This is a genomic window from Sphingobium sp. AS12, from assembly GCF_019097845.1.
GTDB lineage: Bacteria > Pseudomonadota > Alphaproteobacteria > Sphingomonadales > Sphingomonadaceae > Sphingobium.
In genome coordinates this window covers 1-81,510 of the sequence record NZ_JAHRGM010000018.1, presented here as the reverse complement: position 1 = coordinate 81,510, position 81,510 = coordinate 1, and the positions used below count along the sequence as shown (strand labels likewise).

Sequence of the window (81,510 nt, the reverse complement as noted above, 5' to 3'; positions counted from 1 at the left end):
AGCGTCTGTGACCCACCCGATCCCATCCCGAACTCGGCCGTGAAACCTGACTGCGCCGATGGTACTATTGCTCAAGCACTGGAAGAGTAGGGCGTCGCCAGGCATTGAAGCACGCGCATATATCGGATCACACAAAACCCATTCATGATCTCGATAAAAGGGCGGACCCAAAAGGTCCGCCCTTTATCCTTTGGTGGCGCGGGATGGAGCAGCCCGGTAGCTCGTCAGGCTCATAACCTGAAGGTCGCAGGTTCAAATCCTGCTCCCGCAACCATCTGAAATTGCGATACCCCGCCGAGGGTCGCAGCCTTCGAAGAACCCGCCCTGGAGGCGGGTTTTTTGCGTTCTACCGCAATCGCGAGGATGCCTGCCAGATCGCCGCGCACATCGATCTTCAGTTCGCTGCCTTCAGGCACCAGTATGATCGCGTCGATGAGCGAACGAATGACCTCAGCCGCCTCGAAGCGCTTGTTCTCGTCGACATGCTCCAGCGCTCGATAGAGATTGTCGAGTTGAGCCCGATAATGGTGCGCCATGTTGGGATGGAGCAGGGGAGGGGGCTCCTGGGCCTGGGCGAGGTCGCGCTCCAGCTCCTTTTTGCGCGCTTCAAGACCTACCATTTTGGCGTTGATCTTGTCTGCGGCGCCGCCGCGCAGGATCAGGTTCACAAGCATATCCAGATCCCGGTCGATCTTTTTGATCTCTGCCTGAGCGCTGGCTATGGCTGCGCCTGCATCGCCCCTTAGCCTATTGGTTTCGCGCGTGAACTCGTCGCAAAACTCGGCAAACAGCGCAGGGTCCATCAGATGATGGCGCAGCGCATGCAGCACGCGCTCTTCCAGACGATCGCGTCGGATATTGAGGCGGTTGTCACAGGTACCCTTGTTCCGTGCTGCCGAGCAGCCCAGCATCATCGCTGAAATCATCGAATATCCGCCGCCGCAGCAACCGCATTGCAACAGGCCGGACAGGAGATATTTCTGGCGGCGGCGATCGCGGAAGTTTGCGGAGCCCACTGCGGCATTTAATTGATCCACTTGGCAGGATTTTTGCCGCTCCTTGGCATGCTGCCAAAGAGCATCATCGATGAGGCGCAGTTCGGGCACGTCCTGAATGATCCATTCTGATTCTGGGTTGGGCCGGGCTTGCCGTTTGCCAGTATCGGGATCCTTGATGAAGCGTTGCCGATTCCAGACCAGCTTGCCGACATAAAGCTCATTGTTGAGGATGCCGGTGCCGCGCTTGGGATTGCCATTGATGGTGCTAAAACCCCAGGTGCCGCCGGTTGGTGCCTCGATACCCTCTTTGTTCAGTTCGGTTGCTATCCGTTTGGCCGATTTGCCAGCGACATAGTCGCGAAAGATGCGCTGGATGACGCTTGCTTGTGCGTCATTGATGGAGCGGTCGCCCCGGATCAGTTCGCCGTTGGAATCGAGCCGTTTGACGACGTCATAGCCATAGCTGTTACCACCTCCAGACTTGCCTTGCTCGACCCGGCCGCGCAGGCCACGCCGTGTCTTGTCGGCGAGATCTTTCAGAAACAGGGCGTTCATCGTACCCTTGAGGCCGATATGCAGATGGGTGATCTCGCCTTCAGACAGGGTGACCATCTTAACGTCACCATAGGCCATCCGCTTGAACAGCCCGGCAATATCCTCCTGGTCGCGCGACAGGCGATCCATGGCCTCGGCCAGCACGAAGTTGAAGCGTCCGCGATTGGCGTCTGCGATCAGCGCCTGAATGCCGGGACGCAGTAGCGAAGCGCCTGAAATGGCATGATCGGTATATTCCTCGACAATCTGCCAGCCCTGCTTTTCGGCATGCAGGCGACAGATGCGCAACTGGTCGGCAATGGAAGCGTCACGTTGATTGTCGGAGGAATAGCGGGCGTATAAAGCAACCTTCACGGAACGAAACTCCTCGTCTCAGGAGCGGGTCGTGCGGCGCTCCTCCAGCATCTCCAGATACGCCTTCCGCGCGGCACGACGGGCAAGCAGGCGAACCAGCTTGACCAGACGCGGATCGGGGCCGCTGCCGCAGGAGGCAAGGTTGAGCACCGACTCATCAGGCCGGGGAAACTTCTGTCGCTGCTGACGGCTACCGGTTGCCATCGTGAATCCGATTACAGCAGATTGCAAGATAGGTTGGGCTCAGTTCGTCGCGGCTCGACGAGTTTTTGCCTCGCGGATCGACATCTGCAGAACTCGTAATTAAAACAGGCAAGAGCCGTCGGTGTTCGACGGGAAAAGGCACTTGGTTCACTTGGCACACCCACAAAAGGGCCTGCCCGCCACAAATCCTATCATGCTGCGGAATGCTCAGCTTTGCAATGGTCTCAGTCTTGCAAAATGTTGCTGGCACCGATGTTACTGAAATTATAGCTAAGCCTAGAATCGTGACCGAAAAGGGCAACTGCCGACCAGATCTCGTCGTTTGAGGTCGGCCGCCCTGATGTCCGCTGAGGCTGGAACCGGTCTTTCGCACGTCGGACGGCTACCGGTCGGTTAAAGCCGGAAGAACTGACGCTAGATGTTGGATGCGAAAATAGTTCTGCGTGCTGACGCTAGAAACAGAGGTTGCTATATGAACGTCGGGCACTAGAGCGGGTAATATTGATGGCGGCAAGAAAAGCGATACCGGCGGAAACCCGACTGCGACTATTCTCTGGCGCGGCTGGCTTCTGTCAGAAACCTGACTGCCTTGAAGCCCTGTTTCCAGCGGAGATGGGTGGCGACAAGCACATCGCCGAAATGGCGCATGTCATTCCGCATGGTGAAGCAGGCCCACGCCATGAAGACCGGCCGGCGGACGACTTCGATCCCGACGCCTTCGAGAACTTGATCCTATTGTGTCCGACCTGCCACACGAAGATCGACAAGGACCCCGAAGCCTATCCGCGAAGTATCTTGCTTAATTGGAAGGCCAGTCATCTCGGGCGGCTTGCGCACAAGCAAGGCATACGGGCTTACGACGATCGCGATCAGGCTCGAACTGCGTTTGCCGGTATTATGGCTGAGAACCGGGCCATCTGGGAGAAGTTTGCGCCGGAGGAAGGTTCGGACTTCGAGTATGACCCGGAATCGGGCACGGCTGCGGTCTGGGATCAGCGCATGAGAAGCGTAATCTTGCCCAACCACTATCGCACTTTGGCGATCATTGATGCCAATCTTGGCCTCGCAACAGAGGAGGAACGCCGCACGTTCGCTGAGTATCAGGAGCATGTTCGCGGCCTGTGTGAGCGGCATATATGCGGCGTCTCGGGTCGAGCTATCCGCTTTCCGGGAGCGATGGACGGGATGTTCGCATGAGCTGGCAGGTCAAATATGCGCTCGCCAATTTTGATAAGGAGGGTTCGTCGATCGCGGAGCATCTCGGCGGTGACGCCATTCGGATCGTTACCGAGGATCGACCGGATGTCGTCGCTGCCATCTCGGCTGCCACGACAGTCGATCAGGCAACAGCTGCCGGCTATCTGGACCGCGTCGAGGGCCTCGATTTCCTCTGTGGCTATCGGGCGGAATGTGTCTGGGAGGGCGAGGCGATCTGGCATCTTGAAGCCAACCATGTGGGCTGGGGAAGTTTCGGAACGCTGCGGTCGGCGGTGCTTGATGGCGATGCCAACACTGCACAGCACAAGGTTTACAAATTCTCGGATCGGCTTCTTCGGCAGTTTGGCGCAGTGGCGGCCGTCGACCGGGAGTTCGACCGCATTCATCGGGTGATCCTGCGGTCTGGGGAGGTGCTGCGGATAGGGATGATCGCTGACTATGAGCCGACGGCTGATGAGGTTCGGTCACTGTGGGACCGCTTTGGCCCGGTCGACATCATCTGGAACACCAATCCGAATGGCACGCCGCAGCCCGAGGCGAACGACGCCGGAAGGGAACTGGGGTGTGATGTGATGCTGTGGGACGCGTTAAGAGAGCGATTGGCACGGGCATGATGTCGGCCAACGAGATCGCGGTTCACCTTCTGGCGTCCTGCCCCTCGCTCGAGCATTTCGAGGCCTATATGTTCGGCTCAGCGGTAGCGGGAGTTGGGGCGGACATCGACATTCTGATCGTCGGTCCCGGTGGCTCGCTGCTGTCTCAGGTGAAAGGCGAGCTTCGTTCGGCTGGGGAAGCCTTGCCACTGCACCTTCTGTGCATGTTGCCGTCGGAAGCGCTCCACACGCAGTTTGTCTCAAGGGAGAAATGCGTGCCACTATCTCAGCTTGTGCTGTCTAATCATGAACAGACAGTCGCCAAAATAGTCTCGGTTCAGGCTTGGGGGAACGATGAAGATAGCGCTGCTCGACGCGGGGAAGACGCGATCTGTGCTGAAACGCCTAATCAAAGAGTACGATGATATTCAAATCGCTGTGGCTTGGGGCTACAATGGGAAGCTCGCTGATCTCCTGATGGAAAACAGGGGGAAATTCCGTTCTGTCACATTTGGCCTCAACGGCTTTGCGACGTCGCCCGATCTGGTGGAGCGATTAATTGGCACTAAGAACGCCTTCATCGCAAAGGCGGACACTGGCATCTTCCATCCCAAGATCTATCTATTTCGGGCTGGCGGCGTTGCGCAGGCGATTGTTGGAAGCGCCAATTTCACGAAGGGCGGGCTCGATAGAAATTATGAGGCGTGCGTCCACATCAAGGGACCGACCGACGCCGAAATTTTCAAGCAAATCCAACGCGAGCTGTCCGGCTATGACGTGCTCAAGCAGCGCGTGACTCAGACGTTGGCGGACAGTTATCGGCGGCAATACGCCGCTGCACGAAAGCACCGTGGCCAGCGCGACCCGATCCTCCCTGACGACAAAAATGGCGGAAAAGGCCTGACCTCGCCCTTGGCGATGATGAGCTGGCAGGACTTTGCAGCGTCGGCGAAGCTCGATCCGCAACATAACTTCAAACGCCGGATGACGCTGCTTCGGGAAATTCAGCGCCTCTTTGCGAGCGTGGAGCGTTTCTCGGATCTCACAGCGACAGAATGGAAGGGTATCGCGGGCACCCTGGGTAAATCCGAGAGGATCGCTGCGGGTCTCGACATCCATGACTGGGGATGGTTCGGATCGATGGGCGGCAATGGCGATTTTGCGGGCCTTATCTCAAGGCAGGACCGTCAGCTCAGCGACGCGGTAGACTGCATCCCTCGCAAGGACCCGGTCACTCGCGAGGATTTTGAGGAATATTGTCGCCGTTTCCGCAAGGCGTTCACGGATGCCGACGCCCATCATGTTGGAGAGTTTCCAACGGCGACGCGGCTGCTTGCCATGAAGCGACCAGACACGTTTGTTTGCGCGAACGGGAAGAATAAGGCGAATTTGGCCGAGGCGCTGAACTTTGCCCCAACGACGCTTTCGCTGGCGAATTATTGGGATCGGATCATCCTGCCGATCCAGTCGTCGCCCTGGTATAACGCATCCCATCCCAGCGGGGGTGACGGCGAGTTGTGGGACTATCGTGTCGCGATGCTCGACACCCTCTACTATGACGAGGACGCCTGACCCTTTTTTCGATGAGATGGACGGGCACCGCGCGGCGCCCTAGTCGAAGCGAACCCCGAAGAGGCCGCCATCGGGCGTGTCCGACAGTTCCGTTTCGAGAACATATTTAGCGAAGCTGGCGCCGCTCTCACGCTCGGCTCGGACAAGTTCATCCGAGTTGAGGAGTGCCACATATTGGATGCCTGTGCTCTCTGAGAAGTCGGCGGCGATTTGCAGGGCGCGAGCGAACTGGCGACCGTCGACGGGCTCGAATAGGTGGCTGTCATGAATGATGAAACCTGGGCCTTCGCCGCGCCTTTTAGCTAAGGCAGCAAGGGTGAGGTCGAAGCAAAAGACTTCCATGCTCATGACGCCGGCGCTGCCATCGGCGGGTGTCTGCGGGAGGAACCTCAGACCCGTATCAGTTGCTGAAATGGCTAATTGGCCGGCCTTCTCGTAAAGGCGTTCCGAGATTTCAGAGAAGGTGCGGCTCGCCGTATCGACAATTGTCGATCGCTCGCGGCGATCCTGGCGCAGGGCGCGAACAGCATCCTCCACCTCACGCTCAAGCGCCTCTGCACGTTCCTCGAGCTTTCGAGCTTCCTGTAGACGCCCCTCGAGCTGCTTGAGCTCGGACTCGCGTCCGGAAAGCTCATCGCGCAATCGCAGAAGTTCGTCAGCAGGACCGCTCGCACGCAGGGATCGCGTGATGTCGCGGCGGCGCGCTTCTATCATCTCGCGACGCGGCTGACGATTGGCGATCCGCTGCTGAGCCGCTGCGATTTCATTCTGCAGATGGGATTGCCGATTTTCGACCAGCTTCTCATGGAAGCGGTGAACCTCGTCATATCGATCAGTCACGAGGTCGGGAAAGACGATCCTCGCCTCTTCGAACAGGCGGGCGATGTCCGGCGCTTGTGTGAAGGTCTCGGCCTCCAGGGCTCGCGCGTTCACGTCGATCGCCTCCTGATCAATCACGTCGCCATCGGAGAGGTCGCGGAAATCCTGGTTCAGGATTGCGAGTTCGCGCTCCAGCTCGCGAAAGGCAGGAAGGACATTAAAGGCTTCGATGCGCTCGGCCAGTCGATCGCGCCCGAGCTTCACCGAGGCGATTTCAGCTTCGAGCTGCGCCTCCAGGTCGGCGCGCTTGGACCCGTCGGCCGCCGCTTTGTCGAGCGCGGCCAAAGCGGTCTGCGCATCCTTGGTCTGCTTGAGGGCTGCCTTGGCCTGATGCAGGCGGCGCACCAGTTCGGCGTCCAGACCGAACAGATGTGCGAGCGAGGTTTCAACCGAAGCGGTGGACTGGTTGCGAAAGGTCCGGATCGGGCTGTCGAGCCCGCCGTCACGCTTGCGGCGCGCGAAATAGCTGACGAGCTGGCGGTACGAGACATCGCCATTGCCGCGTTTCTCGCGGAGGCCGAACCAATCCTCGCCAAGCCGTTTGCACCACTGGGCGTTCTGGATGCGATCTACGCCGGTCTGGGCGGAGCGGATGAATACCTGCTTGGCGTTGGCGACGCTTCGCGTGACTTCGACACGCTCGTGGCCGACATCGACATCAAGCGAAAAATTCCATTCGGCGACAGCGGCCGCGGTGAGGGCCCCCTCGGCCTTGCCGCCAAGGAGAAAGTGAATCAGGTCGATAGTGCTCGATTTGCCGGCGCCGTTGCGGCTGCGCCTCTCGTTGGCGCTGCCACGATCTGCGTCACCGCCGTCAGCTCGCGTCGCAAGAATGATGTTGAGGCCAGGCCGGAAGGTCAGTGTCCTGAAGCCGTCTCGATCCGCTGCGAGGCGGTGCAGCATCACTGTCCTCCGACGCGGCGACGAATCAATCCGTCGTCGCCGAGCGATACCAACTTCATGAGGAAGAGCAGATCGATCGCGAGAATGAAGAAGGCATAGGAGACCGGGCGAGCCTCCTGTTTGGCGCGGAACTCGTCCCAGACGCCGGAAACCGTGCGCGGTGAACCGAGGCCGTCGAAGACCTTGCCCGCCAGCGTGAGCAGGGCACGATCGGGACTGATATTCTTCGTCGGAAGAATCATGACGCAAAACCCACGACTGGTATCTCAAATATCTGACACGTTACGAAAAAGCGGGTCACGATCGCGAGAGCTGCGGTGTCGCGCTCCGCTTCGCCCGTGCCGCCGCCTGCGAAGATTACCATTTCCCTGAATGTGTGATCGGGTTCAAGGCCGGATGAGACGCATTCTGCATATCGTGCCTTGAAACCCTGGGCCATGCGCTCCGGCTCTTCAGGATCGGGTTGGTCGCGAAGGTAATCTTCGACTTTTGCGGCCCCGGTTTGGCCGATCGAGAGAAAGTGGCGCGTTGCATCGGAGAGCGCGTTGAAGGTCACCTTGGTCGCAAGGTCGGCGGAAAGTGGCACGGACTCGTTGGGGTCCGTGGCAATGGCGCGTCGGATAAGAGTAAGCGCGCGCCCGAGGTTCGCGTAGGTGATCCGCGCCATGTCGGTGGCCCGGGGGGCGCGGCCGTAAAGCCGCACACGCTCATCGGCTGGAAGGCTCTTGATCAGTTCCAGAATATCAGATCGCGTAAGCGGCCCCGCCGGCACGTCGAGTTCCTCGGCGAGCTGCTCAATCTTGCGCACGAGTTCCGAGGGCAATTTGTCGCGGTACAGATTGACGACGAACTTCCATTCTCGAACCCGAGTGCCCCAATGTGCCTTCGCTCCACGAAAATCCTCGTCAATTTTCGCGAGGGCGTCATCGACGTTTGCCTTACCGTAGCGCGGGCCATAGCATTGATAGACCGTGCCGGTTGAGGAGCGGAAGCCATCGCATTTCAGGTCGCCGCGGCGGCCCATAGGAATGGTGGGCGTGAAGTCTTCCTGCCAGAGCGACTTCGCAATTGCCTGAAACCGCGTTTCGAATGCGTCACCCTCAAGGTCTTTGAGTTCCGATTCGGCACGCAGCCCCTGCCATTCCCAGTCAAATTCATCCATTTGCGGTGTGCTCTCCTTGGTAACGCCCTATCGATCGGAGTAGGGGCTGTCGAATGTTTCAGATGGCAAGCCGGTCGGTGCCGCGAATGCGGATCTGGCGCGATTGCTTTCCGCATCCCACTGCCCGAAACCGACATTCTCCCAGCGGCCAGCCTTGCCCGTTCCCTGCCTACGCTCACTGTCTTTGAGAACGTCCGGTGTTCGGCTCAAAGCCGCCCTTTCGACGTCGGCCGGCGAACGACGGCATTGTCCCAGCACGAGGCGTCTGTTTCCTGAGGAGCCGACCGATCATTGCCGTTCAGAGTTGCTTTTGATTTCCCAAAGCGGTCATGTTTTCCTGCTTGTGTTTCGATCGCTCAATGTCAGGAAAGTCGGACGCTCCGGAAAATCGCCGCCCAGACGCTAATTGGATTTAGCCTCACTTCGTTACCGACCCCCCCAAACTTACCTGCAAGCTAGAGGCGGTTCCTCCTTCGAGGCCAAGTCACAAGTCGACGATCGCCAGAGCGAACTTTGCGGATCGCTGGCCTTTCATGTCAGCGGCGCCAATCTCGGCGATTGATGCGGCGGGCCGTCGGATCACTTGGAAAATTATCGCGGGAAGGTGTAAGTGAGACGACGTAGAATTCGTGGAGATTCCGTCCAAGAGGGCAGAGCTCGGGCTGGATCGGCTGGAAGCGCTATGCTACCCTTTCTTGTGACATGAGTGTTTATGTAGATAGTGCCATCCACACGATGCGGGGACGGCGAATGTGCCACATGTTCTCGCCAAACCTTGCTGAACTTCATGCCATGGCAGCACGCCTCGGCCTCAAGCGGCAGTGGTTCCAGAATCCGCTGACGATGCGTGTGTCGTGGCCGCATTACGACATCGACGTGGCGAGCCGCACGCTCGCTCTCGGTTTCGGCGCCATCGCCTGCGACAGGTATCAGACCGTCGCTATGGCGGCAATCATCCAGGGCAGGCCGGACAAGCTGCGACGCATCCATGCCATGGCCGATCCGAACAGCGCCTTCGCGCCTGCAGCCCATGTGCCGGCTTGGCTGACCGAGCAGGGGTTTCGGCAGGCCTGGGGAAGGGATGAGGCAAACTGACCGCCGCAGTCCCTGCGGGGATAGCCATGAATGCATCGAGCCATACTGGAACATGTCAAGGCGAGGCAGCAACAACTCAAAACAAGCTGTTGACGTTCATCGATGTTCCTAGAACACATGGCCTGTGAGACCTAGCGGTGGGCGCTAAAGAGGCTGGTGATGAAGACGGAATTTACAGGGGATAGTCTCGATGCGGTTCTGTTCGATCTTTACCGGATCATTGAATCCGATGGTCGGCAGAATGCTGGTTCGCGTGGGGGCACCCGCGAACTTCTCGGGGTAGCATTACGCATCTTGAAGCCAAGGGCTCGGCTAAGCATTTCGGAGAACCGGGGAAAGCCCTTCAGTGCCCTCGGCGAACTGCTCTGGTACCTGTCCGGTTTCGACACCTTGGACTTCATCTCGCCCTACGTACCCCGCTACAAGGACGATGCCGTGAATGGCATCCTCGAAGGCGCCTATGGACCGCGGCTGCTGAATCTGCGCGACAACATCAATCAGTTCGACAGCATCCACAAGCTGCTGACCGAAAAGCCGGCGTCGAGGCGGGCTGTCATCCAACTGTTCAACGCCGAGGACATTGCCACGACGCATAAGGAGATTCCCTGCACCACGACCATGCAGTTTCATCTGCGCAACGGCGTCCTGCACATGTCGGTCACGATGCGCTCCAATGATGCCTACTGGGGCCTTCCCCACGACGTCTTCTGCTTCACCATGATCCAGGAGATGATGGCCCGCAGGCTGGGTGCCGAGATGGGCGAGTATTACCAGTATGTCGGCAGCATGCATGTGTATGAGACGTATGTGGACGATATGAAGGAGTATGTCGCCGAAGGCTTCCAACAGACCCGCGAGATGCCGCCGATGCCGGAAGGAAATCCTTTCGAGCTCGTCGGATGGCTGCTGGAGATCGAGGGGCGTCTTCGGGCCGGAGAGGAAATCTCCGCGGCGCAGGAAACCGGCGACCCGTACTGGGCCGACATAGTCCGGCTGCTCCAGGCTTTCTGGGCCCGCAAGTGGGTACGGGACTATCCCACCCGCCTTACGGCGCTGAGAGGAGAGCTGGCCTGCAAGACCTATGATCCCTACCTGGAGGGCAGACTCCACCTCAAGAGCCGGGCGACGAAAGCCGGCGATGCGCAAGTAGACTGAAGGATCGAATTGACAATGTGGCCCTCAAGACATGCAGAACATCAACGTCTCGTCGCCGCGCTGACGGCAGCCAAGGCTGGTCAGGGACTGAAGGGGCTTCCTGACAGCCAGACTATCGAGACCCTAGCGATGCAGTTCGTCGCCAGCCAGCGGCGGGAAGACTATTACCGCTTGGTCCAGCGTGAACCGATCTCTGCGAATCGTGCCGATCCAAACGATTGGCTGTTCGACGCAGAGCGCGCTGTCGCCTACCACGTGCAACAGGGGAACGTGGACGAGGCTGGCTGGCTGATCTTTCTTATGACGCATTTCGCGCGTCGGCCCGACACTGGCTGGCGGCGACTGCAGGATGTCTACGGGATGCTCGGCGCCGGACGTTGGGATTGGCCAGCAGTCGCGGCGAATTCTGCAGGCTTCGATCAATGGCTCAGCGCCAACTGGCAAAACATCGGTGGTGCCTTCGGAAATCATCGCAAGTATGAGAGCCTGCGCCCAGATGCGCATCGCCCCATGCAACGGGCGGTCGCGGATTACATCGCTTGGATCGGTGCTGGCGGGCATGCTGCCTTTTTCGCCACTGCTGTGTTTACGGGGGGGAACCATCCCCACACGATCTTCGACTACTTGTACCAGCGGATGGCGATCAGTTCTTTCGGGCGCCTAGCCAAGTTTGATTATCTCTCACTGATCGGGCGATATGGCCTTGCGCCCATCGCGGCCGGTTCTGCCTATCTTGACGGTGCAACTGGGCCTGGCAACGGCGCCCGCCTCCTCATTGATGGGGTTCACAACAGCGGGAGGCCGAACAGCAACGTACAGCAGCAACTCGACGTGCTGGATTCCTATCTCACCGTCGGGATGACGGTCATGGAAGACGCCCTCTGCAACTGGCAGAAAAGTCCGAGCCACTTCATCCACTATGTCGGGTAGCCTCGGGGAGGCGGACCGTCAGTCCATCACTTCGGCGAGGTCGTCCCACTTCCAGTGCCGTTTGAGGTAGTTCATCTGGTCAGGCCGGATCATTTTCCGGTGTTGCATCTGGCCGACTAGAAGGCCGATCGAGACGCCGGCCTTCCCGCTGAAGCGGAGCATCTTGTTCCGGTCGATTGAAAGGCTTCTGAATTCCTCGACGCGCTCCTCCGGCACGATCATGCGTGAGGCGAACTCGTTCGCTTCGTTCTCGCACTCGTCCAAGTCGTCCCCATACATGTCCGAATCGACGAAGGTTCTGGCGCCATGCAGGATCAGATGGCCGAGCTCATGGAAGACGGTGAACCAGAACTTGTCGTCGGACAGGCCGCGGAAGCTAAGTAAGACCATGGCCTTGTCCGGCGCCACCAGCCGACTCGCCCCCGATGCGCGACATTTCGGAGGCGTTCTCTTCGCCACGACGGCGACCCCTGCCTCAGCGCACAGATTCTTGAGCTTGGGCAGGAAGTCTTCAGGATGCCTCAGCTTCGACAGCTTGCGTATGCTGTCGAGCCGGTCCTCTAGGTTTCCGGCGTTCCACGGCTTCGTGGAAACCAGATCCGAGCTCAGCTCGCCGTCGCGGAGCCACATCAGGACGGCGCCATCGTCGGAATCGAAGGTCGCCGAGGCGCGAAACATGGTGCTCTTGCAGATCTTCCCGTAGCGGGCCTGCCAGGCATCCATCGTGCCCACGTTGAAGAAGCGGAGGCGCCGACGAACCTCGTCTCGGATCTTTTCCGGCGTCAGGCGACCTCTTGGCTTTTCGCCTGGGACGGGGAGCAGAAGCCAGTCGTCCGCCTCGACTGCGGCGGCGCGGTCGACTGCTCGTTCGAGGGCGACCTCGTACTGTTCCTGTCGCTTGAGCCAGAACGATATCGTACCCCCCACTGACCCGGCAAGCACACCGGCATGGCCGTGGTCGATGGGATTCGAGCCGTCGAGGAGACCCCGCAGCGTCTTCATCCCACCATCGAGGTGGCGGGCGACTTCCTGGGAGTCGATGCCTCTGCGAACCATCAGGGCGCGCAGCGAGTCACCGGGCTTCGAGAACCAGTCGGGTGTGAACTCAAGTGCTTGCTTCAAGGCACCCTCGACATTTCCACTAGCTTCAACCTCGTCACGCTCGACCAAATGACCCGGCCTTCAGCGTCACGCTTGGAACGCGTGCCGGCCACGACAAGCGCCGCTCGATAGTCTGAACCAATCGAGAGGGAAAGTGAATCGTCCGGCAAAATTTTTATTTCGTCACCGAAGAGGCCGATCAGCTCCTCCACGTGCTCGAAGGCGAGCGCTTCCGAGATGAAAGTGACGAGCGCGGCCGCACTCAGGCTGCCGTACTCCAGTTCGGCCTTTTGCAGCTTGATGCACGTGTCGTGAAGCGGCCCATCTTCGAAGGAGATCGTAATCAACGTGCCATCCTCGATCGCCGACGGCGCATGTCAGCCAACCTACCTACGCTGGGCAAAAGGGTGGCGGCAGCTTCGCTCATTGGGGCAGAGGGGAACCATGAGGTTTGGACTGCTGCTTGGCCCGGATCGCCTCGATCCTGTCCCAGTTGCGGGCAAGCTCGGCATCTCCAGCCTTGTCCATATGGATTTCGGAGGCGCTGCACAGGCTGGCGAGGGTGACCATGACGCCGCCGACCTCCTGCTTGGGATCGCCCTTGGGCCGACCAAACACATAATCGACGAGGGCGACGGCGTCATCCTGGCTGCAGCCGTTGGCCTGTGCCAGTTCCAGGGCTTCTTCAAGAAAGCGATGGGTACGCTCCGTCCGGTCGGACCTTACTTCAACTGGGAAGCATGCTTCGAGCCATTCCTCGACGCGTTTCTGATACGATGTGACGCTCAATGTCATCCCCTGCGTCCAGTTCGGTCCACTTCCATCGAGGATGACCGAGTAAGGTGCAAGAGGCACATTTCGGAGTAATTCCTCAGCGTTCAAAAAAGGCCAATGACCTCCTCGTTTCCTGCGGTGACCGTCGATAAATGCCTTTGTGGAAAGTGCAAATTTTTCATGCTCGCTGGATACGCTTGGCGGTCTACCAGAGCGATACCAGACCACGCCTTTTGACAACGTTACGAATAGCGTGAATGACCGACCGGCTGGGGTGCCCAGATCAACTGGCATTGAATGTCTGAAATGTTGGCGCCAACTGACCCCAGCAACCTCAGGTATGAACGTCCGCTATCCTATCATCGCAGCTCTAAAGCGGACGGAGCGCAAGGTCCCAGTTCTTGCCGCAAAGCGGCCCGGCGGTATGAGGCCAATGCAAGCCATTGAGGTAAGCGTAGCAATCAGCCTGCGTTCCAGATTTGTTGCCATGCAGCAAATTCCGACGGACGAACCAGGTATCGCGCGAAATTGCCCTCGTGCAAGCCCAGCAACTCCGTTTCTGCGACCTCGGCAAACTGGTCCTGATCGGCCGTTGGGATGAATTCACGGGACGTCGTGACCAGATGCGCGCGCGTTGCCTGTCGGCTCAAGGCGCCGCGCACAACATCCCGAACGACATCGCGCAACTGTTCCCGATAGCGCAGGCGAAACGGGTCTGGCTCACCCATTGATTGACGTACGGCGGCGTAGCGCGCTGCGGATCGCTGATAGGCCCAAAGGAATACGTCGCGCAGCAATGTTATGTCGTTGCGTTCATAGACGCCAAGCGTGGCACGCGTATAAAGGTCGCCTGGAACCTCGGTGAACGACAATGGCGCAAGGTTCGCCCGGATCATGGGTATATTGGCGGCGAGGCGTGATACGCGTTTGTTCACATCGTCAAAGGGCTGAAGATATGGAAGCTGCACCATCATGAAAAAGGCCTGCTCGAATGGATCGTCGATGGCCGCCGCTGTGGCAAGGATTTGATCGAAGCACTCCTCGATGAGACCCGGACCTTCCAGTGGATGAAAAGTTGAACCGTCTATCCCTACGATGATGTGGCGCAGTCGCCCCACCGCCGTAGGGTCAGCTAACAGATTGTTCGCCAATAACGCATGCAGGTTGAGTATCGTATAGCGATTGAACCCGACATCGTTGGCGTTGGCGACGAGAAACTCGATCGCATCCTTATGATTGAGGATCATCTGCGCTTCGCGCGGTCCGCGCCCCTCGGCGGCTTCCCCGAAATCCAGCAGCCGCCGCGTATCGAGCAGCGAATATGTGTTGCCTTCGAGACGGCTGGAATTCCATGCAAGGTCGATAAGCAGCCTGTTCAATATCTGCTTCGCGTAGGTTCCTGCCGCTGCGGCCTCAATCTGCGGCTTGCCGATTGTAGCCAGATGATCGCGCTGCTGCTGGGTCAGATAGAAGGTTTCGTTGGGCCGGTAACGATCCAGGAAGCTGCGTTCATAGCCGACCGGTTGTCGCACCGCGACGGGCTGGCGCACATAGGCAAGGACAGCGCTGCCTTCAGGTGATATCGGGACGATGTCGGCTGGGTCAGGCTGGGCGATGATCTCATCACCATGGTGATATCGGGCTGCACGCCCGTCGCCGGTAAGGCGTAGCCGACCCGCGTCAACCAATGCGCGAAGACGATATTGGAGGGTACGACGGGCACCAGGTTCCGCGAGCGCGCCAGTGATCTGCGCTGCTGACGCACCATCCGGGAATTGGGCCACGGCGGCCTCGATCGCTTGTAGGTCAGCTTCAGGTATTGGTCGTGCCACATAAATTCCTTAGTTGCGCAAAAGATAAATCGCGCAACTATAAGAGTCAATGCGCAACTAATCGCGGTTGTGCGCAATTTCGCGGGAATTCGCGCAAGCTTGCAAGCGGTGGCCGGGTTATGCTTGGAAGGCGGAGCAGGCGGCTCTTTGGATCGGCCCTTCTTGTCATTTTGCTCTCATGCGCTTTGCAAAGATTGGAGCATGGGTGCCTTCCGACCAACCTTTCAGCAGTTATCCAAGGGAAGGAGAGGGTGGGGGGTGAATGCTCCCATTTTGGGAGTGATTTTTTATCCGCGGAACCCCGGGCGTGATAGTATCGACCAAAAGGAGGATCGCATGAGCGGAACGGAAGACAAACCCATTCCAGGTGAACCGCCGCAGAGCTCAGATCTGGAAAAGCCAAAAGCAGCACATTGGCTCTGGCGACCCTGGTATGCCAAGTCATGGTGGACAGCAGCTGCAATATTCTGGCTGATTGCGTTTTTCGCGCCGAATCTGTTTCTGAACACAAATCATGTCGCCCCACTCATCCTGCTCTTTCATCCATTCCTGATGGTACCAGCACTGGGTTTTGGGTTCTTTCGAACGTGGTTCCGCCATCACTCTTCCAGTAGCGAGAGCAGCGGGATATCAGCCGGTCACTTAGATGCAAACGGGCGGCATGATCGCGAATTTCGACGTATGGATCCCACAAATCCCGCTAACTCAAGATACTACGCGCATCCCGGCAATCCAACCAGCACAGAGTGGCTCGACAAACATGTCCGTGGCAAACACTAGCGATCCTCAGATGATTGTTTTCCATCACCCAGGCCTGACTGACGATCACCGCTAAATCGACCGCTTTCTAGAATTTGGGATTGTTCCATCGATGTTAAAGGTGCTGTCAGGTCCCAAGTCCCGCGACCGGCTGCTGCTTGGCTAAGATAGTGATCACGGAGGCCTTCTGCCCCCAGAATGCGACTGCTCAATACCGATGTGAACGCTTGGTGCGGGTCGTTTGCTCTGGATGCGGCCTTCTCAGCGGCGGAAATCACATTGCGAACGTCGTAATTCAAAATGTCGATATTCGCTGCGGCATCGGTAGATGCGGAACCAGTATCGGACGTTTCAAATCCTCCCTGCCCACTGAAACTACCGCGCGAATGACGATCGTTGCCCTTTCCAGATCCGCTACTTTCTACCGAGCCGCCAAGTGACGCGCCGACAGAAGTGCGATTGGTAACCTGGTGACTGGCACTACGCGACAGCGACCGCGTCCATCCTGTCTGCGTCATGATTGCCTGAACATCACGCTGAAGTGTATCGGCAACCTGCGGTTTCAATCGCCATTCGCCCTTGCGATCCATCTCGAACCCGCCGCGCAGCCAGTTTGCCATCATGGCATGGCCTTCCGCCCCGCCGCCCAGGAAATGCTCGACCGTGTCTGGCCCAGCCTGTTTGCCTGCCTCGAACCGCGTACTGGTGTCCGAGCGCGCCGACTGGCTGAACCCGGTGCTGCTCGATACCAATAGATCGTTATGGGCAAAACTCAGTCGCGCCCGCCCACCCTTGGCAATCGCGCCGAGCTGGCTTTCGTTGATAAGGCCCGCCTGCCACATCTGCGCTGCGGTCTGCGGCGTCAGATTGAGATTGAGGTCGCCATTCTGGTCCATCGCGATCTGCCTTTTGGTCAGGTCGACACCATTTTCGCGCAGCAATCCTTGCATCCGGGTCAGCCTCTCATTCTCGACGATGCGGCCAAGCCGCTCGTTGCGCGCCCGATCGGCGATGCCCGCCGTGCCGCCCTCGGCCACGTCGACCTGGTTCCCGGCGGTACGGCTGAGTGCCTGGATGAAGCTGTCGAGCCGCGCGGCCTCGCGCACCGAAGCCCCTGCCGCAGCCGCCCCTTGCGCAAACCCAAAATTCTCGCTCTGCCGCCGCTGTTCGCCAATGCGCGCGGCCGAGCGCGTGCCGTCCGGGCCAACTTCGCGCTGCGCGTCGAGCTTTCCCGACCGCTCGGCAAAATCATAACCCGCCGCTTCCCGCGTCCGTCCATAGACGCTCGTGCCTTCACGCGCGGCCTCCGCAGTCGCACCATCGGCTGTTCCCACCTGGGCCGCGGCATTATAGCTTTCAAGTGCATGCATCACCTGCGCCTCATTGCGCCCGGTCGCACGCGAAAGCTGGGTGATGGCACTCGAGCGTGCTTCTCCAGACAGCGCGTTGATGAAGGATACACGCCGCCCGGTTTCGTCGATCGACAGGCCGAGCATGGAGGCTGCTTCTCGTTGCCCGGCATTGCTGCCCGTCCGCCAGCCCTGCTCGGTTGCCACATTGCCACGCTCCACCTGGGTGACATGGTCCCCGGCATAGTCACGGCGACCTTCCATCGCGCCGACCGTCATCTGCGCTGCGGTCAGGTCATTGCGCAACATCTGCTCCTGATCGAAAGCATTGGCGCTGAGCTTGGCGAAAGTCGGATCAGCAGCAGCCTGCCCGATCAGGGTCGAAGCTTTGAGCGCTGCGTCCTTCGCATCATAACCGTTGCGCTCAAAATGGCGCTGGGTGCCAGACAACATCATGTCATAGGCGCGATTGTCGCCGAAGGCCTTCCACTGCACCATATTCTGGGCGAACGCCGCAAACGCCCGCTCACCCGATTGCCCTTCGCCAAAATAGCTGGTGCCAAGCGCCCGCAACGCATCCTTCTGGGCAAAGTCATGAATAGCGCCGGTCGTGGCACTGGCGCGCACCGCCTGCGTGATCGCGGGATCAGAAAGATCGCGCCCTAAAAGCGCTGGCGACAGCCCGCCCAACTCTCGCGCCGCATCAATGCCGCCCAGCGCCATCGCGCTGTTTCCGGCGAGCCCGCTGCCATGTTCACCGATCACGCTGCCCGCTGAACCAAAGGCGCGGTTGCCGCCAAAGGTTGAGCGCTCACCAAAGTCCCCGAAGCTCGATGCTGTCCCGCGCCTTGTCATCGTCCCGCTAGCCGACGCTTGCGATTCCAGCGCCGAGGCGAACCCCTCCCGCGTCATCAGGGGTGCGGCCGCCGCGCTACCCTGGCCCTGTGCCTGCAGCGCGCCACCGGTGAAGGAAGAGAAGACATTGCCTGAGAAGCGGAACACCGTGAACACGAATGCGCCTGCAAGGCCAGCGGCGGCCGTGCGAAACGTCCCGAATATCGCCAGCGCCTTCATCGCCGAAGAGGGGGCGAGCATCCATGCATTGACTGCCACATGGTTGGACCGCATTTCGGCCAGCACCCCCATCGCCCGGCCCAGGGTGAGCTGATAAATGCCCGCATCGATCACGCCCCACATCGCAACGAACACGAATAGCCCGAGCGCAAAACTGGCTACCCGAAGGTTGATGGGGGTCAGGATGAACAGCAGCGCGATCGGCATCATGAAGAGCATGATGCCAAACACGGTCGCACGAATGGTTGGCATCCACTGATTGGCGACCGACATGGTCGAAAGCCCGCTTGAGATGACTGCCCGGTTCGCCATGACCCGCGCGGCCGTCGCTGGACTATCCTCAAACAGTACCTCGCCCACGCTGTTGCCCAGCAATATGTCACTCATGAACGCCTGGAGCGTGAGCGGCGTCCCCATCATCACCTCGCCCATTTGCCCAAGCCGGGTGCGGCAGCGGGTGAGCTGACTGGCGTCTGCCACATCATAGCCCGTGCTCTGGCACACTTGGCGGGAATAATCCTCGAACAGCGTCGAGTCATCGAGACGCGACTGAATATGATCCCAGCTCTCTTGGCAGGACATGGTCGTGCCGCCCTTGTCGGCCGATGTGAACACTGTGCTGAACGTCGCTGGTCCCGCCATGGCGGCGAAGGCAGCGGGAAGGTCGGTCGTGCCGCGGAACAGCTGGTCGTCATCCACGCCGTAGGCAGGCGATATGCGAGCCACCGGATAGCATTGCCGGACATAATCCTTGATCGTGGCATCGAGAAAACTGTCGGTCATCGGCCCGCGCGGTGACACTGCGTTCAAGAACAGGTCGAAGGAATGACCGCCTGCACCAAATTCCAGCTTGGCATTAGGATCAAGACTATTGTCATCGATGGTTTCGGCGAGCGCCCGTTCCATCAAATTGGTGACGCCTGCGACCAGGACGATCAGGTTGGGCACGTCGCCGACTGCCTGATAGGCATTGCGCACCCGGTCATAGACGTGGACGGTACCGGTCGTGGCGATCAGCCCGACAAAGAGGCCAACACCCATCAGCATCTGGAAGCCGAACCCGACAAGGCCCATACCCTGGCCACGAATGGAGGCCAGCACGACGCCCAGCGCTAAACCTACGACCGCGCAGATCAGGACGAGCGTTTCATAGCGCGGGTCGCCAAAGATCATCGAAACCAGCCGAAACGCATCGACCGTTTCGGCAAAGCCATCATAGGTGTGGAAACTTGATTCCAGGGCAAAGGCCTGCGTGGAGCCAAGTAGCAAGGGAAGAGCGGACAGGGCGCGAACAAGGCGACGCATCGGTGGAGCCTTTCCTGGATGTTCAGCGATTGGTGCCGGAAACGGTGCCGGTCGCCTCTCGCGCGTCGCGATCGCGGGTGCGTAGCAGGCTTGCATAATTGGCCGAGAGATTGGCCTGGGCGAGCGCTGCCATATAGCTTTGCCGCATCTGCGCGCGCTGGCGCAGCACTTCGTCGCGCAGGTCGCGCAGCTGCTCCATGCCCTTGGTAAGGATGCGGGTCTGGCAGATATTGGCATTCGTGCCATCGGCTGCGCCTGCAACGTTCGCCCCCCGTTCGGCATTCGACACCGCAAAGTCGATCGAGCGGGTGAGATCGTTGAGCATCTGATAGGCAAGCGTCAACGCGACAAGTTCGTCCGTGTCGGCGATAACGCTGTCGGACACGCCCTGGCGCACCCCCCATTCGAGGAGGCGATAGACCGGCAAGGTGCGTACATTGGCGACAAATTGTTGTTCGTCGGCGGACAGCGCGGCGCGCGTGCGGATTTTCGTGGCGATTGAGTTCATGCGCGCCTGCGCCAGTTCGAGCGCGCCCTTGCCGCCGTCTGCCGCGCAGTCTGTAGCGGTGGGCGGCATGGCGAGGGCCCGGCTCTGGACTTTGCCGGACAGAAAATCCTGCGAACTCTCGCTGTCCTGATGCGGGCAGGCGGGAATGGCGGAGAAGATCGGCACCTTGTCGGTCGCATCCCAGCGCATATAGACGTCGCCGACCCGTGCGCGCATGACGCCTGCCCAGTCGCCTGCACCCACGCGCGTGGCTGCATGCGACAGTAGCGAACCGGTACGGAAGATGTCGGTCACCTCGGCGGGACAATTGGCCAGAGCGTCCTTCAAATCTTCGGTCGGATTATTCTGGTTTGCCTGGATCTTCTCGCGGCTTTGCTGATAGCTTTTGGCAAAGCCCTGTTTCACCGATTTATAGCCGGTCATTTCCTCGATGATGCCCGACATATTGTCATCGCCTTTGGCGATCTGGACCATGCGATTTGCGAGACGGCAGTCATTGACCTGGATGGAATTGAGGAAATTGGTCGCAGCCTCCATCTTCGAGATGATATTACCCATTTTTTCGTCGAGCGTTTCGAGCAGATACTGAAACGCGACGGCGGGCGCGGCTTGAAGAATGCTTTCCAGCTTCTGCACCAGATAGTCGGGGTCAAGAAAGGACATGCCGCCCAGGAACATGTCGATGCCGCCACAGCCTGCCTTTACCTTGGGCAGGGTCAGCGACATGAGATAATCGTCATGGACATCGACGCGCCCGGACATGCCGCCAGCGGTCACATAGCCGCGCGTCTGGTCCTCAAAGGAACCAGGCGCGGTGTAGGTCACATTGTCGAACCAGCTTTCCGCCCAGCCCTGGGCATAGGCTGGGGTTGTCGCACCGCAGGTGGCGAGCAGCGCGCAGACCGTCAGTGAGAGGCGTCGGGGAAATGAACGCATGGCGGGCTTCCTTGAGAATGAGCAGACAAGAAGGCGTCCGCCCGCCAGCGGGACGCCTTCGTGAGATTGGGATAAGGATGGTTGGAGCCCCTCAACGCGATGACCCCGACTGCGCGGGTGGAGCGCCTACGATTCCGGTAAATTTCGCCATGGCGCGCAGGCCCACGGCCGGGCGAACGCCGGTCAGCATTTTGGCGGCGAGATAGGCGTTGCGCGCGAGATTTTGCGGCTGGTCGGTGCCGATCGCTATCGGGATGATGCGATTGGGGTCGCTGAGCGGTCGGACCCAGGCGACCGGGTGGCCGACCCATGGAAGCCCAAGGCGACCCGATCGCAGCAGGGCTTCCTGACCGCTGATGGTACGGACCTGCCAACGATAGGTGCGTGAGAAGCGGCCAAGCTTGGCCCAGAGATCGTCGCAGGGGAGACAGGCTGGGGTGGTGGTCATCTCGATGATGTAAAGTGGGGCTTGTTGTCCCAGCGTTGCTGCAAAATCGGCGGGGAAAACCCGCGTCACCGGCACCCGTGCCAGCCATGACTGCATGGCGGCGCTGGTAGCAACTGGATGGATGGCCGCGCGCATGGCGTCGGCGCGCGAAGGCGAACGGGCTTGCGCCGATGTCCATGGCGCGATGATCGCCGCCAGGACGAACAGGAGGCGCTGCCACTTCATGGCTCAAGCATCCCACCGGTCGCCGAAACTTGTCCCTCGACGCTGCTCGTTGAAACTGGCCCATTGGCAAGCGCATCGAAAAAGCCGTCTTCTTCACCGGCACCGGTGAGAAACTGTTCTGGCCGAATATCGCCCGACAGCAGGCGCACAGCCTGATAGGCGGTCTGGATGAGATTGGGATAGGCTTCGACCCCGGTGGCGATCACCATGCGCTGCGCGCTGCCGCGCCGGATGACCATGATGGTCGGCGTTACCTCGACCCCATAGCGCTGGGTAATCTCTGGCCGCCGGTCGAGATCCTGGAGCGTGACCTGCCAGCCCATCTCGTCCTGGAACCGCTGGACCACAGGCCATTGCACCCGGCAATAGCCACAACTGGCGCGCGAGAACATGACGAGGGCAAAGTCCCGGGCCTGCGCGCGCAGATAGGCGCGGCGCACAGCATCCTTTTGCGCCAACATCTGGTCGCGCGCATCGCTCACCATCGGATTGGCGGATTTGGCGTTCAGTTCAGGATGCTGGAGCATGGCGATCTGGGTGACGCCGGCGAAGGCGCGCGCCTTGCGCCGGGCAAAATCTTGCAAGCGCCAGAAATCGGACACGGCTTCAACGCTCAGCACGGTCGCGGCATAGTCGCGCTGTTCCTCGATCAGCTTGCGTATTTTGGGCGGGGTCCAGCGCGCCAGTTCTGTCATCGGCGGGATGACGGGCTTATTCAAGACGTCGGGTTCGGCCTTGTCGTCGCTTGCTTTTAGCGCTGGCGCATACCACCAATAGCCCTGCTTCATGGCCGGGACGGATGGCGTTGCTGTTACAGGCGTCGATGTACCGCGGGAGAGCTGTGCATATAAAGGTTGGGGCAGCAAAAGAGCGGCCCACAAGGCGGCCGTGACAGCGTGCATCATAGCAGCTTCTCCATTCGGATAAGGCGCGAGATGGCTACCGGACCATAATAACGGCTGTCGAACCCGCTCGCATGGGCTGAACCGACATAGATATGCCCCGCAGCGATGCGCTGCGCGTCCGGTTTCCAGTGGCTAAGCCGCTGGCCATTATACCCCACTGCCTTGCTGATGCCGAGCAGATGTCCATTGCAATAATAGCGGCCATCCCAGGCGCCCGGCGTCATTGAAGGCGTCTCGACGATCTCTATGCGGTCACCGGGAAAACAGAGCGTATATTTGGTGACATCCACCGGCGCGGGTCCGGCCAGCGGATGGACGAGTTTGAACGAGACCAGATCGCCGCGGTGGATAGGCCCCGGCGCTTTGCGCACCACCCAGGCGTCGATCGAAGGCGACATGATGAGCGTCAGTTGCGGGAGCCCCCATGCGGTGACGGCCGCAATCGGGAGAATGATCGCGCAGGCTTTGGCCAGCTGGAGTGGGCGGCCCGGTTCATCAGATCGCGCCGCTCCCAGCGCTAGCGCGGCCTCCTTTGGCAGCGCGCGCAGCCGTGGCGCGATACCTCTAGCGGCGTTCCAGGCGAGCCTGAACATCGGCGACCTCCCTGGCTCCGCCCAGACGGGCATATTCTTCCAGCAATCCCGACAGTGCCGCGTCGCCATAGATGATGTGCTGGCTTTGCGGGCTATTCTCCTCGCGTTCACAATAGGGCTGGGTCGGATCGGCAGGGATGAGACCCAGCGCGGGTACGCGTATGATCCCGTGCTGGCGGAACACCAACGGATCGATGATGATCTGGACATTGCGCATCGCGCAGGCCGGGCCTTCGCAGCCCGGGTCGATTCGTAATATCTGCGCGCTCAGCTTTGCCATCGGTGCGACCTGCGACAGTCCGCCGGGCATGCCGCGAAAGGCGATCACACCGCCGACGCGCTCAAGCTGGGCAGCATAGGAACGTAAGGTCGCAACAGGCATGGAGGATGAGGCAAAAAGCAGCGGCACCCTGACTGATTGTGCGGGCGGCGCTATGACTGCTGCTACCGCCTGCATGTCTGGCGCTTCGAGGCCCAAGGCCTGTGCCAGGCGTTTTGCGGCAATTTCGCGTTCGGCAGCTAAGCCTGCCTTGCCTTTGTCGAGAGCCGAGCGCGCCCGTGCATCCATGACCGGCGATGCGCCATGTTTTCGTAACCCTTCAAATGCCTGCCGCCGCTGTTCATCGGGAAGTGCGGGAAGTTGTGTCGGCCCGGCGGTGGTATCGGGCTTGCGCCTGGCGATACTCTCCTTCAGCCGGTCCATGGCAACAGCGCCTTGCGCTTGCGCCTGGTCCCGCGCGTTTGGCGTGGATGGTGTATCCTGCCCCATAGCGGGCACGGCGATCAGCATCAGTCCCGCCGCACTCAAGGCGCGGCTAGGGATTAACCGTCTGCAGATACGCATCGATCCTGTCCTCCATATCGATCTGAATATCGCTCTGGGCGCGCGCCTCGATGTCGACATAATAATCCGACAGATCCATCTGCGAGAAATCGAGCGCCTGAAATTCCTGCGGGGTAAAGCCCCGGCAATAGGGTTGTTTTGCGGTTCCCCAACCCAGCGCGTTAAAGCTTTTGAGCTGAGGTCGGCCCTGTTCCTGAATGATCCGGCCAAGCTTGCTGTTGAAACAGCAATGCCCTTTGGCCTTCTGAACGCAGACGCCAAGGATGCTGGAGGCGCAATAGGTGCCGACCTCATGGCACATGCCCGAGCCCCGTAGCATGCCCACTTCCATATCCTGTTGGTCACAGCCCGAGAGCAGGAAATCCATCATGACATTGATGGCCAGGCTGATCGCGATCGAGGTGGGATCGATGCCGACAATGATCGCATTGGCCCCGGCGCTGGCGGCTTGGCTCACAGTCGCGCCAGCCTTGAACGCGGTATAGGCCGCCTTCATGCCGGTCCAGACGCCTTTGGCGACGGCGATCTTGGTGCCGATCGAAGAGAGGGACGCCCCCATGCCGTCCTTGACGATCTTCCCTTGATCCTTGCAGCAATTGGAAAAGCTGGTGTTGAGGCCGGCGGGACGGCAGCGCACAGCACGGCCCGAAAATATCTCGATCATGCCCAGGCAATTGCCGTCGGCATCGACAACACCGTCATTTGACGCGCCAGGATCATCGACCAGCGGCTCCTCAACCACCACCGCTCCGCTGACAACGGGCGTGCAGGAATGGGGTGAACAGCCGGGCGTTCCGCCATCGACCGGCGTCAGGCAGGCATATTGGCTTCCCAGCGGACAGCTATAAGTGCCGCCAGCATCCTCGACACAGCTTGCTTGCTGAATGGGGCATAGCGCGCCACTACCCGTCGTTTCGTGGCATATTGCGGTTTCACCGGGATCGGCGGCATCGCCGTTGCCATTGCGGTCGGCCGCGCAAATCTGTTGGGCAGTCGCCGCGGACGGAGCAGCAAACAGGCTGGCGGTCATCACCCATGCGGCGATAGCGAGCCAGGCATGACGAGTTACCCGCATCACCGGGCTTCCGCTCTGCAGACTAGGTCGGCACCAGACAGACGAACCGTCTGCATCATGACGACGGCCTCGGGAAAATCATCGAGGCAGCCACAGGCCGAGATCAGTTCTTCGCCTTCGCCCAGCGGACAGGCGTTGTCGTTTGTGCAACTATGAAAATAGATGTCCCACCCGGCCGGATCATTCTGTCGGGCGCCCACGATCCCATCGACTGCGACATCGCTATTGGCTTTGGGCGCGCGGGTCTTGCAGATGGGTTCGCACGCAGCGACCGATCCCCGGTCGGGCATGGTGAAGAGCCGGGTCGATGTGGCGACCGTCCCATCAGCGGTAATCGTGCGGTCGGCGAGCAAAGTCTCGGTGGAATGGTCGATGATATAGGCGCCACGGGTGAGATCTGGCTGCGTCGCGCTGCCCAAATCGACCGTGCAGGCATAGCGTCGGCTGCGCTCGAAAAAGTCGCGCATATATTGGACGCTGCAGGCGCCGGTACCAAACAGCCTGGTTGAGGGCAGGGGTTTAAGACCGGTGTTGACGCCGTTGCGCAAGGTCGTGACGCCATCGACCGTCTCGCTGGCAAGATGGCATGCCGGATCGGCGGCATAGCCTGCGCACAGGTCCACCAGCCTTTCGCTGATCTCGCAGGCAGTATCCACCTGAACTTCGAGAGTGACATAGCCCCAATTGCCCTCGCCGCCGCCGCGCACGCGGGCTCCCACGATCATGGCCCCTGCCTTAAGCTGAGCGGTCACATCGATGGTGGTATGCTCAACCCAGGGATCGTCGCTGATCCGGCAGTCGCCGGACGGCAGCGCCTCGCCCGGCCAGGGTCGCTTACCGGCAGAACCGATAATCTGGCCATTGACCCGCGCCTGTACCCAGTCGTCCGCGCCCATCTCGACGATGCGCGCGGACAGGATCCGGTCAGGCGCGATGGGGTCGAAGGTGGCGCTATGGATGGGTGGACTATTGCCACAATTGCCCGGTCCCCGGATTTGGTAGCGGCGGCACCCCGCGCCGCAACTAGTCACCGACGCAATTGAGCCGCCAACGCCCATAATGTCGTCATAGTCCCAGGACTTGACCCCAATGTCGCGGGTGATCGTGCAGGCGCGGATTTCCTGGGCCTTGCCGCTGCCGATCGCGGAACCGGCAAGCGCCTGAAACAGGTTGCTGGCTTTGGCTGTATTGTAGGCGTCGCCCTGTATCGCGGCAGGATCGCTCCGATAGGCGGTGGCGGTGACCGACGGATTGGCGGTGCAGGCGGTTGTCTGCGCGCCGGTATATCGGATGACCGGGCCGTCGATTTGTGCCTGGGCGATGCCTATGCGCGGATCGGCGGTGGTGAGCGCGCCTACCACCCCGCCGCCCAGATCCTTCAGGACTGAAGCCATATTGCCCCAGACCAGATTGTCGCCGCAGCTATTGTTGACGCAATAGCAGCCTGCCAGTGCGGTGAGCTCGACCTGGGCCAGCCTGACCTCGCCAGCGCCGCCGACGGTCCACTGGAAATTGCGACACTGGTCCCAGCTTGCCTGATTGCAGGCAATGACGCCATTGGCGCAGATGCCTGAAATCGGCACGGGCACATTGAGCGTCTCGTCGAACGTGCCGTCCAGATCCTTGTCGCGCGTCAGGCGCAGGGTCGTGATATCGCCACCGGGTCCAGGCTGGGCCAATATTTCCAGCGCCGTTGCCGATTTCTGGCAGGCAAGGCTGGGGGTGAACTGCTGGCTGTTATCGATGGTGGCGATCGGCTGACCACCAAGCCCTGGGGTCAGATAGTTGCTTTGCAAGGCGTCGCTGTCGCTGCTCTTGTTGCGGGAGGCTTGCGCGGCGGCGCGTGCACGCTCCTCCATCGTCTGCGCCAGAACATTGCTGGAAAGGCAGGCTAGAGCACAACCGCCGGCGAGGATCAGGCCCCGCTTCATGGGCACACCCTTAAGCAGGCCCAAATAAGGTGGGTGGTCAGCACGGTCGCTGCGACGACAGGACGGAGAGGGGCATTGTCCGTTATCGCATGGGGTTTTGCGGCCGTGCTGACCATAGGTGGAGCGACAACGTCGGGGGACGACGCCATCGCTCCGTCCTCGCACCGTGCGGGACCGCAACCACGGCTGTGGCGGGCAGGCGCGGAACAAGCCCGCACCGGTGCGAGGGAGGGGAAAGGAAGACTGCTCATGGGGTCGAGATCCCGGCGCAGCAGATGACCTTCTCAAACAGCATGAACTGGGCATTGTCTTTGCCCGGCGCATGTTTGGCGCTCGACCAGAGCGCGCCGGGACGCCCGATATTGACGCATTTGCCGCCCTTGACCGGCTCCATCAGCTGCAGCTTGTAGCGGCTCTTGGTCCAGATCGGCTGCGGTTTGAACGAGCAGCCATCAGCCGACGAGATGGTCAGCGCGCCAAGCCGCCCCATCATGAAAGTGCCGCGTGCGGCTAATCCCGCCCAGGCCTCGACACTGTCATCGAAATGGATGTCGCCTGCGATCGGATAGGTCGCGCCCCAGCTGCCCATGCACCAGAAGAGCGGGTCGATGACCTTGCCCGCTGCCGCCGCGGCGCTGTCGGCCATGCAGGCAAGGCCCGCTGCGGGGTTGCCAAAGAGGATCCCTTCAGGTTGAATGATCGCGCCAAGCGTGCCTGACTGCCAGGTTGGCAGGACCTCGGTAATCATCGCGACGTCGAACCCTTCATCTTCGATGCAGGGCAGGTCTGTGAACATGTCGAGCATCTTCCAGACCGGCGCGATATAATAGTGCATCTGCGCGAACATCTTGCGACTATTGGTGCCGTCGGCGATTGAGGACTGGCTGCCCTGGAGCTTGCCGCCGGTCGGCATGAGATCGGCGCCCAGCGCCATCATGCAGCCTGGTTCTGTCACGACATCGACCATGCGCTTGGGAGACCAGAAGCTGACCTTCACCCCAAACCAGAAGCTGGCCCCCTTTCGGCAGGCGCATAGGGGTTTTGAGGCCGACTGGGCATCGAGTGCTTTGTCGAGCTTGTCAAAACTGCCGACCCGGACGCCGCCGATGGTGATCGGAAAGATGCAGTTCCAGCGGACCTTGGTTACGGGATTGAAGATCGTGCCTGCCTCGCATTTCGAGGCGTGGGCTGGTGTCGCTGGCGAAATCAGGGCAATCGTCATGCCGATCGCGGCCGAACGCAAAAGGGTGCGGGCGCGGATCATCGGCTTGCCTTTGCGCCAGCACGAGGATCAACCCGCACTTCCTGCAACTCAAGGCGCTGCCCCATCTGTCGCACAATGACGGGCGCGTGGGTGATGCCGAGCCGCTCTTTCACCCGATCTTCCAGGATGAAAAGTGCGCGGCCATGCCGCTCCCCCAGCGCAATCGCGTCAGCATCACCAGCACCGCCAGACGCCAGCAGGATGAAATCGGTCAGCGCGGCATGATCGAGCGCCCATGGAAGGTCGCGCGGCGTGACGATTACCAGCCTTTGGGGGAGCGACACATAGGTCAGCGGATTGAAGGTGAACCCTTTGGGATAGAGTAATTTGCCATCGGGAAGGCGGATCTCCTGATCGAGCGTGTAGAAGGGTACGACGTAGCGCGTGCGATCTTGGGTCACCCTGGCCAGAGGGGCGGACTGCATCGCCGACCAACCGGAACGCGGCCCGAAGCTGGCTGCCATATTGGCAGGCTGGCGCGCGGCTCGGGCTTCAATTTCCGCAAGTGCATCAGCCTCGGCGATCGGCCAGGTCCGTCCGATCGTAGCGCTATTGGCCAGTGCCGCGGCAGGGAGAGCCGTTGCAAGTAGCATGGTCGTCGCCCGGCAGCGCGCTCGGCCAGCGGAATCAGACATTATGCGCTTCATCGCCCTGCCTCCCGCATGGCGGCGGCGGCGTGGCCGCGCCGGGGTCGCCAGACATCTCCATCACCGCCGCTTCCACCATGAACAGCGCTTGCAAAGGCGAAAAGGGCAAGCAGCGCGGTACCGCCCAAGATAAGCCGAAGCGGCATATCGATGATGCTTGTCGACCAAGCGAGAAGCCCTGCCTCAATGATGAGCAGCAAATGCGTGCCGATCATCAACCGGATAGCGGTCTGGCAGGGCCGGGGCGAGAATATCCCGTTCATGGCCGCCGCCATGGTAGGATCGCCTCGCTGCGCCGTGCCCGCCAGCGACGGGTCCTGGACAAAAGCTTGCCCATTAAGCCGGTCAGCAAAATGAGCAGGATGCCCGTACTCAGGCACGTCGCACCAATCAAAAGCGCGCCGCGCGCAATGATCGCGGTGGGCTGGTGGAGAACCAGCCCGGTGACGATCACCATCGTGGTGAGAAGCACGGTTTCCACGATCATCAGCCGGAACCGCCAGCGTACCGCCTCAGCCTCGGCGCGGATCGCAACCCGCGTCTCGATCATGCGCTCGATCTCGGCATCCTTGCCAAACCCCAGCGGCAATTGGTCTGGATGGGGGGCTGTCCGGCGCATCAGACAATCTCCTCGCCGGATCGGGAAGGCAATATCTGCGCCGGATCGACGCCTGCCAGTTCGCACACGGCTTCCAACGGACTGCGCCCCGCCCGGATCAATGCGTCGAAGGCCGCCACCTCATTGGGGGCTGACGTATTGATCCAGTAGGAGAAGGGATCGACCACGAGGCGGGCCACGCCAAGGCCCAGCGGGGAGTCGATGAAGACCTCGCTATAATGGGGCTTGTTGTTGCGGACCGACTTCAACAGATCGAGCACGAAGCCGGAATAATCGAGTATTTTGTTCTCTACCGCCTGGGCATAGGTCGATCCCTGCAGCAGGAAACGGGTGGCGGCATTTTCCAGGATCACCTGGCCCGTGCCACCAAAGAGCAGCAGGTCATTGAGCGACTGGAGCACCACTCCGAAACTGCCCTGATATTTGCGCGCCCGCCTGTAGCCCTGGCCGAACGCTTCGGCGAGCCGGGAGAGATCCTGGCCTTCGCTCCGCGTCATGAACTGGGCGGCTTCATCGCACAGTACAAAGCGGGGCCGGTCGCGTGCCGAAAGATAGAGCTCCTGCGTGACTGCATTCACCACCACCATGACGATGACGTTGAACAGGTCCGGCATGGATTTGAGCCGTTCGAGCTCCAGCACGACAAATTCGTCGTGGCTGATGTCGAAGGTGGACTGCCCGTTGAAAAAATGGCCGTACGCGCCTTCGCTGCCAAAATCGCGCAGATTGAAGGCAAGCTCGCGCGCTACGGGAACCAGATGATCGACCCGGTCGAGATCGGAAGCCGCAAATTGCGGATAGGCGCCAAGCCATGCGCGAACCGCATCAATGCCTTCCTCGGCATGGCCTTCATCAATCGTCCACTGGACAGCGGATTTGAGCAGATTCCATTCCGAGGTCGAGACGCCCTTGCGGGTAGCGGCATTGGCCATTTCTGCGACGATGGCGACCGCCATGGAAATGGCCGACTGGCGGTCGTCGCCATCGAGCGCAAACCCCATATCGAAGGGATTGAGAACCAGGCGCTCCTCGCCAATGTCAATATAGCGCCCTGAGCAGAGCGTGCAGAGTTTGCGATAGCTCCCGCCAATATCGATGATGCGGATGAGCGCGCCTTGCGCATAATATTGTTGGCACAGGTTATTGAGGAGGAAACTCTTGCCTGCGCCGCTCTCGGCAGAAACAATGAAATTATAATTGTTGATGCGCGGATCGAACAGATCGAGCGTGATAAGCTGGCCCTTGCGCCCGGTATAGAGCAGCGCCGGGCGGCCACCGCCACGAAAGTCACTCTGCACCGGGGCCAGGAGCACCGCGGCTTTGACCGGCATGCGAAAGTCGCGTTCCAGAAGGCGCATCATGCGTTTTTCCGGATAAAGCCCAAAGGGCAGGCTCATCGGCAGCAGGACCGGATTGAGATAGCTCTCCTCCTGCATCATCCAGGGAAGCGGTTCGCTCTCCCACAGGCGCTTGGCGCGCGCCGCCATTTCGCGCGCCTGTGCGCTGTCGCGACCAAACACCCAGACCATCGGGATGACCGAGAGGAAGCGACTATTGCCTGCTTCGTCCAGCACCCAGCCAATTTCTTCGATCTGCTTGCCGACCTCGACCGCGAAACTGCCTGCGGCTTTTTGTGCGGACAAAATCTGGGCGCGTTTGTGAATTTCAAACTGGCTATGATCAAAGAGGATGTTGAGCGTGATGAGGAAGGGACCACCAATCTGATCGCTATCTTCGGCAGCGCCGCGCATGCCGCCCAGGATCCGGTTGGCGCGCTCTGCGGTGATACGTCGCGCGGGGGCCCGCGGCGTCAGGCAGCGCGCGACCTGGCGCCCCAGAAAGACCTCCGACCCGTCGAACAGCAGGTCGGGTCCGGCATCGATGATCTGCTTGCGGATAGGGGGAGCGGGATGACCATTGCTGCCATCGGCAAATATGCCAGGTGCAGTCGCGAAGAGACCGTTGAATATCCTGCGATAGAAGCGCACCAGGTCTTCTGGCGGCAACCTGCGGATGCCAAGCTTGGACAGCTGCTCTTCGACCTGCCGTCGCAGATCCGAGCCCAGTTTCACCCGCGTCTTGATCGAGAGAAATAGCCGAAAATTGCGGACGGGAATGCCGTGCAGCGCGTCCAACCCCTGGGTGCCGGCGCGCATATAATCGGCGGTGCGCTGCGCTGAGGCCTGGATCAGCGGATCGGGCCGGGTCTTCAGATCCAGAAAAGCGTCAAGCGCATCATCGATCAGCGGATCGGCAAAGCCGTGGAGCTGAAGAACCGTGCCATCGGGAAAATGGACGTTGAGCAAACCCAGCAGCGCCTGATGGACATGGGCAAACATATAGGCCGATGGCACAAGTTCCCAGGCGTGGCCCCAGCCATCATCGATGCACAGGAATGCTTCTTCCTGCGCGTCCCAGGCGACCATCGGCAGAAAATCGGAATAGGCGTCGCGCGCAACCGCGCGGTGCAACGCTGAGATGGTCAGGCCGCCGCCATGACGCGCGCCGAGCGGGCTCATGGCTGTGCCTCCACAGGCAAAGCAGGCACGTCGGCCGCTTCGCCTTGGCTGGCGCGATCACCTGACGGCCGCTCGCGTATCTGTTCGAGTATGGGGACGCGCGCTACAGGCTGGACGGGATTGACGAGATAATCGCCGACCACCCATTGGGGTCGTTCGAGAATGGCATAGACATAGCGCGGCATGTACAGCCGGTCGGGCCGCTCACGGTCGGCATAGGGCAGGATCAGCGTGCGGACCGTGCGCCCTGGCCGGAGCATCGGCGTAACCGGCGCTTCGACCAGACCCTGCAGCTCGCGATACACGCTGTCGCGATAGCCGCTGAAGGGCGCAGAGCCGCTATTTCTGTTCTTGCCCGCACCGCTGTTGGCGGGACTTTTAGCCTTGTCACGCAGCAGCGCCTTGTCGTTGGTCACCGCCGGGTCGGAGCGCGACGGCATATCGGCGATCGCGTCGGCATAGGCTTTGTCCGGGTGGATGCACTGGCCATGGTCGCTATTCTTGCAGCTGAACTTTTCGCTATAGGGCGACATCAGTGAGCCGACAGTTGTGCAGGCGGGCAGCAGCAACACTGCGCCCGTCAGGAGGATGCTGCGACCGGGGCAGCCCGACGCACGAGGCAATGGCGGCGTGGTCCCATTATTTTCGCTAAGGATCGACATCAGAATTTGCTCCCCGCTGTGGGTTTGATTTCGAGGGTCACCCCCTCCTGGATGACGACCACCACATCCTTGGCTGCGCCGACCTCGACAATGGGTCCGGCCTGGCGGGCGAGATCGAGATAGAAGTCGGTGAGCTTGTCGGAGGATTTGGAGAGGCCGCCTGCCAGCCCGCTTTTGGCGGCATCGCCCGCGTCGAGCGATCGCACCGATCCGAGCGCCGAGGTCGAGAGATCGCCAAAGCTGGTCTCGACCGAACTGGCAAAGCCGCTGACGGTGCCGGCGATAAAGGTGCGTGCCAGCGCTGCGCCGGCGCGTGTTACGACTTTGCCTGACAGGCCCTTCTTGCCATCGGTATCGACAAAAAAGCCTTTGACGGGCATGTCGACCACCGAATGTTCGTCGAAATCGACGCAGGACAGCGAGACCAGCTGAACCTCGACCCGTTCCTTAGCGAGGCTGCCCGTCGCGTTGCCGATGACGAAGCAGCCGGCCAGATTGGCTTTGACATCATTGGGCAGGACGGCGGGGGCCTGGACGCGGGCGATCAGGGGTTCCGGATTGGACGTCGCGTCTCGGCTCGCCAGCGCGTCGATACCGGTGAGCAACCGCGCCTTCATGAAACCAGGCGGCAAATAGATCGTCCGGGTCTTTTTTCGCGATGCCGACGGCGTTCCCTCCTTTCCCGCTACGGCTGAAAGGGTGGCGGACGCAGCGCCGATCGCGCCGACGGTCTTTTCCACCGGTGGCGCTGGAGGTGCGGGCGGTGCAACTGGTGGGACAGGAGGAGGAATATCGCCCATCGCGCTGTCCAGCTCGGCATTGCCTGGAGGGTCTGGAAAAGCCGGCGCGCTGCCTGGGAGCGCAGAGGGGAGGTTGTCGCCATCCGACAGAGAGTCCGGTGGCTTGCTGCCGGGGACGACCTTGCCCTCTTCAATCGCGGTGATGCGATCGCCAAGCAATGCCTGGCCGTCGAGGATCTTGCGGACATCGCCGCGCAGCTTGGTTTCAAGGCTGTCGCCGCGCAGTCCCGCGCCCATATCAAGTTTAGAGGCGGCAGGGATGACAGGCTGATCAGCCGATGAACTGCCAGAAGCGGTGTATAGGCCATAGCCGAGCACCGCGACGGTGGCGGCAAGGCCTGCCTGTTTGGCCCGCAGCTTCTGGCTCGCTGACATGGCGGCCCAATGGATCTTGAGGTCAAGCAGGGCCGGACCGCGAGAAATCGGCGGGCCAGGTTCGGGGGGTGCGATCTGGGAGGCGTCTGTTTCGTAAGGCTTGTCGACTTCGCTGGCCTGCGGTTTGAATGGGGCAGCGCGGCTGCGGCTGCGCGGCGGGACTTTCTCGCTCACAGCCCCTCTCCCCGACGCACAATGATGACTCGTGCTGTTTCACCAGCCTTAAGATCCAGTCTGTCGGCGGTGACCGAGAATATCCGTGTGCCCAGTGCTGAATCGAGGAACAGCCGTTCATCCAGCTGGGTCGCTGTGGGCACCTCGACTCTATATTCCGATGCGGACAGACCAGAGCCCTCGACCGCGACACGGCGTATTTCGCTGATGCGGGCGTCAGGCAGGGTGGCGACATGGATGAGTCCGGCACGCGGCGCGACGGCCGAGAAGCTCGCCGGGATACGGTCCTGGAGCATGGCTAGCGTGATCGAGACGGTGCGCTCTTCCTCGACCAGCGGCCCCAACAGCTCATCATTGGCTCTGGCGCGCTGGGTGCTGCCTGGCACGAGCGTGACGGTCTGGGCCGGTATATCCGATGGCTCGGCATAGAGCGGATAGATGGCACCATTGCAGGTGACGAAAAATTCTGAAGCCGTTGTCACGAAGCTACGCGTGACGGCACCTGCGTCGTCGACCTCGTTTACCAGAAATTTGATCCAGGCGTCCGAACCGCCTTTCTCGACACTGATCGCTTTCTCCGCCGAGAATTTGACATCCTCGATTTCGCCGCCAACGCATACCAGATGATTAACGTCGCGGTTGGAGAGGCGGATTGTGCTGGTCTGATCGGGCAGGGCGGTGATCGACTGTCCGAAGGCAGGCATAGCCATGACAAGAGCAAGGCTGCAAAGTGGCGTGCGGTTGCGCAACGCGCAGAAGCGCGGCGCACGCGCGCCTTTACCCAAGTTCGGCATCGAATTTCTCCTCGGACAGGCGGGTGAGCCAGAAGCGGCCATTTTCGATGGCGTAGCCAATGCGCAGCGTGCCGCGGAATTTGCGGATGACGCCGCCGATGACGCGGACCTTTTCGACCGGGACCATGATCTGGCTGTCGGTCCAGCTGACGGGCTGATCGGGCCGGATATAGGTGGCGATCGACAGGGTCGGATTGGTCGAGAGTTCGTCGAGCACCCCGTTCAGCGTGTCGCGCATGCTTTCATAGGCGGAGGGGTGCACGATCGAGAGCAGTTCCTGGAACTGGCGATCGGCGGAATAAGCTGAGTAGGTGCCCGACAGAGTGACGATGTTACGCGTCACGGCCCGCAAATAGCCGCTCGATGGCTTGGAACCGGTTACATAGAGATCGCCGCTGGCACCGAAGGGTACGACGACCGTGCGCCGGTTCTGGTCGCTGGAATAGACAACTGCGCCCAATACCGCGGTGATACCGAACAAGCCGACAATCGCAAATTTAAGCAGGCGGTTTTCTTCAAAGAGGTTCGAGGAACCTTGAAGATAGCGGTGAATGCCAAAGCTGGCAGGCTTGCCGATCAGCGGATCGGGCGGAGCACTGGCCTTGCGGCTAAAGAGCGACATTTGCCTTCTCCCTCACTCGTAGAAGAGTGTCTGGGTGGGCCCTGGATAATGGGGAAAGGCCAGCAGTCCCCAGCGCCAGGCGAGATGCGGCAGGAAGCCGCGGGGTTTGGACCGCTTCCAGGGGATGAAAAGGAGAAGGGCACCAACGAGCGACCAGCCGATCAGTCCGCCAACGATTAGTCCGACGAAGATGGTCGACATGACCAGTATGAACTCGTCCGACCCGAACCAGAGAATCTGGACAGGCCGATGCAGATACTGGGGTAGACGTTCGTCCATGATACCCTTCTCCTCAGGCTTCGCTACCCGCACGGCGGGGCGTTCTGAAAAGCCACCATTGGCTTTCCAGCTCGGAAGGCATGGCGTTCGGGTAAAACCCGAAATCCGTGCCAATCAGGTCAGATGGTCATCCCGAAGGACTGGAGGATGCTGTCGGCCTTGATGAGGCAGACCGCCGCCACGATGGTCGGGATACCGATCATGATATTGGAAAAGAGGCGCGATACGCCAAACAGGAATGCCGCAACGCCGCCGACAAAGCCCAGCGGTCCCTTGACGCCCTGGTTCACCACGATGTCGTAAATATCGTAGCCAAGGTCGCCGGCGGCGGGCGCGGAAAAAGCATGGGCGATACCGGTCATGGCGAGCAGCGCCACAAGGGCAGTGGCGCCATGGTCGGCAAGGGCAAGCGCGCGGTTGCGCGATAGGGTCATCATCTTGGGTCTCCATCGGAAAGGGAGCCGTCCGCAGCTACGCCTCGCCCGCGAACAATCTCGCTGGCATGCCAAAGGTCGCATGGGACAGCTCCATGAGCGCACGACCGCCGGCATTCCGGTCCGCCTGTTTCCCCATGGGCGGGAGACAAGCGAGCCATGGCAGGATGAGAGGCATTACCGATTTGCATCGGACGATGCCTTCGACGCGGGCTTTCCTTGTGGCGTACTTGGTGGCGTATCGAGAAACGCCTCCAGCTGCGCCTGCTGGAACCCCGAAATGATCGTGCCATTGGCGATCAGGGTGGGTGTCCCGCTCACGCCGATCTTGCGGACCAGCGCAGCGTCAGCCTCGACCTTGGCGCGTCCTTTGGCACAGGTCTCCAGCTTTGCCGGTTTCGCGCCATCATATATGGCTTTGAACGCAGCTGTCGGTTCGGGCGAGCAAAGGATATGCTCGGCCTTTGATGCGGCGTCCGGGTGAATGCCCGACACGAAGAAGACGAGGCGGCGCACCGGCTTTCCTTCGGCAGCCTTCATCGCCCAGAAGCGGTCGAGCGCGCGGCAATAGGGACAGTCGGGATCGGTAAACTCGATGATAGTGGGCGCAGTCTCCGGGCCGATCGCCAGGGCCTGCGCCGGATCGATCGCTGATAATTGCTTGCGCGCCCGGTTTTCCTGATCCAGCGCCGTCAGGTTGAGGCCATTGCGATCATAGATGGTCGCAAAGAGGATATGCTCGCTTTGCGGGGCATAATAGATAAGCCGGCCACCGGCACTTGCCTGATAAATCGGCCCTGCAACCGGCGATGGCCCGAAATCCTCGAACTGGAGATTGGTGAAGGTCTGGCGCAGCTGTTTCTCTGCGGCCTTCGCAACAATGGCAAGGCTGGGTTCCGCCGTGGCGTCCTCAGCCTGGCTGGGATCGGCAAACGCGAAAATGGAGGCCAAGGCGGTTAGCGCAGGTGCGTATCTCATCGGACCAGTTCCCCGTAACGCCGGGCCTGGGCCTCAATGAGGCGTGCATCGATCCTGATCGATACGCCAATCGGCAAAAGATCAGGCGAGGTCCGGGATGCAGCCGGTATAGGACGGATAACAAATTGCCCCTTCGCCTCTCCGATATCGAGATGCGCCAGGGGTGTAAGGGCCACCGGCATTGCCGCCGGGCGCGCCCACCCGATTGTCGGCACCAGCAAGGCGGCCGATACCATCCCTGCCGCAACGGCAGGCCCAATTGCCAGTCTCATATAGGTCTCCTGTTGCTAAGGCGTTCAGCCCTCCGGTGCGATGCAAGATGACGGCCAGGCTTGGCTTTTCTCTGCCGAAGCAGTCTGAAATTTGTCGTCCGCATCGCGATGGCCATCAGTTGCGCCAGCTTTTTCAGGGTCGCAATGGGGAGGGCACTGAGATGCCGAAAGCGGCACTGAAGTGCCGCTTTCGGCATCTCAGTGCCGCTTTTTGGGCAACCTTGAGAAAAAATTGGAGGTGAGCGACTTCAAATTCGCGCTCGGTCGTCTTGATCAGGGGGTCATCCACCCGAATCGCAAAGGGCTTGAGGCATGACAGGGCATCGTTCGCGGACGTACCGGCTGCGCTTGTCGGAAGAGGGGACAGACCTGTTCCTTGCCCAGCACCACCGTCTCGCCCGGATCGCCAGGAGCTTCATTCCCTATGGCGCAACCCTCGGCGTTGCGGTGATGCTCATGGAAAATGTGGAAACCGACGCGCTCGTGGCAGAGCTGGCAATGCCATCGCTCAAGCGCCTGGCAGGCAAATGCGAGCATTTTGTGGGTGCAACCGCTGCGCTCAATGGCGCGACGGACTCCATCCTCCATCGGCTCGCGGAATCGGATTTGATCGGTGTCCGTCTCTCTGCAGGGGCATTGCACAATCTGGCGATCGCGCTGATGGAAAGCTGCGAAGAACATGAGCTGGCAAAGGCGTGGCAGCGCGTTCAGGCGGCCATCGCAAAAAAATAGCAGGGTCGAGCGACAGCGAGAGATATGATCCGATCCGATCCGATCAGAACAAAGGCGGCACTGGAACGCCATGTCTGCCTATACCGAGCACGCGACTGCGCCACGGTGAAAATCGATACTCTCAAAATGGAAACGAATATATTTGACGCATTGCGTCATCCACGCGAATCTGCGGTCGTTGGAACGTGCATGGACGCTTTGAGACGCGATCAGGGAGGACCTGATGATCTCATCTCAAGGCGGCGCCTTTGAAGAGGGGGCGTCGATACTGGCCGAGGTCAAGTCGATCTCTGGTCGCCGCATTGAAGAACGGCGCAGGCGCCATCGTATAACCCAACAGCAACTTGCCGCCGATGTCGGGATCGGCGTGCGCTGGCTGCGCGAAATCGAGGCGGGCAACCCGAAGTCCCGTTTCGACGATCATGTCGCCTGCACGCACGCCCTTGGCCTTTCGGCGGCGCATCTCCTCATTCCCATGCTGTTTCTGGAGCATCATATGCACTTTCCACGCCATTTTTTCCTCGATGACATGTATGAACTCGAAGCCCGCTGCATAGAATTTATATCCGGCCTGAGCCTGCGGGCCTTTCTCCGCCCGACGGGTGGTGGGCAAAATGGTCCGGTAGACTCAGGCTCTGCAGCATAGGTGGCGACATGGCGCCTGACGCCTATACGGCCGCCCGGGTTCACCGGGAGATCAAGCAGCTGATCATGGCAGGCAAGGTTCAGCCGGGCCTGCCATTAGTCGCCCAGACCCTTGCCGAGAGGTTCGGCACCAGTATTTCCCCGGTCCGCGATGCTTTGAATCGCCTGGTCGGCGAGCGACTTGTCGACATGCAGGGCGGTGGCGGCTTCGCGATTCCGACCCTTAGCAGGCGCAGCGCCTTTCATCTCTATAGTTGGCATGCCGACATTGTTCGCCTGATCGTGAAGGTGATGATCCGCTTCGATGAAATTGGCGCTCCGCCTGTCGCCTTAGTCAACAAAAGAGCAGATGGTGCTGTCATCGCCGCCGCTGCGGCCGACTTCTTCGCGTTGCTGGCAGGCTGTTCGCCCAATGGCGAGCATCTCGACGCCATCATCCAGGCGGGAGAGCGACTCGCCATCATGCGGCTGCATGAGGGGGGGATCGGACGGCACGGTGAAGAACTCGCGACACTCTGGAACGTCACCCGTTCGGGCAACAGAAATGCGACGCGTGTCGCGATGTGGCAATATCACCGTCGACGCCTGTTACGCGCTGATGAGATTTCATTGGCTGCTACCAGAGCAGTGTCCATTTAGCAGTTCCATTAAATTAACGGCTTAACAGGTCGGAGACTACCAGTCTGTAAGTCAGCTGACAAAGCAAGCGTATAAGCTGTCAAAATGGGCGCTTATAAGATCTGATATATGGCAAATGTCGCCTACCATTATGGACGCCGCAAATAGTGCGGCTTTGTGATGGAGATGAACATGACGAGCATCATCGAACATGAAACACTGGTTGTCGATCTGGGCGCTGCCTCGGTCGAAACAAAGGGCGCTGCGCTCGACGATTCCGACAATATAGGCGGTCAGGTCCGTCAGTTGGGGATCGCCGACGACTGACCGGCGGGAGGCGCGCATTTTCTTCACGGAGGATGCGCGCCTCTTTGTAGCAAGACCAGCCAGCGCGGAGTGATCGCATGGGGTATAGGCTAAGAGAGGGACTCTCCTTCTGCATAACCGGTGGTCGGGCGATCTTCCTTGATGTCGACGCCGATCGCTATTTCGGGCTGCATCCTCAGTGGGATGAGGCATTTCAGCAACTTGTGCGCGGCAATGCGCAGACCCAAGTGCTGCCCCAGCTCATTCACGCTGGCATTCTCTTAGAGACCGCTGCGCAGTCAGCGCCAATTCTGCCTGCTGCGGTCCCTCGCGCGCTGCGTGAAATACATCCCGTCGTCCGGTCACCTTTTTCCCGGCAAAGTCTTGTTTTCATCCTGGCGCAGCTGAGGGCGGCGATCAGGCTCAAGACGACAGCGTTGGGCGTCATTATCGCGCAGATCAGGGAAGAGGGGCCGATCGGGCCTATCGAATGGGACACGCCACAATTAGCGATGTGGATCGACATCTGCTCAGCTTTCTTGGCCTGCAGGGCGCTGCGTTGGCGCGCGGGCCATTGTCTGACGAGCTCGATCGCATTTCTGCATGTGGTGCGAGGCGCGGGCATGGAAGCACGACTGGTGCTGGGCGTCAGCGCGGCGCCATTCTCGGCCCATTGCTGGGTCCAGGCAGGTGACTGCGTTCTTAATGACCGGCTGGAGAATGTCCGGCCATTCGAGCCGCTACTCGCGATATGACTCTGGGCCGCTACATCCTGTTGCTCGGTTCGGACGCGACAAGCCAGAGCGGCGCGTGCATCGACCATATCGCCGAGCGCACCGGCCTCTATTTGGTAACAAAGGGCGACGGATTTGCAATCCTTGGCACCGCCCATGACATGGTCCTGCCACTGCCCGGCAGCGGGGGAGCGCTCATTGGCACTCTTTTCGCGCGCCATGGCCCGTCGCGAAGGATATTGCCACAGGACGACAAATGGCTGGAAGAACTGGCAGGTGCAGACCGGCTCGATCTCTTGTCTCGTCGATTCTGGGGCGGTTATATTGCAGTGCTGGTGGAGGGAGGACATATCAGCGTCGCCCGCGATCCCGGTGGCGCCATGCCCTGCTATTGTCTCAAGACCGATTTGGGTTGGGTTTTGACCTCCGATGCTGGGCTTCTCGTTAGGGCCGGACTCCTGAAACCCGCTATCGCCTGGGAGACAATACCGCGCTATCTTGTTGCCAAGGATCTGCCCTGCACGTCGACAGCGATCGAAGGGCTTGAGGAGTTGTTGCCAGGAACGTTGCGCAGGTTCCTGCCGGACATGCGTGAGCCTGAGACATTCTGGTCGCCCCGGGATCATATGGCGCCGCCGGACATATGGGACGAGGAACTTCAGGCGGAAAGGCTGAGGCGTACGGTCGATCATTGCGTTGCCTCTTGGGCGTCGACGTCCGATCGCGCATTAGCGACCCTTTCGGGCGGGCTTGATTCCTCGATCGTCGTTGCCGCGCTCGCGACAAGCAGACGTGATTTTCATTGTGCGACGATGGTGACAGCCAATGCAAATGGCGATGAGCGCGACTATGCGCGCGCCATGTCAGAAGCCGTCGACGCGCGGCTGCATGAGCCATTTTATGATCATCATGACATTGATCTCTCCTGCTCGGTCGCGCGGCATTTTCCAAAGCCGATCGGGCAGATCCACGAGGTTGCCTATCATGCCGCCATGGTGCGCCTGGCGAGCGAGATCGGGGCTGATAGCGTCTTCACCGGCAATGGAGGTGACAATGTTTTCTACAATAGCAGTTCGGTGCGTCCATTTTTCGACTGTGTGCGGGCTAAGGGGCCGGGGCTGGAGGCGCTGCGTACGCTTCGCGACATTGGACAGATCACGGAGACATCTGTCTGGACGGCTGCACGGGCTGCGGTAAGCGCCATCGGTGCAATGCGCCGACCCTATCGTTGGACACTAAATCTATCGATGCTTTCACCTGCAATCGCAGCGCAGATGATTCAGCATCCGCCGACCCATGCCTGGCTGGACATGCAACGGGTCGACCGGCCCGGCAAAGCAGGGCAGGTCGCCTTTCTATTACGGGTCCAAAACCATCTGGAAGGCTATCTGCGGGTCTATGGTCTGCCCATGGTTAATCCGCTCATGTCGCAGCCCGTGGTCGAGATGGCGCTTGCGATTCCAACCTGGAAAATGGTGGAGGGCGGTAGAGACCGGGCGGTAGCGCGCCGTGCCTATGCCAACGCGTTACCCCTGTTGGTGCGCGAACGCAGGCGCAAGGGAAGTCCTAGCGGCTTTGCGATGGAGCTGCTGGAACGCAATGGCCCCGAGATCAGGGCGCGGCTTCTTGATGGAGAACTTGTCCGTCGCCAGCTGGTAGATGCTGCCGCAATCGATCTGGCCCTGACGCGCGGGCCAACGATGGGCTTGTCCTACGTCCGGCTCCTGACCTTGCTCGACATGGAGGCTTGGATCGCAGGTTGGCGCGGCATTGAGGGCTGAGCGCCTTTAGCGCTCAGCCTGCCTGCCCTCGCGCGACGCTGAGGGACTATTCTTTCTTGGGCCACGCCCTCTGCATATCCGCCCATCGTGATACCTCCTGTGCATCCGGGCCATTCCCGGCGGGTCGCTTGCCAAGTAGCCAGAAGTCGAACCAGCGAAGATTTCGGGCATAGAGACTGGCCCGCTGCGCTGGATGACGTTTGATATGGGCTTCGTCGGGAAAGACGAAGAGATCCACCGGGCTTGCTGCTGCCCGCAGGGCGTGCACGGCTTCTAACGCCACACGATATTCGCCATCCGCTGCCTGGATAAGAAGAGGAAAGGCAACATGGCTGGCATTGCGGCTGAGCGAGATATCCCGCCACATCGGGATATCGTCTTGCGGAGACGCAGGCCATCCGAGTGCATGATAATGGGCTTGGAGCGCAGGCCCCGATATCCAGGTCTGCGACGGCTCCCAGCAACAGCCACTCACTGCAGCCGCCCGAAACAGACGGCTGTGCAAGGCAGCGAACTGGACGGTGGTCGAACCATCGCTGAGACCGGTAATGCCGATACGGTCAGGATCGGCGATGCCGGCGTCGACGAGCTGGCTGACCTTGGTCTCGATCGCTGACAGGATACTGCGCCGCTCCACAAAATCCTTGTTCTGGAGGCGTTGTCGTTCGATCGACGCCAAGCCGAGGCCATAAAAAGGGGAGCGCGGCCGCTGGACGGTGAGGACCAGATAGCCTGCGCGTGCGAAAAGTTGCACCGGATATTCATCGCCTGTGCCGCCGCGCAAAAAGCCGCGGCTTTCATACTGCACAACGACCAGCGGATAGGCTTTGCCAGGCTGATAATCTGGCGGATAGGTGAGATCCCCGAAACATTCGATACCGCGATCATTTTTCCAGTTCAGCCGCTCGACCTGACCAAGGGCAATGGTATGAAAGGCAGGGTTGGGATCGAACAGAGTCGATGAGCGGCGTGTTTTGAGATTGATCCGTTCAAGCGTGCGTGGGCGCTTTGATCCTTCCCGGCCACACAGCACATCTTGCCCGAATGGCGCGCAGTCGATGAGCAGGTCTGTAGTGGCATAGAGGCGTCGGGGGGCGGCCGCACCCGGTGACCATTGATATATGGCCGTCGTCCCTTTTGCCCAGCCTTCGCGGCGCATATAGCCTATCATGTTCGGCGCGCTGAGCCAGGGTGTGCCTTCGATATCTGTGCATAGACTGCTTGCGCAGGTCAGGGTAGTGCGACCCGACTGCATGGCAATATGATATATGCCCTTGCTGTTGGGCACCATGATCGGTTCCGGTCCGTCATTGGCCTTAGGCGACAACATGGCTATTTCATCGCTGCTGGCTTTGTGAATGCTGCCGTCCGTCAGTGAGGCTGTCAGATGAAGATCGCCTGGCTTGCCGATGGGGAAGGGGCGACTGGAGAAGAAGGGAAAGCTGCGTTCATCATAATGAAAGCCCTGAAGGGCTTCATAACGGAGGATCGCCTGCTGTTGGGCTTCGTCCCGTATCTTGTAGACAAGCGCGGTGCCATCCTTGGTGAAGCGAAAATCTATGATATCCTGATCATTCGCCGCTATGGCACGCGCTTTGCTGCCATCGCGCCAGAGCCAGAGCTGAAGCTTGCCGTCCACAAATTTCAGAAAGCCAAGCGACTGGCCGTCGCTTGACCAGCGGGGCGTTATGAGTTTGGGAGAGCCCGTCGGAAAGCCGTTGGTGCCGTAGAAATTGTCGAACCGCCAGAAGGCAGCGCCTGGGCCGGCATCGATCAGCCGCGCTGAACCTGAAGCATCAATGACCATGATGCCCGTGCAATAGCTGTTGCTGTCAATGTCTGCGCGACGGATCGCCGCTGCAACACGTCTGTCAGGACCGACCGAAAAAAAGCTTCCTGTCTCGAGGCCAGCATTGGAGCCAAGATCGAGTGTCTCGATCAAATCCTTGTCCGTGACCGATCGCCTTTCGGTCTGCGCAGTGCGCGGCGCAAGGTTCGATTGGCAGTCGATTATGGCAGGAACGACCGGCGTTCCGGCCGCCCCTGCTGCAGCAATGCTCATTGCAAGAGATATGAGCATTACCAGGCCTTGGAAATAGTGAAGCTGACGAGCCGACCGATGCTTGAATAGTTAGTGGCGTCGAAATTGGGGCTGGCCGCGCTGGTCGTACGGATGAGCGAGGGCTTTTCGTTCAGGAGATTCTGTCCGGACAGCAGGAAGGACCAGCCCGACAGGAGCCCACTGCCTGCAGGCTGCCAATTGATCGTGGCGTCGATCGAATGGAAGCTTTCGACGTCATAGCTTGTAAGGGTACGGTTATCATCAGTGCCGCCGACATAATTATAGGCGAGCGTCGTCCCGACGGTGCCACGCCGCCAGTTGGCGCTGGCACGGCCACGCCAATGCGGCGGATTGAAGATCGTGCCGGCCCGCTCGATGATCGGCTGGTTGGCAGACAGCTGCTGATCGCTTTTGAGATAGCTAGCGCTCGCCTCCAGGCTGAAACTGTTGCCGCCTCTTTCGAAGTCATAGGAGGCAGAGGCATCGACTCCCTGGATATGCTGACGTGCCGCATTTTGCAGCTGATTGAAGATGATGGCCGCGAGGTTCGCTGGATCATATGCGCCGCCGGTCTGGTTCTGCACGCCAAGCGGCAGGTTGGCGGTTGCTGCAAGCACTTGTTCGAGCGTGGGGTTGAGCAGGATGAGGTTGGCATATTCGGCCTTGAAGGCCTGGCTGCTGTCTGCAATGGGCCGGATTACGCGGTTCCTGTAGCGCACATCGAAATAACTGGCTTCGAGGCGTAATCCCGCAATGGCCTGGGGCTTGAGTTCTGCCGTCAGCGTCAGGGTGGTCGCCTTTTCAGGTTCGAGGTCTTTGCTGCCGCCACTGATCTGGAGGACATTGCGGCTAGTGGGCGGAGCAGGCAGATAATAGGCAGGGAAGAGGAGGACACCCTGCCGAACGGTATTTTGCTGACTAAGAGTAGGCGCCTTGAAGGATTTGCCCCAAGCCCCCTTGAGCGTAAGATCGGCAAAGGGCTGGTAGCTTATGCCGACCTTGGGCGTCGCGAGACCTCCGATCCGGTCATAACGCTCGTAGCGAACTGCGCCGGACAATTGCAGGCTATGGATAAAGGGAATGGCATTGCGGTCCGCGACGAGCGGCAGGAAGAGTTCGCCATAGCCAAAGGTCGCGGTCTGGGAGTCGCGATAATTGAGCAGGGATGTCGTGGCGCTCGTCGTCACCCGCCGAATTGATGCCGCAAGGCCATTGGAACGTACGCCCGCGCCGACCGCGAGACGGGCGTCACCGCCCGGAAGAGCGAAAAGAGGGCCATCGCCACTGAACTCGGCCGACCAAAGATCATTTTTGTAGCGAACATGATTGGTCGCAGACGGCGTCCCGCCGGCATAGATGGTCGCGATAATCTGGCTGTCGCTGATGGCGCGCGTGGCGCGGGCGGTGGCCTCCCATCCGGCAGGCAATCGGAACTTGACCGAGGGGCTGATCGAATAGCCTTCGATATCAGGCCGACTGACGATGCCGCTCTGGGTCACGTCGGCAGTGGCGGTATAAGGCAGCGCCGCGCGAGAGCGGTGCCGATTATAATGGGCATCGATTTCGAATTCGACCACGTCCGCCAGCATCTGATGGCCCGCAAGCACCGCGCTCACCTGCCGTTGCGAGGGCAGGAGGGTCATGCTGGGTTGGCGGCTCTGTGTGTAGGAGCGCTGGGAAGCCGCAATGTCGGTGGCGTGGGAAAAGTCGCCTGCGACCATGAATCCGCCGCTTGTCCATCGACGACCCGTGACGGCACTGAGCTGCTTTTGCACATCGCCCCCGTCCGTAGCGGCGCCGATCCTGACGCTGTTGAGGAGTCCGTCAAAGTCGCGGCGCAACAGGATGTTGGCGACGCCGCCGACCGCATCAGAGCCATAGAGAGCTGACGCGCCATCTGCGACCACCTCGATCCGATCGATCGCCGCCAGTGGGATGGCAGAGATATCGATGCCCTGACTGACGGCATCATAGGCGACACGATGGCCATTCAATAAGGTGAGCGTCGCGTCCGCACCGAGGCCGCGAAGGTTGATCGTCGAGGAAACGGTCGTATTCTCCGACCCTGTCTGTACGCTTGATATCACGCCGGGATTTTGGCCGCCGGTAAAGTTCTGCGGAATGCTGCGGATGAAGGAGCCAAGATCGTAGTGGCCAAGCTGGGTGATCTTCTCACGCGAGGCGGTGATGACGGGAGAGACTGGCTTTGCGCCCCGAATGCGGGATCCTGTGACCGAAAGCTGGATGTCCGTCGCGCCGGTCACCGCCTCGCGCGACGGCGTGTCTCGCCCCCGTAATGTGATAGTGCGGTCGCGGATCTCGGCTGTAAGGCCCGAACGTGCGAGAAGCACGGTCAATGCTTCTTCGACCGTATAGGCGCCGGCGAGTGAGGGTGCGCGCTGACCTTTGAGCGATTTCGCGTCTGCCACCAGTTGATGGTCACTGGTCCGAGCAATCTCACGGAGCGCATCTGCAAGATCTTGCTCGGGAAGACTATAATAGGTGGATCGATCTTGCGCTGATACTGGCTGCGTTACTGTAAACATGGACAATGTAACGCTGCTCAGAAGGATAAATTTTCTCATACCCATGGCCTGCCCCTTTATTTATTTCTGCCCCGGTTCAGGGTTCAATAGGCCAGACGCAGGACCAGAATTTTGAAGGACGAAGTTCGCAACTATTTTTGCGCCGGTATGAAATCGCGAATTCGGCTTAAAACGGGCAATCCGAAGGCGAGATCAGTTGCCTGCCCATGTTTTCGGTCTGCCTCTGAGCGGAAAAGGAGCGACTGACGACCCAGCAGGCATATCAGAGCATATGGAGCGATTAGCAGCTGCTATCGGCCCGAATTCACCTTGTAAGGAGATGCAATGGGAATGAGGGAAAATGGCGATATCTGTCATGCGTTTGCATTCTGATCCGTCACAAGGTGTCGGGAGACAGCATCGTGCCGACCACAGCACGGATTGAGACGGGCATCGACGTCGGCGTGCAGGAACGCGCCGCCGCTGCATTTGCGAAAATGGGGCTTACTGTCTTGAATGCTTTGTGCATCAAGTAGGCCCGCACCGCGCCTCCCGTCCTCCCGGCTTATCCTTCCGGATCGAATGAAATTTTCCGGTAATGCGATCCTTGTGCTGACCGAAGGTCGAACAGTTCTCGATATACCCATTCAGGCCATCGGTTGATGCACGATAAATAGGCGATTGCCGACACAAATATTGGATGTGCGGTATGAGCGGTGCTGGCGTAAAACCAGGCCGGTGCGGGACTACGCGAACAGATGCGCGGTGGCAAAAGCGGCAGACCTATCGCCGCAAGGATCATTGCTTTGAAAAAACGCCCTCTAGCCTGTTGAGCAGATCTGCTCGGCGGCTCGCGGGCAGTTTGGCGAGATTGTGCGCCCGCCATTTCACCGCGGGAAGATCAGCCGCGCTAGGGACGCCCAGCAATGTCCAATCGGGTTCACCCTGTTTGAAACCAAGGAGGAAGCGGCGATGGGCATCAGGCATCTGTGCTACCATTGCTGTTATCAGCGCTTCGCGCGCGTCGATGAGTTCGGTCAGAGGCACGACCTCCTGCGTCATCCCATCAAAGCCGCGCCTATATTCGTCGTCGAGCGGCTTGCGGCTAGGCTTCAGAATATCGGCCATCGGACGGTTATGGCTTATTATGTAAACGAGGAAGGCGCGGCGCAGATCATCGCTTATCCCTTCATGGGCGAGGAGATCGCGTATGTCGAACAGGTCGCGCGGGTGCTGCCGGTCCAGCGCTGCCACGATCTTGCCTGCATAAAGATCGGCAAAGGAAACGACCGCTATGCGCGCATAGCCGAACTGCTCCTCGACAAGCGGCGACACATCCATCTCGACAGGCGCATAGACAGCGCCGCGCAGTACGGGCGTCACCTCGATCTTGATCTGGGCATGGGCTTGGCGGATGACCAGCTTGGTGATGGTACCCTCCTTCTGCAGGCGGCTGGGGGCGACATGGACATCGGCCATGGCGGCGCGGATTTTGTCGGCGATCCGGACCATCCCTGCATCGATCGCTGCGAGCGATGTCGCCCTGTCGGTGACCGGCAGATAGGTAAGATCAATATCGACGGACAGGCGCGGCATGTTCCTGACAAAGAGATTGATCGCGGTGCCACCCTTCAGTGCGAAGTCGGTTTCTTTTGCCACGAAGGGAAGGGCCCGCAGCAGCAGTGCAACCTGATTGCGATACTCTTCAAGAAAGGCCATCGAGATCCCCAGGCACGGTGATGAGATAGCTAGGGTCAAGCTTGCCGCCTTTGACGAGCATGCGCTTGCCAGCACCAAGATCGACTGCGGATCGGTCGATCCGATCAAGCCAGGCATGGCGATGGCGGTCGGCGAAGAAGAAGAAGAGCCGCTTCACCTTGACGCTGATGCACGAGGCTAGCTGCACCTGCAGGTTGCGGGGGCTGAGATTGGACAAACCTTCCATCACCATGTCGACCTGATGAAAGCTTTCATGGGCAGGCAGTGCGTCCAGTAGTTGAAAGAGGGCCCGTTCCGTGCTGGCAAGGCGAATGCCCCATTGCTGGAAACTGCCACTGGTCAGAAAAGCGCCGGGCAGGAACGGGACGGATTCGCCGTCATGTCTCGGTTCTGGGGCGGCAATGGGATCGTCGGGAAACAGGCGGCGGCTATTGTGCCAGTGAAAGGCAACGTCGAGCGGCAGGGCATCAAGCCAGCTTGGTGGTTTGCGGACGCCATAAAGATGAACCTCCCGCCTCTTGCTTAGATAATGGCTATATCCCAGTTCCTCCAATGCGCTGCGGCCGCCTACGACAAGATCGTAATCGAGGAAGGTCTGGAGGGAGATGATGGCGTGCTGCCAATGCAGGGGGCCGTTTCCGCGGCGATAGACGCGGGGACCAGGTTGATTGAGCCAGCCTGCCTTTACATATTGGCTGCGCAGGGACGAGGAATAGCCGCGCGTCTCCAGCCAGGCTGCATCGACCAGCGCGCCGTCCGGAAGCTCCTGGAGTCGGTTTAGCTTTCCTGTTTTTTGCGTAGCCATGCTAAGGATTTTAGCAGTAATTCAAACCAGCGTAAAGTTTGATTATGCGCCAAAATAGACAGTGATGCTTCGTATATGTTCGAAAATCTAAACCTCAGACGAACTCCTGCATCCGAAAATGAAGAAGCCGTCTGACAGCGGAGCGGCTTGCGCTATGCCTGAAGCGTTTGGCACTGCGGGGCGCCCTCTATCTATGCTCGACGAGGCGCAGGCGTTTGGGCTGCGACCTGTCGATCGTGAGGTCGAGGAAGATAGCGAGAGCTTGCGCAACCCGCTCTATGTTACGAATATCGATGTCGGCGAATATCTCGCGCTGGCCCATCGCTGGCGTGGCGAGCACGATCTTGGTCTCGCTATAGCTATTGGCTTCGGCAATAACATCGCTGATCGGGACATTATCGAAACTCTTCACGCCACTCACCCATTGCTGATCGGACGACTTGGCTAAGAGAAGGGCAATCGCAGGTGTTTGTCCAGCGTCATAGGCGAGGATGCGGCCAGGCTGGAGGCTTTGCTGCCTTGCCTGCCGTTCGTCGGCAACGCGCGGAAGCTGGACGATGATCTCGCCTTTTATGGGATTGATCCTGACGCCGGTGCGATGGGTGAGGTCAAAGCTGCCACCCTGGGCGATGATCCGGGTGCCAGAAGCCAGGGCTTCGAAACTGCGGCCGGCTTCGGGCGCGACAAGAAAGCGGGCGCGGCCGCGCTTGAGTTCGACCCGCCGCCCTCTGGCGTCGATCGCCACGAGAAGGAGCGTATCGGTGTCGAGAATGACGCTGGTACCGTCGGCGAGGCGCTCGGTGCGGACTTCGCCTATCCTGGTTTCAAGCGGCGTGCGGGCCTGGCTCGTGGCAATGAGGGAAGAGGATGTGCCTGTGCTTTGCCACCACAGACCGCCGGCGAGCAGGAGGCACAGGATTAAGGACGCTGCAAGGAGCAAAGGGGCCTTGTTGGCGCTATGGTGGCGAAGGGCGGCTTGGGTAGAGAGCTTGCGTTGCACGCCATGGACGTCCGTCGCAAAGCGCTTGGCATCATCCACGACATCTAGATATGCGGCGGTGCGGGCAGGGTTTTCTGCGGCCCAGGCAGAAAATGCGGCTTGATATTTGCCGAGCTTGTCAAGCGCCTTTGGATCAGGAACTTCGTCGGGATCGGCCATGACGAGGCTTGCCCAGTCGGCCGCTTCCTCTCTCTCTTCGGGCGTTATTGTTGCGGGCTGGTCAGTCACTGTCTGTCTCGCGATGGGCTGCAAGGAGACGCAACGCCTTTTTCATATGCTCCTGCACGGTCCAGAGCGGCACATTGCGCTCCTGCGCGATTTCGCGATAGCTTTTGTCGGCTATGCGGTTGGCGACGAAGATGTCGAGGGTTTCGGGCGAGAGCTGCTGGAGGATGCTCTGCCAATGGGCGAGCTCTTCGCGCGAGGCAAGCGCACGATGGGTGTCGATCTGGGCGACCAGCGTATATGTGTCGTCAAGTGGCGTGGACTTCTGGGCGAGCAGGGTCGCGCCGCGCGAGACGAAATCGCGCAGCAAATTGGTTGCGATGCGGGTGAGATAGGCCTGCGGGCTGGCGAGCGCATGGACGGGCGCGACCTTCACGAAGCGGGCGAAGCTCTCCTGGGCAAGTTCGTCGGCATCCGCCTGATTGCCAAGCTGGCGCGCGAAGAAGCGCATAAGGCGGGGCTTCTCCCTTTGATAGAAGTCCGGGAAGCTGAACCTGCCGGAATCTTTGTGTCTTCTTGGATCGCATAGACGATCCTCGCTTCTGCCTTGGCCCATTCGTCGCACCTATGTCCTCTCGGGGCGACGGCCAAAGCCGGATGTTAGTAACCTGGCATACACACAGGCGCATGCGCCTTTACCGTTGCCGGCTGGACATGCGCGCATGCCACCCGGCCTCAGTGAAACTGTGACCGAGCTGTATATGCAGAGGTTACTAAGCCCCGCTTCCGCGCTTTCAGCGGAAGCCGAATCAATTTGCCGGAATGACAGGTGAGTGCAACCCAAAAGAATGGATTTGTGACGTTTTGCGAGGGGGGAGTGAGCGGTGGTTAGGCGGCTGCCCGCGTGCCGCGGGCATCGTGCTATTACCGAAGCGCCGTGCCGCCGCGCCGTCCGGGCTTGGCTGCGCCGATCGCGGTCCGTCGGTCTGTGATCGCTGCCGCAGTGGGGAGGGCGGGGGATTGCCGGAAGAGAAGGATTGTCGGGAGGTAGGTGCGCCCGGTGCGGTGGTGTCTTTACACATCGCGTCTTAACTCGCTGACTGCGATGATTTGTCCGGGCAGGTTCTGGTTCGAGAGGAGAAGGGGAAGGATGGGTGTCCCCGGAAGGGGCATGAGTTTCATTCTGGAGTTCCGGCTATGTCCTTTCTGATCGCGCTAGGTAGAATTTTGCCCAAGCTGATTTTGACCATACGTAATCTGGCGAGTGATGCTGTCTGCTGCCGACGTATCGAGCGCTATCTTAAAAAGAGCGAATCCGAGGGGATGGCCGAACCGATTGGGGGCGGGGGTGGTGAAGATGGCGCGAGGGTCAGGGCGGGGCTTGCGCATATGGAGCCGCTGGCCTGTGGGATTCTTCTGCTCATTGTCGGGCGACGGATGAGTGCGCGGCAGGTGTCGCGGTGCATAGGGATGAGCGAAGAACGGGTTTGCCGACATTTTAAAGCTGCGCTGCGGCGGGTCGCAACACTACGGGAGGGTGGCGAAGGTGGCTGAGGTGGGTTCTATCTGCTGGTTGGTGGAAGATGTCAGGTACGATATGGGCTGTTTTTCGGCCGGGTTTGGGACATTTGCGACTGTCAGCTTCGGAATCACAAATCGCGGTAAGCTGACACTCACGCGCGCAAATCCGAGTCTCTTTATCATTTCGTCGCGCGAGATACACGGGCGCGGCGGCGCTCTATTTCAGGGCGAACCCGGCGGCGACATTCGCGCATGCTTGATTTCGAGGTCGCTTGGTTGGCGAAGCACATGGATCATGTCCCCGCAACGTCCAATCAAACCCGCCTTCTCGAAAGCGTCGAGCCATCCTTCCATCGGCCATATTTTCCAACGCGCCCGAAAGAGGCTGGCATGGCGGACGATGTCGTTCAGATGCTGGAGCGGGGGGTCGAAAATGTCGTGATACTGATGAAAGGCACCAGCGCCGCCCATGAATAGCAGGGGTAAGCCTGCCGCACGCGCGCGGAAACCGAAGTCGGTATCTTCACCACCATAGCCGATAAAAGCTTCATCAAACCCGCCTAGATCAGAAAATCTTTGGCGATGCAGGGCGAACGCCAGCGACCAGAACAGACCGGCATTCTCCTCTTGGCGCACTCCGTTTGCCGGGAATTGTCGAACTGGATGCCCCTGTGCGCGCGAAAGGAGATCTGCTTCCTCCCATTCGCCACGGGCATCGTCAGGGCCAAGATAGCGTATGTCAGCGCAGATCAGCGCGTCATGGTCGTTCAGGCATTGCGTGATCGCACTGGTCAGCGCGCGCATCGGGATGCAGTCGACGTCGAGGAACAACAACATGTCCCCGCTGGCCGCGCGTGCGGCTGAGTTCCGGGCTGCCGCGAGTGGCAGTCCGGGACCATCGAGACGCAGGATCTGAATCGGAAATGGCGCTTGTTCGGCATTGATCGGCGGTGTGCTGGCCATGTCGACGATGATGAGCTCGTCGGGCCAATGCGTGCTGCGTCGCAGACCTTCGATCAATTGTGCCAGATGGGTCGACCGATCCTTGACTATGGTGAGGACACTCAGAGTCATGCGTGCGCACGCCACAGATCGAGGCGATAGTGAGGCATGCGCTCTGTGGTGATGACAGTGATTGCAAGGGCGAGAGCGGCCTGCAATTTTATTACCGCATCATCGCCGCTCTGGGGATAGTCGGTTTCGCCGGTCCAATGGACGAGCAAGATATCGCCGCCGGGCGCTATATGGGTCGCGATCCACTGGGCGGCGCGGCTGATATCGTGGGCATCCCAATAATAGGCGACTTCGGACAGGATGATAAGGTCGAAGGCGCTGCCTATGGGTGCTCGTCCGGGAAAAATCATCCGGCCGAAGGAAACATGGTCCAATGCGGCACAGCGCTCGCGCGCTGCTTTTAACGCAGTTTCGCTGACGTCGATCGCCAGCAATGCGTGGCATTGGGTTGCCAGCGACTGTGTCAGGACACCTTTTGCGCATCCAATCTCGAAACCCAATTCGTAGGTTCGTCCCGCCAGCGCGCCGATGCTATGGGCATATTTGTCCCGCTCATAGGCGCTGCTTTCCAGGTCCCAGGGATCGTCGGTCCCGCGATACATTGTCTCGAAATAATCGTGACCCAGGCTGGTCTTGTGCCGCTTCATTTGGTTCTCCGCAGGTAGAGGATATCGCTGGCGGGCATGGCACGATGTGAGGCGGGCAGTCGGAAGCCGGGACCGTGGGACGCGCTAAGCTGGCTGCGGTGCGCGGCCAGGGCGTAACGGCGTTGTCCGCGCAACATGGGCGCGGTGTGCAGCATCCGATGGGTGCGGGGATCAGGGGCTTTCGACCAGACGACATATTCGGCGACGACCAGCCTGCCGTTGGCCCGTTGCCCCACTGCATAGGCCAGCTGCGCGGCGGCCTGATGGTCGCAATGGGGTTCGTGGCTGGCGGTAACGGCAAGGACATCGACCTGCCAGCGACGGCAAAGGGCGCTCAGCCGTCGGGTAGCCCGGTCGAAAGCCGGATGCCCCGGCGGAGCGGGAGCAGCATCCTTCCAGGCAAGATGCAGCGGTAGCTGGCTGCGGCTACCGGTCAGGCGGTGCAAGGCGGCGGCGGCTTCGCGCTTGCGGCTGCTGACCAGTTTCCCCGACCGGCCTTGCGCGGCCTCATGCGAGCCCGACCCGTCGGTGAGATAGACAAGACCCGCCAGTCGCCCCGCCTTCGCCGTCTGCGCGATGAGCGCGCCAACCCCCAGCGTTTCGTCATCGGGATGCGGCGCAAGGACCAGCCACCGCAGCGTTCGCCAGGGCTTTGCCGACAAAGAAAGGCCTACCACAATGCGTCCTCCACGCCCCAGGCATCATGGTCGAGCCAGGCGAGTGCAGCCTGATCGCGGGCATAGTCGGGTCCGCCCTGCCGCAGATACAGGCTGAGGTCGCGGATGATCTTGTCGATCCGTTCGCCGTCAATCGCACTGCGCGTGCCGGTGATGCGGGCGGCCAGTTCCATAACGTCCAAACCCGCACGCTCCACTACGCCGCGCGTCATGCGGGCGAAGGCGGGGCCATCGCCATCGTCACGTGCTGCCCTGAGCGCACATTCGCGGACCCAGAGATAGGCGGTGCGGGTCGCGGCAACCGCATCGGCGAATTTCGCGCGTTGCAGCGGATCGGCGCGCGCCGCATCAGACATGGCGAGCCGGATTTCGGTCAACAGCGCCTCGATCCCGCCCAGTTGCACAGCGGTAAAGCGCCAGGCACCCGTGGTGAAGCGGGGTTCGCGATCATAATCGCCGGGCTGGCCAAGCAGGTGGGACGGATCGACCGCCATGCCCGTCAGATCATAGAGGCCACTGCCGGTCGCCCGCATGCCCCTGACGCGCCATTGCGACAGGTCGGTCCGGGCGGGATCATCGGCCCGTACGACGACCAGTCGCCGTTCGCCCTCTTCGGGCTGCGCAGTGATGACGGCATAGGTAAGGCTGCCAGCGCCGGTCGCGAAAGACTTGCGGCCATCCAGTGCCGATTGGCGTAGCTGTACGCCCGGTTGCGGTTCGGTGGCCCACACGCCGTAAAAGGCACCCTGAGCGAGATTTTGCCCCAGATCGGCCTTTTGCGCGGGAGAGCCAAACCAGTCGAACAGCGCGAGCGCGTTGACATGGCCTTCATAGAGCCGCCCGACGCTCAGGTCCGCGCGACCAATGATCCGCAGGACGGTCATCAGGCACTGGTTCCGGGCGACGGCATCGTCAAAGGCCTCGCCGCCGCATTCGAGCGGGGCGAAGGTGCGATGGAGATCCGCAGCGACGAGCGCTTTCATGCTTTCCACCGGAAAGATCGGCGCGGCATCATAGCGGCTGCCGAGCGCGACAAGGGTGGAGGTGATCGCCCCGGCGCGCACGATCGGGGTGTCGATGCTGGAACGGGGATGGCGGGACAGGGTCATGCTACAGGTTCCAGTTCATCGACCGCAGCGGCAGCCATTGTCGCGAGCCAGGTTGCTGCTGCATCAAGCCCATGGGAATGGTGCAGGCGTTTGCGGGCGTGAGGCGGCAATGACTTTGCCTGACGGATCAAAGATGGCCATTGGTCGGGGGACGGCCATGTTTCGAGCATGATCGCAGCGCCCAGCGCGTGCAGGGCGCGCGCCGTTGCCCGTTGCTCACCATAAGGACGGTCCTCCGGGATGCAAAGGAAAGGACGATCGGCGGCGAGGACTGCGTTCACCAACCCGTCACCGGCCGCGCCGATGATCAACCCGGCGGAGGCGATTTCACACGCCGGATCGTCTACCCATCCGGCCAGAGCGAGATTGGCGGGTTGATCGGTCGGCGCAGTTGCGGGGCCGATGACGCGCCAGTGCATATCCGGGCAGGCGCGTGCGGCCTGTGCGATCGCTGCGCCATCGCCGGGCGGGCCGCCCCGACCGATCACTATGAGAATATGGTCGTCCTGCCGGGGATGCTCCTGAGCAGCGGCAGTAATGCCGGGCAGATAACGTGTCTTGTCCCTGATCCACGCAGGCGTCGATGGCATCTCCAACTCATGGTGAAACGGTGCGACCAACGCCGTAGCACCGCGAAAAGCGTCGAGATGCGCCGCGTCGCTGCGTTCGCCGTTGAGCCGCACATAGACGGTGCGGACCGATGCCAGGCGCGCCAGCATCGCAACTTCGACCGAGACATCAACGACCATCAGCGCAGGGCGCTCCGTTGCGATCCATTGTGCGATCCGCGCCACGCGCGACCGCACGCCTTCATGGCCAATGGGCGCATAGTGCAGGGCGGCGGGGCGTGAGGCCGTGTCGTCCATCCCGTCGAAGCGACCGGAAACGGGTCGGTCATCGGCAAGGTCAATTCCTGCCGCGCCCAACCCTGTACCCAGCAGGACGATCGGCCAGTCGATGGCGGTGGCAATTGCCTCCGCCCGCGCGCGATGACCAGCGCCATGATGATGGACATAATAGCCGAGCGGACGGCGGGTCATGGCTGGAGTTCCAGCATCATGTCGTGCGGCATCGGAGGCAGTAACGGTTCCTGACGGGCGATCAAAGCAGCGCCATCGGGCCGCGCACGCAATTGCTTGCGCCAGTGCGCTCGCTCTCTCCAGTGGGTGAAGGCAGGTGCCATGGGCGAGATGTCATTTTCGGCGCTTTCGAACAGCGTGTGCATCGCAACTGCCATGCCGCCTTCCGCGCGTCCCTCAAGACGCGGCGAGACGCGAGTGTAAACCGTGACGGGGTGAACAAGGCGCGCGCCGCGGGCAAGCGCCGCCAATACAAGTGCGCGGTCCTCTCCGCTCGCTATGGCCGGAACGCCGCCGCAGGCCAGATAAAGCTCTGCCCGGATGGCGAGCGATGCGCCGGTATGATCGCCGTGGCGGGGCGCGGGATCCCAGGGCAGAGGATCGATCGCATCCTCAATGGCACGGACGGCGGCCCAATATTCGTCCCATGCCGTGCGCAGCCGATGCACGGGCGGTGGCAGAGGTTCATCGCTATCGATGTCGATCCGGCCGCCAACCATGTCGGCACCACGCGAAAAGGCAGTCGCGATATTATGCAACCAGTCTCTGGGTGGGCGGCTATCGGCGTCCGTACTGACAAGGGCAGCGTTGTCCAGCGCGGGCAGAATGCCAAGGCCTGTGTCCATCGCGATCCGCCGGGCTGATCCGGCGTGCGCCTGTTCCGGCGCGAAAGTGCGTTCGACTATGTGGACGTCGAGCCGTCCGGCATGACGATGACAGGCAGCGTCGGCAACGGCGCGGCTATCATCAGTGCTGTTGTTGATGGCGATCACAACTGGAAGCGCACCGGGCCAGTCCTGCATCGCCAGCGCATCCAGCAATATCGGCAACCGCGCTGCCTCGTTCCGCGCCGGGACGCAGACGCACAGGGTCATGGCGATGGTGTCAGCCATGGGAAGCCGATCTCTGGTCTAGCGACGCATGGGACGGGAGTGTCGAGGGAATCAAGTGGATTGACGCCGTACGGTCGGGACGGGAAGGTGCCGCAGCCCTGTCGATCTGCCGCAGATAAAGCGCTTCATAATTATCGACCATGCGTTCGGCATCGCACATTTGTTCGGCCCTGGTGCGGCACGCGCTGCGGTTGAGCTTCAGGGCCGACAGCGCAGCGCTGGCGAGCGAGGAAACGTCGTCCGGGGTCGCAAGCACCCCGCATGTTGCATCCAATATTTCAGGAATCGCGCCGCGTGCAAAGGCCGCGACTGGGACGCCGCAGGCGAGCGCTTCTGCAACGACAAGGCCATAAGGTTCATCCCACATAGGGGTGCAGAGGAAGGCCCGCGCACCACCCACAAGCCGGGAGAGTTGCTCGTGCGCGAGATGCCCGACGTGGATAATATCCTCGCCCAGCGCGGGCGCGATCTGTGTCCGATAATAATCTTCGTCAAGTTTTGGCCCCGCAATCCTGAGCGGAAGGCCGACCAGCCGGGCTGCCTGAATTGCCAGATGTAATCCCTTTTCCGGGACGATACGGCCGTACCAGACCAGATAGGGATCTGCAGCGGGCTCGGGATGGAACGCAAATTTTTGCAGGTCGATGCCGTTCCATATCACCGCGTCGCTATGGGTGACATGATTCCACAAAGCGGCAACCGAGCGGGACACGGCCGCGAAACTATGGTTGCGCGCCACACAAAGGCGGATACCGCTCTCCAGCCAGCAGAAGGGCGGCGTATGCAGCGTAGTGACCATCGGCATGGGCAGGCTGTCGGCCATCGCGACGGGCAAATAATGCAGCGAATTATTATGGATGATGTCGAAATTGCGATGGCGCAGGTCGTTCATCAGACTGAGATAGGCGTGATGCTCACGAAAGAAGGGCACGTCGCTCGCTTCTGTCGTACCCACCGTCTGGATCGCGGTTTCTGTACAGATCGCTTCCAGGCCGATCCCCGGTTCCGATCGGGAAGAGGCGAACAACGTGACCGCATGGCCACGATCCCGCAGCGATCGCGCCAGCAAATGCGTGTGCATTTCCAGCCCGCCGGCAAAGGGTTCGGCAATCGGATGTTTGAGATGGGCGATGATGCCGATCCGCATTGAGTATGATCCTGTCATGCGCGTGACTGGGGATGGGGCTAGACCATCCCTATAGATTGAGATTGAAACCCCGCGATCAGGCGACGGGCTGGGCGTCCAGATCGACCGCCAATTCGCGCGGCCAATGGCGCAATGCCCGGCAGGCAGTCAGGAAAGCGCCGGCATCCTTAGCTGTGGCCAGCGGCAGGCAGGCCTCGTCCAAATCATCGGCTATCCCCGCTTTTTCAAACAGCGCCTGGGCTTCAGCGGTTAGGCCGATATATTTGCAATGCGCAAAGGCATCGGTGACGAAATCCTTGGCGGCCGCGTCGATTGCCAGCAAAGCAGCGCCCTCCTCAGACGCCACCACGGCAACGGCGTCGAACAGGACAGAGGGACCGCCGTCAATCTTCTGTTTGGCCGCAACCGTTGTGCCATCCGACAGGGTTACGCCGCCAATCTTGGGAGCGACGACCTCGTAAACCGCGCCTTCCTTGTCGACCGCTTTAACCAGCGCGTTGAAGATCGCGGCTTCGGCACCGTCGGTCAGCAGGATGCCAAGTTTGCGCCCCTTGAAACTGTCCGGTCCGTTCTTGAGGATGCTGAGCGCATCGGACGGCGGCAGGTCCATCATCGTCGGGCGCGCTGCCTGCGCCGGTTCAGGCAAGGCAAGGCCAAGTCCTTCGGCTACAGTCTGTGCCAGCGTAGCGTCGATATTGAGCAAGTGAGAGACCGTCCGCGAACGGATATCGGGGCGTTCGACCTTGCTCAGTTCAAAGACGATGGCATCGCCGATATGCTTCTGCTCGGTCGCCGTCTGGCTGTTGAAGAACTGCCGCGCCTGGCTGTAATGATCGGCGAAACTTTCCGAGCGAACCCGTTGCTTGGGACCGTCAGCCTCCTGCGCGTAACTGGTGAAACCGCGCACCGGGTCTTCGCGCGGGCCACCTTGTTCGGCACCCCAACTATTGGGTTCATAATTGGCGCGACCCTTAGGATTGCGCATCGCCATATGCCCGTCCTGCTGGAAATGGGCCATCGGACATTTGGGTGCATTGATCGGCAAATGGGTGAAGTTGGTGCTGCCCAGGCGCTTGATCTGGGTATCGAGATAGGAAAAATTGCGGCCCTGAAGCAATGGATCGTTGCTAAAGTCTATGCCCGGCGGGACATTCTGGGTCATGAAGGCGACCTGTTCTGTCTCGGCAAAGAAATTGTCGACGACCCGGTCCAGTACCAGCCGCCCGACGATGCAGACCGGCACCAGTTCCTCCGGGATCAGCTTGGTCGCGTCTAGCACGTCGAAGTCGAAGCTGTCGGCGAACGCATCGTCGAACAGCTGGACCCCCAGCTCCCATTCCGGGAAGTCCTCGGCGTTAATGGCGTCCCACAGGTCGCGACGATGGAAATCGGGATCGGCACCGTTGATCTTGACCGCCTCGTTCCACATGACCGACTGCAGGCCCTGTTTGGGCTTCCAGTGGAATTTAACGAAGGTCGATTTGCCGTCGGCATTGACGAGACGGAAGGTGTGGACGCCGAAGCCTTCCATCGTGCGCAGCGAGCGTGGGATGGCGCGGTCCGACATCGTCCACATGACCATATGGAAGCTTTCGGGCGTCAGGCTGATAAAATCCCAAAAATTATCATGTGCGGTCTGCGCCTGCGGGAAGTCGCGGTCAGGCTCCGGCTTGGCGGCATGGATCAGGTCGGGGAATTTGATCGCGTCCTGAATGAAGAATACCGGGATGTTGTTGCCAACGATATCCCAATTGCCCTCCTGCGTATAAAGCTTCACGGCAAAGCCACGCACGTCGCGGGCGAGATCGGCCGACCCCTTGGAGCCGGCAACAGTCGAGAAGCGCACGAAGGCAGGCACGCGCTCACCGACCCGCTGGAGCACATCCGCACGCGTGACGTCGCTCAGGGATTCCGTCAGTTCGAAATAGCCGTGCGCACCGTAGCCGCGGGCATGGACGACGCGCTCAGGGATGCGTTCATGGTCGAAATGGAACATTTTTTCGCGGAAGTGGGCGTCCTCCAGCAAGGTGGGGCCACGCGCGCCCTGCTTAAGGCTGTTTTGATCATCAGCGACCGGGATGCCATGTGCCGTCGTCAAGATTGCGACATCCCCTCCTGCAACCTGATGCGTTTCGCCACCTTCTGCCTGCGGTTCGGCAAAGCTGTTCGAAATAGTTTCCGCGGGCGCAGTTGGGGGAGCCTTTTTGGCCGTCTCGCCGGAGACTTTATCGACGGTGGAGGGAGACTTGGCCATGGGGCATCCTCATGCACGAGAGACGTGCCGGACGCAGGTCCAGCACATTGGGAGTGATGATCGAAAAAAATGCGAATTCCCGATCATCACTGGGAACCCGCGACATTTGTGAGGAGATAACCCGCCGCTCTTCAGCAAGTTGCGCGGACCGGTCCAAAACTAATGTGCATCATAGCGATTTATTTCTGGCGGCTGGATACCGCGTCGCCACGGACCGTTGCTATAGTTCAAAGCCAAGTCTTTTCACTATGAAGGGCCGATATTGTTTACGGACAAATTTCTTAGGGATCGTCGCGGCGTCGAACTGGATGTTCAGGAACGCGCTGTCCTGGAAAAAGCCATTTTCGAGATACGAACGATAGATGCGCGCAAGACTGTCGTACAGGCTGGCGAAACATTGTCCGTGAGCATGTTGCTGCTGGAAGGCTTCATGTGCCGCTATCTGGACGATCGGGAAGGGATGCGCCAACTCGTCGCCGTGCAAGTGCCAGGGGATTTTCTGGACTTGCACGCCTACCCGCTCAAAATATTGGATCATGATGTCGCCAGCCTGACAGCAGCCACAATTGCGGTCATTCCGCACAAGGCGCTGGACGAGATTAATGCGGCAATGCCCGAACTCACACGCAAGCTGTGGTTCTCTACGCTCCTCGACGCGGCGATGCATCGGGCGTGGCTATTCCGCCTGGGGCGGCTGGATGCGGTCGGGCGCGTGGCGCATTTTCTGTCCGAAACCAATGTCCGGCTGGTTTCAGCCGGCCTCAGCGATGGAACGCGTTTTGCCCTGGGAATAACGCAGGCGGATATTTCGGAAATCTGCGGTATAACGAGTGTCCACGCCAATCGCGTGCTGCGGCAATTACGGGAAGAGCGGTTGTGCATCTTTCGCTCCTCGCTAGTGGAAATTCTCGACGTCGAGGTTCTGGCCCGCAGGGGCCAGTTCAATCCTGCCTATCTCTACATCGAAAATAAATCCGGTCGCCCGGACATCGAAAGGCCAACATCATGATACCCCCAGAAGATTCCGGTGTTCAATCGCTGCCCGGTAAGGCGAGCGTGGAAGAAGGGCTTGTCCTGCTGGATGGGCCGGATGGTGTAGCCGTCACCATGACAGCGTATGCCGCATCAGAAACTGGCAAAAGTCTACTCGAAGCGGCTCGACTGATTGAAGAAAAATCGGATAATGAAAAATTGTAAACAGATCTTCGTACCATAATTTTAATATTACATGTGTTAAGCCAAATTTCGAAAACAATTCTCTATAATATACCGTGCAGCATTTGGTTTCTCGAAATGGCAGACCTCCCGCTGCTAAGTTGCAAAATCGCCGATACACGTCGTTCTAGGATGTCCCGCTCTACCCCAAATTATACGTTTTCATGCAATCATGCCAAGTTGCTGCTGCCTATATGTTACCTTGCATCTCGATCGGCACGTCATCGTCCGGCTTGAAGTATAGAGCCGCGCATTGTTTCTTTAGGCAGCCTCCCTCTAACACCAAATCCTCGCGCCAAGCATCCTTGATGAAATCCATCGTATCGAGATGACGATCTTCGAAATACATACGGTGTACATCGTCCCGCCCCGCGCCGTAGACAATGCGCCCGACCTTTGCCCAGACAGATGCCATCGTGCACATCCCACACGGCTGTAGGGTAGAATAGAGAGTGGCCCCCCTCAGATCCATGTCGCCGTGCACTTTGCCGGCTTTCCTGAATGCCATCATCTCCGCGTGTGCAGTAGCGTCACATAGCTCCTCTGTTTGGTTGATTGCTCGTGCGAGAATTTTTCCATCCAGCACAATAATGGCTGCAATCGGCGTATCCTGGGGAGATTTGCCTTTGCTCATTGCCAGCTTGATAGCCTGCTCCATCCATGCCTTGTCCGTCTCATGAGTCATAATATTTGCGGTCCATCGTCTGCTGATCGATATTGACGATCTTGAATGGCGACAGTTCCATAAAGCAACGGTTAGCGGTGACGGACTTTGTCATTCACAATGAAAAAAGCGACTGTCGGCTATCTGGAAAGCGAATTTCTACCGTAAATGGCTGTAATGGGTCGACGGCAGACCGGTTACGGTCACCCTCTCGCGACAATCGCATTCATCTCATACATTCGCCATGCAACTCTGTAGAATTTCCTAGCCTTGCGCAACTTGTCGAGCGTGATGAGAGGGTGGTGGTCGCAAAGGCCGCCTTGCTCCAAAACGAAATGTCATGACGCACGTCTGAATTGGCGATTCAGTTTTAAGCGGCGCGCAATTCGGACAATAGCTGTTCCGTTGCATGTCCCAAGGCGGTCGCGCGCGTGACAATCAGGCTGGTCGCATCAGCAACATCGGCGGTGAGTAAACGCGTCCGTTCGGCCCGCCGCGCGGTGTCGGCTACATCGGTATGCAGGCTTTCGGTTCCATCGGCGGTTTCATCGGCAGAGAGTCCAATCAAAGCGGCCACGCGCTGCTGCTCGATCACCGCTGCAGTCACCGCACCCGCTATTCCCGCGACCTCGTCGACATGGCCAACTACAGCAGACACGCTTTCAACCGCGTCGGCGACACGCTCCTGAATCGCCGCTACACGTCGTGCAATATCACCCGTTGCACGCTGCGTTTGCCCGGCCAAAGTCTTCACCTCGACCGCTACGACGGCAAATCCGCTACCTGCCGCGCCAGCACGTGCAGCCTCGATAGTCGCGTTCAGAGCCAGTAGATTGGTTTGTCGCGCAATCTCCTCGATCAGAGCGACGATGTTGCCGATACTACGCGCATCCGCAACGAGTGCAGAGAAGGCGGCCTGGGCACCTGTGGAACGCCCCGCAGCGGCTATTGCAAGAGCAGCCTGTGCATCGACCTGGGTTCCGACCTGGCCAACCGAGTGGCCAAGCTGTGCTGCGGTATCTCGCATGACCTGTGCAGCCTGCTCAATCCGGTGTGCGACACCGGCGGTTCGACCCGCCGCATTCGCATCCGCGACGCTGATCGCCGCGAGTGATGTGGTTGAATGTTGCGCAGTCTTCGCGGCAGCTGCCAACGCCGAGACGGCGTCCGCCACCGTCCGTTCAAATTGGGCGGCCAAGGCTGTCATTTCCTGTCGGCGATGCTCAACAGCGACGCTGTTTGCCCGTGCTTGGGCGTGATCTTCGGCGGCCGTCAGTTGCACCCGCGCGGTCTCCGCATGCAATGCCAGCTGTTCATGCTCGCGAGACACCGCGACAAGATCGTCATTCGCCCGGATCGCCTCGGACGAAGCACGCGAAATCGCGAGAATGCTTCGCGCGAACAGCGCAATGAACACCGTTAGTGCAACCAACACTTCGGAAGGCACTTTTGCGATCAGGAACATATCGATCACGGCCATCACCAACCATCCGGCGATGAACCCGATACTGGCCTGGGGCACTGTCGCCACATTAAGCGCGCCGATGCATACAACGCCGACCAACGTACACGATATCAGCAATTCCCAATCCGCTGGCGTCTCGTAGATCGCTGCACCCAGCAATATTCCCCATGGCAGCGCGGTAACGAAGCTGACCACTGTCAGCCGTCGCACGCTATGCTTAGGATTGGGATAGCGCCAGTTTGCCCGCCGTTCTCCACGCCACGCCAAAAGGTTGTAAAACGATAATGCGATCAACAGTGTGGCCGCAGTCACTACCCCCCATTTATGGCCCGTGTCTGGGAGTGCGAAAGCTAGTAGAAGCGCAACGGTGACGGTTCCAACAAATGTCGCAGCATATCCCTCGCGGGCGGCACGCAATTTCCCCTCGAGTACATGATCAGGAACATTCGCGGCTGTTCTGAACCGAGCGAGGAACACCTTTGTCGCAAAAGCTGATGAGAGAAAATTATTTGCTGACATGGAATACGATAATACAACAATGCTCTACATCGGGTTAACGCTGTTAAATGGGCTAGCGATAGCTGTTCGCAAATTATCGTTGATTTATCATAGGGCCTACGCTCCGAACCAGGCTTTTGCCCATGGGCCATTCTTGATCGCACAAGATTTGAAAGCCGCCTGTCCGCATTTGGAACCTGGAAATTCGCGGTTGAATGGCGATAGAGGGTCGGTTTTGCCACGCGCCGGACGCTGCGTAGTGGCTAGGTCGCCATTCATCGGTGCTGCTGCGTACGACAACTCTCGACAAAAATAGATGTCAAAAAGCCTTGGAGATTCAGCGCTGACAAGGAAATCGCGAAAAGGCTCATTCTTCGTCGGCCTCAAGGTCTGGCGGTGTTCTCGATTTGCAGTGGCCAACGGTATCTTAAAGGTGTGTAGGACAACTACGTCACCGGCGGCGAGATGACTTTTTGATGTGCCGTGCTCTGAGATGGCACCACCCCAGCATCTACGCGTTCATAGCCGAATGACCGCATCCATTGCCTTTGTCGGCGCCGGACCGACCACCCTCTATACGCTCACGGCGTTTGTTGAGCATGCAGCCCGCCCCGCGAGGATCACCATCTTCGAGCAGCAGGCGCGCGCCGGTCTCGGAACGCCCTATCGACCAGGGTGGAACGATCCCGCCATGCTCTCGAACATTGCGAGCGTTGAAATACCGCCGTTGTGCGAGACGCTTCTTGCCTGGCTCAACCGTCCAAGCCGCAAGCGGCTCATAAGTTTGGGAATCGATCCCAGGGATGTTGATGACCGCGCTTTCTACCCGCGCGTTGCACTGGGGCGATACTTCCTCGACCAGTTCGACATGCTCGTGGACGAGGCGCGTGCCAAAGGGTTCATCGTCGATATTCGAACCGGCCACCGCGTTCCGGACATGTCTGTCCAGGGCAACTGCGTTCAGCTGGATATTGAAGGGGAGGGCGAGGACATAGCCGACAATCGTTTCGACTTCGTCGTCATGGCGACGGGCCATCAGTGGCCGGAGGAACCCGAGGCGCGGCCTGGCTATTTTCTCAGCCCGTGGCCAGCCTCCGCGCTCAAACGGCTCAATGCCGTCAATGTTGGCATTCGCGGGAGCTCTCTGACGGCGATCGACGCAGTCGTCGCTCTGGCCACCGCGCATGGCGCATTCATCGAAGGTACGGATGGCAGTGTTGAATATCGGATTGGGGCGGGATCGGAAGGACTTGCGTTGACGATGATGTCGCGCAAGGGGCTGCTGCCTGAAGCTGATTTCCACCATCCGATACCCTATGAGCCGCTAGCCTTTTGTGCGCATGAGGCGATCGGAACGCTGATCGAGGCTCAGCCAAAGGATCTTCTGGAGCAGGCCTATGCGCTCTTCAAGAAGGAACTGGCGCACACCGATCCTGCATATGCCGATCATGTCAGGTTGGCCGATCTGGCTTTGGAAGATTTCGCGGAGCGCTTCTTCGCCGACCGCGCGGACGCTGATCCGTTTGAATGGGCCGCCACGAATCTGCGGGAGGCGCAAGCCGATTTCGACCAAGAAATCACCGTGCCCTAGCGCTACGCGATCCTGCGGATGCACGAGGTGCTGGCACTGATTATCCCGCATCTTGACGAAGGCGCGCTGGAATCGTTCGGCAAGCATTTAAAGCCTGCCTTCGTCGACGAATATGCGAGCGTTCCCCATCTCTTCATCCAGCGGCTCCTCGCTCTTCATCGAGCCGGCCACCTTGATGTGATCGCCCTTGGAAAGGATTATCGCGTCGAAACGCACGGCGCAGAACCCGGCGTCAATGTCGTCATCAACGGCAAGCGGCGCCACTATAATGAGTTCATCGATGCAACGGGCCAACGCCCGCTCGAAGCCGACGATTTCCCATTCCCTACGCTTCTTGAACAAGGCATCGTTATGGACGCACAAGATGCAGACGAAGGCGCGACCAAAGGTATCTCGGTGCATGAGGCTTTCCACCCGGCATCGCCCGATCCGCGTGCGCGCCGATTATATTGTCTGAGCCTTCCCTTCATCCTGGGACGTCATCCATTTGTACAAGGGATCACCAGTTCGCATGAGATGGGCGGCATTGTGGGTCAGGACCGCGCGCGCATGATCGCAGTATCCATGCAGGCTGACGCGGCATGAAGCTGTTTGCGGTCTACATTGGAGGTGAGCATCCTGCGGCTCACATAGAAGTTCATGATGTCCGCTTCATCGTGGCGCCCTCCCTTAAAGCGACGCATGATGCGCTTCGCCGTCAGTGGTGAGGCGCGCCCGGCACGCTACATATCGACTGCTGGCAGAGATCGACCATGCGGACGGTTATGACGTTCAGCTGCAGCCGGAGCCATATAAGGGGCGCGAACGACTGTTTTTCGTAGATCTGGGTGGTTACGATCCGGCTGACTTCGCCGAACAGCATCGCAACATGTTCGTTGTCACTGAGAATCTGACCCAGGCCAAGGCACGCGCGATGGCTACCCTCCCTGCGTGGAAGGAAGGCCATCGCGACGATCTATACGAGGCTGAGAAGGCGATTGCTCTCCATGAGGTCATTGGCGAAAAACTTCACATCCACTTTGGTAGCCACCGAAACGGCGCGACCACCGAAATTTGCCTGCCGTTACACTCCGCTGAAGTAAGGGAAAACGAAAACGCCGCCCTGTGAAAGGCGGCGTATCGTTCGGCAGAAATCAAATATTACTTTGCGTCGGTGCCTGGCTCAGAAGTCTTTGGCGCCTTGCCATCTTCCACGCGTCCTTCATTGCGCAGATCGCGCCCTTCTTGTGCTTTCTTCTGGCTTTCGGCGGACTTGCCGTGCTCGAACGCCTCTTCCTTGACGTAGCCGGCTGCTTCTTTTGCTTTTCCTTCGATGCTCATCAGTCTCTCCTATTTGACACTGCATTTATAACGAGCCGAGTTAGTCAGTGTTCCCTTGATTGGTTGAAACGTGACACGCAAGAATTTTAGATTAAATTTTCGCCGATGATCTGGAGAAAGATCGCTGCTTGGGGCAAGCCTGGCCTTACCGCCCTGTGTCACAGCGCGAACGCCGCGACGGAACCGAGGACGATTAAAAACATTACGGCTTCGCCGTAATGCTGACCAAGCGGTTGTAAGGGGGGGATGTGACAAACGACTGGCCTGACGTGTTCCCTGGCGATTCCCAGATGAGTGCAATCATGCGAGCGCATGATTGGAAGGCATCGAACTTAGGTCCGCCTGATCGATGGCCCGAAGAACTCAAGGCGTCGCTACGGCTCATGCTCCTGTCTCGGTTTGAGATGTGGCTTGGTTGGGGAGAAGACCTCAACTTCTTCTACAATGACGCCTATATTCCTACTTTGGGCTTCAAACATCCCACAGCGCTGGGTCGGCCCATGTCGCAGGTATGGAAGGAGGTCTTTGAGGACGTCAAGGATCGCATCGTCTCGGTCATGCGAGATGGCGTTGCGACCTGGGACGAACAGTTGCTTCTGCTCCTTGAGCGTAACGGCTATCCCGAAGAGACGTATCACACATTCTCTTACAGTCCTCTGATGGGTCGCGGGGGTGCTGTCGAAGGCCTGATGTGCGTCGTTCGCGAGGAGACGGACAGGGTCATCAGTGAACGGCGCATCAAGCAATTGAATGATCTGGCCGCCGCGTTGCTCCGATCGAAAAGTCGGTCTGACGTGATCGAAGCAGTGCGAGGCCATTTTGGCAGCGAGAGCCGGGACTTTCCGTTCGCGAACCTACAGCTGTTCGACTTGCCTGAAAGCCTTGATCCCGGCACTGGAGACGCTGCGGATTGGCCAGTTGCTGCGATTCAAAGAGGCGAAAAACAGGCCGTGGAAGCGCTGGGTGGCGCTTTTTCGAAGTTGCCGACCGGACCGTGGGAGATACCGCCGCGCGATGCGTTGATCGTAGCTATCGAGCAGCCTGGCGAAGCGCAAGCCGTCGGTGCACTTGTTCTGGGATTGAATCCCTACCGCCTGCTCGACGAAGCAACTCGTGATTTCGCCAACCTTATTGCCGCGCAGATTGCGGGGGCGCTTGCCACCATCGATGCCGTGTCTGCCCAGCGACGGGACCGCGATCGGCTGTGGTCGCTTAGTCAGGACCTGATGCTGGTTTGCGACTTTGATGGCGTCATTCGCTTGGTGAACCCATCTGCGACCCGCCTTCTGGGGTGGCGAGAGGATGAGATGGTTGGACAGGTCCTGGCCGATTTCGTCCATCCCGACGATTTATCTGCCACAGCCAAGGAAGTTGAAAAGCTGGCTCAGGGCGTTACGACCCTTTTGTTCGAGAACCGCTATCGCTGCCAGGACGGCAGCTATCGATTGCTCGACTGGAACGCTGTGCCAGACGCGGGCCGCATCCACGCCGTGGCGCGCGATATAACCCGAGAGCGCCAACTCGCCCGCGACCGGGAGCGGATTTGGGCGCTCTCTCCGATCGTCAAGGTGGTGGCGACGACCCAAGGCATTATCAATGCCGTCAATCCATCCTGGACGAAGACGCTGGGGTGGAGCGAAGCCGATACGGTCGGCCGCAATATTTTGGAGTTTGTAGCGCAGGAGCAAGAAGCCGCGCAGCAGCGGTTGGCGAAACTCTCCGAATCCAACGCTGCTGTCGTCGAGTCACAAAGCGTCTTTCGCGCAAAGGATGGCAGCCACCGACGCTTCGCCTGGACCACCGTTCCAGAGGCCGGGATGCTCTATCTGTTCGGCCGCGATATCACCGCGGAGACCGAAGCGGCCGATGCCCTTATCGCCACAGAGGAGGCTTTGCGCCAAAGCCAGAAGATGGAGGCGGTGGGGCAGTTAACCGGTGGCATCGCGCATGATTTCAACAATCTGCTGGCCGGGGTTCTCGGCAACCTGGAATTGCTGGAACTGCGTATTTCCCAGGGTCGTATGGAGGCTATCGGTCGCCATCTCGAAACCGCGCAGGGCGCGGCAAAGCGGGCTGCCGCGTTGACGCAGCGACTGCTTGCCTTTTCCCGGCGACAGACATTGGATCCCACAGCCGTCAATATAAACCGGCTAGTTTCTGGCTTGGAAGACCTCATACGCCGTACCGTCGGGCCCTCCATAGAGATCGAAGTGGTTGGATCGGGCGGGTTGTGGATGACGTTGGTCGATCGCTACCAGCTTGAAAATGCGCTTTTGAACCTTTGCATCAATGCGCGAGACGCGATGCCGGATGGCGGACGCTTGACAATCGAAACAGCCAATAAGTGGCTAGACAACCGCATGGCGCGCGAACGCGAGCTACCCCCTGGTCAATATGTGTCGCTATGCGTGAGTGACACCGGAACGGGCATGACGCCCGACGTGATCGCCCGCGCTTTTGATCCGTTCTTCACGACCAAGCCGCTGGGCGAAGGCACGGGCCTTGGCCTCTCGATGATCTATGGCTTTGTGCGGCAATCGGGCGGGCAGGTACGGATTTATTCGGAGGTCGGCGGAGGCACGACCATGTGCCTCTACATTCCAAGGCATATGGGACCGGTAACTGAGATCGAACAGGAGTTGCGGCCGACGCAGCTTGATGCTGGGGGGCACGGGGAGACCGTGCTGGTCATCGATGACGAGGCTTCCGTTCGCTCGCTCATCGTCGATGTCCTTGCCGACGGGGGATATCACGTCATTGAAGCTGCGGATGGTCCCAGCGGCCTAAAGGTGCTTCAGTCTGATCTGCGCATCGACCTTCTCATCACGGATGTGGGCTTGCCCGGCGGAATGAATGGCCGTCAGGTCGCAGACGCCGGCCGAGTTGGACGTCCCAAACTCAAGATTTTGTTCATCACTGGTTATGCGGAGAATGCCATCATCGGCAACGGATTGCTGGAGCATGATATGCACGTGATCACCAAACCCTTCGGAATCGAGGCCATCGTCAGCAAGGTTCGTGAGATGATCGATGAAGGTGACAAACTAGGCAACCGATCAGCGACCGGCCAATCTGATCCTTAAGCGGCCGCCTTAGCGCGCGTCTTCCGGTTTTTCATTTTGAACCGGACTTTTTGCCGTTGGTGGAACCCAAGACATCGTCACGCCGTTAGCTGCCCACCTGTAGGAGAGCCACGGTGGAAGAAAAGAGAAAGGGCCAGGAACCGGAAGCGGATCAACGGCCAGCAGCGACGGGCGGCCTCTATGAGCAGGCCGCGCCGACATCCAACGATCCCCCATCCAAGAAAGAACGGACGATGATCGCGACCGCGCGTGCGCGCGCAGATCGCGACCGGGCGGAATTGCGCGCGACAGGCCATGGCGATCATCAGGGCGAAGAAGGCTTTTGAGCTGTTTTACTGTCAGGCCTGACCAGGTCGATTTTCGCGTCCTGGTGGGCAAATGAGCGTTTCCCAAGGGATTGGTGAGACCGCACTCATGCTGCTTGACGCCCTGGGCGCTGGCGATCTGCTCTATCTGGCCGATGACGAGCAGGACGCCGAAGCGGTGGCCAGCGCGCTCACGTTCCTTGCGCCTGAGCATCATGTCGTCTTCCTGCCGTCGAGCGACATCTTGCCCGGCGACAGCGCGCCTGCGTCGCCCTCGAACATCGGGAAACGGGTCGCTGCCCTGCGGCACCTTCGACGGCTGGCGGCGGGATCCAAGCGCCGTCCTCTTGCCACTATCACGAGCGGTGAAGGGGCTGCGCGGCTTTATGCAGATCCCGCCGCCTTCGACGCCGCGCCGCCCAGCCTGCGCGTTGGCGAACCGATCGATCCGACCAATTTCTCCGCTGACATGGAGAGGCTTGGTTATGTCGCCGACGATCGTGTCGATGAACCAGGCGAGGTGGCGGTCCGCGGGGAGGTCATCGACATTTTTCCGGCCGATGCCGGGCTGCCGGCCCGGATCGATGTCGCCGATGGGCGCGTCATCGGTATCCGCCGCTATGATCCGATCACGCAGCGCACGCAGGCGCCGTGCAAGTTGCTGGAGATCGGCCGGGCTGCCGAACCGGAGCCTGAGCGGAAAGTTACCATCCTCGCCCATCTGCGGCCGGGGCGGCTTTATGTTTCGGCAAAGGCCGAGCAGCGTCGCGCGCGTTTCATTCGCCTGGCCACTGACGCCGCCGGCAATTCGGGTTCGGCGATCGATGCCGCATCCCAGTCACTATGGGCGAAGGATCTTGCAGCCTGGCGTTCAGGCGATCCGGCGGATTTCGCCATATCGCCCATTCCCCGCTTTGCGGAGCAGCGCTCACCCCTATCGGCACTGAAGCGCTTTGCGGCACCGCATGTGCAGGAGGGGAAGCGCGCGCTCCTGGTTGGCAGGGAGAGGGATGTCCGTTTCCTCCGGCCCAAGATCGCCAAGACGTTCAAGGCTAAGGTCGAGGCCATCGACGCGATTGCGGCCGTCGATACGCTTGCGCCGGGCGCGATAGCTGCGCTGATTGCGCCGATCGATCGGGGGGCTGTTGGCAAGAAGCTCGTGATGATTGCGGCCGCCGATCTTCTAGGTAGCCGGGCGTTGATTGGCGCGACGCAGGGCAGCGTTGCCGCCGGGCTTGCCCAGGCGGGCGGCGACATTCGTGCAGGCGATCTCGTCGTGCATGAGGATCATGGCGCCGCGCGCGTGCTGGGCCTTGTGTCGGCTCCCGGCGATGGCGACGCAGAACTGATCGCGCTTGAATATGCCAATGATGCCCGGCGGCTCGTTCCCTGCCAGGAGGCGGGCCTGTTATGGCGTTATGGCGCCGATGGCGATGCGGTGCGGCTTGACAAGCTGGACGGATCGACCTGGGAAAAGCGGCGCGGGGCGATTGACGAGGCGGTGGCGCAGAGCGCCCGCGACCTCCTTCGATTGGCGCAGGGGAGGGCCGATGTCAAAGCCGCGATCATCGAACCCGATAGCGCGGCTTATGAACGATTTGTCGCCAGCTTCCCTTTCAACGAAACGGCGGATCAGGCGCGGGCGATCCAGGCGGTAAGGGACGACCTGGCCAGCGGACGGCCGATGGATCGCCTGGTGATCGGCGATGTGGGCTATGGCAAGACGGAGGTCGCCCTGCGTGCCGCCGCGCTTGCCGCCCTTGCAGGCTATCAAGTCATTTTGGCCGCGCCCACGACGGTTCTCGTTAGGCAACATATCGAGATGTTCCAGCGCCGCTTTGCCGATACGGGCGTGGTCGTCGCTGGCCTGTCGCGCCTTTCGAGTGCGGCGGAGAAGAAAGCGGCGAAGGCCGGGCTGGCCGACGGGTCAATCGGCATCGTCATCGGCACGGCTGCGGTGATGGCGAAGGATGTACGCTATGCCCAATTGGGGCTTGTCATCATCGACGAAGAACAGCGCTTCGGCGCGGCCGATAAGGCAAGGCTGCGGGGACGTACCGACCTTCACCTGCTGGCGATGAGCGCGACACCGATCCCCAGGACGTTGCACCGCGCGATGATCGGGCTGCAACAGCTGTCGGTGATCGCAACGCCGCCCGCCCGTCGCCAGCCGATCCGGACGAGCCTTGCCAGCCCCGACGATGCGATGATCAGGACGGCGCTTTTGCGTGAGCGGTCGCGCGGCGGACAAAGCTTTGTCGTCGTGCCCCGTATCGAGGATCTCGCGCCGCTGGCCGAACGGCTGGCGCGGATCGTACCGGACCTCGCGCTGATCGAAGCGCATGGCAAGATGCCGGTGGTCGCCATCGACGACGCCATGGTCCGCTTTGGCGGTGGCGAAGGCGATGTTCTGCTCGCGACCAATATCATCGAGGCAGGACTGGACGTGCCGCGCGCCAACACGATGATCGTCTGGCGCGCCGACCGCTTTGGCCTCGCTCAGCTTCATCAGTTGCGCGGGCGGGTGGGCCGCGGCAATCGCCGGGGTCAGGTCATTCTGCTGACCGAAGCGGGAGAGATTGCCGAACGCACCATGAAGCGGCTGCGCACGCTGGCGACCTACGACCGGCTGGGTGCGGGCTTCGCGATCAGCGCCGCCGATCTTGATCAACGGGGCGCTGGCGATCCGCTGGCCGATACGCAGGCCGGTCATATGAAGCTGATCGGCATCGACCTCTATCAACATCTGTTCGAAGCAGCGTTGAAAGAGGCGCGGGGGGAGGACGCCGGACTGTGGACGCCTGAACTCAATCTGGGCAGCGCGGGCGGCTTGCCATCGGACTGGATACCCGACGCCGACATCCGCCTGGGCCTCTATGTCAGGCTTTGGCGGCTTGTTGATGAGACTGGGCTCAGCGCTTTGGAGGAGGAACTGGCGGATAGGTTCGGTCCGCTGCCTCCCGCTGCCGAACGTCTGATCGATGCCAATAGGATTGCTATTCTCGCGCGGGCGGCCGGGATTGCACGCGTCGATGCAGGCCCGGCCGCGATGGCGCTGACGCCGCGCGAAACGGGTCGCGACATGAGCAAATGTGCAGGGCTGTTCGAAAAAGACGGCCGCTGGCTTTTGAAGGCGCAGACCGATGAGGCTGATCAGCTCGCAAGGGTGATTGACCTGCTCGAAAGCATTGGCGCATTGCGGAACTAACGCTCCGGCATTGAGTCGATCAGCCTGACCCGCAGCACTAGCATTGTCGGGCCATCGAGAAAGCGGAAGCCATATGAAGATAGCGCTCGTCACAGGCGGTGCTCAGGGCATCGGCAAAGGCATTACACAGGCCCTGTTGACGCAGAGCTGGAAAGTAGCGGTGTTGGACCAGGATGCCGAAGCGGTCCGCGACCTTTCCGACGAGATGCCGACCAACAAACTTATGGCGATCCGGGCCGACGTCACCAGCGAGCGCGACGTGGAAAAGGCGTTCGATAAGATTGCAGCCTGGAATAAGGCGACGGAAGAGGTCGAGGGCATCGATCTGCTCGTATCCAATGCAGGTCTTGCCGATCCGGTCAGCGGTCCGATCGAAAAACTGGAGCTTAAGAAATGGCAGGCGTGGCAGGACAGCCATGTGACCGGCGCTTTTCTGATGGTGCGCGCCGCTGTGCCGATCCTGCGCCAGCGTACAGGGGCGATCGTCATCATGGCGTCGATCCGCGCGATCCAGTCGGAACCCGATACGGAGGCCTATGCTGCGGCCAAGGGTGCGCTCTGCGCCCTGACCCATGCGCTGGCGATCAGCCTTGGCCCCGACATCCGCGTCAACGCCATTTTGCGCGGCTGGATAGAAACCCGCCCCTGGGCCAAAGCACAGGTGCGCGAAGCGGTCGAGCATCGCCCGATCGATCGGGAACAGCATCCGGTAGGCCGGGTCAGCGAACCGTCCGACATTGCGGCTACCGTCCTGTTTCTGGCGTCCGAAGGTGCGGGCTTCATCACGGGCCAGCAGATCACCGTCGATGGCGGCATGACCCGAAAAATGATCGACGCGCATTGACGGATCGCTATATCCGGCCGCTTCGATCTTGTGCGTCAACGCGCTGGATGTCGGTCATGCGCGCGGCATCCTCAGGCGTCCCAAGGATCAATGGACGACGCCATTGCTCCATCTGCGCCACTTGTTCGCCAAAGCTGGCGAATGGCGACCAATTTCCATCTTCCTTCTGAAACACCGAAGCGCCAGATGCGTGCGCAAGGGCTATTCCCCCGGCAACATCCCAGATGTTGGGTGTCGCGAACCTGGCGACTTGTAGAAGGCCTGCCGCCACGAACGCACATTCGATTGCGGCCGATCCTGTCTTGCGCCCATCCCACGGCCCGATACCAGACTGACCATGCGGATCACCCGCGAGCCGTTTGCGAACGGCAGGGTTGGGCATGCGTGAGACTTGTTCGCCCTCAAAACGCAAACCCTCGGCGCCGCCGCTATGATAGACACCAGGCGTAAGCAAATGACTTGTGCTGCACCATAATGCGCCGACGACGGGAACACCGCGGTAGAGCACGCCCACGGATGACGCGAATAGCGGGAAGCCGTTGATGAAGTTGCTTGTCCCATCGATCGGATCAACCGCCCAGACAAAATCGCTGCCCAGTCCCGCCTGGACAGCCATTTCTTCGCCGATGATGCCATGCTCGGGGAAATGATCTGCCAGATGGCTGCGGATGATCGCTTCGACCCGGCTGTCGACTTCGCTTACCGGATCGCGCATCAAGGCAATGGCGTTATCATCCCCCTTATATTGCACGGCCATTAGGCTGCCCAGCGCAGCCAGGATTTCCCGGCCGCCGATCGTGGCCAGTTCCACCGCAACAGCTTCCATGCGGGCAAGTAAATCCGGTGTTGGCATCGGCTCAGCAACTGTCATCGTCATGTCCCGTCATACTGCCAGGCACCAATATCGTCACCGGCTCGTCATCCAGCCGTATTTCGACCGTCCATGCGTCGTCAGGCATGTCGATGGGGCGATCGTCGATCCGGGGGCACAGCCCGCTGGCCTGAAGCGTGACGACGCAACCTGTTTCCAGGCGGGCCGGTGGCGGGCCGGAGAAATGTTCGGCCCATCCCACCATGGCGTCACGATCGGCCTCGCCAACGAGCAGGATGTCGAGCAGCTTATCCTGTGTGTCCGCCCTTGGCGCGAACGGGAGCCGTGGGCCGATCGCGCCGATGTTGAGAATTTCTACAAGCAGCCATGGCCCGTCGAAACGGCGTCCATCGATATCAACGACGCACGCGATCGGCTTGGCCGTGCGCAACGTCTCCCGAAATGCTGCGCGGCCGTTTTCGCGCTTCTCCTCCGGGGTGTCGGGCGATTCATCGACAAGTTCGATAGATTGATTGAGCGCGCCAAGACCTACCGCTTCCAGAAAGCCTTTCCGCCCGAAGAGCCCGGTGACGCTGCCTACGGTCAGCCTCTTTTCGCGCGCATTGTAGAGACCACCAATGACGGCTTCGACCGATTGACGAATGCCCAGCGCCCTTGCGACATTATTGGACCCGCCCATCGGCAGGATCGCAATCGGTACAGACCGGTCGGGCATCTCGATGGCGACCGAAGCTACGGTTCCATCACCGCCGGCGGCAATCGCCATTTCCATGCCACTCATTCCGGATCGAATATCGTCCCGGCCATGTTCACAGTAGCGGATGGCGAAGCCGGCCTCTTCCAATTGACCGATGAGCGACCGGATCGGCTCGGGCTTTGTTCCCGCATTGGGGCTATGGACCAGTAGCGCCTTCACCCGAAATATCTGCCATTCAACCTAGATCGCGTCGCCAAAATACCAATCATAGTTGCGCCCCAAATTCTTCCAAAGCGGCCGTAACGACTTCGACCTTCGCGTCATCCTGCAAATCGATCGAAACCATGATGCCGCCAGCAAGAGGAACATCATCCCTTTCGTCCTGATCGAACGTCTCGCTATCTGCGCCTCCAATCCGATTGCCTGCGCTGTTGTCCGGTCCGGATGCAGTCACGAAAATATCGGTTCGCTCAATGCCAATTTCCTGGACCAGTCGTTCCACGGCCATGTCCGCCTGGTCCCGTCTATCGAATGTGCCTGTCAATGTGGTGCTCATGGTGATCCTTTCATCAAGGCTTGGAATCGGCCCGATCAGTCTCTGGATAATCTTCCGGTTTCACGGTGCCGACAGAGGGGCGGTCCTCGACATCCTCCTGCGACTTGCCGCCGCGTGTTCGTGGATCGGGATCATCGCCATTGGGTCGGACATCGCCTGCAGGCCCGCGTCGCGGCAACCCGTCCGATCGGCCCTTTTCAGGGTCGAAACCATTTTCGTTTCCAGGCATGTTCTTGATCCTTCCGCAACGCAGTGGCCGGAAGCGATGCCCGGCCTTGGTATGAAGCGCTGATCGGGCGATCGGTTGCATTCTGGCTCCCCCCTTTATTGTAGGAACCACAAGCCGCATGGACCGTTATCGGTGGAACATATCAAGAACAATGAGGCTGTCATGACCGACCGTTTCCATAATCCCAGACTCGATGAGCACCCGGCTTCGAACGCTGAGAAAGATCCAGCAGATTGGGTGGCGGGCAACGAACCCATCACCGGCGCGCAGGCGTCCCATCTAGCGACCTTATGCGAAGAAGCGGGTGTGGAACTGCCAACCGGAGATCTGACGAAAGCAGATGCATCGCGTCAGATCGATGAGATGAAAGCGAAGCTTGGGCGCGCCTGACGGACTTGTGGTTCGAACCATTTGTGATGGTTCATGCCGGAAATCGCACCACATGATCTAATTTTGATGGAAGGGGCCGGGCCTGCCACAGCGTCACGTCCAATCCACCCAAACTAATGTCGATCAGACAGATTTTCCAACAGACTATTGGACCCATCCGACATTCAGGCGTTGTCCGCTCATACCGAGACGCAGCCTCCGAACGATCGGACTGCTCTACGTGGACATCATAAGAATGGCTGGAGAATGCCCATGACGATGGCGACAGACGATGCCCCACCGACGACATCGAAATTGAAAGAAGAACGCGCAAACGGAATCGCGGCCGTGACCCAATCAAAGGGTGACGATCTGATCGGGCGCTCGGTCACGATCAACCGTCCTCGCGACGAACTCTTCGCCTATTGGCGCGATTTTTCCAATCTGCCCTCGTTCATGGATAATGTCGAACGGATCGATATATTGTCGGACACGACATCGCATTGGGTGATGAAGGCGCCGGCTGGACGCACCGTGGAATGGGACGCGACCATCACGGAGGAGAAGGCTGGCGAATGGATCGCCTGGACCTCTGCCGAAGGCGCCGATGTCCCCAATAGCGGCCGCATCGAATTTCGCGATGCGGGCGCGCGTGGCACCATCGTCACGGCGACCATCGCGTATGATCCGCCCGCAGGCGTGGTGGGCAAGGTGATCGCCAAGCTCTTCCAGCGCGAACCCGCCATCCAGGCGCGACGCGATCTGCGCCGTTTCAAGCAATTGATGGAAACGGGCGAGGTTGCGACCGCAGCTTGGACCCAAAAGCAACGTGACGAGGAGAAAGTCTGATGCGCGCGCTGACATGGCACGGCAAGCATGACGTCCGCGTCGATACCGTGGAAGATCCCGAAATCCTCAACCCGCGCGATGCGATCATCAGGATCACGTCGACGGCGATCTGCGGGTCCGACCTGCATCTTTACGACGGTTATATCCCGACCATGCAGGCGGGCGACATACTAGGCCATGAATTCATGGGCGAAGTGGTCGAAACCGGTCCCAAATCCACATTGTTAAAGGGGCAGCGGGTCGTGGTGCCCTTCACCATCGCCTGCGGCAGTTGCTATCATTGCGGCAAGCATCAATATTCCGCCTGCGACAATGGCAATCCGGCCGACAATCAGGACATCGGCCAGGAAATGTACGGTCAGCCCATGTCGGGCCTGTTCGGTTACAGCCATCTGACCGGCGGCTATGCAGGCGGTCAGGCGGAATATGTCCGCGTACCATTTAGCGATGTGGGGCCGATCGTGGTGCCTGACGGGCTGGATGATGATGAGGTTCTGTTCCTGTCGGACATCCTGCCCACCGGATGGCAGGCGGCGGAGAATGCGGACATCGAACCGGGCGATACGGTGGCGGTATGGGGCTGCGGTCCGGTCGGGCTGTTCGCGGTCCAGTCCGCTTTCCTGATGGGCGCGCACCGCGTCATCGCAATCGACCATTTTCCGCATCGCCTTGAACTGGCCAAAAAATTCGGGGCCGAGACGATCAACTTCGAGGAATCGAAGACTTACGAAGCATTGATGGAGATGACCGGCGGCATCGGGCCTGATGCGGTGATCGACGCGGTGGGCCTTGAAGCCCATGGCTTCTTTGTCGACAATGTGGTCGATCAGATCAAGGCGTCGCTATTCCTTGGGACCGATCGCACCCATTCGATCCGGCAAGCGATCCATGCCTGTCGCAAGGGCGGGCGGGTGTCGATGCCAGCCGTCTATGGCGGTTTCGTGGACAAGTTTCCGTTGGGCGCCTTCATGGAGAAGGGGCTGACCCTCAAGACCGGCCAGACGAGCGTACAACATTATATGCCCGCTCTGCTCAATGCGATTCTGGAGGGCAAGATCGATACGACCTTCCTGATATCGCATCGCATGGGCCTGGAAGATGCGCCCAAGGGCTACAAGATGTTCCACGACAATCAGAATGAAGTGACCAAGATCGTGCTGAAGCCCGGTCTTCCCGTCGCTGCGCAATAGGAGAGAAGTATATGGCCAATAAATTCGCGATTGTCACCGGCGCCTCCACCGGCATTGGCTTCGAACTCGCCTCCATTGCCGCGGAAAATGGGTATGACTTGTTGGTCGTGGCTGACGAACCGTTGATTGATGCCGCCGCGCAGGATTTCAAGGGGCATGGCGTCGAGGTTATTGCGGTCGAGGCCGATCTGTCGACATTGCAAGGCGTGGACACGCTCCTCGCCGCGGCCGATGGCCGGCAGGTCGATCTGCTATGCGCCAATGCCGGGCGCGGCCTGGGTCACGCTTTTCTCGACCAGGATGTGAGCGATTGGCGGCGGGTGGTAGACACGAACATCACCGGCACGCTGTATCTGCTGCAGAAGGTCCTTAAGGCAATGGTTGCGCATGACGAAGGCAAAGTGTTGATCACCGGATCGATCGCGGGCTTCATTCCGGGCAGCTTCCAGGCGGTCTATAATGGCAGTAAAGCATTTGTGGACAGCTTTGCCGATGCGATCCGTAACGAGATCAAGGATAGCAAAGGCGTCACCATCACGACCCTGATGCCAGGGCCGGTCGAGACGGAATTTTTCGATCGCGCCGACATGCTCGACACCAGCGTCGGATCATCCGACAGCAAGAGCGATCCTGCCGACGTCGCGCGCGATGGCTGGAATGCGCTGATGAAGGGGGATGCCCATATCGTGTCCGGGTGGAAGAACAAGGTACAGGCGGCCGTAGCGCATGTAACGCCTTCGGCGATCCTGGCGGAACAGCATCGTAAAATGGCGGAACCTGGGTCGGCCGACGAAGGCTAGAACGCCCCGTGCAAACCTATCGGTTTTGCTCGGTAGAGGAGTGGAATGAGAAGTTGCGCTCCTCTTCCATCCAAGGAAATCGATCTACCACATCATCGAATTTGCCAAGATGGGCAGGCGGAATTAAAGAGAGGCTGGTCATCCCCACCTTTGCTCGCATACTGCTCTAAAAGAGATCTGATGGTACAGCTCAAATCGATGGGGCCTGCAAACGTCGAATGGTGGTAGCCGGCCTTTGCACCATCGCATCGAAACAAGGTATTTCGGTGGATTGCCGCCAGAACCGGAGGTTCCGTAGCGAGGATGCAAAAATCCGCGTCTGAATGGCGACAAAGGGTCGCCCCTCGACCGGCCGCCTTATCGATGCCGTTTAAAACGGGAACGCCCGCCCCTGGCACTTTGCTGCCTTTTGGGTCAGCGGTATTCGCCATTTCAGTCGGATGGCCTGATAGCTTCCCAGAGCAATGGGGCAGAATTGAAGTCGGCGTGCCAGCAGTGGAAGGAGAACGGTATTAGCTAAGCTCGACTTTGTACGATTAGGTGGCGAAGCATAGTGCTTGAGCCATACGTACGAGGCGGGTTGTCGGAATATAGTGCGGTTCTCGGTGCGGCGGGGATTGTTGATTAATGTCGCCGACCCAGAGCT

81 protein-coding genes, 1 tRNA gene, 1 rRNA gene and 1 pseudogene are annotated in these 81,510 nt (G+C 60.0%); 33 read left to right on the top strand and 51 right to left on the bottom strand.

All coding sequences use genetic code 11. The features are described 5' to 3' along the window. From rrf to KRZ98_RS24010, 3 genes are all read left to right on the top strand, one after another. Nucleotides 1–103, top strand: a 5S ribosomal RNA gene (gene rrf / locus KRZ98_RS07325); the annotation flags it as partial. Nucleotides 104–197: 94 nt separating this feature from the next. Further along, nucleotides 198–274 (top strand) — tRNA-Met (locus KRZ98_RS07320). 7 nt (nt 275–281) lie between these two features. Then, nucleotides 282–746, top strand: a complete 465-nt coding sequence (locus tag KRZ98_RS24010; RefSeq protein WP_254798176.1) for a hypothetical protein — start codon at nt 282–284, stop codon at nt 744–746. Between the two features lie 78 nt (nt 747–824). Here KRZ98_RS24010 and KRZ98_RS24005 read toward each other — a convergent pair. Beyond that, nucleotides 825–1,907, bottom strand: a pseudogene (locus tag KRZ98_RS24005) (recombinase family protein); the annotation flags it as partial. 18 nt (nt 1,908–1,925) lie between these two features. Continuing rightward, nucleotides 1,926–2,057 (bottom strand): hypothetical protein, encoded by a 132-nt coding sequence (locus tag KRZ98_RS24380; RefSeq protein WP_302849082.1) that lies wholly within the window; start codon nt 2,055–2,057, stop codon nt 1,926–1,928. A 558-nt stretch (nt 2,058–2,615) separates the two neighbouring features. Between KRZ98_RS24380 and KRZ98_RS07310 the strand changes: the two genes are divergently transcribed. From KRZ98_RS07310 to KRZ98_RS07295, 4 genes are read left to right on the top strand one after another with little or no spacing between them, the layout of a single operon-like run. Then, the gene (locus tag KRZ98_RS07310; RefSeq protein WP_217672994.1) at nt 2,616–3,308 is read left to right on the top strand and encodes an HNH endonuclease signature motif containing protein; all 693 of its coding nucleotides are present in this window, start codon (nt 2,616–2,618) and stop codon (nt 3,306–3,308) included. Continuing rightward, the gene (locus KRZ98_RS07305) at nt 3,305–3,943 is read left to right on the top strand and encodes a hypothetical protein (RefSeq protein WP_217672993.1); all 639 of its coding nucleotides are present in this window, start codon (nt 3,305–3,307) and stop codon (nt 3,941–3,943) included. Before KRZ98_RS07310 ends, KRZ98_RS07305 begins: the two co-directional genes overlap by 4 nt. Beyond that, nucleotides 3,940–4,347 (top strand): nucleotidyltransferase domain-containing protein, encoded by a 408-nt coding sequence (locus KRZ98_RS07300; RefSeq protein ID WP_217672992.1) that lies wholly within the window; start codon nt 3,940–3,942, stop codon nt 4,345–4,347. The genes KRZ98_RS07305 and KRZ98_RS07300 overlap by 4 nt, the downstream gene beginning before the upstream one ends. Beyond that, nucleotides 4,277–5,494 (top strand): phospholipase D family protein, encoded by a 1,218-nt coding sequence (locus tag KRZ98_RS07295; RefSeq protein WP_217672991.1) that lies wholly within the window; start codon nt 4,277–4,279, stop codon nt 5,492–5,494. The genes KRZ98_RS07300 and KRZ98_RS07295 overlap by 71 nt, the downstream gene beginning before the upstream one ends. A 39-nt stretch (nt 5,495–5,533) precedes the next feature. Here the strand turns inward: KRZ98_RS07295 and KRZ98_RS07290 are convergent, their stop codons facing one another. From KRZ98_RS07290 to KRZ98_RS07280, 3 genes are read right to left on the bottom strand one after another with little or no spacing between them, the layout of a single operon-like run. Then, on the bottom strand, nt 5,534–7,276 hold the full coding sequence (locus KRZ98_RS07290; protein ID WP_217672990.1) for a DUF2326 domain-containing protein: 1,743 nt from the start codon (nt 7,274–7,276) through the stop codon (nt 5,534–5,536). After that, nucleotides 7,276–7,518, bottom strand: coding sequence for an ABC-three component system middle component 6 (locus KRZ98_RS07285; RefSeq protein ID WP_217672989.1), 243 nt, complete (start codon nt 7,516–7,518; stop codon nt 7,276–7,278). The genes KRZ98_RS07290 and KRZ98_RS07285 overlap by 1 nt, the downstream gene beginning before the upstream one ends. Further along, nucleotides 7,515–8,438, bottom strand: coding sequence for an ABC-three component system protein (locus KRZ98_RS07280; protein WP_217672988.1), 924 nt, complete (start codon nt 8,436–8,438; stop codon nt 7,515–7,517). Before KRZ98_RS07280 ends, KRZ98_RS07285 begins: the two co-directional genes overlap by 4 nt. Before the next feature lie 702 nt (nt 8,439–9,140). On the opposite strand from KRZ98_RS07280, the gene KRZ98_RS07275 reads away from it, so the two are divergent. From KRZ98_RS07275 to KRZ98_RS07265, 3 genes are all read left to right on the top strand, one after another. After that, a complete protein-coding gene (locus tag KRZ98_RS07275) occupies nt 9,141–9,533 on the top strand; it encodes a DUF4031 domain-containing protein (protein WP_217672987.1) in 393 nt (130 codons plus the stop codon). A 159-nt stretch (nt 9,534–9,692) separates the two neighbouring features. After that, nucleotides 9,693–10,688 carry a thymidylate synthase gene (locus KRZ98_RS07270; RefSeq protein ID WP_217672986.1) on the top strand — a complete coding sequence of 332 codons (996 nt, stop codon included), beginning with the start codon at nt 9,693–9,695 and terminating at the stop codon, nt 10,686–10,688. A gap of 15 nt (nt 10,689–10,703) precedes the next feature. Continuing rightward, nucleotides 10,704–11,618, top strand: coding sequence for a hypothetical protein (locus KRZ98_RS07265; protein ID WP_217672985.1), 915 nt, complete (start codon nt 10,704–10,706; stop codon nt 11,616–11,618). Between the two features lie 18 nt (nt 11,619–11,636). On the opposite strand, the gene KRZ98_RS07260 is transcribed toward KRZ98_RS07265, so the two are convergent. The 4 genes from KRZ98_RS07260 to KRZ98_RS07245 all read right to left on the bottom strand — a co-directional run bounded on the left by KRZ98_RS07260 (nt 11,637) and on the right by KRZ98_RS07245 (nt 14,872). Beyond that, nucleotides 11,637–12,740: an ImmA/IrrE family metallo-endopeptidase gene (locus KRZ98_RS07260; protein ID WP_217672984.1), complete on the bottom strand. Its 1,104-nt coding sequence runs from the start codon at nt 12,738–12,740 to the stop codon at nt 11,637–11,639. Beyond that, nucleotides 12,737–13,066 (bottom strand): hypothetical protein, encoded by a 330-nt coding sequence (locus KRZ98_RS07255; protein WP_217672983.1) that lies wholly within the window; start codon nt 13,064–13,066, stop codon nt 12,737–12,739. Before KRZ98_RS07255 ends, KRZ98_RS07260 begins: the two co-directional genes overlap by 4 nt. Nucleotides 13,067–13,142: 76 nt before the next feature. Continuing rightward, nucleotides 13,143–13,787, bottom strand: a complete 645-nt coding sequence (locus KRZ98_RS24000; protein WP_254798174.1) for a hypothetical protein — start codon at nt 13,785–13,787, stop codon at nt 13,143–13,145. Nucleotides 13,788–13,954: 167 nt separating this feature from the next. After that, entirely contained in the window at nt 13,955–14,872 is a 918-nt protein-coding gene (locus KRZ98_RS07245) for a Fic family protein (protein WP_254798173.1), read from the bottom strand. A 63-nt stretch (nt 14,873–14,935) separates the two neighbouring features. Here KRZ98_RS07245 and KRZ98_RS23995 point away from each other — a divergent pair, with 63 nt between their 5' ends. Continuing rightward, a complete protein-coding gene (locus tag KRZ98_RS23995) occupies nt 14,936–15,073 on the top strand; it encodes a hypothetical protein (protein ID WP_254798172.1) in 138 nt (45 codons plus the stop codon). 588 nt (nt 15,074–15,661) lie between these two features. Beyond that, a complete protein-coding gene (locus tag KRZ98_RS07240; RefSeq protein ID WP_217672981.1) occupies nt 15,662–16,105 on the top strand; it encodes a hypothetical protein in 444 nt (147 codons plus the stop codon). Here the strand turns inward: KRZ98_RS07240 and KRZ98_RS07235 are convergent. The 21 genes from KRZ98_RS07235 to KRZ98_RS07135 all read right to left on the bottom strand — a co-directional run bounded on the left by KRZ98_RS07235 (nt 16,102) and on the right by KRZ98_RS07135 (nt 37,716). Continuing rightward, a complete protein-coding gene (locus KRZ98_RS07235; protein WP_217672980.1) occupies nt 16,102–19,812 on the bottom strand; it encodes a conjugal transfer protein TraG N-terminal domain-containing protein in 3,711 nt (1,236 codons plus the stop codon). The genes KRZ98_RS07240 and KRZ98_RS07235 overlap by 4 nt on opposite strands. A gap of 22 nt (nt 19,813–19,834) precedes the next feature. Continuing rightward, nucleotides 19,835–21,256, bottom strand: a complete 1,422-nt coding sequence (locus tag KRZ98_RS07230) for a conjugal transfer protein TraH (protein ID WP_217672979.1) — start codon at nt 21,254–21,256, stop codon at nt 19,835–19,837. A 91-nt stretch (nt 21,257–21,347) separates the two neighbouring features. Continuing rightward, on the bottom strand, nt 21,348–21,929 hold the full coding sequence (locus tag KRZ98_RS07225) for a hypothetical protein (RefSeq protein ID WP_217672978.1): 582 nt from the start codon (nt 21,927–21,929) through the stop codon (nt 21,348–21,350). Then, nucleotides 21,926–22,717 carry a conjugal transfer protein TraF gene (locus KRZ98_RS07220; protein ID WP_254798171.1) on the bottom strand — a complete coding sequence of 264 codons (792 nt, stop codon included), beginning with the start codon at nt 22,715–22,717 and terminating at the stop codon, nt 21,926–21,928. The genes KRZ98_RS07225 and KRZ98_RS07220 overlap by 4 nt, the downstream gene beginning before the upstream one ends. A 113-nt stretch (nt 22,718–22,830) precedes the next feature. Continuing rightward, nucleotides 22,831–23,427 carry a S26 family signal peptidase gene (locus KRZ98_RS07215; protein WP_217672976.1) on the bottom strand — a complete coding sequence of 199 codons (597 nt, stop codon included), beginning with the start codon at nt 23,425–23,427 and terminating at the stop codon, nt 22,831–22,833. Then, nucleotides 23,399–24,271 carry a type-F conjugative transfer system pilin assembly protein TrbC gene (locus tag KRZ98_RS07210; protein WP_217672975.1) on the bottom strand — a complete coding sequence of 291 codons (873 nt, stop codon included), beginning with the start codon at nt 24,269–24,271 and terminating at the stop codon, nt 23,399–23,401. The genes KRZ98_RS07215 and KRZ98_RS07210 overlap by 29 nt, the downstream gene beginning before the upstream one ends. Then, nucleotides 24,243–25,301 carry a conjugal transfer protein TraN gene (traN, locus tag KRZ98_RS07205; RefSeq protein WP_254798182.1) on the bottom strand — a complete coding sequence of 353 codons (1,059 nt, stop codon included), beginning with the start codon at nt 25,299–25,301 and terminating at the stop codon, nt 24,243–24,245. The genes KRZ98_RS07210 and traN overlap by 29 nt, the downstream gene beginning before the upstream one ends. A 44-nt stretch (nt 25,302–25,345) precedes the next feature. Next, nucleotides 25,346–27,277 carry a hypothetical protein gene (locus tag KRZ98_RS07200; RefSeq protein WP_217672973.1) on the bottom strand — a complete coding sequence of 644 codons (1,932 nt, stop codon included), beginning with the start codon at nt 27,275–27,277 and terminating at the stop codon, nt 25,346–25,348. Nucleotides 27,278–27,524: 247 nt separating this feature from the next. Then, nucleotides 27,525–28,499, bottom strand: a complete 975-nt coding sequence (locus tag KRZ98_RS07195; RefSeq protein ID WP_254798181.1) for a TraU family protein — start codon at nt 28,497–28,499, stop codon at nt 27,525–27,527. A gap of 38 nt (nt 28,500–28,537) precedes the next feature. Next, nucleotides 28,538–29,134: a conjugal transfer protein TraW gene (locus KRZ98_RS07190; RefSeq protein ID WP_217672999.1), complete on the bottom strand. Its 597-nt coding sequence runs from the start codon at nt 29,132–29,134 to the stop codon at nt 28,538–28,540. Nucleotides 29,135–29,184: 50 nt separating this feature from the next. Beyond that, on the bottom strand, nt 29,185–29,451 hold the full coding sequence (locus tag KRZ98_RS07185; protein ID WP_217672971.1) for a hypothetical protein: 267 nt from the start codon (nt 29,449–29,451) through the stop codon (nt 29,185–29,187). Continuing rightward, nucleotides 29,448–29,807: a hypothetical protein gene (locus KRZ98_RS07180; protein WP_217672970.1), complete on the bottom strand. Its 360-nt coding sequence runs from the start codon at nt 29,805–29,807 to the stop codon at nt 29,448–29,450. Before KRZ98_RS07180 ends, KRZ98_RS07185 begins: the two co-directional genes overlap by 4 nt. Further along, nucleotides 29,807–32,326 carry a TraC family protein gene (locus tag KRZ98_RS07175; RefSeq protein WP_217672969.1) on the bottom strand — a complete coding sequence of 840 codons (2,520 nt, stop codon included), beginning with the start codon at nt 32,324–32,326 and terminating at the stop codon, nt 29,807–29,809. The genes KRZ98_RS07180 and KRZ98_RS07175 overlap by 1 nt, the downstream gene beginning before the upstream one ends. Continuing rightward, nucleotides 32,323–32,988: a TraV family lipoprotein gene (locus KRZ98_RS07170; protein WP_217672968.1), complete on the bottom strand. Its 666-nt coding sequence runs from the start codon at nt 32,986–32,988 to the stop codon at nt 32,323–32,325. Before KRZ98_RS07170 ends, KRZ98_RS07175 begins: the two co-directional genes overlap by 4 nt. Next, nucleotides 32,988–34,211 carry a TraB/VirB10 family protein gene (locus KRZ98_RS07165; RefSeq protein WP_368389797.1) on the bottom strand — a complete coding sequence of 408 codons (1,224 nt, stop codon included), beginning with the start codon at nt 34,209–34,211 and terminating at the stop codon, nt 32,988–32,990. Before KRZ98_RS07165 ends, KRZ98_RS07170 begins: the two co-directional genes overlap by 1 nt. Before the next feature lie 122 nt (nt 34,212–34,333). Continuing rightward, nucleotides 34,334–35,041 carry a type-F conjugative transfer system secretin TraK gene (locus KRZ98_RS07160; protein ID WP_254798180.1) on the bottom strand — a complete coding sequence of 236 codons (708 nt, stop codon included), beginning with the start codon at nt 35,039–35,041 and terminating at the stop codon, nt 34,334–34,336. Between the two features lie 73 nt (nt 35,042–35,114). After that, nucleotides 35,115–35,753 carry a type IV conjugative transfer system protein TraE gene (locus tag KRZ98_RS07155; RefSeq protein WP_217672966.1) on the bottom strand — a complete coding sequence of 213 codons (639 nt, stop codon included), beginning with the start codon at nt 35,751–35,753 and terminating at the stop codon, nt 35,115–35,117. 12 nt (nt 35,754–35,765) lie between these two features. Continuing rightward, complete coding sequence (locus tag KRZ98_RS07150; RefSeq protein WP_217672965.1) at nt 35,766–36,032, bottom strand: type IV conjugative transfer system protein TraL; 267 nt, start codon at nt 36,030–36,032, stop codon at nt 35,766–35,768. A gap of 119 nt (nt 36,033–36,151) precedes the next feature. Then, complete coding sequence (locus tag KRZ98_RS07145) at nt 36,152–36,469, bottom strand: hypothetical protein (protein ID WP_217672964.1); 318 nt, start codon at nt 36,467–36,469, stop codon at nt 36,152–36,154. Between the two features lie 174 nt (nt 36,470–36,643). Next, nucleotides 36,644–37,417: a DsbC family protein gene (locus KRZ98_RS07140; RefSeq protein WP_254798170.1), complete on the bottom strand. Its 774-nt coding sequence runs from the start codon at nt 37,415–37,417 to the stop codon at nt 36,644–36,646. A 23-nt stretch (nt 37,418–37,440) separates the two neighbouring features. After that, on the bottom strand, nt 37,441–37,716 hold the full coding sequence (locus KRZ98_RS07135) for a hypothetical protein (protein ID WP_217672962.1): 276 nt from the start codon (nt 37,714–37,716) through the stop codon (nt 37,441–37,443). A gap of 312 nt (nt 37,717–38,028) precedes the next feature. Between KRZ98_RS07135 and KRZ98_RS07130 the strand changes: the two genes are divergently transcribed. The 6 genes from KRZ98_RS07130 (at nt 38,029) to KRZ98_RS07105 (ending at nt 42,532) form a co-directional block, all read left to right on the top strand. Next, a complete protein-coding gene (locus tag KRZ98_RS07130; RefSeq protein WP_217672961.1) occupies nt 38,029–38,448 on the top strand; it encodes a hypothetical protein in 420 nt (139 codons plus the stop codon). 223 nt (nt 38,449–38,671) lie between these two features. Beyond that, nucleotides 38,672–39,094 carry a helix-turn-helix domain-containing protein gene (locus tag KRZ98_RS07125; RefSeq protein ID WP_217672960.1) on the top strand — a complete coding sequence of 141 codons (423 nt, stop codon included), beginning with the start codon at nt 38,672–38,674 and terminating at the stop codon, nt 39,092–39,094. Nucleotides 39,095–39,102: 8 nt separating this feature from the next. After that, nucleotides 39,103–39,732 (top strand): GntR family transcriptional regulator, encoded by a 630-nt coding sequence (locus tag KRZ98_RS07120; protein WP_217672959.1) that lies wholly within the window; start codon nt 39,103–39,105, stop codon nt 39,730–39,732. Between the two features lie 171 nt (nt 39,733–39,903). Further along, complete coding sequence (locus KRZ98_RS07115) at nt 39,904–40,038, top strand: benenodin family lasso peptide (protein ID WP_254798169.1); 135 nt, start codon at nt 39,904–39,906, stop codon at nt 40,036–40,038. Between the two features lie 203 nt (nt 40,039–40,241). Beyond that, nucleotides 40,242–40,772 (top strand): lasso peptide biosynthesis B2 protein, encoded by a 531-nt coding sequence (locus KRZ98_RS07110; protein ID WP_217672957.1) that lies wholly within the window; start codon nt 40,242–40,244, stop codon nt 40,770–40,772. Next, nucleotides 40,769–42,532, top strand: a complete 1,764-nt coding sequence (locus tag KRZ98_RS07105; RefSeq protein ID WP_217672956.1) for an asparagine synthase-related protein — start codon at nt 40,769–40,771, stop codon at nt 42,530–42,532. Before KRZ98_RS07110 ends, KRZ98_RS07105 begins: the two co-directional genes overlap by 4 nt. 46 nt (nt 42,533–42,578) lie before the next feature. On the opposite strand, the gene KRZ98_RS07100 is transcribed toward KRZ98_RS07105, so the two are convergent. From KRZ98_RS07100 to KRZ98_RS07075, 6 genes are all read right to left on the bottom strand, one after another. Beyond that, a complete protein-coding gene (locus KRZ98_RS07100) occupies nt 42,579–44,594 on the bottom strand; it encodes an Atxe2 family lasso peptide isopeptidase (protein ID WP_254798167.1) in 2,016 nt (671 codons plus the stop codon). A gap of 17 nt (nt 44,595–44,611) precedes the next feature. Further along, nucleotides 44,612–47,023 (bottom strand): TonB-dependent receptor, encoded by a 2,412-nt coding sequence (locus tag KRZ98_RS07095; RefSeq protein ID WP_368389796.1) that lies wholly within the window; start codon nt 47,021–47,023, stop codon nt 44,612–44,614. An 894-nt stretch (nt 47,024–47,917) separates the two neighbouring features. Then, nucleotides 47,918–48,838 (bottom strand): nucleotidyl transferase AbiEii/AbiGii toxin family protein, encoded by a 921-nt coding sequence (locus tag KRZ98_RS07090; RefSeq protein WP_217672953.1) that lies wholly within the window; start codon nt 48,836–48,838, stop codon nt 47,918–47,920. Next, nucleotides 48,825–49,643, bottom strand: coding sequence for a type IV toxin-antitoxin system AbiEi family antitoxin domain-containing protein (locus tag KRZ98_RS07085; RefSeq protein ID WP_217672952.1), 819 nt, complete (start codon nt 49,641–49,643; stop codon nt 48,825–48,827). The genes KRZ98_RS07090 and KRZ98_RS07085 overlap by 14 nt, the downstream gene beginning before the upstream one ends. 187 nt (nt 49,644–49,830) lie before the next feature. Beyond that, nucleotides 49,831–50,871 carry a FecR family protein gene (locus KRZ98_RS07080; protein WP_368389795.1) on the bottom strand — a complete coding sequence of 347 codons (1,041 nt, stop codon included), beginning with the start codon at nt 50,869–50,871 and terminating at the stop codon, nt 49,831–49,833. Beyond that, nucleotides 50,864–51,424, bottom strand: coding sequence for an RNA polymerase sigma factor (locus KRZ98_RS07075; RefSeq protein ID WP_217672951.1), 561 nt, complete (start codon nt 51,422–51,424; stop codon nt 50,864–50,866). The genes KRZ98_RS07080 and KRZ98_RS07075 overlap by 8 nt, the downstream gene beginning before the upstream one ends. A 581-nt stretch (nt 51,425–52,005) precedes the next feature. Here KRZ98_RS07075 and KRZ98_RS07070 point away from each other — a divergent pair. Further along, on the top strand, nt 52,006–52,362 hold the full coding sequence (locus tag KRZ98_RS07070; protein ID WP_217672950.1) for a hypothetical protein: 357 nt from the start codon (nt 52,006–52,008) through the stop codon (nt 52,360–52,362). A gap of 189 nt (nt 52,363–52,551) precedes the next feature. On the opposite strand, the gene KRZ98_RS07065 is transcribed toward KRZ98_RS07070, so the two are convergent. The 8 genes from KRZ98_RS07065 to KRZ98_RS07030 all read right to left on the bottom strand — a co-directional run bounded on the left by KRZ98_RS07065 (nt 52,552) and on the right by KRZ98_RS07030 (nt 61,149). Next, nucleotides 52,552–53,403: a glycosyltransferase family 2 protein gene (locus KRZ98_RS07065; protein ID WP_217672949.1), complete on the bottom strand. Its 852-nt coding sequence runs from the start codon at nt 53,401–53,403 to the stop codon at nt 52,552–52,554. Continuing rightward, nucleotides 53,400–53,990 carry an SAM-dependent methyltransferase gene (locus KRZ98_RS07060; RefSeq protein WP_217672948.1) on the bottom strand — a complete coding sequence of 197 codons (591 nt, stop codon included), beginning with the start codon at nt 53,988–53,990 and terminating at the stop codon, nt 53,400–53,402. The genes KRZ98_RS07065 and KRZ98_RS07060 overlap by 4 nt, the downstream gene beginning before the upstream one ends. After that, nucleotides 53,987–54,667, bottom strand: coding sequence for a PIG-L deacetylase family protein (locus KRZ98_RS07055; RefSeq protein ID WP_188062263.1), 681 nt, complete (start codon nt 54,665–54,667; stop codon nt 53,987–53,989). Before KRZ98_RS07055 ends, KRZ98_RS07060 begins: the two co-directional genes overlap by 4 nt. Further along, entirely contained in the window at nt 54,661–55,776 is a 1,116-nt protein-coding gene (locus KRZ98_RS07050; RefSeq protein ID WP_217672947.1) for an acyl-CoA dehydrogenase family protein, read from the bottom strand. Before KRZ98_RS07050 ends, KRZ98_RS07055 begins: the two co-directional genes overlap by 7 nt. Beyond that, complete coding sequence (locus KRZ98_RS07045) at nt 55,773–56,816, bottom strand: glycosyltransferase (protein ID WP_217672946.1); 1,044 nt, start codon at nt 56,814–56,816, stop codon at nt 55,773–55,775. The genes KRZ98_RS07050 and KRZ98_RS07045 overlap by 4 nt, the downstream gene beginning before the upstream one ends. Continuing rightward, a complete protein-coding gene (locus KRZ98_RS07040) occupies nt 56,813–57,748 on the bottom strand; it encodes a glycosyltransferase family 2 protein (RefSeq protein WP_217672945.1) in 936 nt (311 codons plus the stop codon). The genes KRZ98_RS07045 and KRZ98_RS07040 overlap by 4 nt, the downstream gene beginning before the upstream one ends. Then, the gene (locus tag KRZ98_RS07035) at nt 57,741–58,895 is read right to left on the bottom strand and encodes a glycosyltransferase (RefSeq protein ID WP_188062267.1); all 1,155 of its coding nucleotides are present in this window, start codon (nt 58,893–58,895) and stop codon (nt 57,741–57,743) included. The genes KRZ98_RS07040 and KRZ98_RS07035 overlap by 8 nt, the downstream gene beginning before the upstream one ends. 76 nt (nt 58,896–58,971) lie before the next feature. Further along, nucleotides 58,972–61,149: a catalase gene (locus tag KRZ98_RS07030; RefSeq protein WP_217672944.1), complete on the bottom strand. Its 2,178-nt coding sequence runs from the start codon at nt 61,147–61,149 to the stop codon at nt 58,972–58,974. A gap of 262 nt (nt 61,150–61,411) precedes the next feature. Here KRZ98_RS07030 and KRZ98_RS07025 point away from each other — a divergent pair, with 262 nt between their 5' ends. Further along, nucleotides 61,412–62,158, top strand: a complete 747-nt coding sequence (locus KRZ98_RS07025) for a Crp/Fnr family transcriptional regulator (protein WP_217672943.1) — start codon at nt 61,412–61,414, stop codon at nt 62,156–62,158. Then, the gene (locus KRZ98_RS07020) at nt 62,155–62,346 is read left to right on the top strand and encodes a hypothetical protein (protein WP_188062269.1); all 192 of its coding nucleotides are present in this window, start codon (nt 62,155–62,157) and stop codon (nt 62,344–62,346) included. Before KRZ98_RS07025 ends, KRZ98_RS07020 begins: the two co-directional genes overlap by 4 nt. 208 nt (nt 62,347–62,554) lie before the next feature. Here KRZ98_RS07020 and KRZ98_RS07015 read toward each other — a convergent pair whose 3' ends face one another. Together KRZ98_RS07015 and KRZ98_RS24375 are read right to left on the bottom strand one after the other, a co-directional pair. After that, complete coding sequence (locus tag KRZ98_RS07015) at nt 62,555–63,049, bottom strand: nucleoside deaminase (RefSeq protein WP_119750729.1); 495 nt, start codon at nt 63,047–63,049, stop codon at nt 62,555–62,557. Nucleotides 63,050–63,398: 349 nt separating this feature from the next. Then, a complete protein-coding gene (locus KRZ98_RS24375) occupies nt 63,399–65,012 on the bottom strand; it encodes a methyl-accepting chemotaxis protein (RefSeq protein ID WP_217672942.1) in 1,614 nt (537 codons plus the stop codon). A 508-nt stretch (nt 65,013–65,520) separates the two neighbouring features. On the opposite strand from KRZ98_RS24375, the gene KRZ98_RS23985 reads away from it, so the two are divergent. The 4 genes from KRZ98_RS23985 to KRZ98_RS07000 are packed head-to-tail and all read left to right on the top strand — an operon-like array spanning nt 65,521 to nt 67,690. Continuing rightward, nucleotides 65,521–66,582 carry an FAD/NAD(P)-binding protein gene (locus tag KRZ98_RS23985; RefSeq protein WP_254798164.1) on the top strand — a complete coding sequence of 354 codons (1,062 nt, stop codon included), beginning with the start codon at nt 65,521–65,523 and terminating at the stop codon, nt 66,580–66,582. A gap of 18 nt (nt 66,583–66,600) precedes the next feature. Continuing rightward, complete coding sequence (locus tag KRZ98_RS23980; RefSeq protein ID WP_254798163.1) at nt 66,601–67,167, top strand: hypothetical protein; 567 nt, start codon at nt 66,601–66,603, stop codon at nt 67,165–67,167. Continuing rightward, nucleotides 67,164–67,289, top strand: coding sequence for a DUF1543 domain-containing protein (locus KRZ98_RS24530; protein WP_368389794.1), 126 nt, complete (start codon nt 67,164–67,166; stop codon nt 67,287–67,289). Before KRZ98_RS23980 ends, KRZ98_RS24530 begins: the two co-directional genes overlap by 4 nt. After that, nucleotides 67,286–67,690, top strand: a complete 405-nt coding sequence (locus KRZ98_RS07000; protein ID WP_254798162.1) for a hypothetical protein — start codon at nt 67,286–67,288, stop codon at nt 67,688–67,690. The genes KRZ98_RS24530 and KRZ98_RS07000 overlap by 4 nt, the downstream gene beginning before the upstream one ends. Before the next feature lie 32 nt (nt 67,691–67,722). Here the strand turns inward: KRZ98_RS07000 and KRZ98_RS06995 are convergent, their stop codons facing one another. Beyond that, on the bottom strand, nt 67,723–67,902 hold the full coding sequence (locus KRZ98_RS06995) for a hypothetical protein (RefSeq protein WP_217672941.1): 180 nt from the start codon (nt 67,900–67,902) through the stop codon (nt 67,723–67,725). A 290-nt stretch (nt 67,903–68,192) separates the two neighbouring features. Here KRZ98_RS06995 and KRZ98_RS06990 point away from each other — a divergent pair, with 290 nt between their 5' ends. From KRZ98_RS06990 to KRZ98_RS06975, 4 genes are all read left to right on the top strand, one after another. Continuing rightward, nucleotides 68,193–70,985, top strand: a complete 2,793-nt coding sequence (locus KRZ98_RS06990) for a PAS domain S-box protein (RefSeq protein ID WP_368389793.1) — start codon at nt 68,193–68,195, stop codon at nt 70,983–70,985. Between the two features lie 113 nt (nt 70,986–71,098). Beyond that, on the top strand, nt 71,099–71,311 hold the full coding sequence (locus KRZ98_RS06985) for a hypothetical protein (protein ID WP_188062272.1): 213 nt from the start codon (nt 71,099–71,101) through the stop codon (nt 71,309–71,311). Nucleotides 71,312–71,363: 52 nt separating this feature from the next. Then, nucleotides 71,364–74,498 (top strand): DEAD/DEAH box helicase, encoded by a 3,135-nt coding sequence (locus tag KRZ98_RS06980; protein ID WP_254798161.1) that lies wholly within the window; start codon nt 71,364–71,366, stop codon nt 74,496–74,498. Nucleotides 74,499–74,571: 73 nt separating this feature from the next. Next, nucleotides 74,572–75,342, top strand: a complete 771-nt coding sequence (locus tag KRZ98_RS06975; protein ID WP_217672940.1) for an SDR family oxidoreductase — start codon at nt 74,572–74,574, stop codon at nt 75,340–75,342. A 7-nt stretch (nt 75,343–75,349) separates the two neighbouring features. Here the strand turns inward: KRZ98_RS06975 and KRZ98_RS06970 are convergent, their stop codons facing one another. Genes KRZ98_RS06970 through KRZ98_RS06955 form a run of 4 tightly spaced genes read right to left on the bottom strand, consistent with a single transcriptional unit; the run spans nt 75,350 to nt 77,656 of the window. Next, nucleotides 75,350–76,219 carry an inositol monophosphatase gene (locus KRZ98_RS06970; RefSeq protein ID WP_188062275.1) on the bottom strand — a complete coding sequence of 290 codons (870 nt, stop codon included), beginning with the start codon at nt 76,217–76,219 and terminating at the stop codon, nt 75,350–75,352. After that, on the bottom strand, nt 76,200–77,090 hold the full coding sequence (locus tag KRZ98_RS06965) for a diacylglycerol kinase family protein (protein ID WP_188062276.1): 891 nt from the start codon (nt 77,088–77,090) through the stop codon (nt 76,200–76,202). The genes KRZ98_RS06970 and KRZ98_RS06965 overlap by 20 nt, the downstream gene beginning before the upstream one ends. Nucleotides 77,091–77,136: 46 nt before the next feature. Next, nucleotides 77,137–77,427 carry a hypothetical protein gene (locus KRZ98_RS06960; RefSeq protein ID WP_188062277.1) on the bottom strand — a complete coding sequence of 97 codons (291 nt, stop codon included), beginning with the start codon at nt 77,425–77,427 and terminating at the stop codon, nt 77,137–77,139. A gap of 13 nt (nt 77,428–77,440) precedes the next feature. After that, complete coding sequence (locus KRZ98_RS06955) at nt 77,441–77,656, bottom strand: hypothetical protein (protein ID WP_188062278.1); 216 nt, start codon at nt 77,654–77,656, stop codon at nt 77,441–77,443. Between the two features lie 162 nt (nt 77,657–77,818). Between KRZ98_RS06955 and KRZ98_RS06950 the strand changes: the two genes are divergently transcribed. The 4 genes from KRZ98_RS06950 to KRZ98_RS06935 all read left to right on the top strand — a co-directional run bounded on the left by KRZ98_RS06950 (nt 77,819) and on the right by KRZ98_RS06935 (nt 80,864). Next, nucleotides 77,819–78,046 (top strand): DUF3072 domain-containing protein, encoded by a 228-nt coding sequence (locus KRZ98_RS06950; RefSeq protein WP_217672939.1) that lies wholly within the window; start codon nt 77,819–77,821, stop codon nt 78,044–78,046. A 252-nt stretch (nt 78,047–78,298) separates the two neighbouring features. Next, a complete protein-coding gene (locus KRZ98_RS06945; protein WP_217672938.1) occupies nt 78,299–78,874 on the top strand; it encodes an SRPBCC family protein in 576 nt (191 codons plus the stop codon). Then, nucleotides 78,874–80,064, top strand: a complete 1,191-nt coding sequence (locus tag KRZ98_RS06940) for a zinc-dependent alcohol dehydrogenase (RefSeq protein WP_188062281.1) — start codon at nt 78,874–78,876, stop codon at nt 80,062–80,064. Before KRZ98_RS06945 ends, KRZ98_RS06940 begins: the two co-directional genes overlap by 1 nt. An 11-nt stretch (nt 80,065–80,075) precedes the next feature. Continuing rightward, entirely contained in the window at nt 80,076–80,864 is a 789-nt protein-coding gene (locus KRZ98_RS06935) for an SDR family oxidoreductase (protein ID WP_217672937.1), read from the top strand. Nucleotides 80,865–81,510 lie beyond the last annotated feature (646 nt).

What these genes read in the sequence shown, in the direction of transcription:
- KRZ98_RS07310 (WP_217672994.1), top strand. Translation starts at nt 2,616, where the DNA reads ATGGCGGCAAGAAAAGCGATACCGGCGGAAACCCGACTGCGACTATTC.
- KRZ98_RS07305 (WP_217672993.1), top strand. Translation starts at nt 3,305, where the DNA reads ATGAGCTGGCAGGTCAAATATGCGCTCGCCAATTTTGATAAGGAGGGT.
- KRZ98_RS07300 (WP_217672992.1), top strand. Translation starts at nt 3,940, where the DNA reads ATGATGTCGGCCAACGAGATCGCGGTTCACCTTCTGGCGTCCTGCCCC.
- KRZ98_RS07295 (WP_217672991.1), top strand. Translation starts at nt 4,277, where the DNA reads ATGAAGATAGCGCTGCTCGACGCGGGGAAGACGCGATCTGTGCTGAAA.
- KRZ98_RS07290 (WP_217672990.1), bottom strand. Translation starts at nt 7,276, where the DNA reads ATGCTGCACCGCCTCGCAGCGGATCGAGACGGCTTCAGGACACTGACC.
- KRZ98_RS07285 (WP_217672989.1), bottom strand. Translation starts at nt 7,518, where the DNA reads ATGATTCTTCCGACGAAGAATATCAGTCCCGATCGTGCCCTGCTCACG.
- KRZ98_RS07280 (WP_217672988.1), bottom strand. Translation starts at nt 8,438, where the DNA reads ATGGATGAATTTGACTGGGAATGGCAGGGGCTGCGTGCCGAATCGGAA.
- KRZ98_RS07275 (WP_217672987.1), top strand. Translation starts at nt 9,141, where the DNA reads ATGAGTGTTTATGTAGATAGTGCCATCCACACGATGCGGGGACGGCGA.
- KRZ98_RS07270 (WP_217672986.1), top strand. Translation starts at nt 9,693, where the DNA reads ATGAAGACGGAATTTACAGGGGATAGTCTCGATGCGGTTCTGTTCGAT.
- KRZ98_RS07265 (WP_217672985.1), top strand. Translation starts at nt 10,704, where the DNA reads ATGTGGCCCTCAAGACATGCAGAACATCAACGTCTCGTCGCCGCGCTG.
- KRZ98_RS24000 (WP_254798174.1), bottom strand. Translation starts at nt 13,787, where the DNA reads ATGCCAGTTGATCTGGGCACCCCAGCCGGTCGGTCATTCACGCTATTC.
- KRZ98_RS23995 (WP_254798172.1), top strand. Translation starts at nt 14,936, where the DNA reads ATGATCGCGCTGCTGCTGGGTCAGATAGAAGGTTTCGTTGGGCCGGTA.
- KRZ98_RS07240 (WP_217672981.1), top strand. Translation starts at nt 15,662, where the DNA reads ATGAGCGGAACGGAAGACAAACCCATTCCAGGTGAACCGCCGCAGAGC.
- KRZ98_RS07235 (WP_217672980.1), bottom strand. Translation starts at nt 19,812, where the DNA reads ATGCGTCGCCTTGTTCGCGCCCTGTCCGCTCTTCCCTTGCTACTTGGC.
- KRZ98_RS07230 (WP_217672979.1), bottom strand. Translation starts at nt 21,256, where the DNA reads ATGCGTTCATTTCCCCGACGCCTCTCACTGACGGTCTGCGCGCTGCTC.
- KRZ98_RS07225 (WP_217672978.1), bottom strand. Translation starts at nt 21,929, where the DNA reads ATGAAGTGGCAGCGCCTCCTGTTCGTCCTGGCGGCGATCATCGCGCCA.
- KRZ98_RS07220 (WP_254798171.1), bottom strand. Translation starts at nt 22,717, where the DNA reads ATGAAGCAGGGCTATTGGTGGTATGCGCCAGCGCTAAAAGCAAGCGAC.
- KRZ98_RS07215 (WP_217672976.1), bottom strand. Translation starts at nt 23,427, where the DNA reads ATGTTCAGGCTCGCCTGGAACGCCGCTAGAGGTATCGCGCCACGGCTG.
- KRZ98_RS07210 (WP_217672975.1), bottom strand. Translation starts at nt 24,271, where the DNA reads ATGCGTATCTGCAGACGGTTAATCCCTAGCCGCGCCTTGAGTGCGGCG.
- traN (WP_254798182.1), bottom strand. Translation starts at nt 25,301, where the DNA reads ATGACCGCCAGCCTGTTTGCTGCTCCGTCCGCGGCGACTGCCCAACAG.
- KRZ98_RS07200 (WP_217672973.1), bottom strand. Translation starts at nt 27,277, where the DNA reads ATGAAGCGGGGCCTGATCCTCGCCGGCGGTTGTGCTCTAGCCTGCCTT.
- KRZ98_RS07195 (WP_254798181.1), bottom strand. Translation starts at nt 28,499, where the DNA reads ATGACGATTGCCCTGATTTCGCCAGCGACACCAGCCCACGCCTCGAAA.
- KRZ98_RS07190 (WP_217672999.1), bottom strand. Translation starts at nt 29,134, where the DNA reads ATGCTACTTGCAACGGCTCTCCCTGCCGCGGCACTGGCCAATAGCGCT.
- KRZ98_RS07185 (WP_217672971.1), bottom strand. Translation starts at nt 29,451, where the DNA reads ATGAACGGGATATTCTCGCCCCGGCCCTGCCAGACCGCTATCCGGTTG.
- KRZ98_RS07180 (WP_217672970.1), bottom strand. Translation starts at nt 29,807, where the DNA reads ATGCGCCGGACAGCCCCCCATCCAGACCAATTGCCGCTGGGGTTTGGC.
- KRZ98_RS07175 (WP_217672969.1), bottom strand. Translation starts at nt 32,326, where the DNA reads ATGAGCCCGCTCGGCGCGCGTCATGGCGGCGGCCTGACCATCTCAGCG.
- KRZ98_RS07170 (WP_217672968.1), bottom strand. Translation starts at nt 32,988, where the DNA reads ATGTCGATCCTTAGCGAAAATAATGGGACCACGCCGCCATTGCCTCGT.
- KRZ98_RS07160 (WP_254798180.1), bottom strand. Translation starts at nt 35,041, where the DNA reads ATGCCTGCCTTCGGACAGTCGATCACCGCCCTGCCCGATCAGACCAGC.
- KRZ98_RS07155 (WP_217672966.1), bottom strand. Translation starts at nt 35,753, where the DNA reads ATGTCGCTCTTTAGCCGCAAGGCCAGTGCTCCGCCCGATCCGCTGATC.
- KRZ98_RS07150 (WP_217672965.1), bottom strand. Translation starts at nt 36,032, where the DNA reads ATGGACGAACGTCTACCCCAGTATCTGCATCGGCCTGTCCAGATTCTC.
- KRZ98_RS07145 (WP_217672964.1), bottom strand. Translation starts at nt 36,469, where the DNA reads ATGATGACCCTATCGCGCAACCGCGCGCTTGCCCTTGCCGACCATGGC.
- KRZ98_RS07135 (WP_217672962.1), bottom strand. Translation starts at nt 37,716, where the DNA reads ATGAGACTGGCAATTGGGCCTGCCGTTGCGGCAGGGATGGTATCGGCC.
- KRZ98_RS07130 (WP_217672961.1), top strand. Translation starts at nt 38,029, where the DNA reads ATGACAGGGCATCGTTCGCGGACGTACCGGCTGCGCTTGTCGGAAGAG.
- KRZ98_RS07125 (WP_217672960.1), top strand. Translation starts at nt 38,672, where the DNA reads ATGATCTCATCTCAAGGCGGCGCCTTTGAAGAGGGGGCGTCGATACTG.
- KRZ98_RS07120 (WP_217672959.1), top strand. Translation starts at nt 39,103, where the DNA reads ATGGCGCCTGACGCCTATACGGCCGCCCGGGTTCACCGGGAGATCAAG.
- KRZ98_RS07115 (WP_254798169.1), top strand. Translation starts at nt 39,904, where the DNA reads ATGACGAGCATCATCGAACATGAAACACTGGTTGTCGATCTGGGCGCT.
- KRZ98_RS07105 (WP_217672956.1), top strand. Translation starts at nt 40,769, where the DNA reads ATGACTCTGGGCCGCTACATCCTGTTGCTCGGTTCGGACGCGACAAGC.
- KRZ98_RS07100 (WP_254798167.1), bottom strand. Translation starts at nt 44,594, where the DNA reads ATGAGCATTGCTGCAGCAGGGGCGGCCGGAACGCCGGTCGTTCCTGCC.
- KRZ98_RS07090 (WP_217672953.1), bottom strand. Translation starts at nt 48,838, where the DNA reads ATGGCCTTTCTTGAAGAGTATCGCAATCAGGTTGCACTGCTGCTGCGG.
- KRZ98_RS07085 (WP_217672952.1), bottom strand. Translation starts at nt 49,643, where the DNA reads ATGGCTACGCAAAAAACAGGAAAGCTAAACCGACTCCAGGAGCTTCCG.
- KRZ98_RS07075 (WP_217672951.1), bottom strand. Translation starts at nt 51,424, where the DNA reads ATGGGCCAAGGCAGAAGCGAGGATCGTCTATGCGATCCAAGAAGACAC.
- KRZ98_RS07070 (WP_217672950.1), top strand. Translation starts at nt 52,006, where the DNA reads ATGTCCTTTCTGATCGCGCTAGGTAGAATTTTGCCCAAGCTGATTTTG.
- KRZ98_RS07065 (WP_217672949.1), bottom strand. Translation starts at nt 53,403, where the DNA reads ATGACTCTGAGTGTCCTCACCATAGTCAAGGATCGGTCGACCCATCTG.
- KRZ98_RS07060 (WP_217672948.1), bottom strand. Translation starts at nt 53,990, where the DNA reads ATGAAGCGGCACAAGACCAGCCTGGGTCACGATTATTTCGAGACAATG.
- KRZ98_RS07050 (WP_217672947.1), bottom strand. Translation starts at nt 55,776, where the DNA reads ATGACCCTGTCCCGCCATCCCCGTTCCAGCATCGACACCCCGATCGTG.
- KRZ98_RS07045 (WP_217672946.1), bottom strand. Translation starts at nt 56,816, where the DNA reads ATGACCCGCCGTCCGCTCGGCTATTATGTCCATCATCATGGCGCTGGT.
- KRZ98_RS07040 (WP_217672945.1), bottom strand. Translation starts at nt 57,748, where the DNA reads ATGGCTGACACCATCGCCATGACCCTGTGCGTCTGCGTCCCGGCGCGG.
- KRZ98_RS07035 (WP_188062267.1), bottom strand. Translation starts at nt 58,895, where the DNA reads ATGCGGATCGGCATCATCGCCCATCTCAAACATCCGATTGCCGAACCC.
- KRZ98_RS07030 (WP_217672944.1), bottom strand. Translation starts at nt 61,149, where the DNA reads ATGGCCAAGTCTCCCTCCACCGTCGATAAAGTCTCCGGCGAGACGGCC.
- KRZ98_RS07020 (WP_188062269.1), top strand. Translation starts at nt 62,155, where the DNA reads ATGATACCCCCAGAAGATTCCGGTGTTCAATCGCTGCCCGGTAAGGCG.
- KRZ98_RS07015 (WP_119750729.1), bottom strand. Translation starts at nt 63,049, where the DNA reads ATGACTCATGAGACGGACAAGGCATGGATGGAGCAGGCTATCAAGCTG.
- KRZ98_RS24375 (WP_217672942.1), bottom strand. Translation starts at nt 65,012, where the DNA reads ATGTCAGCAAATAATTTTCTCTCATCAGCTTTTGCGACAAAGGTGTTC.
- KRZ98_RS23985 (WP_254798164.1), top strand. Translation starts at nt 65,521, where the DNA reads ATGACCGCATCCATTGCCTTTGTCGGCGCCGGACCGACCACCCTCTAT.
- KRZ98_RS23980 (WP_254798163.1), top strand. Translation starts at nt 66,601, where the DNA reads ATGCACGAGGTGCTGGCACTGATTATCCCGCATCTTGACGAAGGCGCG.
- KRZ98_RS24530 (WP_368389794.1), top strand. Translation starts at nt 67,164, where the DNA reads ATGAAGCTGTTTGCGGTCTACATTGGAGGTGAGCATCCTGCGGCTCAC.
- KRZ98_RS06995 (WP_217672941.1), bottom strand. Translation starts at nt 67,902, where the DNA reads ATGAGCATCGAAGGAAAAGCAAAAGAAGCAGCCGGCTACGTCAAGGAA.
- KRZ98_RS06990 (WP_368389793.1), top strand. Translation starts at nt 68,193, where the DNA reads ATGAGTGCAATCATGCGAGCGCATGATTGGAAGGCATCGAACTTAGGT.
- KRZ98_RS06980 (WP_254798161.1), top strand. Translation starts at nt 71,364, where the DNA reads ATGAGCGTTTCCCAAGGGATTGGTGAGACCGCACTCATGCTGCTTGAC.
- KRZ98_RS06975 (WP_217672940.1), top strand. Translation starts at nt 74,572, where the DNA reads ATGAAGATAGCGCTCGTCACAGGCGGTGCTCAGGGCATCGGCAAAGGC.
- KRZ98_RS06970 (WP_188062275.1), bottom strand. Translation starts at nt 76,219, where the DNA reads ATGACGATGACAGTTGCTGAGCCGATGCCAACACCGGATTTACTTGCC.
- KRZ98_RS06960 (WP_188062277.1), bottom strand. Translation starts at nt 77,427, where the DNA reads ATGAGCACCACATTGACAGGCACATTCGATAGACGGGACCAGGCGGAC.
- KRZ98_RS06955 (WP_188062278.1), bottom strand. Translation starts at nt 77,656, where the DNA reads ATGCCTGGAAACGAAAATGGTTTCGACCCTGAAAAGGGCCGATCGGAC.
- KRZ98_RS06950 (WP_217672939.1), top strand. Translation starts at nt 77,819, where the DNA reads ATGACCGACCGTTTCCATAATCCCAGACTCGATGAGCACCCGGCTTCG.
- KRZ98_RS06945 (WP_217672938.1), top strand. Translation starts at nt 78,299, where the DNA reads ATGACGATGGCGACAGACGATGCCCCACCGACGACATCGAAATTGAAA.
- KRZ98_RS06940 (WP_188062281.1), top strand. Translation starts at nt 78,874, where the DNA reads ATGCGCGCGCTGACATGGCACGGCAAGCATGACGTCCGCGTCGATACC.
- KRZ98_RS06935 (WP_217672937.1), top strand. Translation starts at nt 80,076, where the DNA reads ATGGCCAATAAATTCGCGATTGTCACCGGCGCCTCCACCGGCATTGGC.